The sequence below is a fragment of the Pseudoduganella albidiflava genome (assembly GCF_004322755.1).
GTDB classification, from domain to species: Bacteria; Pseudomonadota; Gammaproteobacteria; order Burkholderiales; family Burkholderiaceae_D; genus Rugamonas; species Rugamonas albidiflava.
The window spans coordinates 2,058,028-2,173,370 of the sequence record NZ_CP036401.1 but is presented as its reverse complement, the minus strand read 5'-3'; the positions used below and the strand labels follow the sequence as shown (position 1 = coordinate 2,173,370).

The following is a 115,343-nucleotide window of genomic DNA, read 5'->3' as shown; positions in this document are numbered from 1 at the left end:
ATAGTCGCCGGCGCGCGAGTACAGCATGCGCAGGGAATTGGACAGCGTGGTCACGCTGCCGACCGACGAGCGGGTGGTCGGCGTGCCGCGCTGCTGCTGCAGGGCCACCGCGGGCGGCAGGCCGTCGATCTCGTCCACCTGCGGCACCGGCATCTGGTGGAACAGCCGGCGCGCATACGGCGATACCGATTCCAGGTAGCGGCGCTGCGCCTCGGCATACAGCGTGCCGAAGGCCAGCGACGATTTGCCGGACCCGGAGACGCCCGTGAACACGACGAGGGCGTCGCGCGGGACGTCCAGGTCCACGTTCTTGAGATTGTGTTCGCGCGCGCCGCGCACCGTGACATACCCCGGCCGGGCCTTGCCGCTCATGCCTTGTCCTCGTCGGTTGCGTCGTCGTCCGGCAGCGGCACCACCAGGTGTTCGCCGTCGCGCCCCGCGTAATTGACCTCGGTGCTGACCCGGTGCCACTCGAACGCTTCCGGCCCCAGCGCCATCTGCCGCGCCAGCATTTCGGCCTGCTCGCGCGGCAGGTCCGGATCGAGCCAGGTGGCCGCGTCCGCCGCGTTCAGCACCACCGGACGGCGGTCGTGCACGTCGACCATGCCGCCTTCGGCATCGGCCGTCACCAGCACGAAGCCGGATTCGGCCTTGTTTTCCGGGTTGTCGTCGCGAAGCGGGCGAAAGTCGGCCAGCGCCAGCATGAACAGCGGTTCGCGGTCCTTGCGGTGGATGTGCCAGGGCTGGCGCTTGCCCTTCGCGCCGGTCCACTCATACCAGCCACTCGCGGGCACCACGGCGCGGCCGTTCTTCAGGAGCCGGCCCCAGTAGTTGTTGGTGAGTTTCTCGAGGCGCGCGTTGACGCTGACGGGCAGCTTGTCCGCCGCCCACGAGGCGCGGTAGCCCCAGTGGAGATCGTCGACATGCAGCTTGCCGTCCACCAGGTGCAGCACCGGGCGATAGGTGCCGGGCGCCGCGTTGAAGGTCGGCCGGGCCGCGCTGTCATAGACCGCGTCGGCCCAGCCAAAGGCGGCCACGTAGCGCCGCGCGATATCGTTTTGATCGAAACGTCCACACATGTTGCCATGGTAGCAGCAGCGTACCAAGCCTCCGCGCACCGCTGGCGCGACGGTACAGCTCGTGTCAGCGTGCCTGACACCATGACACAGCCTCTGCCGCAGTCCATGCTTGAGTTCGTGTCAGCGTGTCAGGCACCCTGACACGGGCTCTGCCGTAGTCCATGCCTGAGTCCGTGTCAGCGTGTCAGGAAGGAGTTCTGCCTTGCAAGGCAGCACCGTTCCGCAGGCACGGAGCACGCTCCGCGAAACCCCTGCGTCACCACCATGACACGGGCTCAGCCGCTACATCAATCCGTCTGGCCCGTCATCGTATCCTTCGGCTGCTCGGTGACATCGCCCCAGACCACATAGTCGTCCACCGAGTACAGCTTGCACGGTTCGCGGCTGGCGGCCTGGCAGGCGGCCAGGGCGCGTTCGTTGGGCATTTCGCCTTCCTCGGCCCAGCCCCAGGCGCCGGATGGCGAGACGGCGAAGGCGCGCGGCGTCTGCTTGGTCAGGAAGGCCTTGTACTGGCGGCGGCCGTTCTCGGGGAGGAACGGCACGGCGGCGACGTCCTCGAGCGCGGCGAAATTGGTGCGCGGCTGCGGCGCCGGTTCGGCCACCGCATACACCTGGTCGGTCGGCATGCCCACCTGGCGCAGGAAGCGCTCCACCTCCGGCAGCCACACCTGCTGGCCATCGCGGCTGCCCAGCATCGTGTGGGCATCGTGCTTGAACGGGCCGTACGACACCAGCTGCACCTTGCCGCCGTTGGCCGAAAACGCGTCGTACATCCGGTTCACCAGCGCCGGATTGAAGTAGCTGTCGTTGGCGCCATACATCCACAGCGTTTCGATGCGGTTCTTTCGGCCGAACTCGGCGAAGGCGCCCACCAGCGACTGCTGCCAGTCGCAGCTGCCGCCGTGCACCTTCAGGCCGCCGGCGAAGTTCATGATGCCGCGCACGCCCGGCAGGTTCTGCGTGGACAGCGCGATGCTGGCCAGCCCGCCGTACGACTGGCCGGCGATCACGATGCGCTCCGGGTCGACATAGCCCTGCTCGCGTGCATAGGCGACCACATCGGCGATATCGCCGGCCTGCTGGTAGCCGTTCGCCTTCATGTTGCAGCCGAAGTCCGAATAGGTGCCGCCGGAGTGCGCGAAGCCGGTGCGCATCGGCACCATCACCGCATAGCCGCGGCGCACGAATTGGGTGGCCATGTAGACGAAGCGGTCGCGCGGCTGGGCGCGCGGGTCGCCCGGCGACTTGCCATGATTGATGATCAGCAGGGGAAACGGACCGGGGCCGGATGGCTTGTACAGCGTGGTCTCGAGCTTGACGTTCATCCGCGGACCGGCGGGCACCATCACGATCTGCTCGTTCAGCCGGGCATCGAGCGGCAGCGCCTGCGCGCCGGCGGCGGGCGCGATGGCGGCACAGGACAGCATGGCGGTCGACAGGACGGCGGCAAACTGGCGAAGGCGGGACAGGGCGGACACGGCGAACTCTCGGGGAAATTGGCGTTAGGCAATAACCCGATTCTGGTGTCAATCGTCATGTATTGCAATCCAAAAAGATTAATCTCAGCAATTTTTAAGCATCCAGCAGGCTTCAAGTGTTGCTTTCCAGAACGCCCACGGACGACGGCCAGTACCATTGCGATGGACCGCCATGGCCGATTCGCCAACTCGTTGCCGCGCTGTTCACAGCCGTTCCGCTTTTACGACACCGGCAGGCCGCCGCGCCGCATTGTGCGGGCGAACCGGGAACGATTTCAGTAAACTGGCAGTTCTTCAGAAGGAATACCGCGTGACTATTTCGGCACTGGGCATCGGCTTGACGGGACTGCAAGCCAATGGCAAGGCACTGGGTGTGGCGGCGCATAACACCGCCAACATGAACACCGACCACTTCGTCCCGCAGGGAGCCACCTTCAACGAGGCGCGCCCGGCCGGTACCGGCGTCACGCTGTCGATCGCGGCGCGCGACCTGTCGGCCGTCGAAAACGTCGGCGGCGCGCCGTCCGGCACGGACCCGGCGGCGTCGATCGTCAATTCGCTGGTCTACAAAGCCGGCTTCGAGCTGTCCGCCAAGCTGATCCAGGCAGCCGACGAGCGCCTCGGCACGCTGATCGACATCCGCGCCTGACCAGAATGCCGGTAAGTTATGCATTACTCAAAACATTGAAAGCGCATGCATTCACCCCAACAGCGAAGGGCTGGGGTCAGATACCGCCGGGGTGCAGCAGGGGTTTCGCGAAGCATGCTTCGCGCCTGCGGAACGATGCCGGCATGCATGCCGGCATTCCTTCCTGACCCCGGAATTTGCACTTGGGGTGGGCTTAACTAAGCAGCATTGCCGTCTGGCCTCCCCTGCCCCTCCCATCCGGGAGAGTCCGTTACGCCTGTTCAATTCGTGCCGTTGTGGCATGATCGCCCGATCTCTTTCGACGCGAACCGGGCATGACGTCTACCGAATCCCTCACCCACCTGATTTCCGATTGCGACGGCGTGCTGATCGACAGCGAAGCCGTGGCCCTGCAAGCGCTGGTCGACTACCTGGCACCGCTGCATGCCGACCGCGCCGCGCTGGCGGCGCTGATCCGCCCCCGCCTCGGCCTGAAGCTGGAAGCGCTGGTGCTCGGCGTGTGCGCCGAACTGCACCTGCCGGAACCCACCGTGCCGGACCTGGCCGTGATGCGCTCGACGGTGGAGGGCGAATGCGACCGCAAGGCGCAGCCCATCCCCGGCGTGCGCGAAGCCTATGCGGCGATCCCGCTGGCGAAGGCGGTGGCCAGCAACAGCCGCCACGTGCGCGTGCAGGGCTTGCTGGCGCGGACCGGCCTGGCGGAGCTGTTCACGGGGGGAATTTATACGGCCGATATCGCCGGGCGCCCGAAGCCGGACCCGGCCGTGTACCTGGCCGCGGCAGGCGGCATGGGCGTATCGCCCGGGCGCTGCATCGTCATCGAGGACAGCGTGACCGGCGTGCACGCGGCGGTGGCCGCCGGCGCGACCGTGCTGGGCTTTGGCGGCGGCGAGCACAGCCCGCCGGACCAGGCACGGCTGCTGCGCGAAGCCGGTGCCGCGCACGTGTTCGCGTCGATGGCGCAACTGCCCGAGCTGGTGGCGCAACTGCGCGCCGGCGCTGCCCTTCAGGCGCCCGCCTAGCCGCCCATCGAGCCGCCCATCGACGGCTCGTCGACACCCTTCAGCAAGCCCTCGATCGCATGTTCCTGCACGATCGGCTCGAGCCGGTCGACGACGCGGCACGACAGGTGGCGCCGCACCTGTTCCGGCAGGCCGTCCCAGTAGCCGCGCGTGACTTGCAGGTCGTGCTTGTCGGCGTTGGTGCCGTCCGGCGCATCCACGCCGAGCACGAACACGGGGCGCGACTTGTCGGAATGGTTGGCGGTACCGCGGTGTATCGTCAGCGCCGAACGGGCCGAGATGTCGCCCATCTGTGCCAGCTTGCGCTGGGCGCGCGCCTGGTAGCGGGGCCACAGCTCCTGCGCCGGGAACATCGGGTGGCCGCCGGCCAGGTCGTCCCACTGCGTGCCGGGGGCGATCTCGAACGGGCCCATGTCTTCCGTCACATCGACCGTGGTGATGTTGAAGGCCAGCGAGTTCAGCCGGCGCCCCACCAGCGTTGCCTCGGGCGTGGGGAAATCGCGGTGCCACGGCTGGTGCAGCGCGCCCGGCCCGGGCACGTCGAAGCCGGCCTCCACCACCTTGTAGTCCGGCCCCAGGATCGCCTCGCAGACCGCCGCCACCCACGGATGCGTGACGATGTCGACAAAGCCGCGCAGCCGCTCGGGGTGGATCTCGACGTAGAAGCGGTTCGGCCCGCGCGGCAGCGCGCCGCCGGGCTGCCGCTGCGCCTCGGCGAACAGCATGTCGATGTCTTCGCGCAGGCGCTGCACCCACTCGCGTGAAAACGCTCCCTTCAGCGCCGTGAAGCCGTCGCCGTACAGCGCGCCCATGATCGTGGCCACCTCGTAGCCGCCATGCTCGCCCGTGCCGTTGGCAGCCGGGCCGGCAGCCGGGTCAGCAGCCTTGTTTCCGGCCGTGTTGCCGATGTCGTTGCGGGTTTCGTTCATCGTGTCCTCCGTTGCCGACATTGTAGGCAAAAGCGCTGGCGGGCGCGGCACGGCTGGCGGTGCGCGCTATGTGCGCGCACGAACAGCAAACGGGCCGCGCGCCCCTTAGCATGGGCCGCACACTGGATCAATTTGGCAACAACGCCGGGAACAGCGCCGGCAACCACGGCTCGGGGAGGAGCAACCATGACGATCGGACGGCAAAAGGATGACGCCAGCGTACCGACCGAACAGCAGGCCGATGGACAGGTCATCGGCAAACTCGCCTGCGGCGAACTGGAAGGCAACGCGGTATCGACGCTCGGCAACCCGGGCGTGCGGCACTGGCAGGCCACCTACCTGGAAAACGCGGACCTGGACAACCGCGGCAACATCTTCTTCGCCGCGGTCGAGATGACGCGGATGCCGATGCTGATCACCGATCCCAACCAGCCGGATGATCCCATCGTGTTCGTCAACGGCGCCTTCCTCGACCTGACCCAGTACCAGGAAAACCAGGTACTGGGCCGCAATTGCCGCCTGCTGCAGGGTCCCGACACGGATCCCCGCACGGTGGCCGAGGTGCGCGAGGCGCTGGCCGAGCAGCGCGCCGTGGCCGTCGACATCCTGAACTACAAGGCCGACGGCACGCCGTTCTGGAACGCGCTGTTCATCGGCCCGATCTTCGACAAGGCCGGCAAGCTGCTGTACTTCTTCGCGTCGCAGATGGATATCACGCAGCGGCGCATCCATGAACAGTCCTACCTGCAGGCGCAGAAGATGGAAGCGATCGGCCAGTTGACGGCCGGCCTGGCGCACGACTTCAACAACCTGCTGCAGGTCGTCAACGGCAATCTCGAACTGGCGCAGCGCATGATCGACGCCAAGCCGCAGGCGCTGCAGGCGATCGGCCGCGCGCAGCGCGCCGCGATGAAGGGCGGCGCGCTGACGCAGCAGTTGCTGACCTTCGCCCGCAAGCAGCGGCTCGAGCCGCGCCGCATCAACCTGAATGCGCTGGTGCTGGAGTTTTCCGAGATGCTGGTGCGCACGCTGGGCCAGGAAGTGCAGCTCCAGCTGGACCTGCGCCCCGGCCTGCCGCCGTGCGTGCTCGATCCCACCCACCTCGAGATGGCGCTGCTGAACGTGCTGATCAACGCGCGCGACGCGATGCGCGGCGGCGGGATCGTCACGGTGGGCACCTCCGTGCTGGCCGACGCCCGGCGGCTGGCCGTGCACCACCTGGCACCGGGCCAGTACGTGGTGATCTGCGTGGTCGACCAGGGCAGCGGCATGACGCCGGACGTGCTGCGCCGCGCCACCGAACCCTTCTTCACGACCAAGGGTCCGGGCACCGGGCTCGGCCTGGCAATGGTGCACGGCTTCGTGCAGCAGTCGCACGGCCGCCTGGATATCGAGAGCAAGCCCGGCGTGGGCACCACGGTGCGCATGATCTTCCCCGTGGCCGACCAGCCCCAGGTGGCCCCGGCCGCCGCCCCGGACCGCCATACCGGCAATGCCGGCGGCAAGGCCAGGATCCTGCTGGTGGAAGACAACGACGACGTGCGCGAGCTGGGCCGGACCATGCTGGAAGCACACGGCTATGCGGTGCTGACCGCCGCCAGCGGCGAAGAGGCGCTCCGGCTGCTGGCCGGGCAGGATGGAAACGAACACGGCGAGCACGGCGACTTCGGCCTGCTGTTCTCCGACGTGATCATGCCTGGCGGGATGACGGGGCTGCAGCTGGCCGAGGAAGTGCGCCGGCGCCGGCCCGGCCTGCCGATCCTGCTGGCCACCGGCTACATGGAACAGTTGCCGGATGCGCGCAGCCCGGCCTTCCCGGTGCTGCCGAAACCCTACAAGGAAAGCGAATTGCTGAGCCGGATCGCCGATGCGCTGGCCGGCCACGGCGCGCGGCCGCATCCCGCCAGCGTGTGATCCGGCGCGGCACCACCAAATGCCCGTGTGTCACGGGGGCGTTCGCCGGGCTGGGCTGGATGTCGTTGAGTTAAGCCAACCCCAAGTGCAAATTCCGGGGTCAGGGTGGAGTACTGGCTGGTAGGCCAGCACCGCTACGCCGGCAAGGAGCGATGCCCCTTGAGACCCCGGCTACGCCCCATCGGGTCTGAGGTGTACCGGGTTTCGTGGACATCCTAAACAAGAGACAATACGTCTCAGAGGAATCCATGACAACCAAGCCAGAAAAATCCCCATCTGAAGATGCTGCCGCCGAACGGCAGCATCGTTCTGTTTACACCAAACAATTCAAGCTTGCCGCTGTTGCTCGTCTTAACGATGGCAAACAGACGGCGGAAGCGCTGGCACTGGAGCTGGGCGTCAGGCGCAATCAGCTCTATAAATGGGCCAAGGCCCTAGAGCAAAAGGGGCCGGAGGCCAGCTTCAGTTCGCGAGGGCGTAAGCCGGCGAGCGAAGAAAGTGAGATCGTGCAATTAAAGCGTCAGTTGGCTCGCGCCCAGGAGGAGCTGGCCATCCTAAAAAAGTTCGACGCGTACTTGAAGCGACAGAAGCAGTGAAGTACGCCGCCATTGAAGAACTCCGCAATCACTTCCCTGTGAAAGCGCTGTGCCGCGTGCTGGAGATTAGTCGCAGCGGCTTTTATGCCTGGCGCTGCCGGCCACCTAGCCGACGTAGCCAGGAGGATCTCTCACTACGTGAGAAAATTCGGTGCCTGCACGAATCGAGTCACCAGGCTTTGGGAGCGGTGAAGACGTGGCACCAACTGAACAGCGATGGCGTAGAGTGTGGCAAGCATCGCGTTGCGCGATTACGCAAACTTGAGGGCATTGAGGCACTGCGCAAGGCAAAGTTTCGCGTCATGCGTGCCCATCAGCACACAGAGCCACCGGCACCGAACTTGCTCGACCGAGTTTTCACCGTGCCCTTACCGAACAAGGCATGGGTCAGTGACATCACTACCATCCACACCCGCGAAGGCTGGCTACATTTGGCCATTGTTCTTGACCTGTTTGCTCGCCGGATCGTTGGCTGGGCCATGAGCCCTCGTCAAGATGCAACGCTGCCGATTGCCGCGCTCCAGATGGCGATCGTGCAGCGCCGGCCGGCACCAGGACTAATATGCCATACCGATCAAGGCTCAGTTTATGGCTCAAAGGAGTATCGGAACGTGCTCGAGACGAACGACTTAATCCCAAGTATGAGCCGACGTGGAAACTGTCATGACAACGCTGTGGCGGAGAGCTTTTTCTCCACAGTGAAGAACGAAAAAACCCGCCACATCATCTTTACGACACGGGCCGAAGCGATCACTCAAATATCCGACTACATCGAGCTGTACTACAATCTGCGGCGGCCCCATCAAACGCTGGGGTACCGCAGCCCGATCGAAATCGAAAAACAGCATCAGATGCTTAATTGAAGCGTCTACGTAACCCGGGACATCTCAGTCTGACCCCAGCCCTTCGCTGTTGGGGTGAATGCGTGCGCTTTCAATGCGGCGTGTAACGTTGCCCGGGTCACGTGAACAGCGTGGGCCGGATGCCGAGGCTGTCGGTATCGACCACCCACATGGGCCGCCCGCCGTGCGCCGTGCGCGGGGTGCGCAGTACGTAATCGAAACAGCGGTGCCGGTCCAGCAGCGCGATCGTGGGGGGCAGCAATGCCAGCACGCGCATCCGCGCGCAGCCGGGGATCGTGCGCAATGCCCGCGCCAGCTGGAAGCCGTCCAGGTAGCGCAAGTCCAGGCCCAGCACCGCCGCGGTGGGAAAGAAGGCGCGCGCCTTGTCGAGCGCGGCCACGCCATCGAAAGCGATGCGCACGGAGAACCCGGCGGTGCCGAACGTGCGCGCCAGCGCCTCGGCCATCGCATGGTCGGCGCTGGCCACCAGCACCCGGTCGCCCGGCTTGAACGGTGTGATCAGTGATGCAGTCGTCATGCTTTCCTCCCCCTCATGAAGGCAGATTCTGGCACGGGCCGGCCGACGCGTTGTAGGTATTTGACTCGTCGCGGCGTGGGATCAGGCCGAAGCGCCTGCGTGGCGCGCGCCCGCGCCGGATCGCGCTATGCTGCAATGCACGCCGCAACCAGCCCTGACCTCCGCGAGGCCGCGCCATGGACGATACGGATGACCCGGTAAGACTCCCTTTCCGCGATCGCGCCCAGGCCGCCCAGTTGCTGGCCGAGCGCGTGCTGCGCTGGCGCGGCTGCAAGCCGCTGGTCCTGGCCATTCCCCGTGGCGCCGTGCCGATGGGCCGCATCGTCGCGGACCGCATCGAAGGCGAACTCGACGTGATGATGGTGCGCAAGATCGCCTCCGCATTCGATTCCGAACTGGCCGTCGGTGCCGTGGACGAACACGGCACCGTGGAGCTGGCGCCCTATTTCCATCGCACCCGCACCGGCATGGACTGGGTCGATGCGCAGGTGCGCATCCAGGTAGCGCTGATGCAGCGCCGGCGCGCCGCCTATGGCCCGTCGGCGGACGTGCGCGACCGCGTCGTGCTCGTCATCGACGATGGCCTGGCCACCGGGTCGACCATGGCGGCCGCACTGCGCGTGCTGCGCGAGCGCGGGCCGCGCCGGCTGCATGCCTGCGTACCGGTGGCGTCCGCCGAAGCGGTGGCACTGATCGCGCCGCTGTGCGACGACGTCACCGTGCTGGCTACGCCCTTCAATTTCGTGTCGGTGAGCCGGCACTACGAAGTGTTCCCCCAGATCGAGGAAGCCGAAGTGATCCGGCTGCTCGACCGCGTGGCCTGAACTACCGCCCAGGCTTGCTGTCCTGACAGGCCGCCCTGGCCTGCCGCCCCGGCTTGGCTCCTTTCCTGGCGCCCTGGCCTGTCGCACTGAACAACCGCCCTCACCTGCCGTCGTGGTCTGCCCCTCTGTCTTTTCCTACACGCGCCGGCGTTCCGTTCCTATACCGATCGGGCGCGCCTGCCGCCATCATGCGCTGGCCGGCGCACGTGCGCCGCTTCAGACCACCGATCAACCGAACCACCGATCAACCCACCACCGGGAGAACGACATGGCAACCAAGGAACCCCGCGAGCACCTGCTCGACTGGCTGCGCGATGCGCATGCGATGGAACAGCAGGCCGAAACGATGTTGAAGGCGCAGGCCGACAGGCTGGTGCACTATGGCACGCTGAAGGCGCGCGTGCTGCAGCACCTGGAGGAAACGGAATGGCAGAAGGCGCAGCTGGAAGGCTGCATCGCGCGGCTGGGCGGCAGCCCGTCCGCCCTGAAGGACCTGTCGATGAAGATGATGGCATTCGGCCAGGCCGCGATGGGCATGGCGGTCGCGGATGAAGTGGTGAAGAACTCCCTGCAGAGCTATGTCTTCGAGAACATGGAGATCGCCAGCTACACGGTGCTGATCACGGCCGCCGAGCAGGCCGGCGACTTCGAAACACGCGACGTGTGCCAGCAGATCCTGGCCCAGGAAGTGGCGATGGCCAAGTGGGTGCTCGACCACCTGCCGGGCACGACCAACGCGTTCCTCACCCGTTCGGCGATGCCGGGGATGGAAGCCAAGGTGTGATCGGCGCGCTCTGATTTAGCTCGCTGTGCTGGACGGTAATGCAGGCAAGCTTTATCCGGCACATTGAAAGCGCATGCACTCACCCCAACGGCGAAGGGCTGGGGTCAGACCCGGCGGGGCGTAGCCGGGGTTTCAAGGAGCATCGCTCCTTGCCGGCGTAGCGGTACTGGCCTGCAGGCCAGTACTCCTCTCTGACCCCGGCATTTGCACTTGGGGTAAATAAACGTGACGATGTTGCGCACCGGACGCGGCGTTTTCTTCGCCCCGGCGATGCGTCTATGCCAACGCGCCTAGGCCAGCGCCGTATCCAGCACCATCATCAGGATGAACCCGGCCACCACCGAGCACGATGCACTCTTCGCATGGCCATGGCGGTGCGCCTCGGGAATCACGTCGTGGCAGATGACGAACAGCATCGCGCCGGCGGCCAGCGCCAGGCCCCACGGCAACATCCATTGCGCATATTCGATCAGCACGGCGCCGCCCACGGCGGCCACCGGTTCGATGAGCCCGGAAGCGATGCCCAGCGCGCACGAGAACAGCCGGCCATAGCCGACCGTGCGCAGCGCCAGGGCCACCACCAGGCCTTCCGGGACATCCTGGATCGAGATGCCGGTGGCCAGGCTGTGCGCCTTCGCCACGTCGGCCCCGGCGTAGGCCACGCCGATGGCGAGCCCTTCCGGCAAATTGTGGATCGCCACCGCGGCCACGAACAGCCAGGCGCGCTTGAGCGAATCGCTGCGCGCCGTGTCCACGCCTTCGAGGATGGTTTGTTCGCGCACCAGGCTATCGAGCAGCAACACCAGGCCCATGCCCAGCAGGATGCCGCCGCCGGCGATCGCGCTTGCTTCGAACGCACCGGCGCCCTGCCCCTTGGCTGCCGCGATCGCCGGGATCACCAGCGAAAACGCCGTGGCGGCCAGCATCACGCCGGCGCCGAAGCCCAGGAAGCCGTCGTAGGTGCGTTGCGAGAAATTCTGCGACAGCAGCACGGGCAAGGTGCCCAGTGCCGTCGCCAGGGCGGCGGTGGCGCCGCCCATGAGTGCACCGTGCACGCTGGCGTCGAACGCCTGCACGCCGCTGACGATTTCATGCAGCAGTGCCAGCGCTCCGCCGAGGCAGATTGCGGCACCGAGCGCATAGCGCCAGACGGGGAAGACGCGCGCCAGCGGCATGTCAGTGCCTCGTCAGGCCGTCGGGCTTGGCGTGCGGCACGGAACCGTCCGGCGTCGGCGGAATCTTGCCGCCGGCGGCGGAAGCCGAGTCGATCGAGCCCGGGTCGGCCGTCATGCCCAGCTCGGCGCCGGTCAGCGGATCGGCGCTCGGGTCGGACATCGTGCGCATCGCCATCTGGTTCAGCAGCGCGGCATCGTCGGAGTCCAGCGTGACGCTGGCTTCGCCGCCGCCACCGTCCACGCCCATCTGCTGGTCGCGGTCGGACACCACCTGCCATTTTTCGCCGCTGTTCCATGGGCCGTTGAGTTCCGGGCCGCCTTGCGACATGTTGTAGTAGACCGAGGCGAATTCTGGCCGGCCAGCGGTTTTCCCCGGCGGGAAATTCGGCTGGATGGCGTACAGGGCCTTCTCGAACGACTTCTGGTGGGCGATCTCGCGCGTCATCAGGAAGCCCAGCGCTTCACGCACGCCCGGGTCGGGCGTCAGCGCGATCAGGCGTTCGTAGACGATCTTGGCGCGCGCCTCGGCGGCGATGTTCGAGCGCAGGTCGGCGGTCGGTTCGCTGATCGAGTCGATATACGCCGCCGTCCATGGCACGCCGGCCGAGTTGGTCAGCGGGGCGCCCGCGCCATACAGGACCTGGGTGATGTGGCTGTCGTTGCCGGCACCGGTGATGCGGCGATACATCTCGCCTTCCTCGTCGACCGCCTCGGACAGGCGGCCCTTGGCGCCCTTGTTCAGCATGCAGACGATGTTGCCGATCACTTCGAGGTGGCTGAGCTCTTCGGTGGCGATGTCGAACAGCATGTCCTTGCGGCCTGGATCGTCCTCGGCGACGGCTTGCGTGAAGTAGCGCATGGCCGCGGCCAGCTCGCCCTGCGGGCCGCCGAATTGTTCGAGCATCAGGTTCGCCAAACCAGGATTCGGTTCGCTAACCCGTACGGTGTATTGCAAACGCTTGTTATGTGCAAACATTACTCGCTCCTATTGGTTATGGGTGCAGTGCCCTGACGGCCGAGACCGCGTGACACCGGCATGCACATCATGAACGTTTAGAAAATCAGCAACTATAGGAACGCAACGGCTGCCCTTGTAGGACAATTACCGAGCAATTTGAAACATCGCGCACAAGCGCACCCAGGGCCGGCGCACGGCACCGCGCCCGGCCTCGCTGCCCTATGCTGGCTGCTCAGTCGCTTCGGTGGACACCAGCAGCCGGCGCAGCACTTCTCCGTCCCGCTGCACCGCAGCGGCTTGTGCCAGGTAATCCCCCGCCGTTTCCGCATAGCCCGCGCTGATCGCACTGTCGGCCATCTGGCGCAGCAGCTTTTCCTTTTCGGACAGCGCGCGCACGGCCGACCACAGCGATGCCTCCACGGCTTCGCCCTGCTCCGCGCACAGGTGGCGTTCGGTGAACGCGTGGCCTGTATGGCAGCGGAACCGCGTTGGCGTGGTACCGCGAATTTCCCACAGCGTACCATGACATTCCGGGCAGGTGAATGTCGACGGCGCGCCAATCTGTGACAGGGTTTCCACGTCGGCAGTCTCCGTCATCAAGCGGTTTTCCAGGTTGACCCATTCGGGTACTTCGCGTGGCTGGCCGCGGGCCGCGGCCAGGTTTTCATCGAGCATGCGCTCCAGCGCGGCGCCGATGTCGGCCACCGGCAGCACGCGGTCCACCGCCACGTTGCGGATCGCGCTTTCCGGCATGTCCGGCGCCTGGGCTTCCTCGGGCACCTGCACGATGGCCTTGCCGCCGCACGCCTTGATGGCCTGCAGGCCGGCGGTGCCGTCATCCAGCATGCCGGTGAGGATCACGCCGATGGCCCGTGGCCCGTACGCCGCGGCGGCGGAGCGGAACAGCGGGTCGATGGCCGGTCGCGCATGGTTCTCGCGGGCGCCACGCGACAGCAGCACATGCCCGGTGCGGCCGTTGTCCCGATCGCGGGTGACGACCAGGTGGAAGTCCGGCGGCGCGACCAGGATACGGCCGGGCTCGAGCACGTCGCCGTCGCGCGCGTGGCGTATCGGCAGCCGCGCGGAGCGCGCCAGCAGGGACGGCAGGATGCTGTCGTGGTTTCCAACATGCATGACGATCAGCACGGCCGCCGGAAAATTCGGCGGCAGGCCGGCCACGAAGGTCTGTAATGCGGCGACACCCCCGGTGGAGGCGCCGACGACGACCGCGTCGTCCGCGGCGAAGATGGGGCGCTGGTTCATCGGTCAAGGGTGCCGCAGGAGTGCCGTGCGGTCAGTGCGGTGGCCCACATTGACCGCCAGGTGATGGCCCCGGCTACCCGCGCGGCAGCAGCCGAAGCAGCCGTTCGTTCAACAATTCCAGCGTGACGGGCTTGGTCATGAAATCGGAGAAGCCGGCGGCGCGGGCGCGCTGGATGTCCTGCTCGCGGGCCAGGCCGCTCAGCGCGATCGCCGGCAGGCCTTGCAGCGCCGGCTGGGCGCGCACCGCCTGGATGAACTGGAAGCCATCCATGTCGGGCATGGACAGGTCGGAAATCACCACGTCCACGCGCTGCTCGCGCAGCAGTTCCAGCGCGCGCTGGCCGCTGGTGGTCACGAACACCTCGGCGCCCTCCAGTTCGAGCAGCGCCTGGAAGGTTTCCGCCGTGTCGTCGGTATCGTCGAGGACCAGCACGCGCCGCCCCGCCAGCGCACTGGCCTGGCCCGGCGTACTGTCGTTGTCGCCGGCGACCTGCCGGCCGGCCAGCGGCAGCCAGACAGTGAAACGGCTGCCCTTGCCGGGCCCTTCCGATGCGGCCGCCACCTGCCCGCCATGCAGCTCGACGAGCTGGCGCACCAGGGCCAGGCCAATGCCCAGTCCGGCCTTGCTGCGCACCGCCTGCAAACTGCCCTGGCGGTACATGCGGAATACGTCCGGCAGTTGTTCGGCCTGGATGCCGGCGCCGGTATCGGTCACGTCCAGCCGCGCCATGCCATCCTCGCGCACCAGCCGCAGCGTGACGGTGCCGCCGGCCGGCGTGAACTTCACCGCGTTGCTGAGCAAGTTCAGCATGACCTGCTCGATGCGCACCGGGTCGGCCGACACCACCAGCGGATCTTCCGGCAGCAGCACGCGCAGGGTCAGTCCCTCCACCACCGGATCGGCGCGCATCACCTCGACCAGCCGCGTGGCGGTATCGGCCAGGTCGATCTCGCGGCAGGCCAGCGCCAGCTTGCCTGTATTGACACGCGACATGTCCATCAGGTCTTCGATGATCTTGGCCTGGCTGGCCACGGAATTGCGGATGATCGAGGCGGCCCGCAGCGCCGGCGGCGATTGCCGCACGGCCGGCAGGCGCGCCAGCAGTTCCACGTTGATGTAGATGAGGTTCAGCGGATGGCGCAGCTCGTGCGACATCACGGCCAGGAACTCGTCCTTCAGCGCGCTGTCGGTCTCGGCCTGGGTGCGGCTGGCCTGCTCGGACCACAGCGCGGCTTCGCGGCGCCGCTCCTGCTGGGCGCGCGACGTCTGGTCGCGGGCGATCTTGGCAAAGCCGCGGAACTGGGCATTGTGCAGCGGGGTCGTCACGCCGGCACAATAGAAACGCGAGCCATCCTTGCGCAGGTGCCAGCGCTCGTCCTCGGCACGGCCTTCCTCGGTGGCGCGGCGGCGCTCGTCTTCCGGCGCGCCGCCGGCCACGTCTTCCGGCGTGAAGATCATGTCCAGGCTGGCGCCCACCGCTTCTTCCTCGCTCCAGCCGAAGGTGCGCTCGGCGCCCTTGTTCCAGCTGGTGACGCGGCCTTCGGCATCGGTGGTGACGATGGCATAGTCGTCGGTGCTTTCGGCCACCAGCCGCATCCACATCTCGCCGGTACGCACCTGCTCCTCCGCCTCGCGGCGGCGGGTGATGTCGAAGAACGTCATCACGGCGCCTTCGATCTTGTCCTCGGTGGTGCGGTAGGGCAGCAGGCGCACGATGTAGTAGCGGCCATCGCTGCTGCGCACTTCGCGCTCGACCGGGCGCAGCGTCTCGAACGTGGACAGCACGTCGCCGGCCAGCTGGTCGTAGTCGAGCCGGTGGGTGATGTCGAGCAGCGAGCGGCCGATGTCGGTGGGGATGATCGAGAAGATGTCCGCCGTGCGCGGCGTGAAGCGCTTGATGCGCATGGCCCGGTCGACGAAGACGGTGGCGATGTCGGTCGAGGCGATCAGGTTGTTCAGGTCGTCGTTGGCCTTGCCGGTTTCCTCGACCTTCACCTTCAGCTCGTAGTTGACGGTGATCAGTTCCTCGTTGACGGACTGCAGCTCTTCCTTCGAGGTTTCCAGCTCCTCGGTGGCCGAGCGCAGCTCCTCGTTGATCGCCTGCAGCTCCTCGTTCGACGCGCGCAGTTCCTCGTTGGAGACTTCGGCATGCTCGATGGTTTCCTGGAGCTTTTCCTTGCTGCGCTGCAGTTCCGCTTCCAGCTGTTCCAGCACCAGGTCCTTGTGCCGTGCCAGGGGCGCGGCGGCGCCGCTGGCGCCGGCCATGCGCGTCTCGTCGAACACTACCAGCATGAAATCCATGTTGGCCAGCTCGTCGTTGAACGGCCGCACCGCGATGCTCACATAGAAGTCCTGGTCGTCGCGCCTGACCGGCACGCGCTGGCCCTCGACGCTCTGGCTACTCTGCTGGGCCTGGAATAGCGCCGTGCGCAACTCCAGCCGCAATTCCGGCAAGACCAGCGCCAGCGCATTGCGCGATGGTTCGCCGCCGACATGGCGCAGGAAGCGCCCGGCGGTATCGGACATGTGCACGATATTGGTTTCGCGGTCTACAACCAGGCTGGGCGGCGCGAACCTTGCCAGCGCGCGCTGGTGCACGTCGGCATAGGAAAACTGGCGCCGTACGCCGCTCGCGACATGCGCCAGTTCCGGCATCCGGCTGATCGGCGCGTGCGACAGCACCGGCACGTAACGCGCCGCGCGGGAAAGCGGACGGGCCCGGTAGATGCGGTTCTTCTTATCAAACGGAACGAAAAATTCCGCCGCCGCGTCGGCCGATTCGGATGAGCCGAGGAACAGGAAGCCATCCGGCCGCAGCGCCGAATGGAACATCTGCATCACGCGCAGCTGCACGTCCCGGTTCAGGTAGATCAGCAGGTTGCGGCAGGAAATCATGTCCAGCTTGGAGAACGGCGGGTCGCGCAGCAGGTTGTGCGAGGCGAACAGGATACGGTCGCGCAGCGTCTTGCGGATGCGGTAGCGGTCGTCTTCCTTCGTGAAGAACTGGCGCATGCGCGCCGGCGGCACGTCCATCACGATCGAGGCCGGATAGACACCGGCGCGCGCGGTCGAGATCGCATGTTCGTCGATGTCGGAGGCGAACACCTGGACTTCCGGCGGGCGCTCCTTCTGGAGCGCGTGGTCGGCCAGCAGCATGGCCACCGAGTAGGCTTCCTGGCCGGTGGCGCACGCGGCCACCCAGACGCGCACCTGTTCGCCGCGCACCTTGCCGAGGAACAGTTCCGGAATCACTTCGCGCTCGAGCACCTCGAAGCTTTCCCGGTCGCGGAAGAAATTGGTCACGCCGATCAGCATGTCGTTGAGCAGCGCCTTGAACTCGCCCGGCTCGCGGTCGAGCAGCTGGGCATACTCGGGCAATGTGGCCACGCCTTTCACCTGCAGGCGCCGCTCGATGCGGCGCAGCACGGTGGCGCGCTTGTAGTTGCGAAAATCGTGGCCGGTGTGTGCGCACAGCATGGCGATCACGTTCTGCAGCGCGGCTTCGTCGTCGACCTTGTCTTCTTCCGCCACGGTGCCGATCGGCTCTTCGCCGTCGCCGAGGGGCGGCAGCTGGATATGGCGGGCGTTCTCCCACAGTTCCACCAGCTTGGCGGCCAGCTCGCCGGCCGGCAGCACGAAGTCGATCATGCCGGTGCCGATCGCCGCACTCGGCATGCCGTCGTGTTCCGCATCGGTGGGCTCCTGCGCCAGCGTCACGCCGCCCTCCTCCTTGATCCGCTCGATGCCCACCGCGCCATCGGAACCCGTGCCGGACAATACGACGGCGAAGGCGAGCTCGCGGTGGGCCATGGCCAGCGTGCGGAAGAACACGTCGATCGCCACGTGGTGGCCGGGCGTGCGCGCCAGTTCGGAGACACCGAGGTGGCCGTCGTCCATCGACAGTTGCTGGTTCGGCGCGATCACGTAGACGTGCTCCGGCTCGATGCGCACCCGCTCGGTGACCTGGATCACGGGCATGTACGTGGCCCGTTGCAGCACGTTGTCCGCCGAGCTTTCATGCCTGGGCGACAGGTGCAGGATCACGACGAAGGCCATGCCGTTTCCTGGCTGCACGCTCGCGAAAAACCGCAACAGGGCCTGCAGCCCGCCGGCCGAGGCACCCAGCCCCACGACGGGGAAGCGCAGGTGGCTGGGGTTGACGGCGGGTTCGGTGTCACTGCCCAGCGGCGTGGGGGTGTGCGGCATGGGGAATTGTCGTTGTATGGAAGGCACTGAAGTCTACTTCATTCATGTTACAAGGTTAAGCATAACCGTCTTAGACAAGGGCGCAAGCAAGCTTTTGACCACAACCGTGCCAAAAGGTTTTGTCGCGGACAGCGCCATGGTTGACACCGGCGTGCCCGGACGGCACACTGCCGCCCCTGCCACCCGCCCCTGCCCGCCTGTTCAGGACAATGACGTTCGCGCCACCGACTTCCATATTGCCAGCCACCCCGCCGGCCACACCGTCCGCTGCCCGGCCGGAGCGGCTGGCCGGCATGCTGGCCGCGCAAGCACTGAGGCAACCGCACGCCCCGGCGCTGCACGAGGGCGGCCGCGACATCGGCTACGGCGAGCTGTGGCAGGCGGTGCGGGACACGGCCGCGCAGCTGGGGGCGCTCGGCATACGGCCCGGCGACCGCGTGGCGGTGGTCGGCGAGAACTCACTGGCGCAAATCTGCCTGGTGTTCGCCGCGGGGTTGTGCGATGCGTGGATCGTCTGCCTCAACGCGCGGCTGGCGGCGCGCGAGGTCGACCAGGTCCTGGGCCATTGCGGCGCGCGCCGGGCGTTCTACACGGACGGCGTTTCGCCCGACGCTGCGGCGCATGGCGCACGGCATGGCGCGCTCCGGGTGCCGGCACCGGCGCCGGTGGGCCACTGGCTGGCCGGGCCGCTGAACCAGGCGGCGCGCCCGGAACCCGTGCATGCCGATGGCGGCCGCCAGTGCGCAGCGCTGCTGTACACGAGCGGTACCACCGGCCGGCCGAAGGGCGTGATGCTGTCGCACCGCAGCCTGCTGTACGTGGCGGAGATGTCGGCCACGCTGCGCCGCCTGGTGCCGGGCGACCGCGCCTGCGGCGTGCTGCCGCTGTCGCATGTGTACGGCCTGGCCTCGGTGCTGCTGGGCACCCTGCACGCGGGCGCCTGCCTGCACCTGCTGCCCCGCTTCACGCCGGACGGCCTGCTGGGCGCGCTGCGCAGCGGCGGCATCACCATCCTGCAGGGCGTGCCGGCGCTGTACGCGCGCCTGCTCGACGCGGCCGGCACGCCGGTGGCCCCGGCGCTGCGCTTCCTCTACGCCGGCGGCTCCCCGCTCACCCCGGCATTGAAGGCGCGTGTGGAAGCGGCGTTCGGCCTGCCGCTGCACAACGGCTACGGCATGACGGAAACCGCGCCGACGATCTGCCAGACCAGCCCGGACGCGCCGCGCGGCGATACCTCGGTGGGGCAGCCGATCCCCGGCGTGGAGACGCGCATCGGCGGCGGCGACGGGGAGGACGAAGGCGAACTGTGGGTACGCGGGCCGAATGTGATGCTGGGCTACTACCGCGACGCCGCGCAGACGGCCGCCGTGCTGCGGCCCGATGGCTGGCTGAACACGGGCGACGTGGTCCGCCACGGTGCCGGCGGCGCGCTGTTCATCGTCGGCCGCACGAAAGAGGTCATCGTGCGCTCGGGCTTCAACGTGTACCCGCTGGAAGTGGAAACGCTGCTGAACGAACACCCGCGCGTGGCGCAGGCGGCGGTGGTGGGCCGCCCCGCCGCCGCCGGCGACGAACAGGTGATCGCGTTCGTGGAAGCGCGCGGCGCGGCCGATGGCGCGTTGGCCGGCACGCTGCGCGGCTGGCTGGCCGGGCAGCTGGCACCGTACAAGGTGCCGGCGCACGTCGTGGTGCTGGCCGCCTTGCCCGCCGGCGCCACCGGCAAGGTGCTGAAGGCGGCACTGCGCGACATAGCGTGCGCGCCGGGCTTCCCTGGCGATATCTTGACGTAATCGTGGCGGACCGGCGCCTGGCTACCCGTGCACGAGCCTGGTGATTTCGATCAGGCGCTGCTGGTACTCGCGGCACAGTTCGGCGATCAGTGCGTGCAGCGCCTCGTCGGCGGGCTGGTAGATCAGCTGCCCGTCCGGCGTGCAGGCACAGAAGCCGCGCGCCGCCAGTTCCGTCACGATGGCGTCGGCCCGGGCGACGGAGGGCAGGTACAGCCGTTGCGCGATGGCTTCGGCGGTCCAGATCTGGCCGGGCGCGCCGTGCAGCAGCAACAGCGCTTCCAGGAACGGGACGGATGGCAGCGTCAACACGAAGCTGCGCAGTGCGGGACTGATCTCCTTCATCGGCTCTTTGCTTTGTAACGGACTACGTTGTAACGGCGGCGCGCCGGGCACGCCCTGCCGGCTTGCGCACATCGGCCGGCCAGTACGCTGCCGCCGGCGATCCGGGCGGCAATGTGCGGTTGACGCTGTGTGGTCGAGTAAACCATTCGGGCCTCCCGCGCGTTGCTTGCCAACGTCCTGTACGGCCGCTGACGAGCTGTCGTGCGCGGCCGCATACCAGCCGTCACATGCCTGGAATGCCGACCGCGGGGCGGAAGTCCGATGGACGAAACCGAAATTATATTCCTAAAAATATATTCATGCCACGCAGCAAGGGAGAAGCGCAAGCCATGAGGAGTACCGAGAAAGCCGACCGCCAGCCAGCCGGACCGTCGCCGCACCTGGAGGCGCTGCAGAAGCTGCGCATCGTGATCCGCGCGGCGCAGCGCCACTCGCTGTGGGTCGAAAAGCAGTGCGGCGTGAATGGCGCGCAGCTGTGGATCATGCAGGAGCTGGCCGAGACGCCGGGCCTGCGCGTGGGCCAGGTCACGGCGCGGCTGGCGATCGCGCAAACCACCACCAGCAACCTGCTCGAAGGGCTGGTACGGAAGGGCTACGTCGTCAAGACGCGCGACTCCGATGATGCGCGTGTGGTAAAACTGGCACTGTCCGCACCGGGACTGGCCCTGCTGGATGCCGCCCCGAAGCCGGCGCGCGGCCTGTTGCCGGAAGCGCTGGCCAAGCTGGACGTGGCCGGACTGGCCAACCTGAACGCGGGCCTGCAGGGCCTGCTGGAATCGATCGAAGACCTCGACGAAGAGTTCGGCCTGCAGCCGCTGCCCTTCACGATGTAAAGGAACCGTATGGAAGACGAGCGCCGGCAGGATCGGCGCGGGGCAGACCGGGAGTTCAGCCGCCGCAAGGAAGATTCGCCACGTTACCTGGACCCCGGCGATTCGGTGTTCACCCTGTGGGGCCGTGTGATCCGCGCCCGCTACCAGCGGCTGGCCGCGGCGCTGACGCGGCGCGTGATGCAGCGGCCGCTGCGCATCGGCATCTCGGCGCGCATTTTCCACCCCGAGGCGGGCGCCACGGGGCTGCGCAGCAAGAACCTGCAATACCTGGAAGAGTCGATCGCGCACTGGGTGATGTCGCGCGACGTGCTGGTGTTCATGATCCCCACCGTGAACACCAGCGGCCTGCTGCACCCCTCCAATATCCGGCTGCGCGACTACGCGCGGCACCTCGACGGCCTGGTGCTGCAGGGCGGCGCCGACGTGTCGCCGCACACCTATTCCGAAGCGCCGACGCGCCCGGAATGGAGCGGCGACCGCGCCCGCGACATGTACGAGCTCGAACTGCTGCATGAATTCGTGGAAGCCGGCAAGCCCGTGCTGGGCATCTGCCGCGGCTGCCAGCTGATCAACGTGGCCTTCGGCGGCACGCTGTACCAGGACATCGCCACCGACGTGCCGACCGCCATGCCCCACGTGCACGACGACTACGACCGGCACCGGCACGAGATCAGCTTCCCGCCCGGCTCCTCGCTGGCCAAGCTGTTCCGGGAAACCGCGGGCGGCGTGGTGAACTCGATCCACCACCAGGCCGTCAAGACGCTGGGGCGCGACATGGACGTGGAAGCGGTGTCGGTGCCGGACGGGATGATCGAGGCGATCCGCTACCGCAAGGCGCCGTTCGTGATGGGCCTGCAGTGGCACCCCGAATTCCACCGCGCCGGCGGGCAGGAGCTGCTGGACTGCACGGGCATTCTCGACAGTTTCCTGCGCGTGGCGCGGGAGACGCGGTTTTGACCTGTGCCCTCGAGGGTCTGGTCTCGGACACTTTTTCAAACAGTTAGGGACGGAAGCCAAACAGATGGGGACGTTAAGTCAAGTGTCACCCAACGCATTGAAAGCGCATGCATTCACCCCAACGGCGAAGGGCTGGGGTCAGACCCGCCGGGTCTGACCCCGGAGTTTGCACTTGGGTGGGCTTATCCAAGCGGCAGAAGGGTCCGGCTCCTGTTTCAACACCAGTGTCCGACACCAAGCCCGGCCACCGTCAGCGCCGGCCGCGGAAACGCTGCACGGCGGCATCCACGATGCCTTCCACGCTGCCGCTGGCGGCGAACTGGTCGCGCAGGTATTGCGCATCGCTGCCCATGTGCGTCACCTGCATCAGGTGGTTCAGCGCGGCGCCGCCGCCCAGCTTCTCGGCATACGGGTCCATGCGCCGCAACGTGGTGAGGATATCCTCGCGCAGCGACAGGCTCTCGTAGGTCTTCGGGTGCACGATGGTGCCGTCGAGCCCGAAGCGGCAGGCCTGGAAGCGGTTGTAGTTGTAGACCAGGTAATCGTCTTCGGCCGGCGCTTCTTCCTTGCGGTCCAGCAGGTAGGCGCACAGCGCCTGCAGGTACGAGGCCAGCGCCGCGGCCCGTTCCACCGTCAGCGGCGTGTCGCACACGCGCAGCTCGATCGTGCCGTATTCGGGCTTGGGCCGCAGGTCCCAGTAGAAGTCCTTCATGCTCTTGATGACGCCCGTGTGCTCCATCTTGGCGAAGTAGCCGTTGGCGAAATCGTCCCAGGACAGCGTGAACGGCGCGCGGCCGCTCATCGGGAAGGCGAACACGGAATTCAGCCGCGCCGAGTTGAACAGCGTGTCGCCACCCTGCACGAACGGCGACGAGGCCGACAGCGCGATGAAGTGCGGCAGGTAGCGCGACAGCGAGTGCAGCAGGAACAGCGCGTTGTCGCCATTGCCGGTGCCGATGTGCACGTGCTGGCCGAACACGGTGAACTGCTTGGCCAGGTAGCCGTACAGCGACGACACTTCCTTGAAGCGGGGTTTCTCGAAGATGCGGCGGTCCACCCACTTCTGGAACGGGTGCGTGCCGCCGCCGCAGATGCCGATGTTGAGCCGCTCGGCCGCGTCCACCAGCGTATCGCGCACCTCGTGCAGCTGGGCCAGCAGCTCGCTGTGGCGGGTGTGCACGTCGCTGTTAATCTCGATCATGCTTTCCGTGATCTCCGGCGTCACGTGGCCGGGGAACGGCTTTTGCGCCAGCAGGTGCAGCAGGTCCGGGCTCGACGCGGTGAGGTCGTAATCCGAAAAACTGACCAGCTGCAGCTCCAGTTCCACGCCCATCGTCAACGGCGTCGATTCCTTGAACGGTTCCAGTGCCATCGCTTATACCTCCTTCGACGTTTCGCGGGCCCAGATCAGGGCACGCTGGGTGATGATGGGACCGAGCACTTCCATGAACACGGTCATCGCCGCCACGGCCGCCAGCTCGTCGACCAGCACGACCCCGGAATTCTTTGTCTGTTCGAGCAGCAGCACCACGAACACGGACATCGGCGCCAGCGCCATGCCGGTGGCCAGCCCCTTGCGCCACGGGATGCCGGACAGCTGCGAGAACGCGGCCACGCCGGCCGTCTTCACGACGAAGCGGGCCAGCAGCAGCACGAAGGCAAGCATGCCGCCATTGACCACGTTATCCCACGACAGCGTGGACACGGCGAACACGAACAGCAGGATCGCCAGCAGTTCGCCGATGGCGCCGAAATTGCGCTGCGTGCGCGTGAAGGCCACGCGGCGGTGGCGCGCCGTCAGGCCGAAGGCCAGCGTGGCCAGCACGGGCGACAGGTCGGTGGCATGCGTGATCGCGACGAGGATCACGACTACCAGCGCGAATGCCAGCGTGCCTTCGCGCGCGAGGTTACCCAGGTGACGCAGCACGGCCGGTACCAGCATGCCGCACACCGCGCCCAGCAGCGCCGACGAGACCAGTTCGATCGCGCTCAGCGAAATCGCCTGGGTCAGGCTGCCGGAGGTCTCGAACACCCAGAAGCCGACGATGACCTTGAACGTGAGCACGGCCAGCACGCAGTTCAGCGCCACCAGGTGCAGCACGCGCTCGGTGACCTGCCCGGAGCTGCGTGCCTCGTTGACGACGCGCAGCACGCCGGCCGGCGATGTCGACATCGCCAGCGAAGCGAGCAGCAGCGCCGTCATCGACGGCACGCCCCACGCGCTGGCGATCAGGTAGACCACGGCGAAGGTGGCGAAGGTCTCGGCCAGGCCGCTGATCGCCACCCAGGGGTTGACCCGCAGCCAGTTCAGGTTGACCCGGTAACCCAGCTCGAACAGGATGAGGCCGAACGCGACGTTGGCCATGACGATGACGGGATTGCCCGATTCCGTGGCGAACAGCTCCGGGAATGCCTGGGCACACAAGAAGCCGACCAGGCCATACACACTGATACGGGGAAGGCGGGTCCAGCGGTGAATGAATTCGCCGGCAAGCCAGGCGAGCAGTACAGCGAGCGGCCACGCGAGATCGGCCGAGATTACCAGGAAATCTGGCATAGGGTTCCTCCTGTTGTTGAATACTTGGGCCGGGCAGGATCGGCAGAAACTACATTTGCGCAAATGTAGTTCATGATGACCGGTGATGCAAGAAAAACTCATCCGTTAGATGACTATATAGCAAGATCGGCCGTGACGTCGCACCCCTCGGGGCGAGCTGCGCGGTGTGCAGTACAATGCGGACACTTATCGATATGCCAAGGGGATCACCATGCTCGAACTGGTCAGCGAACACGCCTGCCACGGCGGCGTGCAGCGTTTCTACAAGCACGACGCGCAGGCGACCGGGCTGCCGATGCGCTTTTCCGTCTTCATCCCGCCGCACGCCGGCGACGCGAAACTGCCGGCGCTGTTCTACCTGGCGGGGCTGACGTGCACCGAGGAGACGTTCGCCATCAAGGCCGGCGCCCAGCGCGTGGCGGCCGAACTGGGCCTGGTGCTGGTGGCGCCGGATACCAGCCCGCGCGGCGCCAATGTGCCCGGTGAAACGGATGCATGGGATTTCGGCGCGGGCGCCGGCTTCTATCTCGACGCCACGCAGCAGCCCTGGGCCACGCACTACCGGATGGAGAGCTATATCCACGAGCTGCGCGAACTGGTGGTACGCGAGTTGCCGGTCGACGGCGGCCGGATCGGCATCTTCGGCCATTCGATGGGCGGCCACGGCGCGCTGACGCTGGCGCTGCGCCGGCCGGAGCTGTTCAAGTCGGTGTCGGCATTCGCGCCGATCGCCGCGCCGAGCCAGTGCCCGTGGGGCCGCAAGGCGTTCACGGGCTACCTGGGCACCGACGAATTCACGTGGGCCGAACACGATGCCACGGTGCTGATGGCGCACCGCTGCACACCGTTTCCGAACGGGATCCTCATCGACCAGGGGCTGGGCGACAAGTTCCTGCACGAGCAGCTGAAACCCGAACTGTTTGAAACGGCCTGCGCGGCGGCCAGCCAGCCGCTGACGCTGCGCCGGCATGCCGGCTACGACCACGGGTACTACTTCATCGCCACGTTCATCGAAGACCACCTGCGCTGGCACGCGCCGCAGCTGTAGCGGCGGTTTTGACGCCCGCTGCCGTGCGCCGCGGGCGGGTCAGGGCGCGGGCGGCTCAGAGCTTGATTTCCGTGCCCAGCTTGCGCAGGAATTGCGCGATCCATTGCGGATGCGCGGGCCATGCCGGCGCGGTGATGAACTGCCCGTCGGTGACGGCGGCGTCGACGGCGATGTCGGCGAATTCGGCGCCGGCCAGCTTCACTTCGGGCGCGCAGGCGGGATAGCAGCTGATCTTGTGGCCGCGGATGACATCCGCCGCCGCCAGCAACTGCGCGCCATGGCACACCGCGGCGATGGGCTTGCCGCTTTCCGCGAACTGCCTGACGATCTCGATCACGCGGGGATTCAGGCGCAGGTATTCCGGCGCGCGGCCGCCGGCGATCGCCAGCGCATCGTAGTTCGCCACGTCCACCTCGTCGAACGCCGCGTTCAGCGCGAACTGGTGGCCCGGCTTTTCCGTGTAGGTCTGGTCGCCCTCGAAATCATGGATCGCCGTCTTGATCTTGTCGCCGGCCTTCTTGCCGGGACACACCGCGTGCACCGTATGCCCCACCGCCTGCAGCGCCTGGAACGGCACCATGGTTTCGTAGTCTTCGGCGAAATCGCCGGTCAGGAACAGAATGGATTTTGCTGCCATGCTTGCCTCCTACTGGACACCAGTTAATGGAAAGTCAATCATAGCACCGAAAAAACAGTGGCCAGGGAACGGTGACGGTCACCAATTCATTCGACCAGTTCAAGCCGGATTCGCCAGCGGCTGCGCACGCGGCCAGCGTGTCGCGGGGTGCTGCGCCCGCGTCGTTCGCCGGATCCTCAAGCAAACAGGCGCGGACGGCGCGAGACGAAAAACCTTATTTCATCCAGACGGCGTAATTATTCCCCGATGCCTGCAAGGTCCAACCGCTGCCCGGGCTCCAGCTGTTCGGCCCGATCTTCATGGCCAGCTGGCGTGAACTCCCGGTAACGATCGCCGCATACAGCCCCTGTGTGGCCTGCTGGATCGCCACGGCGGAGGTGGAGTGCACACCGGCCGCCTTGCGCGCGTTGATCAGCGCGGCAATCGGCGTCCGCAAATTCCAGTCGTAGACGTGCGGGTAATACACGGTCGGAATGCCCGGATGGGACAGGATGTAGGCATAGCCTTCCATCACGCTGCCGCAGGGGACCGGCCAATGGTTCTGGCCCGTGCCGCAGCTTTCGGACGGACCGGTGTCGTGGTTGTCGACGAAGGTGACCGACATGGCCGGCCACCAGCCCAGCGCGCCCTGCGGCTTGCCGCTGCTGTCCTTCAGGCGCCAGTAATTGCCGTTGGCCAGGGCGTCGTTCAGGATCGCCTTGGTGGTGAAGTCGAATGCGCCGCACGACTGGCCGGTGCCGTCGATCCAGTTCATGATGGCTTGCCGGTGCGCGTTCATGTCGTTCGGATTGAAATCGCCCCACAGCTCGCCCACGCAGAAGTCCGGCGCGAACGCGTTCGAATACTTGCCGGCGTACGCGGCGCTGAAACCCTTGACGTAGTCGAACCGCAGGCCGGTGAAGCCGGCCGGCTTGATCGTGCCGTTCAGCCAGGTGACGATGCCGTTCTGGACTTCTCCCGTGTTCGTGTGGTCGAGATCGCGCCCGGCCGAAAATCCGTCGCCCGTATCGCCGCTACCCTGGCCGCAATTGCATTCGTCGCCATTGACCACGGCGGCCTTGCTCCATGTCGGATTGGTGAAGTCGGCCCAGCTCGTGGTGCCCACCCGGTGGTTGACGACGATGTCGGCGATCGACTGGACGCCGCGGGCCTTGAAGGCCGCCACGACGTTCGTCAATTCGGCCTGGCTGCCGTAGGCGGACGTGAGCGAGTTGAGCTGGCGCGGCAAATAACCCTCGCGGGCGGCCGAATCGGAAGACGGCGGGAACCACACATGGGTGATGCCCAGCGCGGCCACGTCGTCGACGCGGTCGAACAGCGTGTTGTACCAGTCCGGCCGGGTATGGCCGGACGAATTCCAGTGGAAGCCCTGCAGCATGATGGCCTTGCTGCCACCGGCCTGCTGGGCTGGCGTGGCAGCCTGGGCGTGCGGCAGGGCCGCGAACATGCCGGCCGCGAGCGCGGCCGTGACGATGCGTTTCTTCATTGGTATCTCCTCCAAGGTTTGATCAGACCTGCCCGCACCCGTCGTGCCGGGGCACGTTGCAGATAAGTAGTCTGACTACATACCCCGTGTAGTCCGTGTTGTGGATCTTGTATCTGGGGTAAACGGATTCTTGTGTAAACGTGGGGGAGAGTCAATCGAATTCGTCTATTGTGATGTAGTTTGAATACATCCATGGCGACGAATTCGCGGCAAATTTGCCAGCAGCTGCTACCGCGGCCGGCAGCAGGGTGCTCTGGGGCGTCGAGCGTACGCCGCCGGGCGCCGCGTGGGGTGTTTCAGGCCCTTGCTCGGGCGCTGGCGCATCTGGCGGCACAGCGCCCTGTTTGCCGTCGGCCTGGCTGGCATGCTTGCAGCGGTCCAGGAAGTAATTCCCAGCACAAAATGCGTGGCTGCATTCCAGTAGCGCGAGGGCTCGGGATGCGGCAGGCAATAAAAAAACCGGGCCTCGGCCCGGTTTCGTGCGCTGCGCCGGATCGGCGCGCGGCATGCCGTCTTACGCGTCCTTCTTGTGCAGTACGCTCTTGATGGTGGTCGCCAGGTCCTCGGCCACGAACTTGGCCACGTAGGCATCGGCGCCCACGCCCTTGACGTGGTCTTCGTTGGTCTTGCCGGACAGCGAAGAGTGGATCACTACCGGGATCTTCGAGAAGCGCGGGTCCTGCTTGATCTTGCGGGTCAGCGTGAAGCCATCCATTTCCGGCATTTCCAGGTCGGTCAGCACCAGGGCCACGCGATCGGCAACGTCGATGCCTTCGGCCTTGCAGCCCACGGCGATGCTGTTCAGCTTGTCCCAGGCTTCCTTGCCGGACTTCGTCATCACGAACGGCGCGTGCATGGCCTGCAAGCCCTGCTCGATCAGGTTGCGGGCCACGACGGAATCGTCGGCGGCCAGGATGAAGGCGCCCTGCTTCAGCGCGATGGTGGGAATCGATTCCGGATCCACTTCCTTGCCTTCGGCGGGCACCATGCGGCGCAGGATGGTTTCCACGTCCAGCACCTGGGCCAGGCGCGTGCCGCTGGTATCGCCATCGAGGCGGGCGATCGACGTCACCATGCCGGTCGCGTTGCTGCCTTCCGCGGTCAGCACCTGGCTCCAGTCCAGGCGCACGATTTCATCCACCGATTCGACGGCGAAGGCCTGCGTGGTGCGGGCGAATTCCGTCACCAGCATGATGTTCAGGCCCGTCTTCGGCTTGACGCCGACGATCGCCGGCAAGTCCATCACGGGAATGATCTGGCCGCGCAGGTTCACCACGCCCAGCATGTGCGGCTGCGCGCCGGCCACCGCCGTCACGGGCGGCATCGCGACGATTTCGCGGATCTTGAACACGTTGATGCCATACAGCTCCGAACGGTCGCCATTTTCGTCGCCACCGAGGCGGAACAGCAGCAGTTCGAATTTGTTCGTGTTGGTGAGGTTGGTGCGTTCGTCGATTTCCTGCTGTACGCTTTTCATCTGTAAATCCCCGGTGTCAAGGCTGGCCGCGATGCGGCGTCGATGGGAGGCAGTATAGGCGAGAAAATTGCGCGCACCACCGTTCCTGTACATTAAGACAATGCAGAATAGTGCCGAGAAACAACAGTATTGCAACCGGCCGCGCGATGAGGCATTCCGCCCGCTGAACCACGGCGGGGATTGGAAAACGGCGGGGAAAGGAAAACAGAAAAAACAACGAAAACGGCAGCCCGAAGGCTGCCGTCTGAATCCTGGAGCGGGAGAAGAGTCTCGAACTCTCGACCTCAACCTTGGCAAGGTTGCGCTCTACCAACTGAGCTACTCCCGCAGAAGAGGCATGATTATGCCAGAACGTTTTGATCATTACCAGAGTCAATTGCAAAGGCGCAGCCGTGTCCCGCAGCCATCGCCGGCTCGTCACTCCCGGACCGATCGCCCGCGAACCAGGCCAGCCACCGTCGGCATTCTTTGCACTTTCGCCAGGGAAGCGGCCGCGACATCGCCAACCCATTGAAGTTGCAACACAAATTTCTCTGGCACCAATAATGCTCCGTGGATAGCCAACCCGGTCTGCACCGGGTCACGCAACCAACCCTAGGGGCAAAAAATGACTCGACCCAACACGATCCGACGCAACATGACGCTTCTCGTGGCAGCCGCGGCCGCCACGTTCGGCATGGCACCGGCCAGCGCCGGCACATTCGCCTCGGCCATCCTGGACATCAACAACTTCAGGATCCTGAAGAGCGGCGGCGCCCAGTACCAGAACGCGGACTTCATCAAACTGGTCGGCGTCAACGATGCGCACGCCACGGCTTCGCTGAACAATACACTGGTCAGCAAGTCGGCCATCGGCCCCCGGCCCGACGTGGCGCACCAGTGCGTGGGCACCCCCTGCCCGGCCTTCGGCGAGAACAATTTCACGCCATTTCATGCGGTCAAGCCGATGCTGGGCAACTTCGGCTACGCGGACCAGAATTTCATCGGCTCCGCCATCCTGGTGAATGGCGCGGCCACCGGCGCCCGATCGCAGACGCGGGCCGACGTGGCCACTTCCCAGAACATGCAGTTCGCCAACAGCAACTCGTCGGTCGGCAGTTCGAACACGATGCTGTTCCGGCTCAACAGCAACGATACGATGACCTTCTCGTTCGACGCCACCGCGTTCGCGATGGCGTATGCGTCGCCCGAAGGACGGCCCGTCACAACCGCCAACGCCCGCATTTCCTGGAGCGTGAACATCGTCGACCTGAAGACCAATGCGCTGGTGTTCCACTACGCGCCCCAGGAGATCAACGGCATGGCGACGGTCAGCCGCACCCATGGCAACAACGGCACGTCACTGTACACGCTCCCCGAAGGCACGAAGCACCTGCAAGAGACCTCGCAGAAACTGCTGGCGGACCGCGACTACCAGATCACGGTGCAGCACAACACGCTGGTCAGCGCGCTGCAGCAGGAAGTGCCGGAACCGGCCTCGCTGGCCCTGCTCGGCACCGGCATGGTCGCGATGGCGATCGGCCGCCGCCTGCCCCGCCGTCCCCGGCCACGCACCTGAGCCACCATGCCACGCGCCTGAGCACCCTTCCCTCCTGTTGGCCCGCGGACCCTGCCGCGGGTTTTTTTTGGGCCGCGATCCGGCGCCCCCACCGCGGGGATCCTCCTTTGCCCCGCCCGCCGCGCCTCATCCTCCTATAATTGCACTGGTTCACTAATTAACAACCTTGCGGTCAAGGGCAACGGGGAGCAAGTCGCAACAATGGATTCGATCGAAATCGTACTGGCCATGCTGCTGGCCGTGGTGGCCAGCGCCTACCTGGTCCGGGTATTGCCGGTGGCCCTGCCCCTGCCGCTCGTGCAGATCGGCCTGGGCGCCGCCATCGCCGGCTATACGGGCCATGGCGTGCAACTCGATCCCGGCCTGTTCTTCCTGCTGTTCCTGCCGCCGCTGCTGTTCCTGGATGGCTGGCGCATTCCCAAGAGCGGCCTGTTCCGCGACAAGGGCATCATCCTCGAACTGGCCTTCGGCCTCGTCATCTTCACCGTGCTGGGCGCCGGGTTCCTGATCCACTGGCTGATCCCGGCGATGCCGCTGCCGGTCGCCTTCGCGCTGGCCGCCATCGTGTCGCCCACCGATCCGGTGGCCGTCGGCTCGATCGCCTCGCGCGCGCCGATCCCGAAGCGGCTGATGCACATCCTCGAAGGCGAATCGCTGCTCAACGATGCGAGCGGCCTGGTATGCTTCCGCTTCGCCGTGGCCGCCGCGATGACGGGCACGTTCTCGCTGACGCAGGCATCGATGACCTTCGTCTGGCTGGTGGCGGGCGGCATCGCGGCCGGTGTCGGCGTCACGCTGCTCGTCACGTGGGCGCAGCGCTGGCTGTTCCGGCAATTCGGCGAGCCGGCGGGATCGCCCATCCTGGTCAACCTGCTGATCCCGTTCGGTGCCTACCTGGCCGCCGAACATGCCCATGCCTCCGGCATCCTGGCCGCCGTCTCGGCCGGCGTCACGATGAGCTACGTGGAACTGTCCGGCCAGGTGATGGCGGCCACCCGCATCCAGCGCTCGGCCGTCTGGGACACCGTGCAGTTCGCGCTGAACGGCGTGATGTTCGTGCTGCTGGGCGAACAGCTGCCGGACATCCTGCACGGCGCCCGCGTGTCGCTGGACCAGAGCGGCCACCTGAACCCGTGGTGGCTGGTGCTGTATGCGTTCGCGATCTCGTTCGGCCTGCTCGCGCTGCGCTTCATCTGGGTCTGGACCACGCTGCGCGTCACGCTGTACCGCAAGAGCCTGCGCGGCGAGGAACCGGCGCGGCCGCCGCTGCGGTTGCTGCTGGCCACCTCGCTGGCCGGCGTAAGGGGCGCGATCACGCTGGCCGGCGTGATGACGCTGCCGCTGGCCCTGCCCTCCGGCGCGCCCTTCCCCGCCCGCGACCTGACGATCTTCCTGGCCTCCACCGTGATCCTCATCTCGCTGGTGCTGGCCAGCGTGGCGCTGCCCCGGCTGCTGGCCGGCATGGAATTCCCCGAGGAGCCGGCCGAGCGGCAGGAAGAAGACCTGGCGCGGCGCGAAGCCGCCAGCGCCGCCATCGCCGCCGTCGAGCGGGCCCAGATGGAACAGCTGCAGGGTGGCCTCGACGCCGACATGTATCCGGAAGCGGCGGCGCGCGTGATCGCGCTGTACCAGCACCGCCTCGACAGCACTGCCGCGATCGACGACGAGGACGTGGCGCGCTACCGCAAGCTCGCCGGCGCCGAACGCGTGCTGCGCCTGGCCGCGCTGCAGGCCGAGCGCCGCACCATCTTCAGCCTGGCGCGCCACGAGCACATTTCCGACGAGATCTCGCGCAAGCTGGTGCGCGAGATCGACCTCGTCGAAGCGCGGCACAAGCAATGATGGACAACGCATGATGGACGACAGGGCACTGATGGACGACGCCCGCCTGCGCCGCCGCCTGCGCCTCGTCATCGGCGCGGCCTGGCTCCTGTTCTGGATCCTGATGATGGTCACGGCGGTGCAGGATTTCCTGCGCAGCGACGATGGCCCGCTCTGGCGCCCGCTGCTGTGGGAAGGCTCGTCGGCCGCCACCGCCACCGTGCTGCTGCTGGTACAGCGCCATTTCACGCGCCGGGACGACGGCCTGGTGGTGCGCCCGCGCGCCTGGTTTCCCCGCCAGGCGCCCTGGCTCCTGCTCTACTGGACGGCGTTCGTCCCTATCGCGTTCGGTATCCGCCATGCCGTCTACGGGATGATGGGCGACATCTACCCGCATGCCTCGTGGCCGCGCGTGTTCCTGTATGAGAACGTGAAGATCACGATCTTCTTCGCCATCTTCGTGGTCGTCACGTTCGGCGTGCTGTCGTGGCAGGTGATGCAGGGCGAGCGGTTGCGCGCGGAACGCATCGCCGCGCAGCTGCGCGAAGCCCGGCTGCACCAGCTGACGCAGCAGATGCAGCCGCACTTCCTGTTCAACGCGCTGAACACCATCGCCGCCGTAATGCACGAGGATGTCGAGCGCGCCGATGCGCTGCTGGTGCGGCTGTCGGAACTGCTGCGCGCCGCGCTGTCGACCGAGGCGCGGCAGGTGCCGCTGGACGCCGAGCTGCGCCTGCTGCGCGGCTACGCCGAGCTGATGGCCGAACGCTTCGCCGACCGGGTGACGATCGCCTGGCAGGTCGGCGACGGCATCGGCCACCTGGCGGTCCCCTCCATGAGCCTGCAGCCGCTGCTGGAGAACGTGTTCTGCCATACCGTCGAGCGCCGTGCACTCCCTGTGCACGTTACCATCAGCGGCCGGCGCGACGGCGACCGCCTGCTGCTGGCCATCGAGGACGACGCCGGCACGCTGGACGCCACACCCGCCGCCGGTGGCACCGGCAGCGCGCTGGCCAACCTGCGCGCCCGGCTGGCCGCCCTGCATGGCGACGCCGCCACGCTCATCCTGGTGCCGCTGGCGCCGGCCGGCGTGCGCGCCGAACTCGTGCTGCCTTGCGTGGAGGCGCCATGCGCATCCTGATCGTCGACGACGAACGCCCCGCCCGCGACCGGCTGCGCCGCCTGCTGGCCGGTCAGGACGGCATCGAAGCGGTCGACGAGGCCCGCGACGGCCTGGAAGCGCTGGCGAAGGTGGCGACATTCCAGCCCGATGCGCTGCTGCTCGACATCCAGATGCCCGGCATCGGCGGCCTGGACGTCGCCGCCTCGCTGCCCGCCCCGGCGCCGCTGGTGGTGTTCGTGACGGCCTACGACGACTACGCGCTGCGCGCCTTCGACGCGAGCGCGGTCGACTACCTGCTCAAGCCCTGCGACCCGGCCCGGCTGGCACGCGCGCTGGCGCGGCTGAGGGAGCGGCTTGGGGAGAGGCTGAGGGAGCGGCTCGATGCACGCCCGGCCGGCAGCCGCCACGTACCGCTGGCCGGCCTGCCGCCACGCCAGCTGCTGGTCACCGAGCGGGGCGTCACGCGGATCGTGCGCGTTGCCGACATCCGCTGGCTGGAGACGGCCGACAACTACGTGGCGCTGCACGACGGCGCCGCCGCGCCGCTGCTGCGGCAGACGCTGGCCGGCCTGCTCGATACGCTGGGCCCCGCCTTCATCCGCTGCCACCGCCGCGCCGCCGTCCACCTGCCCTGGATCGACCGCCTCGTCGCCAACGACAAGGGCGACGGCCAGGTCATGCTCAAGGACGGCGGCACCGTGCCGCTGAGCCGGCAATACCGCCCCACCCTGCTCGCCGCGCTTGCTGCACTGCCCTAGGCTGCCGAGCCCCCGCCTCACCACGACCGCCTCCATGTCGCCCCATTTCGCTGGCCCGCGCGGAGCCGGCGGCCTAAGCTGTCGTCATCCCATCGCCACTGGACCGCACCATGCACAACAGCACCGCGCACGACGACACCCGCCTGCACTTCCTCGACTGGCTGCGCATCCTCGCCTTCTTCCTGCTGATCCTGTACCACACCGGCATGTACTACGTGAGCTGGGACTGGCACGTGAAGAGTCCCCACGCGGGTGGCGCGATCGAGCCGCTGATGCTGCTGTCGTCGCCGTGGCGGATGTCGCTGCTGTTCCTGGTCTCCGGCGTGGCCTCCGGCTTCCTGCTGAAGAAGCGCGTGGCCCGGCAAGGGCCGGCGGCCGAGGCGGCAAGCGGCGCGCTGGCCACCTTCGTGCGCGAGCGCAGCGCGCGGCTGCTGGTGCCGCTGCTGTTCGGCATGCTGGTGATCGTGCCGCCGCAGCCGTATTTCGAGGTGGTCGAAAAGGTGCGGTATGCCGGCAGCTACGGCGACTTCATGGCGCTGTACCTGCAAGCCTACGGCGGCTTCTGCAAGGATGGCGACTGCCTCACGCTGCCGACCTGGAACCACCTGTGGTACCTGCCCTACGTGTGGGTCTACACGCTGGTACTGGCGGCGCTGGCCTCCATGGCCGGCCACGGCGCGCTCGACCGCGCGGGCAGGCGGCTGGGCGCGATGCTGTCCGGCTGGAAGGCGCTAGCCTTGCCGGTGGCACTGCTGGCGCTGGTGCGCATCCTGCTCAAGCCCCATTTCGAGGAGACCCATGCGCTGGTCGACGACTGGTTCAACCACGCAACCTACCTGCCGCTGTTCCTGGCCGGGGCGGTACTCTCGGGGCAGGCGGCGTTCTGGCGCGAGCTGGAACGGCTGCGCTTCGCGGCGCTCGGCATCGCGCTGGCTTGCTGGGCGGCCCTGGTGGCCTATCTCTGGCAGCCCGAAACGGTGCAGGCATGGCCGGCCGCCGCGCGCACGGTGTGGGCGGCGTGCCAGTGGTGTGCGATCGTGGCGGCTTGCGGCTTCGCGCGCCGTCACCTGTCGGGCGACGGCCCGGCGCTGCAATACCTGGCGCAGGCCGTGTTCCCGGTCTATATCATGCACCAGACGCTCATCGTGTGTTTCGCCCGGCTGCTGCGCGGCGCGGCGCTGCCGCCCGCCACCGAAAGCCTGGTGCTGGTGGTGCTGACCGTCACGGCCAGTTTCGGAATCTTCGAGATCGTGCGCCGCGTGCCGCTGCTGCGGCCCCTGTTCGGCTTGAAGGGGAGCGAACGGCAAGCCACTGGCGCTGTCGCGCGGCATGCGGGTTGAGGATGGGCGCGACCCGGAGGCTTCTTGCGACCCGGTCTCCGACGCCAACGCTTTAAAGTTGAGCCACCCCAACTGCAGAATCCGGGGTCAGGGAGGAATACTGGCTTGCAAGCCAGTATCGCTACGTCGGCAAGGAGCGATGCTCTTTGAAACCCCGACTACGCCCCGCCGGGGTGAAGCAGGGGTTTCGCGAAGCATGCTTCGCGCCTGCGCAACGGTGCTGGCATGCAGGCCAGCATTCCCTCCTGACCCCAGCAGTTCGCACTTGGGGTAGATAAAACGGCCAAGGGCCTGCGAGAACGCCTGGAGCCCCAATGCTCAGTTCAGCACCTTCCGGCTGCGCTTGGCACGGCTCATTTCCGCATCGGCCATCGCGAACGTTTCTTCCAGGTCGTAGCCCGGCTTGCGCAAGGCCATGCCCAGCGCGGCCCGCACGTCGGCCGCGGCCAGCGCTTCCTGCACCCGCAGCAGCAGCGCCTGCGCATCGAAGTAATCGCATTCGACCATCAGCATGGCGAATTCATCGCCGCCCAGCCGGGCCACCGTGTCGGTGCCGCGCGTCACGCTTTCCAGCGCCTGCGCGGTGCGGACCAGCAAGGCATCGCCGGCGGCCCTGCCCTGCGTATCGTTGATGAACCGTACGTCGTCGAGGTCGAGCGAGACCACGCAGGCCGAGTGGCCATAGCGGCTGCAGCGTTCTTCCTCGCGCTGCACCAGCAAGTCCCAGCCGCGGCGGTTGATCAGGCCCGTCAGCGGATCGCGCGTGGTATCCGCATCGGCGCGGTCGGCGTGGCGCTCGGCGGTGCCGGCCTCGAGCTCGCTGGCGAGGATCTTGCTCAGCAACTCGCCCATCAAGGTCACCGTGTCGATTTCCTTGCCGATCGTGTCCGGCTGCGGCTGCGGATCGAATCCGCACAGGGTGCCGAACAGCGAGCCGTCGGCCCGCCGGAGCGGCACGCCGACGTACGCGCCGGCCGGCATCTGCGCCGCCAGCGGCGCGTGCGCATAGGCCGGCACCTCGCGCGTCGATGGCGCGATGCCCGGGCCGTGGCCCAGCACCATGCGCGAACAGAAAGTATCGGTCCAGGGGAACGTGCGGCCCGGCTCGATGCCGTACCGGGCACCGGCAGTGCCGGCCTCCTCCGCAGCCTCGTCGGTATATAGAACGATCCAGTCGTCTCCCTCGGTCCGTGTCACCATCCACAACTGCAAGCCCAGCCGGCGGCGCAGGTAGGCCATCGTGGCCTGCGCCGCCGCAGCGAAATCGTTGATCATGCACGCCCTCTTCGGTGTTAATTGCGCTGCCACATTATGCACCGAATAAACCGCCGTATCACGGCGAGAAAGCTAACGTGTGCTCCACCGGCCCCGGCAGCAGCGGCGTGGCGCGGCCCTGCACCCAGTCGGCGTGGCCGGCCAGGAAATACGGCGACAGCGGATGGCCGCTCTGCCCGCCCGGCATGTTGAAGATGCCGCCCTCCTCCTTGCCCGGCGAAACGGTGAACCGCTCCGACTGGCCGAACGTGGGCCCGGCCACGCGCGGCATGTTGGCATCGCCCGCCTGCTGGTCGGCCGGCACGCTCAGCCATTTGCGCAGCGCCGGCACGGCGCCGGCGATCGGGTGCGCGATCGCGGCCGTGTTGAAGGCGCCCCACGTGGCGGCGGCCAGCGGCTTGCCGTCCGCCGCCAGGTCGCCGATGGTGCGGTCCAGCGCCGCCAGCTGCAGGTCGCGCCAGCTGGCGTACTGCCGCGGCAGCCATGCGGCCGGCTGCTCGTCGAGCAGGCGTGCGATGACGTCGGGCCAGCGCTTGCCGGCCAGCGCGGCATTGCCGCCCCAACCGGCCATCTGCCTGTTGGCGCCGCCGTACAGCAATTCATACAGGTTCCACATGAAGCCGCGCGCGATCCGGTAGCCGCTGGCATCCACGCTGGCGCGCCCCGTCCAGCCCGAGCGCAGCAGGCGCGCCGCCTCGGCCCGTTTCGGGTCGGCCTTGATGGCGGCATCGTCCAGCAGCGCCAGCGCGCGCTCGCGCCAGGGCGCCTGGAACAGCGCCCGGTCGTCCAGCATCACGCCGTACACGGCCTTCTCGTCTACCTTCGGGCCCAGTGCCGCCAGCGCGTCGCGCGCCTGGCGCGTGCGGGCGCCCAGGTCGAAGCCGCCGTCGCCCAGCAGCCCGGCGCCGGGACCGGCCAGCTGGCGGCTGTTCGCGGTCACCAGTTGCGCCGACGCGGGATTGACGATGCGCGGGTACTCGCCGGGCTGCAGCCAGCCCTGCCAGCCCGCGCCGCCGTCGGCCAGCGGGAAGGTGGCATCGGCCGCGGGTTGCGCGCGGCGCGGCAGCGGGCCGGCGATGGTCCAGCCGATATTGCCGGCCGCATCGCCGGCCACGAAATTCTGCGCCGGCATGCCCGATGCGTTGGCCACCGCCAGCGCCTCGTCGAGCGTGGTCGCGGTTTCCATGCGCCGCAGGCCGACATTGAGCAGCGTGCTCTCGTGGGCGATCCAGTGCAGCGCGTAAGTGCGGCCGGCGGCGTCGAACAGCGGCCCGCGCGAGGTGTCACGCACCGCCAGCGTCTCGGACGGCGCGCCTTTCACGAGGATCGTTTCGCGGTGCACCACGGGCGCTTCCCACTTGCCGCCCAGCCGCACCTGCCCGGGCCGCGCCGGATCGGCGGTGGCCGGCACCAGGTCCAGGAAGTCGCCATAAGCGTTGGTGAAGCCCCAGGCCACGTGGCCGTTGCTGCCGGCCACCACGAACGGCGTGCCAGGCAGCGTGACGCCGACGATGCGGCGCGTGGTGCCGTTGCTGTCGGGGACTTGCAAGAGCGCGCGGTACCAGGTGTTGGGCAGCTTGATCCCCAGGTGCATGTCGTCGGCGACGATGGCGCCGCCGGTCACGCTGCGGCTGCCGGCCACGGCCCAGTTGTTACTACCGACATTGCTGTCCGGCGCATCGAGCGTTTCGGCGGACGTGAGCAGCAGCGCATCGCGCGGCCCGGTCTGGCCCCACCACGAAGGCGGCGTGGCCGGTACCGGCGCCGGCGCGAACGCGATGTCGCCGGCGTCGAGCGGCGCATCCCAGCGCGAGGCCGGCGGCAGCAGGAATGCCAGCTGTTCGGGCGTGCCGTGCTCGCGCATCCAGCCGCGCGACACTTCGCGCCGCGCCGTGGCGCCCTGCAGGTCGAGGTACATGGCCCAGATCACCAGCAGCGTGTCGTGGGCGGACCAGGCGCGCGGCGCCTGCCCCAGCAGGCCGTATTCGAACGGCCGCGTGCCCAGCGCCTGCAGGCCGTCGTTGACGCCTGCCGCGTAGCGTTCGATCAGTTGCCGGTCGGCTGGCGTGAGGTGGGCATAGGCCTGCGCGGCGCGGGCACGGAACCGGTGCAGCCGGTGCTCGCGGTCGGTGGGCAGCGCCTTGGGGCCGAACAGTTCGGCCAGCTCGCCGGCCGCCACGCGGCGCAGCAGGTCCATCTGGAAGAAGCGGTCCTGCGCATGCACGAAGCCGGTGGCATAGGAAACGTCGAGCCGGTCGGCGCCGGCGATCGACGGGATGCCCAGCCTGTCGCGGTGCACGGTCACGTTGCCATGCAGCCCGGGCGCGGTGCGCTTGCCGTCGAGCTGGGCGAGGCTGCCGCGCAGGAAGAACCATGCTGTCATCACCACGACGAACACCAGGGCGAGGACACCCCACCCGATGCGCCGGACCCAGCGGCCCCTGCGTCCTCCAGCCATGCATCGCCTCCGCAAAGTTTCTCTGCGGCGCATCTTGCCAGAAATCCAATGCGAACGGGAGCAAAAAAGTGTAAGCGCCGATGGCGGCATGGTAGAGTGGAAACGCCCGTTTCACAGCGAATTTTTTTTGCCCATCATGCTCGCGCCACCCAAACCCGCCAACGAAGCGGCCCGTATCGCCGCCCTGTATGCCCTGCTGATGCTCGACACGCCGCCCGAGCAGCGCTTCGACCGCATCGTCGAATTCGCCGCCCAGGAATTCGACGCGCCGATCGCCCTGATCACGCTGCTCGACGACGACCGCCAGTGGTTCAAGGCGGCGATCGGCATGGGCACCACCTGCCAGACCAGCCGCGACATCTCGTTTTGCGGGCATACCATCCTGAAGAGCGAGATCATGGTGATCGAGGACGCGCTGGAAGACCCGCGCTTCGCCGACAATCCGCTGGTAACCGGCCCGCCGCACATCCGCTTCTATGCCGGCGCGCCGCTGGTGCTGCCGTCCGGCTATGCGATGGGCAGCCTGTGCGTGATCGATACCCGGCCGCGCCGGCTCGACGGCATGGAGCTGGCCATCCTGTCCACGCTGCGCCACCTGGTGGTGCAGCAGCTGATCGGCGAGGATGGCGGCGAGGACGAGGGCAATGACGATGACAAGGGGCGCGAGGCCACCGATGCCTGAACGCCGCATGCTGCTGGTGGAACCGGCGGACATGCTGCGCCGCACCGTTTCGCTGACCGCGCGCTCGCTGGGCATGGAGTCGATCGACGAGGCGGCCAGCCTGCCGCAGGCGCAGCGCCTGCTGCGTGAACGGCGCTATTCCGGCGCGGTGATCGCCATCGACAGCGGCGGCACGCTCGACCTCACGCTGCTCGACGACGTGCGCGAGGGGCGCACCGCCAGCGACGCGGCGATGCCGATCGCCGTCCTGGCCGTGGAGGCGGACGCACGGTTCGTCGAAGCCCTGCGCGGCCGGGATGTGCGCCGCGTGATCCTCAAGCCATTCCGTGCCAAGGTGCTGCTGGAAACCTTCGTGGCGATGGGTGCCGGCGACGCGGCCGGGCCGGCGTCCTGACGGTACCGGCGGTCAGCCCGCCACCGGCAGGCACTGCTCCACCGCGTACGGCAGCCGCAGCGAGAACACGCTGCCCTGCCCGAATTCGCTGCGCACGGTGATGCGCGCGCCGATCAGCGCCGCCAGCCGTTCGGAAAGATGCAGGCCCAGGCCGGTGCCTTCGAACTGCCGCGTGTTGCCTTGGTCGATCTGTGTAAACGGCTTGAACAGCAGGCCAAGCTTGTCCGGCGCGATGCCGATGCCCGTGTCGATGACGTCGATGCGCACCATCGGCCCGGCCGCGCCGTTCTCGCTGGCCGGTCCGGTATTCCTCTCTATATCCGGCTCGACCCGCACCTCGACGCGCACCTCGCCGTGCTCCGTGAACTTGATCGCATTGTTCATCAGGTTGATGACGATCTGCTGCACGGCGCGCCGGTCGGTGCACACCGTGGCGTCGCGGCCAGCCTGGCGCACGTGCAGCGCCAGGCCCTTGGCATGGGCCAGCGGGGCGAACATTGCCGACACATCGCGCACCAGTGCGCTGCAGTCGAACGGCTCGCGGTTCAGTTCCACCTTGCCCGAGGCGATCTTGGTAATGTCCAGGATGTCGTTGATCAGCGAGAGCAGGTGACGCGCGCTGGACTGGATCGTGCGCAGCTGGCGGTCCTGCTCCACGTTGACGGGGCCGGGCAACTGCATCAGCAGCGTTCCCGTGAAGCCGATGATCGCGTTGAGCGGCGTGCGCAGCTCGTGCGACATCGACGACAGGAAGCGGTCCTTGGCCAGGCTGGCATCGGCCAGTTCGGCATTCTTTTCCTGCAGCGCGCGCTCGATGCGCTTGCGTTCGCTGATATCGCGGATCGCGCTCATCACCAGCGTGCCTTCCTCGGTGGGCAGCGGCGACAGGCTGATCTCCACGGGGAATTCCTCGCCGTTGCGGCGCAGCCCGTACAGTTCGCGGCCGATGCCCATCGGCCGCTGCGACGGCGCCAGCGTGTAGGCGACGCGCTGCCACACGTGCGCGCCACGGTAGCGTTGCGGGATCAGCACTTCCAGCGACTGGCCGCGCAATTCGCCTTCCGGGTAGCCGAACAATTCGTCGGCCTGGCGGTTCGCCAGCACGATGCGGCCGGCGGCGTTGGCCATGATGATCGCATCGGGCATCGACGCCAGCAGCGTGCCGAAACGGGCGTCGAGCAGCGCCGCGTCGCGCATCACGCGCAGCGGCGTGACATCCTTCTTGGTCCACAGGATGCAGTCGGGCCGGCCGTCGGCGCCGCGCACCATCTTGCTCGAGCTGTCGATATAGACCAGCGAGCCATTCTTGGCGCGGCGCAGCGATTCGTAGTTGGCCGAGCCGTTGGCCAGCGTATCGAACAGGATGGCGCGCTCGGTGTCGCGCAGCTCGGGCGGCACGATCAACTCGGCAAGCGTGCGGCCGCGCGCCTCGTCGGCCGGGTAGCCGAATACGGACTGGGCACCCCTGGTCCAGTACAGCACCACGCCTTCCATCGTCGTGACGATGACCGCGTCGGGCGTTTCCTCCAGAATCAGCTTGCCGAAATCGATGTCGTTCATGTTGGTGCTTGCAGGCGCCGCCCGCGGCTGAGGCTCGTCACGAAGCTTACCCAACTTCACGAAAGTACCGAGCACGGCTCGCGGTCAGTGGTTTGCGGATCATTGCCCCGGCCGCACGGGCAGGACTTCGAACAGCAGCAGCTGGGTCACCTGGCTCTTGCTGAAATTGTCGTCGCTGACGAAGAGCAGCGTGGCGTGGCCGTTCGGCAGGCGCGGGCCGAATGCGAACCCTTCCAGGTTGTCGAGCACGGGCAGGCCCAGCGTGTTGAAGTCCAGTACCAGGCGCTTGGCCGCCGGCGCGATGGCCGCCGCGCCCGTTGCCGCGCCGCCGGGTGCCTCCTTGGCTCCATCGGCGTTGGCGTTTCTGGCTGCCAGGGCGGCACCGGCCAGCGCGGGAACGGCGGCGATGTCGCTGGCGCCGCGCAGGTCGGCCTCGTACAGGCGGATATGGTTGCGATAGCGGCCGTCCGCGCCCTGCACGGCCGAGCGCTCCAGGACCAGCAGCGTGTGCGGACCGGTGGCGACGATCTCGGAGATGCCGTTGTCGGCGAACTTGCCTTCGCCCGGCCGGGCGGGAATCGCGTCGAGCGGATAGGCATACTGGCCCAGCACGCGCCCGCCGCGGTCGAGGTGCGTGATGCGCGCCAGCGCGCCGCGTTCCGGCGTCGGCAGCTCGCCATCCTCCTCCAGCGGCGCTTCCAGCGCCAGCCACAGGCTGGCGCCATCCGGCGCGAACGACAGCCCCTCCAGGTTGGCGTTGTTGCGCACACCGCGCTCCTTGCCGGGCCACTCGCGCAGCATCGCCGGCAGCGGCATTTCACCGCGCAGCGCGCCGTCGGCGCCGGCCTGGCGCACGAACGGATCGAGGCCGATGCGGCCATCGCCCTCGCTGGTGTACCAGATGGTGCCGTCGCGCGGGTCGACGCGGGCCGATTCGATATCGGGTACCACGCCGCCCACCTGCGCGCCCTGCCGCGCGCCCGGATAGGTGGTGCCATCGCCCTGGCGGAACAGGCGCACCCCCGTCAGCGCGACGGCATCGAACGCGGTGGCCGTGAAGCGTGCGGCGGCACGGTAGTAACGGGCCGGATCGGCACCCGAGCGGTCATCGCTGGCCAGGATCCACTCGCCGGCCGCGGCATCGTAGTCCACGCCGGACAGGCCACCCACGGTTGTCCCCTGGAACGCCATCTTCCACGGCATGCGCTGCTCGCCGATGAAGCGCAGCCCCGCCACTTCTCCGGCAGGCGGCCCCGCCACCGCCGCGCACCCCGCCAGCACCCCGGCCAGGCCCAGCACCGCCACCCGCATCGTCCAACGCTCCATGGCACCCCGAATGTTCAATCGACGCAACATTATGGCAGAGCCGCGTGGGTTTCCAACAACACCCTCCACCGGGGACAGTGCCTTTTTTAAGGGAGCCAGGGTTGCCAATGCCCTGGACAGCAGGGATACGGGAGACGTTGAGCTTAATCAGGCGTGATGCTGCCCGCGATGCAGCCGCTTGTGCATGTTGCGCAGCGTGAGCCAGACGCCGCCGGCGACCAGCGGCACGGCGATGCCGATCAGCGCGTCGGCATTTGGCACCAGGCCGAACACCTTGGCGCCCTTGATCGAATAGCCCAGCAGGCCGACCACGTAGTACGAGATCGCCGCCACCGACAGCCCCTCCACCGCCTGCTGCAGCCGCAGCTGCTGGGCGGCGCGGGCGTTCAGCGATTGCAGGATCGCCCGGTTCTGCGTTTCCTGCACGATGCCCACGCGGGTGCGCAGCAGGTCGTTGCTGTTGGCGATACGGCGTGCCAGCGCTTCCTGCCGCGCGGCGACGGCTTCGCAGGTGCTCATCGCGGGCGCCAGCCGCCGTTCCATGAATTCGGCGACGGTCGGCACGCCTTCGATGCGTGTCTCGCGCAGCTCGTCGATGCGCGTGTTCACCAGCTTGAAGTAAGCCTTCGAGGCCGCGAAGCGGTAGCTGTTATCGAGCGACAGCTTTTCGAGGCGCGCGGCCAGGTGCGTGATCTTCTGCAGCAGCGCCTGTTCGGTCGTGCCGTCGGAAGCCAGCAGCGACTCGGTCGCCTCGGCCAGCTCCTTTTCGACGGTATTCAGTTCCGGCACCGCGCGCTGCGCCGCCGGCAGTCCATACAGCGCCATCATCCGGTAGGTCTCGATTTCCAGCACGCGCTGCACCAGGCGCCCGGCCTGCTGCTCGCGCATGCGCACGTCGTTGACGACGAAGCGCGAGAAGCCGTCGGCCTGGATGGCGAAGTCCGAGCATACTTCCCCTCCCTGCATCACGTTGCTGGCGGCCAGCGTCACGTGCTCGAACAGTTCCTGCACCGGAGCGTGCTCCGACGCGCCGCCCTTGCGCAGGATGACGTGGGCCGCGACCAGGATGCGCCCCTTCAGCGACAGCAGCCATTCCTGCGGCACGTGCCCGATCGGCATGCGCTCGAAATCCTCGGCCTCGTCGGTGCGCTCGGCGAAGGTATAAGTGGCGAACTCGGAATGCAGTTCCCACTTGAGCCGGAAGCGGCCGAAGTCGTGGTAGAAGAAGCCGCCGTCGCGCGCCGGCGCAGTCACGCCGAAGTGCGCGCACAGCGCGGCCAGCAGCTCGTGCTGGGCCTGCGCATTGTTGTTGCGGCCATGGCCGAACACGGCGATGTGCGACACCCGCTCCGGCGCGCGCAGCTTCAGGAACGGCCGCGAGTGCAGTTCCGCGGCAAGCGGCACCCGTTGCGGATGGTTCAGGCTGGAGAACACGAACGACATCAGTACACCTCTTTCGCGGCGCTGCGCACGGCGGTGAGCAGCAGGTTGGCGCCCGGCGACAGCAGGTGGTCCTGCTGCCGGATGATGCCGAACGCATCCATCTTGAACGGCAATTCGATCGGCAGGATCGTCAGCACGTTCAGCGACTGGTAGTAGCGCGCCACGTCGACCGGCATCACGTGCAGGGAGTCGGTTTGCTGGAGCAGCGCGGTGATCAGCAGCAGCGCGGTGGTGTCCACGGTATTGGCGGGCGGCTCCAGGCCGGCGCGGCGGAACATCATGTCCACGCGGTGGCGCAGGATGCTGCCCTGCGGCGGCAGCACCCACGGGTGCCCTGCCATGTCCTTCAGGGTCAAGTTGGTCGCGCTGGCCAGCGGATGTCCGTTGCGCGCCACGGCGCATGCCGGCTCCTCGGTCAGCTCCTCGTACGACAGCCGCGAGTTGGTATCGTGCTCCAGGATGCGGCCGATCATGAAGTCCAGGGTGCCACGCTCCAGCATGGCGACCAGCGTGTTGGACGGTTCCATGTGCACACCGATGCGCAGCAGCGGCGCCTGCTGCTTGACCTTGGCGATCGCCTGCGGCAGCAGCGACATGGCCGGCGTCATGATGACGCCGATCTCCACCTGGCCGACCAGGCCCGATTTCAGCGCCAGCACGTCGTCATGCGCCAGCGACAGGCTGGTCAGGGCCATGCGCGCATGGCGGATCATGGTTTCGCCGAACAGCGTGGGCTCCATGCCGCGCGGCAGGCGCTCGAACAGCTTCACGTCGAGCATCTCTTCCAGATCCTTGATCTGCTTCGAGGCCGCCGGCTGCGTCATGTGCAGCGTTTCCGCGGCACGGTGGATGTTGCGTTGTTCGTCGAGCGCGATCAGCAGCAGCAATTGGCGCGTTTTCAGGCGCGCGCGCAAAAACCAGTTGGGATTGAGTGTATCCATCGGCGCATCATATCATTGCCGAGTTTCAATCCGGCATCGGGAAACCGCCGGGCACCCGCCCAGCCGCCATTTTGCAACGCACGGCTGTCGGTACCGGGCCGGGCGTTTACTTGCAGCTGGCGGTAGGGTTGGCGGCCGGTCCCTCGGCGGTCTGCGGGATGAACGGGATGGTGCCGTCGGCGTTGTAGCGGAACTCTTCCACGGCCACCGAGCGCCGGTGCTCGCCGCCGTTCGGCAGGTCGGCGTTGTGGTACACCACGTACGACTTGCCGTTGAATTCCGCGAAGGCGTGGTGCACCGTCTTCGTCTTCTTGTTGGCGTCCATGATCTTGCCGCGGTAGCGCCATGGGCCGGTGGCCTTGTCGCTGGTCGCGTACACGGTGTACTCCGGCCAGTCGCGCGAGTACGACAGGTAATAGATGCCCTGGCGCTTGTGCAGGTACGGTGCCTCGGTGAACTGCGGCAGTCCCTCGGTGACGATCGGGCCATCGAGCTCGGTCATGTTCTTCTTCAGCTTCGCGTACTTCAGCACCTGGTTGCCCCAGTAGAGATACGGCGTGCCGTCGTCGTCGACGAAGACGGTCGGATCGATGTCGTCCCAGCCGATATCGGTCTGTAGCGTCATCGCGTTGGTGACCAGCGGCTTGCCGATGGCATCGCGGAACGGGCCGGTCGGGCTGTCGGACACCGCCACACCGATCGCCTTGGCATTCGCGGCGCGCTCGGTAACCGTGGCGAAGAACCAGTACTTGCCGCCGTGCTTGACGATGTCGCTGGCCCAGGCGGAATCCTTGGCCCAGGCGAAGGTGTCGTAGCGCAGCGCGGTGCCGTGCTCCTTCCAGGTCTTCATGTCGCAGCTCGACAGCACCAGCCATTCGTTCATCACGTAGCCCTTGTCGTCCGGCGATTCGTCGCGGCCGGCGTACACGTAGGCCCGCCCGCCGTCGACCAGCACGGCCGGGTCGGCGGTGAATTTATCCTTGACGAGGGGGTTGCCGGCCAGCGCCGACGCGGCGCACAGCACGGCCGCCGCGGTAAAGATGGCACGCTTGAACATGGTGTCTCCAATCCAGAACGTCGTTTTCTGAGGTAAATACCCGCCGGCCACGATGCCATTCAGATCAACCCCGGATGCGGAGACTGGGGTCAGACCCGTCGGGTCTGACCCCGGCATCTGCCGTTGGGGTGTATCCAGACTTTCGCTGCGAGCGAGATCGCGCGGTTACTTCTTGCAGGCCGCCGTCGGGTTGGGCGCCGGGCCTTCGGTGGTCTGCGGGATGAACGGAATCGTGCCATCCGCGTTGTACTTGAACTCTTCCACGGCCACCGAGCGGCGGAACTCGCCGCCATTCGGCAATTCGGCGTTGTGGTAGATGATGTACGACTTGCCGTTGAACTCGGCGAACGCCTGGTGGATCGTCGGCGTGTTCTTGTTCTGGTCCATGATCTTGCCGCGGTAGTGCCACGGGCCCGTGACCTTCTTCGCCGTCGCATACACCGTGTGCTCGGGGAATTCGCGCGAGTACGACAGGTAGTAGGTACCGTTGCGCTTGTGGACGTACGGCGCTTCCGTGTAGTGCGGCAGGCTGGTGGTCTGGATCGGGCCGGCCATCTCGATCATGTTCTTCTTCAGCTTCACGAACTTCAGCGTCTGGTTGCCCCAGAACAGCCATGGCGTGCCGTCGTCGTCGACGAAGATGCCCGGATCGATGTCATCCCAGGCGATGTCGGTTTCCTTCGTCATGTCGTTGGTGACCAGGGCCTTGCCGATGGCGTCGCGGAACGGCCCCGTAGGGCTGTCCGCCACGGCCACGCCGATGCCCTTGGCATTGGTGCCTTTGTCGTGCACGGTCGCATAGAAGTAGTACTTGCCGCCCACCTTCGTGATGTCGCTGGCCCAGGCCGAGCCGCCGGCCCACTTGAACACGTCGTAGCGCAGCGCGGTACCGTGCGCGGTCCAGTTCTTCATGTCGCAGGTCGAGTACACGAGCCACTCGTTCATCACGAAATCCTTGCCTTCCGGCTTGGGCGGCGCTTCGTCGTGGCCGGCGTACAGGTAGACGCGGCCCTGGTCCACCAGAACCGCCGGATCGGCCGTGAACTTGTCGGAGAACAGGGGATTGCCGGCGTTGGCCGAACTGGCCCAAACGGACGCGCAGGCGCCCGCCACCGCGAGCGCCAGGGCGCCGAGGCTTTGCTTCTTCATCTAAAACTCCTCAGGATTGTTGCGAGCGGGCGGACAGCAGTCGTTGCACCACGCAGAACAGGAACAGCAGGCCGCCGATGACGATCTTGGTCCACCAGGAACTCAGGGTACCGTCGAAGGCGATCAGGGTCTGGATCGTGCCGAGCACCAGCACGCCGGACAGGGCGCCGGCCACATAGCCGTAGCCACCGGTCAGCAGGGTGCCGCCGATGACGACCGCGGCGATCGCATCGAGCTCGGTGCCCTGCGCATGCTGGCCATAGCCGGACAGCATGTAGAACGCGAACAGCACGCCGCCCAGCGCGGCGCAGAAGCCGGAAAACGCGTACACGCCGATCTTGGTGCGCGCCACGTCCAGGCCCATCATCAATGCCGACTGCTCGTTGCCGCCGATGGCGTAAACGCCACGGCCGAAGGCGGTGCGGCGCGAGGCCCAGATGGCGACGGCCAGCACGGCCAGCGCGATGGCGGCCGATGGCGAGATGAAGCCGCCAATGAAGGGTATCTGCGTCTGCGACGCGGCCACGAACAGCGGATCCTCGATGGTGATCGATTCGATGCTGATCAGGTAGCACAGGCCGCGCGCCAGGAACATGCCGGCCAGCGTGACGATGAACGGCTGCAGCTGGAAATAGTGGATCAGCGCGCCCTGGAAGGCGCCGAACACGGCGCCGAAGGCCAGCACGATGGCGATCACCGCCAGCGGGTTCCAGCCGGCGTTCAACAGCCAGGCCGCGATCATCGTCGTCAGCGCCAGCACGGAACCCACCGACAGGTCGATGCCGCCGGCCAGGATCACATAGCCCATGCCCACCGCGATCACCAGCAGGTGCGCATTGTCGATCAGCAGGTTCAGCATCACCTGCCCGGACAGGAAGCCTTCGTAGGCGCCGCCGCCAGCGGCCAGCAGCACCACCAGCAGGATCACGGTGACGAGCGACGTGAACCACGGTGCGCTCATGATGTTGGGGCGCGCCGCGCCGGCGGCGCCGCTGCCCATGGTTGCGGTGTTCATTTGCGGCCCTTCCACAGCTTCTGGAAACCCGTCGACTGCGACAGGCACACGATGAATACGACGATCGCCTTGACGACCATGTTCACTTCCGGCGGCACGCCCAGCGAGTAGATGGTCCACGTCAGCGTCTGGATGATCAGCGCGCCGATCATGCTGCCCACCAGGCTGAACTTGCCGCCGGCCAGCGACGTGCCGCCCAGCGTGACGGCCAGGATGGCGTCCAGTTCCAGCAGCAGGCCGGCGTTGTTCGCATCGGCGCTCTTGATGTTCGAGCTGATCATCAGGCCGGCCATGCCGGCGCAGGTGGAGCAGAACACGTAGGTGAAGAAGATCAGCGTGGCGGTGCGGATGCCGGCCAGCCGCGCGGCCACCGGGTTGATGCCCACCGACTGGATGAACAGGCCCAGTGCCGTCTTCTTCAGCAGCAGCCCCACCACCAGCAGCACGGCCGCCACCACCCACAGCGAGAACGGCAGGCCAAGCAGGTAGCCGCTGCCGAGGAAGAAGAACGGCTCGTAGTACACGGTAACGATCTGGCCATCCGTGAACAGCTGGGCCAGGCCGCGGCCGGCCACCATCAGGATCAGCGTGGCCACGATCGGCTGCAGCTTCAGGCCGGCCACCAGCACGCCGTTCCAGGCGCCGCACAGGATCGCGATGCCGAGCGCGGCGGCCAGCGCCAACGGCATCGGCGTGTTCGCCACGTACTCGGGCTGGCCGTTGTTGATGACCATCGTGCCGCCGATCAGCATCGCGGCCACGGTGCCGGAGAGCGCTACCACCGCCCCTACCGAGATATCGATGCCGCGCGTGGCGATCACCAGCGTCATGCCCAGCGCCGCCAGCATCAGCGGCGCGGCGCGGTTCAGGATGTCGATCAGCGGACCATACAGGTGGCCATCCTTGATCTCCAGGCTCAGGAAGCCGGGAATGAAGATGATGTCCAGCACCAGCAGGGCCGCCAGCGCCAGGATCGGCTTGGCCAGCGAATGCGACAGCAGCGAAGCCCTGGCTGGTGCGGCTTTCGTGGCTGCAGGAGGGGTCGATGGGCCGGATGCGCCGGACGGTCCCGGCGCGGGCGCCGGCGGCGCCATGTTTGCTTGCGTCATGCGCGAATTCCTTCCACTTCCTCTCCCGCGATCACCTGCAGCACGGTCTGGTCGTCCAGGTCGCCGCGCACGTACTCGCCGCACTTCTCGCGGTCGCGCAGCACCACCATGCGGTCGCTGCAGCGCAGCACCTCCGGCAGTTCGGACGAGATGAACAGCACCGACATGCCTGTCTTGCACAGCGTGGTCACGTAATCCATGATCTCGCCCTTGGCGCGCACGTCGATGCCGCGCGTGGGTTCGTCGAGGATCATCAGCTTCGGATCGGTGGCCAGCCAGCGCGCCAGCAAGACTTTCTGCTGGTTGCCGCCGGACAGCGTGCCGATCGGGGTCTCGATGCTGGCCGTCTTGATGCCCAGCCATTTCACGTAGTTCTCGGCGATCTCCTGCTGCAGCTTCATCGGGATCGCGCGCATCACGCCGGCCCGCGCCTGCATCGCCAGGATCAGGTTTTCCCGCACCGACAGCGACAGGATCGCGCCTTCGTGCTTGCGGTCTTCCGAGCAGAAGCCGATGCCGGCGGCGATGGCGTCGCGCGGCGTGTCGAAGCGGCCGCTCTTGCCGCCGATCGTGATGCTGCCCGTATCGGCCTTGTCGGCGCCGAACAGCAGGCGCGCCAGTTCCGTGCGGCCGGAGCCGAGCAGGCCGACCAGGCCGAGCACCTCGCCCTGCTTCACTTCCGCGTCGACCGGCTTCAGGGCGCCGCGGCGGCCCAGGCCATTCATGGTCAACAGCGTCGTCATCGGCGCGCCGCCTTGAGCCTGCTGCGCGCTCGGCGCCGCTTCCTCGGCCTGCTGGGCCGGCGCGCCGATCATCTTGTTCACCAGCGCCAGGCGGGACAGCTCGCTGGCCGGATACTCGCCTTCCCGTTCGCCGTTGCGCATCACGGTGATGCGGTCGGAAATCGCGTAGGTCTGGTCCAGGAAGTGCGTGACGAACAGGATCGCCATGCCCTCCCCGCGCAGGCGGCGCAGCACGCGGAACAGCAGCTGCACTTCCGCCTCGTCGAGACTGGAGGTCGGCTCGTCGAGGATCAGCACTTTCGCGGACGTGTTCAGTGCGCGCGAGATCGCCACCATCTGCTGGATCGCCAGCGAATAGCGCGCCAGCGGCTGCGTCACGTCGATGTCCACTTCCAGCTGGCGCAGCATGGTGGCCGCCTGGTCGCGCATGGCTTTCCAGTCGACGCCGAACCAGCTGCGCGGATAGCGGCCGATGAAGATGTTTTCCGCGACCGACAGGTTAGGGCACAGGTTGACTTCCTGGTACACGGTGGAGATGCCCAGTTCCTGGGCCTCCAGCGTGGAGTCTGGCCGGATCGGCTGGCCGTCGAGCACCATCGTGCCCTCGTCCGGCGTGTACACCCCCGTCAGCACCTTGATCAGCGTGGACTTGCCAGCGCCGTTCTGGCCCATCAGCGTGTGCACCTCGCCCGGATACAGGCGCAGGCCGGCGTTGGACAGCGCCTTCACGCCGGGGAACGATTTGTGGATGCCGGTCAGTTCCAGTACCGGCGCGCGGTCAGCCGCCATGCCTGCCGCCGACATCAGTATTTACGGTTCGGGAATTCTTTCAGCGCGACTTCGGCGGGGAACACGCGCTCCTCGACGACCAGGCGCTTGGGCACCTGCTTGCCGGCCTTGACATCCTTGGCGGTCTGCATCAGCAGCGGACCAAGCAGCGGATTGCATTCCACCGTCACGTTCAGCTTGCCCTGGATCATGGCTTCGAACGCGCCGCGCACGCCGTCGACGGAGACGATGACGATATCCTTGCCCGGTTTCAGGCCCGCTTCCTCGATGGCCTGGATCGCGCCGATCGCCATGTCGTCGTTGTGCGCGTACAGCACGTTGATGTTCTTGCCGTGCGCCTTCAGGAACGCTTCCATCACTTCCTTGCCCTTGGCGCGGGTGAATTCGGCGGTCTGCGTGCGCAGCATCTTCAATTGCGCATTGCCCTTGGTGACTTCCTCGAAACCGGTCTTGCGGTCGATCGCCGGCGCCGAACCCACGGTGCCCTGCAGCTCCACCACATTGAAGGTCTTGCCCGGCTGCTTCTTGGCGTATTCGTTCAGCCAGCGGCCGGCGCGGCGGCCTTCCTCGACGAAGTCGGAACCGATCAGCGTCACGTACAGCGACTTGTCGGCCACGTTCACGTCGCGGTCGGTCAGGATCACGGGGATGTTGGCGGCCTTGGCTTCGCGCAGCACGGTGTCCCAGCCCGATTCCACCACCGGCGAGAACGCGATCACGTCCACTTTCTGGGCGATGAAGGAGCGGATCGCCTTGACCTGGTTTTCCTGGCGCTGCTGCGCATCGGCGAACTTCAGGTTGATGCCGGCCTTCTTGGCCGCATCCTTGACGGAAACGGTATTCGCGGTGCGCCACTCGGATTCGGCGCCGACCTGCGAGAAGCCCATCACGAGGGGTTTGGCCGCCATGGCGGGGAAGGCGGCGCCGGCCAGGGCGAATGCCGCTGCGGCGATGAAAGTCCTGCGCTGTACAGTCATGCGTGTCTCCGTGCTGTGATGTTGCTGATTCAATTTGCGGGTGCAACAAATGAATTGGTTGCAATTATTCTTTTGCGGCTATGGTAGAAGAATTTGCCATGCCGAACCAATATATTTTTAACAGACTGCCATATCTTTTTTGTTATCGCAGCAGCCGTAATCCGTACAGGCCACCGGCGATCGAACCGGGTTGCGCGACGAATTTCAGTTCGACCTTCTTGCCCAGGCCTTCCGGCAGCGCGAAATCGCGGGTATAGAACTCGCTGTCCTCTCTTTTCAGTTCCAGCGCCGCCAGCGGCTTGCCGCCGACGACGATGTCGAACCTGCGGCCGGCATCGGCGGAGGCGAACGTCAGGCGCAGGATTTTCGCCTCTCCTTTCGGGTTGTTCAACACGTAGCTGAACCAGCCGGTGGCGTGGCGCCAGTGGCGGCCGGCGTGGATGCCGGCATCCGCGCCCTCCCCCTTGAAGCCATGGTCCGACTCGGGCTGCTGCTCGCCCGGCGCCACCTGGTCGATGGTGCGGGCATTCAGCGCCAGGCGTTCCTTTTCCTCCTGCGCGGTCTGTTCCTGCAGCGCCGCATAGCCGGACGGCGTGGAGCGCTGCCAGTACATCGTGTAGCGCGCGTCGTGCAGGCGGAAGAACGGCACCAGCTTGAGCTGGGCCGCGTTACCTTGCCCGCGGATCAGGTCCGGCGCCGTGAATGTCAGCGGCTGGCCTTTCACCGGCTTGATCTTGCTGGTGAAATCCTTCGCATCGGAGACGAGCATCGGCGCGGCGCCCAGCGGGCAGATCTCGCCCTTGGCGATGTGGCCCATGCGCGAATCGTCGGCCTGCACGTTCAGCTTCTCGTCCCTGAATTTTTCGTCCAGGATCGGCGCGGTCTTCGCGGCCAGCACGATCGGCCCGTGCAGCACCGCGTACCAGTTCGACTTGTCCGGCATCTGCTCAAGGCGGGTCGTCATCGGCAGCTTCAGCTCGACCGTGTCGCCGTCGCGCCATTCGCGGTCGATGCTCACGTAGCCGTCCGTGCCGGCCACGGCCTTCACGGGCCTGCCGTTCACCTTCACCTTCAGTGCACCGCTTGCCACCCAGGCGGGATGGCGCAGTTTCATCGCAAACTTGCCGGTGCCGTGCACGGTGATGCGGGTGCTTTCCTCATCCGGGAAGCTGGTGGCCTGCGTGATGCGCACGTTCTTCTCGGCCCACGCCAGCTCGGACGGAATGAACAGGTTGACGAACAGCGCATCCGCCTCTTTCGCGTAGATGAACTGCCCGTACTTGGCATGGCTTTCGATGCCGGAGCCGACGCAGCACCACATGCCCTTGTCCACCTGCGAATACACGCGGTAGTGGTTCGGGCGCATCGGCGTGAAGTACACGAAGCCGCCCGTCTGCGGATGCTGCGACGACAGGATGTGGTTGTACAGCGCCCGCTCGTAGTAGTCGCCGTAGCGCGATTGCGGCTTGTCGGCGAACAGCAGCTCGGTGAGCTTGAGCATGTTGTACGTGTTGCAGGTTTCCGGACCTTCCACGTCGTCGATCATCGGACCGAAGTCCTTGTGGTCGTGGAAGTGCTCGCGCACGCTGTTGCCGCCGATCGCCACGCTGCGGTTGTCGACCACGGTCTGCCAGAAGAAGCGTGCCGCGTCGCGCATGCTCCGGTCGTTGGCCAGCGTGCCGACGCGCTCGAAGCCGATCACTTTCGGGATCTGCGTATTGGCGTGCAGGCCGGTCAGCTGGTCCTTCCCCTGCGCCAGGGGATCGAACACGGCGCGGTGCGAGAAGCGTTTCGCCAGCTCCAGGTACTTGCTGTCGCCGGTGATCTCGGCCACGTCGGCCAGCACTTCGTTCATGCCGCCGTGCTCCGCGCGCAGCATGGCCTGCATCTGCGTGTCGGACAGCTTCGCCGTCAGGGCCAGCGCCCAGTCCGCGTAGGCGACCAGCATCGTTTTCGCCTGCTGGTTGCCGCCGATCCGGTACGCATCGCGCAGGCCGGCAAAGGTCTTGTGCAGGTTGTACCAGGGCACCCACTTGCCGTTGACGGAGAAATTATCCGCGTGCAGCTCGCCCCTGGCGATCCTGTCCAGCGCTTCCTTCCCGCCCGGCACGCCGCCCAGGTAGCCGTCGCCGCCGGCATCCTGGCAGCGTTTCAGCTCGCGCACGAAGTAGTCCAGGCGCTCCTTCACCTGCGGGTCGCCGGTCGACGCATGCATCAGCGCCAGCGCCGTCAGGTAATGCCCGCCCATGTGCCCATCCAGGCCGCTGGATTCCCAGTTGCCGTACGACTGCTTCACCGCCGGCAAGCCCGCCTCGCGGCGGAACGGCGCCAGCAGGCGATCCGGATCGAGCGCCATCAGGTAGCGCAGGTCGGTCTGCTGGGCTTCCAGGAACAGGCCCGGCGCCAGGCGGACGTCGCGCAATGGGAAGAGATCGGCGGCCTGGGTGGCGCTCGAAGCGCAGAGGGCGGCGGCGAGGGCGAGGTGGCGGAGAGTGAGCATGATTTTCCTTACGGTTCAGCTCGTGTCAGGGGGTCAGGCACCATGACACGGCCTCAGCAATCGATTACCGCCGTGCTCGTGTCAGGGGGGTGGAGCCGGGGTTTCGTGGAGCACTGCTCCACGCCGGCGAAACGGTACCACCTTGCAAGGCGGTACTCCTCCAGGCACCATGACACGGGCTCAGCGGTGGTTACTTCGCGGCCGGCAGCAGCACGCTCTGGTAGCTGTTCAACTGTGCCGGGTCGACGACCGGCCAGCCGGCGGCGTCCCACTTCATGTCCAGCACCTTCAGCTTCTGCCGGTAGTCGTCGCCCGTTTCATAGGCGTGCAGCACGAGCACGTCGCGGCCGTCGAAGGTGTAGGCGCTGTTGTGGCCCAGGCCCACCCACTCGCGGTTGCCCTGGATGACGATCGAGCCGCCGCCCTTGGCCATGTCCTTGCCATCCTTGTCCAGGTAGGGCCCGGTCACGGTCTTCGAGCGGCCGACCACGACGTGGTACGTGCTCTTGGCCTTCTGGCAGCACAGGCCCCACGACGCGAACAGGTAGTAATAGCCGTTCTTGCGGAAGATGAACGGCGCCTCGATTTCCGCCGGCGCGGCCGATTCGTCGGGCTCGAACGCGGGGCGCTCGCGCCGCGCGATGGTATGCCATTCCTGCGGCTCGGCCGGTTTGGTCCAGTCGGCGTTCAGCTTGAACAGCTTCAGGCCCGTCCAGAACGAGCCGAACGACATCCAGCCGTTGCCCTGCTCGTCGGCGATGACGGCCGGGTCGATCGCATTCCACAGGTCGCGGCCCGGCACGGACTGGATCACCATGCCCTGGTCTTCCCACTTGTAGTCGGGCGAGCGCGGGTCCAGCGTCTTGTTGACGGTCACACCCATGCCCGAGGTGTTCTTGCCGAAGCCCGACACCGAGTAGTACAGGTAGAACTTGCCGTTGCGCTGCACGATGTCCGGCGCCCAGATATGCCCGTCGAACGATGGTGCGGCCTTCTTCGCCCACACCGGGTCCTTGGCGAACACGCGGCCTTCCGGACGCCAGTTCTTCATGTCCTTCGAGCTGTAGAACGTGATGCCCGGGCCGGTGGAGAACACGTAGTAAGTGTTGCCGTCCTTGGCCATCACCGGATCGTGCACGCCTATCTGCGCGGCCTGGGCACCGGCGGTGCCCGCCAGCAGCGCGGCCGCTAGTACCAATTTAACAAACGTCATTGAAATCTCCATCCTTGCTTGTTCAGTTGCCCACCCGGGCGCCCCACAGCGACACGCCATCGGCATTCTGCGCCGTGAACGTGACCGTGAACGCATTGGCATTGCCGTTGTACTGCCGGGACAGCACGCCGTTGTACACGGCCGCCGTGCCGTCGACGGCCAGCGCGATGCGGTTGTTGCCCTTGTGCGTCCAGGTTCCCGCCAGCGCGCCACCCAGCTTGCCGTCGGCCGACAAGGTAACGGACTGCGACGGCTTGATGGCTGCCGAAATATCCTTGCCATGGTTGACCAGCTTGTACGACCCGGCGACATCGGCCGCCGCCACCGTGGCCGATGGCGCGCCTGCCGCCTTGGCCAGCGGAACGTAGCGGAACGGCGCGATCACCGGCCAGCCATCCTCGTTGACGAACATCTCGTGCGTGCGCACTTCATGCATTCCGCCGCCACCCGGGAAGCGGGTATGGAAGATGATGAAGTACTGCTTCGTGGCCGGGTCGTAGTAGGTGCTGTTGTGGCCTGGCGAGACGTAGCCGGGCGCCGCGCCGGTCTCGCCGGCGGCCAGCGCGAACTGGTGGTTACCCATCAGCTTCTGGCCGTGTGGCGCGATGCTGGCATCGTCGAACAGCGGCTTGGCCGGATCCGCCTTCACGGTGGCCATGTCGGTGCCCTTCGCATCCACATACGGGCCGTCGGCATGGCGCGAGCGCGCCACCCGCACGTTGTAGGCACCGTTCGCATCCAGTCCGCCGAAGGAAGTAAACATGTAGTAGTAGCCGGTCTCCGGGCTGTACTGCACGTAGGCGCCTTCGATGCGCGCATGGTTCCCGCCCAGCAGGTGCTTGCCGTAGCCCTGGCCCGGCAGCGGCTTGCCGGTGGCCGGGTCCATCGCCAGGATGAAGATGCCGCCCGAGTACGAGCCGTAGATCATCCACAGCTTGTTGTCCTTGTCGCGGAAGACCTGCGGATCGACCACGTTCGGGTGCTTTACCGGATCGTAGAGCGTGCCGTCGGCGCCCGCCTCGCCCCACATGCCGGACTTGAGGATGATGCCCTTGTCCACATACGGGCCTTCGATCTTGTCGGCCACGGCCACGCCCAGCGCGGAACGGGGCGAGTCGCCCTTGCAGGCGTTGTAGTAGAAGTAGTACTTGCCGTCGTCGAGCCGGATCACGTCCGGCGCCCACAGCGTATCGGACTGCGCCCAGGCGAAGGTTTCCGCCAGCTGCTTCGTCACGTCCGCGAACAGCGGATTGGCGGCGCTGGCGCCGTCGGCGATCTTCGTCCAGTTCATCAGGTCGGTGGACTTGGCTGCCGCCAGGTGCGAGCCGAAGATATAGAACGTGCCGTCCACGCGCACCACGGAAGGATCGTGCACGCTCGCGTTGGCGAACGTGATCGCGGCCTGCTCCGGGGGCAAGGTCGTGGTCGGGACTGTCGGGGTGGTCGGGGACGGCGCCGGAGCAGCCGTCACAGAGGGCGAGCCACTGCCGCCCCCGCCGCCACAGGCGGCGAGGGACAGCAGGCCCGCCGCGGCCAGCGAGGCCGCGAGCGTTCCTGTCTTCATGCGCTTACTCGACGGCGCCGACGATCACCGACTTGGCCGGCAGCTGGACGGTCAGCTTGCCGCCGGCGGCCTGCGCGCTGTAGCTGGCGGGCTTCACGGCGTTCGGCGCATCGAAGGTGTTGTGCGCGTCCATCTTCGCGGCGGTCAGCACCTGGCCGGTGAATTTTGCTGCTGCGGCGGCACCCACGTTGACCGTGACTTCGGTAGCCTTGTTCGGATCCGTGTTTACCAGCGCCAGGTACACCTTGCCATCCTTGGCGCGCGCGGCCGAGGCGCTCACCTGCGGCACCGACTGGCTGCCGGCGCTGTACGTGGTGTTGTTCTCCAGCGCGACCGGCAGCGACGTCGCGTCCTGGAACGGCACGTACATCTTGTAGGCGTGGTAGGTCGGCGTCAGCACCATGCGCGTCTTGTCGGTCAGGATCATCGCCTGCAGCACGTTGACCATCTGCGCGATGTTGGTCATGCGCACGCGGTCGGCATGCTCGTGGAAGATGTTGAAGTTCAGCGCGGCCACGACGGCGTCGCGCAGGCTGTTCTGCTGGTACAGGAAGCCGGCGTTGGTGCCCGGTTCCACGTCATACCAGGTGCCCCACTCGTCGACGAACAGGCCGACCTTCTTCTCCGGATCGTTCTTGTCCATCACGGCCTTGTTGTCGCGGATGAATTTGTCCATCCGCAGCGTGTTCTGCATCGTGCTGAACCACTGGGATTCCGGGAAACCGGTGGCGGCGCCCTTCACTTCCCACTTGCCGGTCGGGATCGTGTAGTAATGGAAGCTCACGCCGGCCATGTCGTTCTTGACTTCGCGCGTCAGCACGTCGGCCCACTTCACGTCGTCCGTATGGCCACCGCTGGCGATGATCTTCGGCTTGTATTCCTGCGGCGCGCGGATGAAGGTCGTGGTGTTCTTGTACAGATTGGCGTAGTGCTCGGGGTTCATGTTGCCGCCGCAGCCCCACATCTCGTTACCGACGGCGAAGAAGTCCACCTTCCACGGCTTGTCGCGGCCGTTCTTGCGGCGCATCTCGGCCAGGGTCGACTTGCTCGGCGACGTCATGTATTCGATCCACTCGCTCATTTCCTGCACGGAGCCGGTGCCCAGGTTGCCGTTGATGTACACCTGGGAACCCAGCAGCTCGGCCAGGTCGAAGAATTCGTGGGTGCCGACCGCGTTGTCCTCGGTGACGTTGCCCCAGTTGGTGTTGACCTTCACCGGACGCTTGTTGCGCGGGCCGATGCCGTCCTTCCAGTGGTACTCGTCGGCGAAGCAGCCGCCCGGCCAGCGCACCAGCGGCACGCGCAGTTCCTTCAGCGCGCCGACCACGTCGTTGCGCCAGCCCTTGGTGTTGGGGATCTTCGAATTCGGGCCCACCCACATGCCTTCGTAGATGCCGGTGCCCAGGTGTTCGGCGAACTGGCCATACACGTTCTTGTCGATGACGGGGCCCGGCTTGGCCGTGTCGATGGTGACGGCAACTTGCGCGAAGGCGCTGCCGCAAACGGCCAGCGCGGTTGTCACGCTGATGGCGAGGATGGTGCGTTTGATCATGAACGATCTCCTGATATGGTTTTTATTCGAAGACGGCAACGAAGCCGCCCCGTGCTTTCAGCCTGATGCTGGTTTTTCTCGATGCCTTGAGGTCCGACTGCGCGAAGGCGCGTTCCGTGGCGCCGTCGGTAATGAGCTTGCCGAGGATGGACTTACCGATGACGGGCCTGCCGGCATTGGGCTTCCCGGCATTGCCGATGAAGGACAGGTCCAGCGTGACGTTGCGCTCCTGCGCGGCGCCGTTGAAACCGGCCACGTACCACTTGCCGCCGGCCTGCCGGGCGATCACGGCGAACTTGCCCGGTTCGCCGGCGATGAAGCGGCTGTCGTCCCACCGCGCCGGCAACGCGCGCAGGAAGTCCTTCACGTAATCGGGCACGCCGGCCATGCCTTGCGGGACCTCGGCGAAATGCTGGATGCCGGACACGAACAGCACCGATTCGGCCAGCTCGAAGCCGTTGCGGGTGGCGCGGCGGATCTTCGGGATGTCGCCGAACACCATCGGCGTGAAGTCCATCGGGTCGAACAGGTTGCGCGTGAACGGGAGCATGGCCGCGTGGCCGGCGACCGGGTCCTGGTCCTTCTGGTCGAAGGTGCCGAACTCGAAGCCGCGTACCGCTTCCGCCGTGACCAGGTTCGGCCAGGTGCGCGACCAGCCGCGCGGCAAGGTGGCGCCATGGAAGTTCACCAGCAGCTGTGCGTCGTAGGCGTCGCGCAGGATCCCCACGTAGTAGTCGATCATCGACTGGCCATCGCCGCCGAAGAAGTCGACCTTGATGCCCTTCACGCCCATCGTGCGCAGTTTCGCGAACTCGGCGCGGCGGTCGGCGGAGGTCAGCAGCTTGCCGCGCGGCGTCATGTCGGTATCGTTCCAGGCGCCGGCCGAGTTGTACCAGACCAGGATGCCGACATTTTTCGGCCTGGCGTACTCCACCAGCTCTCTCACTTTGTCGTAACCGATCTTCTGGTCCCAGTAGGCATCGATCAGCGTGTATTCCCAGCCCATGTCGGCGGCATAGTCGATGAACTGCTTTTGCGTGCCGAAGGTGGTGAAGTCATCCTTCAGGATGGCCCAGCTCCACGACGACTGGCCCGGCTTCACCCAGTCGGGAATGCCCTCCCGGGAGGGCATGGCCAGGTCGGTGCCCAGCGTGGAATCGACCACGGTGGCCAGGCTGCCGATCGCCAGTACGCGCCACGGCGTGGTCAGCTGGCCCTGCGCGGTGGGCAGCAGCGCGCCGTCGGTGAAGGTCTCCTGTGCCGCCGGGCCGGCGATGCGGTACACGCCGCCCGGCGATTGCGCGGCCAGGCGCGACGCGTGGAACGTGCCATCCAGGTTCGCCTCGGTCAGCGCAACGTAGGTGTCGCCGGTACGGAAAAGCGCCGGGAAGACCCAGCCGGCCCCCATCGGCGCCGCGGTGCCCACCGGGATATCCACCCGGTAGTGCTCTTCGTACGAAGGATTGGTGCGCGCGAAGCCAGTCTTGGCGACGGACATCGGCTGCAGCCAGGCGCGCGCGCCGGCCGGGAACGCGAACGAGGTCGCTTCGCCGGCGAACTTCAGCTCAGGCGCGCGTGCCGTGTAGCGGAAGGCCACGCCGTCGTTCGACACGCGGAACGTGATCTCCAGCGGCTGCTTTTCATTGTTCAGGTAGCGCCAGGTGCGCTCGTTGGCGGCATACGTGACGTGGCGGCGCTTGCCGGACACCAGCTCGTACTGCTCGCTGATGGAGCGCTCGGCCGACACCTCCTGGGCACTGAGCCGCTTCGTGAAATCGGCGCCGTCGAACGACAGGCCCAGCGCCGAATCCCGCAACACCGGCTTGCCGGCGCGGGCGATGCGGTAGGTGACGCCGCCATCCTTCGCCTGCGCGACGGTGACGGCCAGCTTGCCGTCCGGGCTCGTGACGGTTTGCTGGGAAGGCTGCGCAAATGCAAATGCAAAGGACGGCGCGGCAACAAGTGCCGACGCCGCCAGTATCCGGTACAGGGCAGGTTTCATGGTCATGAACAATGAAAAGCGCCGCTACGCGCGGCGTGCTGCGATCGGAACTACAAGGCGAGCAAGCGTGGCTGAGTCCGTGTCATGGTGCCTGGAAGGAGTACTGCCTTGCAAGGCAGTACCGTTCCGCCGGCGCGGAGCGATGCTCCACGAATTCCCGGCTTCACCCCCCTGACACGGACTCAGCCATGTCATCGCGCTTGAGCACGTGTCATGGTGCCTGACCCCCTGACACAGGCTCGGCCGCAGAGACTCAAACCCAGCCGGCGTCGACGATGAATTCCTGGCCCGTGCACATGGCGCTGTCGTCGGCGCCGAGGTACAGGATCATCGACGCCACGTGTTCCGGCATCAGCTTGCCCGGCAGGCACTGGGCGCGCTTGATCTCCGCTTCGCCGGCCTCGTCGACCCACAGGTCGATCTGGCGCTGGGTCATCACCCAGCCCGGCGTCACGGTATTGACGCGGATGTTGTACGGGCCGAAGTCGCGCGCCAGGCAGCGCGTCAGGCCGATCACGGCGGCCTTGGTGGTGCCGTAGACCGGATAGCCGGCGTTCTTGGCATGCCACGACATCGAGCTGATGTTGATGATCGAGCCGCCGCCTTTCTTCTTCATGCCCGCCAGGACCGACTGGCAGGTGAAGAACATCGGCCGCTGGTTGATGGCGATGCGCTCGTTCCAGTATTCCAGCGTCACTTCTTCCGGCTTGTGGCGCTGGTCGTTGGCGGCGTTGTTGACGAGTACGTCGAAGTCGCCGATCTCGGCCGCCAGTTCGGCGATCGTGTTCTGCAGCGCGGGGATATCCGTGATGTCGCAATAGCGGTACAGCGGCGCCGGGTGGCCGGCGGCCTTGATGCGTTCCACCAGCGCCAGGCTGGCTTCCCTGGCGATGTCTACGAACGCCACGATCGCGCCCTGCTCCGCATACGATGCAACGATCGCTTCACCGATGCCGGTGCCGCCACCGGTGACGAAAACGCGCTTGCCGCGCAGGCTGCCGAACTTGGCAAAATCAGTCATGCTCTGTCTCCCGTTTTTTATGCAACAACGACCGTCATGCCGACGGCCGCTTGTTCAACCACATTGTTCCTGCCGTCGCGTCGACCGGCGCTCATTCCTTGCCCAGCACACCATCGCGGCGTCGCCAGATGTCCAGCGGGTTACCGTCGCGCAGCGCCGCCGGCAGCAGGCGCTGCGGCAGGTTCTGGTAGCACACCGGGCGCAGGAAGCGCAGGATGGCACCGGTACCCACCGAGGTGCTGCGGCCATCGGAGGTGGCCGGGAACGGGCCACCGTGCACCATCGCCGTCGATACTTCCACGCCGGTCGGGAAACCGTTCGCGAGGATGCGGCCGACCTTGCGCTCCAGTGCCGGCAACAGCGTTTCCGCGGCATCGAGGTCGCTTTCCTCCAGCTGCAGCGTGGCGGTCAGCTGGCCTTCCAGGTGATCCGTCACGCGGCGCATTTCCGCCACGTCGCGGCAAGCCACCAGCAGCGACGCCGGGCCGAACACTTCGCCGTGCAGCACCTTCTCGGCCAGGAACGCGTCGGCCGACGTGACGAACAGCGCCGCGCCGCCCTTGCCCACTTCCGGCGCGGCCAGGGCCAGCGTCTTCACGCTTTGCTGGCCGGCCAGCGCGGCCACGCCCTGCTGGTAGGCACTGGCGATACCGGCCGTCAGCATCGGGCTCGCCGCGATGCCACCCAGCGCGGCAGCCGCGGCATGGGCGAAGGCATCGAAGTCCGGGCCGGCGATGCCGAGCACCAGGCCGGGGTTGGTGCAGAACTGGCCCACGCCCAGCGTCAGGGAGCCGGCGAACTGCTGCGCGATCTCGGCGCCGCGCGCCTTCAGGGCGCCCGGCAGCAGGAACAGCGGATTGATGCTGCTCATCTCGGCATAGACGGGGATCGGCTGCGGACGCGCCGCCGCCACCGCCATCAGGGCCAGGCCACCGAAGCGCGAACCGGTGAAGCCCACGGCCTGGATTTCCGGATGCGCCACCAGCTGCTGGCCGATGTCATTGCCCACGCCCGTCAGCAGCGCGAACGTGCCGGCCGGCAGGCCCGCCAGTTCGACGGCTTTCACCACCGCGCGGCCGACCAGCTCGGAAGTGCCAGGGTGCGCCGGGTGCGCCTTCAGCACCACCGGGCAGCCGGCGGCGAATGCGGAGGCGGTATCGCCGCCGGCCACCGAAAACGCCAGCGGGAAATTGGAGGCGCCGAACACGGCCACCGGGCCCACGCCGATCAGGCGATAGCGCAGGTCCGGCCGCGGCGGCGTGCGTTCCGGCAGCGGCGTATCGATGCGCACGTCGCGGTACGAGCCTTCGCGCAGCAGGTCGGCGAACAGCTTCAGCTGGTTGACCGTGCGGCCACGCTCGCCTTCCAGGCGCGCGCGCGGCAGGCCCGTTTCCGCCATCGCGCGCACGATCAGTTCGTCGCCGATGGCCACGATCTGCTCCGCCACGGTCTCGAGGAAGCTGGCGCGCTGCGCGTCGGACGTGGCGCGGAACGTGTCGAACGCCGCGCCGGCCAGGCGGCACGCCTGGTCGATCTGGTCCGCATCGGCCGTGCGGAACGACGGCTCGATGTGGCTGTTCAGGCCCGGGTTCCAGGCCTTGAAGTCGCTGCCGTTGCCTTGCACGGCAACGCCACCGATGAGCGATTCGCCGGTAATCATCGGGCTTCCGATCATAAGGCCTTGACCTGTGCCACCTGGGTTTCGACGACGGTCAGCTTGTTGCGCAGCGCCGGGCCGAAGGCCGGTGCTTCCACTTCGAACGTCTCGCCCGGCTGCACGGAGATGTTGTCCGCGAAGCTCAGCGTGGCGGTGCCGAAGAAGTGCACGTGCACGTCGCCCGGGCGCTTGAACAGCTGGTACTTGAAGTGGTGGTGTTCCAGGTTGGCGATGGTGTGCGACATATTGTTTTCGCCGGACACGAAGGCCTTTTCCCAGCGCACCTTGCCGTCGGTATCGAGCACGCGCGACACGCCGTCGATGTGCGCCGGCAGCTCGCCCACCAGCAGCGCCGGGCCCACGCCGCATACGCGCAGCTTCGAGTGGGCCAGGTACAGGTAGTTCTGGCGTTCCGTCACGTGGTCGGAGAATTCGTTGCCGATCGCGTAGCCCAGGCGGTAAGGCTGGCCATCGTCGCCGATCACGTACAGGCCGGCGATTTCCGGTTCTTCGCCGCCGTCCAGCGCGAAATCGGGCATCGCCAGCGCTTCGTTGGTGGCGGCCACGATCGAACCGTCGCCCTTGTAGAACCATTCCGGCTGCACGCCCGCTTCGCCCGCCGCGGGCTTGCCGCCTTCGACGCCCATGCGGAACATCTTCATCGAGTCCGACAGCGTTTCGACGTCGCCGCCGATCTTCTTGTGCATCGCGTCGCGCGCATCGGCCGAACCCAGGTGCGTCAGGCCGGTGCCGGTCACGTAGGTGTGGGCCGCGTCTTCATGGTCCAGCGGGGCCAGGGGGGTCACGTCGGCATAGGCCACGGTGGTCGAACCGGCCGAGGCTTCGGCCAGCGCGGCCAGGCCCTGCTTGCTGCGGATGGCGGCTTGCGCCAGCGCGTAGGTGGTGGTGAAGCCGTCGATCACGCGCAGCGTGTCGTTTTCCAGGATGCCCACGTGGCGGGCGCCTTCTTTGTTCTTGAATTGTACGAGCAGCATGTCGGAGTCTCCTGGAGCCGTCCGCAACCCGCATGGCCTGCCGGCGCGGACGTCTCGATTGAATTGGGTGCCGGCGCCGCCACGAGGGGGTGGGAGTGGGCAGCGGCGCCGGCGAAAAGTGTCAGTTCGCCAGAATCAGTGCGAGTGCTTGGGCACCTTGGAACCGCGCATGCCGACCAGGAAGTCGAAGTCGCAGCCTTCGTCGGCCTGCAGCACGTGGTCCACGTACAGGCCGGCATAACCGGTCTTCGGCAGGTCGTTCTTCAGCTCGGCGCGGGCGGCCAGGCGGGCAGCCATCTCTTCGTCCGAGATCTCCAGGTCGAGGCGGCCGCCGGCGCAGTCCAGCGACACGATGTCGCCATCCTTGACGATGCCCAGCGGGCCGCCGGCCATTGCTTCCGGCGCCACGTGCAGCACCACGGTACCGTAGGCGGTGCCGCTCATGCGCGCATCGGAAATGCGCACCATGTCCTTGATGCCCTTGGCCAGGATCTTCGGCGGCAGGCCCATGTTGCCCACTTCGGCCATGCCCGGGTAGCCTTTCGGGCCGCAGTTCTTCATCACCAGCACGCAGTTTTCATCGACATCCAGGTCCGGATCCATGATGCGCGTCTTGTAGTGGTCGAAGTCCTCGAACACGATGGCGCGGCCGCGGTGCTGCATCAGGTGCGGCGAGGCGGCGGACGGTTTCAGCACGGCGCCGCGCGGCGCCAGGTTGCCGCGCAGGATGCAGATGCCGCCATCCTTGATCAGCGGGTTGTCCAGCGGGCGGATGACTTCCTCGTCGTAGATCGGCGCATCCTTGTTGTTTTCCCAGATCGTCTTGCCGTTGGCGGTCAGCGCTTCCGGGTTCGGCAGCAGGCCGTTCTCGCCCAGGCGGCGCAGCACGCCCGGCAGGCCGCCGGCGTAGTAGAACTCTTCCATCAGGAAGCGGCCCGACGGCAGCAGGTCGACGACCGTCGGCGTGCCGCGGCCGACGCGGGTCCAGTCTTCCAGCTCCAGCTCCACGCCCATGCGGCCGGCGATGGCCTTCAGGTGGATCACGGCGTTGGTGGAACCGCCGATCGCGGCGTTCACGCGGATCGCGTTTTCAAAGGCTTCCTTGGTCAGGATCTTGGACAGGCGCAGGTCTTCCCACACCATGTCGACGATGCGCATGCCGGACATGTGCGCCAGCACGTAGCGGCGCGCGTCGACGGCGGGAATCGCGGCGTTGTGCGGCAGCGACGTGCCCAGCGCCTCGGCCATGCAGGCCATGGTGGAAGCGGTGCCCATCGTGTTGCAGGTACCGGCCGAGCGGGAGTGGCCCGCTTCGGCGGCCAGGAAGTCGTGCATCGAGATCTCGCCCGCCTTGACCTGCTCGTGCAGCTGCCACACGGCGGTGCCGGAGCCGATGCTCTTGCCGTTCAGTTTGCCGTTCAGCATCGGGCCGCCGGTGACGACGATCGCCGGGATGTCGCACGATGCGGCGCCCATCAGCAGGGCCGGGGTGGTCTTGTCGCAGCCGACCAGCAGCACGACGGCATCCATCGGATTGCCGCGGATCGATTCCTCGACATCCATCGATGCCAGGTTACGGGTCAGCATGGCGGTCGGGCGCAGGTTCGATTCGCCGCTGGAGAACACGGGGAATTCCACCGGCCAGCCACCGGCCTCGATGATGCCTTTCTTGACGTGCTCGGCGATCTTGCGGAAGTGGGCGTTGCAGGGGGTCAGTTCAGACCAGGTGTTGCAGATGCCGATGATGGGCTTGCCCTGGAATTCATGATCGGGAATGCCCTGGTTCTTCATCCAGCTGCGGTACATGAAGCCATTCTTGTCCTGGGTGCCGAACCATTCGGCGGACCGCAGTTTTACGTTCTTTTTCGTCTCAGACATTCGATTCTCCGGGTTGTTCTGCGCCCGGCGAATGGCAATCCTCGTCGAGCTGGTGATGTCCAGAATGTTAAAGAACGGAACGATTCTATTCCAATGAATAAAAAATGGTCAGCGATATGAAAAAAGATATCGGCTCGGAAAAAATTGCCAAAAAAATGGGGACGTACCCCATTTTTCAGGAAATATTTCCCGAAAAATAGGGTACGTCCCCTTTTTTGAAGTAACTAGTTTAGGACTGAACTGTAAACCGGTACAGCGACCGCGTCGAATACGTCTGACCGGGGCGCAGGATGGTGCTCGGGTAGTCCGGGCGGTTCGGCGAGTCCGGGAAGTGCTGCGGTTCCAGGCACAGCGCTTCGCGGTGGCCGAATTGCCAGCCCTTGCCGGTCAGCGAGCCGTCCAGGAAGTTGCCGCTGTAGAACTGGACGCCCGGTTCCTGCGTGTACAGCTCCAGCACGCGGCCGGAGACCGGGTCGCGCAGCGTGGCGGCCAGGCCCAGCACGTTGGAGTCGGGCTTGTTCAGCACGAAGTTGTGGTCGTAGCCGAGGCCATTTTTCAACTGTTCGTCGGCGACATCGATCCGCGAGCCGACGGTACGCGGCGTGCGGAAGTCGAACGGTGTGCCTTCCACGGGCGCCAGCGGCCCCAGCGGGATCGAATCGGCATCGATCGGCGTATAGCGGTCGGCATGGATGGTCAGCTCGTGGTCGAGGATCGACCCGCGGCCGGCCAGGTTGAAATAGGCGTGCTGCGTGAGGTTGACGGGCGTGGCCTTGTCGGTGGTGGCGTGGTACTTCACCAGCAGCTCGTTCGCGTCGTTCAGCTCGTAGGTGACCGTGACTTCCAGCTTGCCCGGGTAGCCATGGTCGCCGTCCGGACTGGTGTAGGTGAGCTTCAGGCCGATCGTCAGGTCCGTCACCAGCGGCACGGCGTGCCATACCTGCCGGTGGAAGCCCAGCGTGCCGCCATGCAGGTGATTCTTGCCATTGTTCACTTCCAGCTGCACCGGCTGGCCATCCAGCACGAAGCGGCCGCCGGCGATGCGGTTGCCGTAGCGGCCGATCAGCGCGCCGAAATACGGCACCGCGTCGGTGAAGTACGGCGCCGCCTCGTCGAAGCCGAAGGTCACGTCCGCCAGGTTGCCCTGCTTGTCCGGCACGTGCAGCTCGGTGATGATGCCGCCGAAGTTGGTGATCTTGACGACCATGCCGCTGCGGTTGCGCAGCGTGTAGAGGCTCAGCGACTGGCCATCCGGCGCGGTGCCGAACGGTTCCTGCTCAATGCTCAATTCCATCCGTAGGTTTTCCTGGAGGCGCCGGCGGGATCGGGCAATCGCTCATCGGCGGCATCAAGCCACCGCGGGCCGGCCAAAGTCCGGCATGCCGTCATCGCACCAACGCAAGGGTTTGACGAAGGTATGGCGATCCGGATTCCACAGGGGATCGCCGTCGATTTCAGTATAAGTCCGCGCATGGTACACCAGGAGCACGGTTGACCCATCCTCGGCCACCGTGAAGCCGGTGTGGCCCGGACCATGGGTGGCGTGCCCGTCACCGGCCTGCAGCACCGGCTCGCGCGACTTGGTCCAGGACGCGGGGTCCAGCAGGTCGGCATCCTCGCCGGCCCACAGCAGGCCCATCGCCTGGTCGTGGCCGGTGGCGCCGGCCGAGTAGCCGATGAAGACCCTGCCGTGCTTCTTCAGCACCGACGGGGCTTCGTTGACGGGCAAGCCACGGCATTCCCAGTCGAATTCCGGCCTGCTCAGCATGACCGGCGCGCCGCCGACCTGCCATGGCGTCGCCATCGGCGCGATGTACAGGTTCGCGCTGCCGTCGGCGCCGCCGTGCTGCTGCGCCCACAGGCCGTACAGCTGGCCCTTGTGCGTGAACGTGGCGGCGTCCAGGCAGGACGTGTCGTTGCCCGTGTCCACCTGCCCCATGAATTCCCACTCGCCGGCAAGCGGATTGGCGCTGGCATTGCGGATCGCGTAGATGCGGTGCCGGGACAGCCTGCCACGCGGCTCGCGCGACGGCGCCGCGGCGAAGTACACGTACCAGGCCCCGCCGCTGAAGTGGATTTCCGGCGCCCTGATCAGTTCGGGGCATGGCCCGCCGGCGCCCTTGCGCCACACGCTGCGCGTCTGCGCCGAGGCCAGGCCTTCGATGGTCTTGGCGCGGCGCAGCTCGACGCGGTCGTACTGCGGCACCGAGGCGGTGAAGTAGTAATAGCCGTCCGTATGGCGGTAGATGCAGGGATCGGCGCGCTGCTCGATCAGCGGTTCGGGGATGTCGCCCACGTCATTCTCCATTTCCAGAAATCCAGCCTGCCACATGGTCGTGCCTCCGCATGCCGTTCGTTACAGTGGAAAACGCCGATGCGTGCCGGAACGGGAAGCCCATCAGCCAGTGGAAGAAGTTCGGGATTACAGTCGAGGAATCGCTGCCTCGGGATGCTGCCTCGGGATGCTGCCACGGGATGCCGCCGCGGGTTGCTGCCTCGGGTTGCTGCCACTGATTGCCGCCCGAGGTTGCCGTCACCGATTGCCGCCAGTCATGCGCCGGCGGCGTGGCGCATCAGGCGATCGACGGCCGGCCGAACACCGGCATGCCCTGCTCGTCCCAGCGCAGCGGCTTCACGAACGTGTGGCGGTCCGGATTCCACAGCGGGTCGCCGATGATCTCGGTGTAGGTGCGCGCGTGGTAGACCAGCATCACGCCTTCGCCATCCTCGGACACCGTGAACGAATTGTGGCCAGGGCCGTAGATGCCGTGTTCCAGGCAGCTTTGCAGCACCGGCTCCTTCGACTTCGTCCACGACGCCGGATCGAGCAGGTCGGCGTTTTCATCGGCCCACAGCAGGCCCATGGCGTATTCGATGCCGGTGCCGCTGGCCGAATACGTGATGAAGATCCTGCCGTTGCGCTTGACCACCGACGGGCCTTCGTTGACCCAGAAACGCTCGATTTCCCAGTCGTACTCGGGCTTGCTCAGCATGACCGGCTTGCCCGCGATGGTCCATGGGTTGCTCATCGGCGCGATGTACAGGTTCGAGTTGCCGCGGATCTCCTTGTCCTTCTGCGCCCACAGGTAGTACAGCTGGCCCTTGTGGGTGAAGGTGGTGGCATCCAGGCAGAACGTATCGATGCCGGTGTCGATCTGCCCCATGAATTCCCACTCGCCTTCCAGCGGATTGGCATTCTGGTTGCGCACGCAGTACATGCGGTGCTGGAACAGGTCATCCTTGATGTCGCGGCTGGGCGCGGCGGCGAAGTACACGTACCACGCGCCTTCGTTGAAATGCAGTTCCGGAGCCCACAGCAATTCGCTGTACGCTCCGCTGTCAGGCTTGGTCCAGACATCCTTCGGCGCCGCCTCGGCCAGGCCGGCGATCGTGGTGGCGCGGCGGATCTCGATGCGGTCGTATTGCGGCACCGAGGCCGTGAAGTAATAGTAGCCGTCGCTGTGGCGGTAGATGTGCGGGTCGGCGCGCTGCAGGATCAGCGGGGACAGTTTTTCAACGGCGGTTTTTTCAGTGGTCATATCTGTTACCTTGGATTTCAATGGTCAGCCGGCTGCGTAGCCGCGCCTGTTCATGTCGGCCTTCAATTCGACATAGTAGGAATCGCTGATGCGGTACTTGAACATGAACAGGCCCATCAGCAGGTGGAAAAAGCCCGGGATCACGGTCAGCATCAGCGCGATGCCGTTCAGCGCATGGGCCGATTGCGTGGCGTTCGGCACATAGTGGAAATAGGTGAACAGGCCGCCGACGATGGCGCCGGCGACGCCCATGCCGGCCTTCTGGCACACCGAGATGCCGCCAAAGGCGAAACCGGAAACGCGCTTGCCCGTCTTCACGTGGCCGTAGTCGATGGTCTCGGCGATGGCCGACCAGAACACCGGAGCATGCAGGTCGACGATGAACGACAGCAGGAAGTACAGGACGAACGCCAGCATCATGTCGCCCGGCTTGACGAACACGTAGATCGCCACGCTGATCAGCGCCACCAGCACCTGCGAGTTGCGGAACAGCTTTACCTTGCAGTAGGACTTGGTGATCCAGGTCGACGCGATCATGGAGATGATCGCTGCCGCCACGCCGGTGGACAGGAAGGCCGACACCACGGTGGCGTCGCCGCCCAGGTAGTACTTGGCATAGTAGATCGCCACCGAGCCGCGGATCACGTAGCCGATGGTGCCTGTCACGCAGGCGCCGCACAGCAGCAGCCACTGGTCGTTCTTCAGCAGCACCTTCAGCTGCGCCCACAGCGACTGGCGTTCCACCACGTGGCGCACGCGCTCGGTGGTCGTGAAGAAGCAGAACAGGAACAGCGCCACGCCCATCGCCGCCATCACGGCCATCGCCGCCTGGTAGCCGGCGGCCGGGCTGCCGTTGCCCCAGCGCTCGGCCAGGATCGGCACGATGATGGTCACCATGAACGCGCCGATCTTGGCGAAGAACAGCCGGTAGCCGTTGGCGGACAGGCGTTCCTGCGGATCGGCCGTCAGCGCGCTGGGCAGGGAAATGTAGGAAACGCCCACGCCGGACGTCATCAGCGTCATCAGGATGTAGGTCGAGTAGGCCCACAGCAGCTTGGCGTCGTACTGGAAGTCCGGCGTCATGAACACGAAGAACACCGAGATCCCGTACGGCACCGCCAGGAACAGGAACCATGGGCGGTAGCGGCCCCACTTGTTGGTATACCGGTCGGTGATCTGGCCCATGGCCAGGTCGGAGATCGCGCCGACCACCTTCACGACCAGCAGCAGCATCGCCAGGTCTTCGACGCGCAGGCCGTAGATGTCGGTATAGAAGAAGGTAATGATCAGCATCATCGACGAGATCACGACGTTCAACGCCATGTCGCCGGCGCCGAAGCCGACCTTCTCCAGCGTGGTGAGTTTCTTAGTCTCCATGTCTTCCTCTTCAATAGCCCGAAAGTCCGGGCTGGAACAGCGGTACTACTACCGCGCCGCGCACGGGGCGCAGGCGCGAACCAATGGGCGGACCGGGCCGGCAAGCGCCGTCGACAGTTCGCACGAAACGTTCGGGATGGAAGAAGTGGAGCCGGGCATGGCGATGCCTGGGGAGATGGGCTTCATGGTCTCCGACGTTTCTTTCTTGTGTATTGCTTAATCTTTTGTTTTGCTTTGCTTTGTTTTTGCTTTGTTTTTGCTTGTTTTGTGTGCGGCAAGCGACCAGGCAGCGTGAACTGCTGGCCTGGACCGATCTTAGGCGGGCCGCCGAAAACGATCCAATCAAATTTTACCAATTTGCAATATCATTTTTGGTATCGGATGCTCACTGGATGAGCAAAATGATCAGTTGCCTGATCATTTTACGGCGTGACGATGCGTTCTGGCGCGAAACGGTCAGCTATTGCCGAGAGACAATGCGTAGGCCCGTGTTGTAGAGAGGAGACGGAAGCGGGCGCCATGGCCGTGCTCGACCACGAGCAGCGAATGGGCCGCCAGCACGGCGAGGCTGTCGATCGCTTCGTAGGCCGATTGCGACGGGCGCAGCACCGCGGCTGCTTCATCGAGCGTGAACCAGGCCGGCAATCGCGCCAGGCGGCGCAGCGCCTCCTGCGCCGCCGGCGGCAGCAGCACATGGCTCCAGTCCAGCGCGGCACGCAGCGTGCGGTGGCGGGTGGTGGCGCCTGGCGGGCCTTGCAGCAGGCGCAGCATGTCGTCCAGCCCCGCCGCGATCCGGCGCAGGCCCAGTGCCGGCACCTGCGCGGCGGCCAGCTCGATCGCCAGCGGCAGGCCGTCGAGCCGGCGGCAGATCGCCGCGATCGACATCAGGTCGGCCGCATCGGGCAGGAAGGCGGTCGAGGCGACATCGGGTGAGCAGACATGCGTGGAGGCGTCATGCATCGACCCGGCAGGCGTGGAGGCACGAGGCGAGGCGGTGCTGGCCACGGCGGCGCGCGCCACGAACAGCGCGACGGCGCCGCTACCGGCCAGCCGGGCCGGATCCGTTTCCCCGGGCGGAGGCAGGTCCAGCGCGGGCACGCGCAGCACCGTTTCGCCGCTGGCCAGCAGCGGCTGCCGGCTGGTCGCCAGCACGCGCAGTTCCGGGCACTGCGCCAGCAGCGTTTCCACCAGCCGGCTGCAGGCGTCGGCCAGGTGTTCGCAATTGTCGAGTACCAGCAGCGCGGGGGCGAAACGCGGCGCGGCCGGCAGCCGGGCCGCCAGTCCAGCGGCCGAGCTCCAGCGCTGGCCCGGCATGCACCCCAGCGCCGCGGCGACGATGGCCAGCATGCCCTCTTCCGTGCCGGCCGCGTCGAGCCCGGCCCAGGCCACGGTGCCGCCATCGCGGTGCGCGGCCGCCAGTGCCAGCGCCGTCTTGCCGATGCCCGGTGCCCCCGCCAGGGTGACGAAACGGCTCGCGGCGACGCGCGCCAGCACATCGTCGACCAAGCCAGGACCGGCCGACACACGGCCGACCAGGTGCGGGGCCGGCCCTGGCAGCCGTGGCCGGGCAGCGGCGCGGCGCTCGGCCCGGCCGGCGAACAGGTAGCCGCGCCCGGCCACGGTGCCGATCAGCGCGCGGTCGTCGGCCAGCGCGCGGCGCAGCGCGGCGATCTGCACGCGCAGGTTGCCGTCGTCGATGTCCTGGCCCGGCCAGGCGCGCCGCAGCAGGTCGTCGCGGCTCAGCACGCGCCCGCCCGCCTCGATCAGTGCCTGCAGCAGGCGGGCGGCGCGCTGCCCCAGCGGCACCGGCGCGCCCCCTGCCGTGCGCAGTTCGCAGCGCGCCGGATCGAAGGTGTGCCGGCCGAACGCCAGTGCGCCCATAGTGTCTGTTTCCATGGCCGAAGGGTACGTGGCCAGGGCGCCGCGGCCCATCCCATAACGGGGCGGCATCCAGTGCCCCGATATGCGGGTGCCGCGATCCCCCGTTAGGGGAGGCCCGGCGACGCGGGGCTGCCAGCCCCGTTTGCCGGGTGTAAGATGCGCTTTTTTGGCGGGAGCGGCAGCATGCGGGAAACCTTGGGCGGCGCGCCGGTGCGCGTGATGGTGGTGGACGATCATCCGTTGATGCGCGAAGGGATCGCCGCCGTGCTGCCGGTCAGCGGCCGCTTCGAACTGGTGGCCGAGGCGGGCGATGGCCGCGAAGCGCTGGAACAGTTCGTGCGCCACCAGCCGGACGTGGTGCTGATGGACTTGCAGATGCCGGTGATGAATGGGCTCGATGCCATCGTGGCGATCCGCGAGATCGCGCCGCAGGCGCGCATCATCGTGCTGACCACCTACAAGGGCGACGTGCAGGTGCTGCGCGCGCTGAAGGCGGGCGCGATGGGCTACCTGTTGAAAAGCATGCTGCGCACCGAGCTGGCCGATGCCATCAACCGCGTGGTCGCCGGGCAGCGCCACATCCCGCCCGAGATCGCCATCGAACTGGCGGCGCATATCGATGCGGATGCCCTGTCCGCCCGCGAGACCGAGGTACTCGGCCTGGTCGCCGACGGCAATTCCAACAAGCGCGTGGCCCAGGCGCTCGGCATTGCCGAGGAAACCGTCAAGGCCCACATGAGCACCGTGCTCGGCAAGCTGGGCGCACGCGACCGCACGCATGCCGTCACGATCGCGATCCGCCGCGGCATCCTCGAACCCTGAGTTCCAGTTTTTCAGTTGCAATCCGATATGCCCGCATGATTTCGTGATGGTTCGGCCGAGCGTCGTGCGGTTCATGGCCGTTCAGTCAATAAGCGCGCGCTGACGAGCCGGTCCAGGGAGTACGATGGCGGCATGCCGATGTCCGCCCACCTTCCACCGGAGCCCGACCGTGCCGCGCGCCTGCTGCGACGCGCGCTGGCGCTGGGCACGCTGTGCGCGGGGCTGGCCGCCACGGCGCTGGTGTGGAACGGCCTGCGCGAAGGGCACGACCGCGAGGTACGCGCCGAGTTCGACTACCGGGTGCGCGAACTGCAAGCGCGCATCGCCCGGCGCATGGCCACCTACCAGCAGGTGCTGCGCGGCGCCCAGGCCTATGCGCTGGCCACCCCGCCGCTGCCCGGCGCCGCCGCGTTCCGCACCTATGTCGGCACCTTGCAGCTGCGCCAGGACTATCCCGGCATCCAGGGCATCGGTATCGCCCTGGTCGAGCGCGGCGCGACCATGCCGGCGGGCACGCAGCGCAGCAGCGTGGTGATGATCGAGCCGCTGGACGTGATGAACCGCCGCGCGCTGGGCTACGACATGTTCGCCGAACCGGTACGCCGCGCGGCGATGGAACGCGCCCGCGACACCGGCGATGCGGCGCTGTCGGGCCAGGTGCGCCTGGTGCAGGAAGGCAGCGGCACGGGGCAGCCGGGCTTCCTGATGTACCTGCCGCTGTACGCGCAAGCCGCGCAGGACATGCCGATGGGTGCGGCGAACAACGTGACGAACAACGTGACGAACAACGCGGCAAAGCGCGGGCGGGCCTTCCAGGGCTGGGTCTACGGCGCCTTCCGCATGCACGACTTCATGACGGGACTGAACGGCGAGCGCGAAGCCGACCTGCACGTGGCCGTGTACGACGCCACGCCCGAGCCGCCGAACTGCATGTATGGCTGCGCCTACCCGGACGGCACGGCGCGCCTGGACGAGCTGCGCACCATCGCCGTCGCCGGCCGTCCGTGGATCCTGCGGGTGCGCAGCAATCCCGTGTTCGAGGAGCGCATGGCATCGCAGCAGGCGGCCTGGGCCGGCGTGGCGGGCATCATCGTCAGCATCCTGTCGGCCCTGCTGGTGTGGCTGCTCGCGCAAGGCCGCGACCGGGCCCGCCAGCTGGCCCGCCGCATCACCGAAGACCTGCAGCGCTCGTACGGCAAGCTGCGCCATGAACGCAGCCGGCTGATCAGCATCCTCGATAACGCCAACGATGCGTTCGTGGCCGTGGATGCGGCCGGGGCGATCACGTACTGGAACGCGCAGGCCGAGCGCATCTTCGGCTGGAACGTCACCGAGGCGCTGGGCCGACCGCTGCGCCACCTGTTCCCCGGCGAACAGCCGGAACTGGACCGCCTGCTGGCGTTCGACGCCAGCGCGTTCGAGAACGGCCGTGGCCGGCGCCTGGAACTGGTGGCGGCCACCCGGGAAGGCTTGCCGGTACCGGTCGAGCTGTCGTGTTCGCGCGTGGACAGCGACGGTGCGCCGGCCCTGCACGGTTTCATCCGCGACCTGTCGGCAAGCAAGGCCGCGGCCACGCGCGAAGCACAGCGCCAGCAAGACCTTCAGCAGGCCCGGCAGGCGCTGAGCCGGGCGCAGAAACTGGAAGCGGTCGGCAAGCTGACGGGTGGCGTGGCCCACGACTTCAACAATGTCCTGCAAGTCATCTACGGCAATGTGCAGGCGGTGGCGATGGCGCCGCGTGCCCCGGATACGCCGCGCCGGCTGGCCGGTGCGCTGGCCGCCGTCGAGCGGGGCGCCAACCTGTCGCGCCAGCTGCTGGCGTTTGCCCGGCGCCAGCCGTTGGCCCCCGTGGTGATCAACCTGGCACGCCTGCTGCGCAATATCGACGACCTGCTGCACCGCGCGCTCGGCGAAGGCATCGAACTGGCGACGCGCGTGGAAGCGGGGCTGTGGAACACGCTGGCCGATCCGAACCAGCTGGAAAACGTGGTGCTGAACCTGGCGATCAACGCCCGCGATGCGATGGCGGGCCAGGGCCGGCTGACGATCGAACTGTCGAACGCCGTGCTGGACGAGCACTACGCCGCCGTGGTGCCGGACGCGGTGCCCGGCGACTATGTGCTGCTGGCGGTTTCCGATACCGGCAGCGGCATGCCGCCGGAAGTGCAGGAGCGCGTGTTCGAGCCCTTCTTCACCACCAAGCCGGAAGGCGAAGGCACCGGCCTCGGCCTCTCGATGGCCTATGGTTTCGTGCGCCAGACCGGCGGCCACATCCGCCTCTACAGCGAAGTGGGCGTGGGCACTACGATGCGCCTGTACTTCCCCCGCTCCGGTGCGCCGGAAGCCGCGCCGCCGGACGTGCCGCCGCCGGCCACCGGCGGCACGGAAACCATCCTGCTGGTGGACGACGACGCGGACGTGCGCGAGACCGTGACGGCGATGCTGCGCGGGCTGCGCTACACGGTGCTGGAAGCGGCCGACGCGGACGAGGCGATCCGCGTGCTGCGCACCGGGGCGCCGGTGGACCTGCTGTTCACCGACGTCGTCATGCCCGGCACCCTGCCCGTGTCCGAGCTGGCGCGGGTGGCGCGGCACCTGCGGCCCGGCCTGGCCGTGCTGTTCACCTCCGGCTACACGCAGGATGCGGCCCAGCATGGCGGCCAGCTGGAACCGGGCACGCACCTGCTGTCCAAGCCCTACCGCCGCGACGAACTGGCCAGCAAGGTGCGCGCCGTGCTCGATGAGCGGTCCGACCCGCCGCCTCAGGACTCGCCGCTGGCCCCGCAGCGCGTGCTGGTGGTGGAAGACAACGACGACCTGCGCGACCTCACGTGCGAGATGATCATGGCGCTGGGCTGGCAGGCCACCGGAGTGGGCAGCGCCGAGGCCGCGCTCGAATCGCTGGAAGCGGGCGGCATCGGCGCCGTCTTCACCGACGTGGAACTGCCCGGCATGAGCGGGCTGGCGCTGGCGCAGCGCCTGGCCGACAATCCCGAGCTGCCGGTGGTGATCGTCAGCGGCCGCGCCCTCGGCGACGACGTGCCGCCCGGCGTGCGCTTCCTCTTCAAGCCTTACCGCATCGATGCCGTGGAAGAGATCCTCGCGCAATTGCGCCTGCAGCGGCAGGAGACCGGCGAGCAGGGAATGGATTGACCGCATGCCGGCATCCGCGAAAAAGCCTGCCTTGCCCGGCAAATCGACTACCCAGGTCAAATCGGCCAAATCGGCCAAAGCGGTCAAGGCGGCCAAGCCACCCAGACCAGCCTCCAGTCCTGCCCCCTACCCCGTCACGCCGGATGGGCGCTATTTCGTCGTCAAGGGCCGCTTGTGGCGCACCAGCAATCCGCACCTGGCGCCCGACGTGAGGCAGCGCCTGGTGGAGCGGCTCATGGATGCGCGCCGCCAGGTCGGTGTCGCGAAAAAGGCCGGCGACGCCCAGGCCGAACGCAGCGCCCGCGCCGCCGTCGACGAGGCCAAGCGCGCCCTCGGCGAACGGGGCCCGGTCTGGTGGACCGACGGCGCTCCCGACGTCAACCGGCATATGGCAAAGAACACGCCGTATGCGGACTGGTACGAAACGCTCGACCACGAAGAGGAACGGTAAAGCAGCTTGGTCCGGCGGAAAAGCTTGGCACGGCGGTCGAAGCGCCCTAAAATATACTGCGTATATTTAATAGGAGAATCGCATGACCACGGGACACGTCTTCATCGCCACCAGCCTGGATGGCTTCATCGCCCGCCCCGATGGCGACATCGACTGGCTGCTCGCCCGGGACGATCCGGCCGAAGACCACGGCTACGACGCCTTCATCGCCGGCAAGGATGCCATCGTGATGGGCCGCGGCAGCTATGAAAAGGCGGTCACGTTCGATCCGTGGCCGTACGGCCTGCCGGTGCTGGTGCTGTCGAAGCAGCTGGCGGACACGCCGGTGCCGGCCGCGCTGCGCGGCAACGTAAGCTTTTCCAGCCTCGACCCGGCGCAGGCGCTGGCGCAACTGGACAAGGATGGCGTGCGCCGCGTGTATGTCGACGGCGGGCAGCTGGTGCAATCGTTCCTGCGCGAGGGGCTCATCGAGGACATGGTGATCACCACGGTGCCCGTGCTGATCGGCGCCGGCCGGCCGCTGTTCGGCGCCCTGCCGCGCGACCGGGACCTGCAACTGGTGGCCAGCCGCAGCTTCCCGTCGGGCCTGGTGCAATCGACCTACCGGCTGCTGCCGTGACGCGGCCCCGTGGCCGTCCCGCCCAGGGCAGCGGCGTGGCGCGCGACGCCATCCTCGCCGCCGCGCTGGCCCTGCTGGAAGAAGGCAATGGCGCCGGCCTGACGATGAGGGGCCTGGCGGCGCGGCTGGGCGTCACGCCGATGAGCCTGTACCACCACGTGGCCGACCGGACCGCCCTGCTGGTGGCCTTGTCGGACATGGTGTACGGCGAAGTGATGGTGCCCCCGGACGCCACCGGTTCGGCGGCAGGTCCTCCTGAAGAATGCCGCGCGGAACTGCGCGCGCTGCTGGTGCGCTACCACGATGCCGTGGGCCGGCATCCCCAGCTGACGCTGGCGATCTTCGCCGAGCCGGCCGCCTTTGCCGGGGTCACGCGGCGCATCACCGAACGGCTGGAGACCCTTCTGGCAATGCTCACGCCAGCGCACCTGCTGTGGCGCGACGTGCTGGTCGACCATGCGCATGGCAGCGGGCTGGCGCTGATGGCCGCGCGCGGCGATGCGCAGGCCGCCGCGGCGATGCGGGAACAATATGGCCGGGCCCTCGACTGCCTGCTGGCGGGAGCAGCCCGCCCGGCCGCGGAGTAGCCCGCGGCCCTGCTTACTGGAACGCCACCTCGGCAAAGCTGCGCAGCTTGCGGCTGTGCAGCCGGTCCACGCCCAGGGCGCGCAGCAGTTCCAGCGCCCGGATGCCGATGCGCAGGTGCTGGTCCACGCGGTCCCGGTAGAACTGGTTGGCCATGCCCGGCAGCTTGATCTCGCCGTGCAGCGGCTTGTCGGACACGCACAGCAGCGTGCCGTACGGCACCCGGAAGCGGAAGCCGTTGGCGGCGATGGTGGCGCTTTCCATGTCCAGCGCCACCGCGCGGCTTTGCGAGAAGCGCCGCTCCGGCGTGCGCTGCGGCAGCAGTTCCCAGTTGCGGTTGTCGGTGCTGGCCACCGTGCCGGTGCGCAGCACGCGCTTCAGGTCGTGGCCCGTCAGTTGCGTGACCTCCGCCACCGCGCCTTCGATAGCCACCTGCACCTCGGCCAGTGCGGGGATCGGCACCCATAGCGGCAGGTCTTCGTCCAGCACGTGGTCTTCGCGCACGTAGCCGTGGGCTAGCACGTAGTCGCCCAGCTGCTGCGTGTTGCGCAGGCCGGCGCAGTGGCCCAGCATCAGCCAGGCATGCGGGCGCAGCACGGCCACGTGGTCGGTGATCGTCTTGGCGTTGGCGGGGCCGACGCCGATGTTGACCATGCTGATGCCGCTGCCATCCTCGCGCACCAGGTGGTAGCCCGGCATCTGCGGCAGGCGCAGCGGCGGCGCGCCCAGCGTGTCCCCCGGCCGGGCATCCTGGCCCGCGCGGCGCGTGACGAGGTTGCCCGGTTCGACGAAAGCCACGTACTTGTCTTCCTCGCTGGCCGGTTCGCGGCTCATGATGGCATGGCCGAGGCGCACGAATTCGTCGATGTAGAACTGGTAGTTCGTGAACAGCACGAACTTCTGGAAGTGTTCCGGCGACGTTCCCGTGTAATGGCGCAGCCGCTGCAGCGAATAGTCGACGCGCGGCCCGGTGAACAGCGACAGCGGCAGCGCCTCGCCCGGTGCCGGATCGCAGGTGCCGTTGGCGATGCCGTCATCCATCGCGGCCAGGTTCGGCAGGTCGAACACGTCGCGCATCATCGCGCGGCGCTCCGGGCTCATGCTGCCTTCGATGTGGTCGTGCTCGGCGAACGAGAAATGGATCGGGATCGGCTGCGCCGACAGGCCCACCTCCAGCTGCACGTGCTGCTGGCCGTGGTTCTTCAGCAGCAGCCGGAATTGTTCATGGTAGTAGCGCGCGAACAGGTCGGGACGCGTCAGCGTGGTTTCATAGGTGCCGGGACCTTCGACGAAACCATACGAAAGCCGGGTGTCGGCGCGCGCGAACGTTTCCGTCTGCACGCGCACGAACGGGTAGCACGCGCGCACGTGGCTCGGCGTTTCGCCCTCCACGAAGCGCTGCAGGCTCTCGCGCAGGTGGCGGATGCTGCCGTCATAGATTTCCTGCACGCGCGCCAGCGCGGCGGCGGGATCGTCGAATCGTTCCGGGGGGATGAAGGGGCGGGTGGACACGGTGCACTCCTGTTCTTCTGTTGTTGTTCTTGATGTGATCCTAGCATGAGCGGCGGCGGCATGGCAGGCCGTACCGGGTGTGGCGAGGGCTGCGACGTTCATCGCAGCGGAAGACGATCATTGCAGCGGTACCTCGTCATGCAGCGCCCGGATCGCACGGGCGAACAGTGCGCCGCTGTCCAGCACCGTGAACAGGGGGCCGGCGCGGGTGCCGTCGTGCACGGTGTCGGCCACGGCGCCCGCGTCGAGCCCGGCGCGGGCCAGCGTACCGGCCGCGTCGCCGGCGAACACGGCATGCGTGGCCGCCGCCATCACCCGAGCCGCGCCGTGTTCCCGACTGGCTTCGACGGCGCGCGCCATCGTGCTGCCGGTGCCGATGATGTCGTCGAACACGATGGCCAGCTTGCCGGACACATCGCCGGCCATCAGGTCGCCCGTCAGTTCGCGGCCGCGGCGGTGCTTCTCGACGAAGGCCAGCGAGACCGGCCGGCCCAGCTCGCGTGCCAGCGCCGCCCGCAAGCCTTCGGCCCGGCGAATGCCGCCGCCATCCGGCGCCACCACGCACACCTCGTCGCTTCCCGCCACGCCGGCGAAATGCGCGGCGAACAGCGCGGCGCCGTCCAGGTGCTCGGTGCGGCAGCGGAAGGCGTTCTGGAAGGCCGACAGGTTGTGCACGTCCAGCGCCAGCACCGTGTCGGCGCCGGCCGCCTCCAGCAGCGTGGCCACGTAGCGCAGGGTCAGCGGATCGCCGACCTGGTGCCGCGTGTCCTGCCGCGCGAACGCCACGTAGGGCAGCACGGCCGTGACGCGCGCGGCGCCGGCATCGCGCAGCGCGCCGATGAAGAACAGCAGCCGGCACAGGCGGTCGCCGCTGCCCTGCCCCGGCCCGCCGGCCAGCGAATGGATCACGCAGGCATGGCCGCCGCGCACGGTGGCCGGGGCGCGCACCACGTACTCGCCGTCATCGAATTCCTTTTCCTCGTGGGCCGCCAGCGGCATGCCCAGGTGCATGGCCACGCGCTGGCCGAGCGGTGCGCTGCCAGCCAGCGCGAACAGGTGCAGGGGTGCGTTCATCGTCTCGTGCAAAGTATTCAAAGGGTCAAGGGATTAGGGTCAGGGACTAGGGTCAGGGATCAGGGTCAGGGATCAGGGTCGGGGCCAGGGTCTGGCAGATGTCCTTTATTGTAGGCGCAAGCAGCACATCTCCAGCGTACGCGGGCGTACAAAAGAGCCAGGACCGAGCTGCTACCATGCAAACTCCAGCGGTGCACCAGCCCCGCGAAGTGGCAGACACCGGGCGACATGACAGCCGAACCAAGCGATACCGACATCTTCATCCTCGGCCATGCGCCGCGGGCACGCGAATGGCTGCGCGCGCTGCCGTTCCGCGTGCGTGCGGTCACCGATACCTGGCTGGCGGCCGCCCAGCCGTGGCATGGCGTGCGGCTGGTGCTGTGCGCGCCCACCGTCGACGCCGGCCTGCTGGCCCGGCTGCGCGTGCTGCCGGCACTGCAGGATTGCGCCATGGTGGCCCTGTCGCCGGCGTGCGATGACGGCCGTGTCGAGTTCGACGACGTGGTCGACCTGGCCGCCAGCACGGCCGAAGCGTTCGCCGCGCGCATCCTGGCCACGCTGAACGGCGCCCGCGTGCGGGCCCGGCGCAATGCCCGGTACCGCCTGCTGCAACAGGTCGACGATGCCTTCCGCCACCTGGACGACCCGGGCGACATCGCGCTGGCCGCCGCCAGCCTGCTGGGCCGGCACCTGCGCGTCAACCGCTGCGCCTTCGCCGACGTGGAAGCGGACGAGGACACCTTCAACCTTACCGGCGACTACAACGCCGGCGTAGCCAGCATCGTCGGCCGCTACCGCTTCGCCGAGTTCGGCGCCGCCTGCCTGGCCGCCATGCGCGAAGGCGTGCCCTACGTCGTCGAGGATGCCGAGACCGACCCGCGCACGGCCGCCACGCTGGACCGCTACCGGCAGAGCGGCATCTACTCGGTAATCTGCGTGCCGGTGCGCAAGGAAGGCCGCTTCGTGGCCGCGATGGCGGTGCACACGGTCACGCCGCGCCGCTGGCGCACGGACGAAGTCTCGCTGCTGGTGGCGGTGGCCGAGCGCTGCCGCGAATCGATCGAACGGGGCCGCATCGCGCGCACGCTGCAGTCGAAGGAGGCCCGCTACCGTACCCTCGTCGAGACGATGTCCGCCGTGATCTGGCACATGGAAGGCGACTGCATGCGCGCCGGCGAGAACCCCAGCTGGTCGGCGTTTACCGGCCAGTTGCCGGAGGAATACGCGGGGGCCGGGTGGATGGACGCGCTGCACCCGCACGACCGGCCCGCCGCCGCGGCCGCATGGCACTCGGCCTTCACGCATGGGCATCCGTACGTGGCCAGCTACCGGTTGCGCCGGCACGATGGCGAATACCGCTACATGCTGTCGCGCGGTGCCGCCGTGCGCGCCGGCGAAACGGCCGTCGAGTGGGTCGGCAACTGCCTCGACGTGACCGATATCCGCCATGCCCAGGAAGCGCTGCGGGTAGCCAACACGCGGCTGCAGTTCACGCTCGATTCCGCGCAGATCGCCGACTGGGTCTACGATCCGGTGCGCCGCAGCGTCGGCGGCTCGGCGCGGCTGGCGCGGTTGCTCGGTTGCGATGCCAGTGCCGCGGAGTGGGAACTGGGCACGGTGACGGCCCGGGTGCACCCGGACGACCTGCCCCGGCTGGAGGCCAGTTTCCGCGCGGCTGTCGCGGCGGACCGGCCGTGGCGCGACGAGTGCCGGCTGGTCGGCGCGGACGGCAGGGAACGGTGGGTGGCAGCCCACGGCAGCCGCTACAGCGACGATCCCTCCACCGGCTGGCGCCTGCTGGGCATCGTCTACGACATCACGGCCCATAAACGTTCCGAGCAGGCGCTGCGCGAAGCCGATGCCCGCAAGGATGAATTCCTCGCCATGCTGGCCCACGAACTGCGCAATCCGCTCGCGCCGATCGGCGCCGCCGCCCAGGTGCTGGCGGTGGCCGGCGCGGATACGGCCAAGGTCTCGATGGCCAGCGCCGTCATCGGCCGCCAGGTGCGGCACATGGCCAGCCTGGTCGACGACCTGCTCGACGTTTCGCGCGTCAAGCGCGGTTTCGTGCGGCTGGAAAAGCGCCGCTGCGACATGGCCGCCGTGATCGGTGCCGCGCTCGAGCAAGTGCGTCCGCTGGCCGAGCGGCGCGGCCACCGGCTCACCGTCGGGCTGCCCGATCTGCAGGCCTGCGTCGACGGCGACGAGAAGCGCCTCGTGCAGGTCGTCGCCAACCTGCTCAACAACGCCGTCAAGTACACGCCCGACGGCGGCCGGATCGACATCGGGCTGGCCCTCGCCGCCAGCACCGCCGTGGTCACGGTGCGCGACAACGGCGTGGGCATGAGCGCCGATTTCCTCGAACGGGCCTTCGACGTGTTCGCCCAGGCCGACCAGAGCATCGCCCGCTCGCAGGGCGGCCTGGGGCTGGGCCTGGCGCTGGCCCGCAGCCTCGTCAGCGCCCACGGCGGCACCATCGACGCCGCCAGCGCCGGCCCCGGCAAGGGCGCCCTGTTCACCGTCACCCTCCCGCTCGCCACCGTCTAGCCCACCCCAAGTGCAAATTCCGGGGTCAGACCCATCGGGTCTGACCCCAGCCCTTCGCTGTTGGGGTGAATGCATGCGCTTTCAATGTGCCGGGCCGCTTGCCTTAACGGCCTGGGGCCAGACCCTGGTTCTGACTTTGACATCCACCACCGCCTCCCGCTCATCCCCATGAGCGAACTTGTGAATTTCATAATGTCGTTTCGTCGTTCTCTTAGTTGAAAACGATTGCAAACCCTCGGATGATTCCCATGCCTTTGGGTTTTTATAAATAGAAGACAACAGCGAACAACAACCATCGATGGGAGACGCAACATGGGCATCAAGGTACAGCTGAGGAAAACAGCCATCGCCGCCGGCGTGGCGCAGGTCGCCATGCTGGCCGCCAGCTCGGCCTGGGCGCAGCAGGCAAGCGCGGAACAGGAAGCCCCGGCCGCCGCCGTGGTCACGGTCACCGGGCAGCGCGCGGCACTGAACTCCGCACAGAAGATCAAGCAGCAATCGGACGAGATCGTCGATTCGATCGTCGCCGAGGATATCGGCAAGCTGCCGGACAAGTCGGTCACCGAAGTGCTGCAGCGCGTGGTGGGCGTGACCATCGACCGCATGCTGGCCAAGGGCGACGACGAGCACTTTTCGGTGGAAGGCTCGGGCGTGTCGATCCGCGGGCTGAACTACGTGCGCTCGGAACTGAACGGGCGCGATTCGTTCTCGGCCAACGGCGGCCGGGCGCTCAACTTCGAGGACGTGCCGCCCGAGCTGATGGCCGGCGTGGATGTCTACAAAAGCCCGTCGGCCGAGCAGATCGAAGGCGCGGTGGGCGGCCTGGTCAACCTGCGCACGGCGATGCCGTTCGACTTCAAGGGCTTCAAGTTCGGCGCGTCGCTCGACACCACGTATTCCGAACTGCGCAAGGACCGCGATACCCCGAGCGGCTCGGTGCTGGTGTCCCACCGGTGGAAGACCGGCCTGGGCGAATTCGGCGCGCTGATCGACGTGGCCTCGTCCAACAGCAAGGTGCGCACCGACGGCTTCCAGGTCGACGCCTACTTCCCGCGCGACGACGTGAAGCCGGGCAGCCGCGTCTGGGTACCGAAGGCGGCCCAGTGGCGCACCATGACGTACGACCGCGAACGCGACGGCATCTACGGCGCGCTGCAGTGGAAGCTGAACAACGAGCTGAAAAGCTCGCTCACCTACTTCAAGTCGAAGTACAAGATCCACTGGGATGAAAACGCGGTGTTCGCCTCGGCCGAACCGTACCGCGTGAAGCCCAGCGCCGACACGGTGTACGACGCCAACGGCGTGATGCTGGTCGGCACGCTGGAAACGCCCAACTCGACCGGCATCAACTTCGGCAACGACACGCGCTCGGCGGACCGCGAATCGTCGACCACCGATCTGGCCTGGAACGCCGAATGGCGCCCCAGCCAGGCCTGGACGCTGTCGGCCGACGTGCAGCGCATCCGTGCCCGTACCGCCGCCTTCGATTCGCTGATCGCCACCGGCATACTGGTACCGAAGGAACGGCTCGACCTGACCCGCGGCGTGCCGCACATCACCTTCGACGATGCCGACCGCGCCTTCCTGGTCGACCCCAAGAATTACTTCTGGGACTTCACGATGGAGCACCGCGACGCCAGCGTGGCCAACGAGACGGCCTGGCGCACGGATGCGAAATACACGTTCGACCACCCGGTGCTGCGCGACCTGCGCTTCGGCGTGCGCATGACGGACCGCGATTCGCTGAACACGAACTCGAACCCCAGCTACAACTGGGCGGCCGTGTCCGAACCGTGGATGCTGGGCTCGCAGATCGGCCAGCTGGCCTCGCTGGGCGACCCGCGCTTCGCCGGCGGCGCCTCGCTGCGCACCTTCCCCAACTACTTCAATGGCGACGCCCCGGCGCCGCCGCCGATGCTGTTCCCGGACGTGGCCCTGACCACCGGCTATCCGGGCAGCTACGCCAAGCTGCACAGCTACCACGAGATCCTGTGCGCGGAATTCGGTTCCACCTGCCAGCCGTGGAAGCCGGCCGAGTGGGGCACCAACCCGGCCGGCATCAACCGGCAGGAGGAAAAGACCAAGGCGCTCTACACCCAGCTGCGCTTCGGCTGGGACGACCTGCCCTACCCGGTCGACGGCAACGTGGGCGTGCGCTATGTGCGGACCAACATGAAGGCGGCCGGCTACGTCACCTTCACGCCGCCCGCCAACCTCGTGCCGCCGGGTTACACGGTGATCGGCCCGGCCGTGCCGCAGATTCCCGCCTATGCCGAAGCGCGCGACTATGAACGCAGCTACGGCAACGTGCTGCCCAGCCTGAACCTGCGCATGAAGGTGAACGACAGGCTGCAACTGCGCCTGGCGTTTTCCAAGGGGATTTCGCGGCCCGACTTTTCACAGCTGCAGGGCTACACGAGCCTGAGCCAGTCGATCACCGCATCGCCCGACGCGGCCTCCCAGCAGCTGGTCGTGTCGAGCAACAACCTCACCGGCACGGCGTCCGGCAATCCGTACCTGAAACCGGTGTCGTCGAAACAGCTCGACCTCACCGCCGAGTACTACTGGTCGCAGGTCGGCTCGTTCACGGTGGCCCTGTTCAACAAGGACCTGAAGGACATCATCATCAAGCAGCTGTCGACGTTCACGGTCGACGACACGTCCGGCAATCCGCAGGAGTTCGTCGTCGATTCGCCCGTCAACGGTGCCAAGGGCCGCGCCCGCGGCATCGAGCTGGCCTATCAACAATATTTTGATCAACTGAGCGACATGCTGCCCGGCTGGCTGTCCGGCTTCGGCGTGCAGGCCAACTTCACCTATGTCGACAGCGAGAAGGACCTGTACAACCCGGTCTTCCAGGAATACTGCTCGGGCGGCTCCACCCAGTCCAACCTGAACATGGCGCTGAACGGCTGCGACACGGATGGCCGCACCTTCGGCAACCTGCCGCTCGAAGGCCTGTCCAAGCGCGCCGCCAACCTGGCGTTCATGTACGACAAGGGACCGTGGTCGGCGCGGGTGGCCTATGCATGGCGTTCGAAAAGCCTGCTGACGGCCAGCGGCACGCGCGGCGGCGAAGCGCTCGACACCAACCCGGCCAGCCCCACCTTCGGCCAGCGCAACCTGAACTGGAGCCTGCCGGTATGGACCGACCAGTATGGCCAGGTCGACGCCTCGCTGTTCTACAAGATCAACGAGCACATGACCTTCGGGCTGGAAGGCACCAACCTGACCGATGCGATCTTCCGCCAGGTGATGCAGCAGCACATCGGCATGAAGGGCCGCGCGTGGTTCGCCTCGGGGCCGCGCTATTCGGCCAAGCTGCGCGTCAACTTCTAGGGAACCTGGGGAGGCCCGTCACTCCCCTGCCCCGATACCTCCCCCAATACCTGGCCGGATGGCACGATGCGCACGTCGTGCATCCGGTCCAGGTAGGCTTCCAGGTACCACTTGTGACTGGCGCCCACGATGACCAGGGTGCGGCTTCCCGGCACGGTGGCGATGGCCTCGCGGATATTCGAGGCCATGCGCAGGTTGCGCGTTTCCCAGTAGCCCAGGTAGCCGCGGCCGAACTGTTGCGGCGAAGGTTCCTCGAGGGCCGCGCCGAAATCGCTGTCGTAGATGAGCCTTGCCTGCGCTGGATCGTTCATGGCCCGGTACATCGCCAGTATCCCCTCCGGCTTGCCCAGTCCCGCCGCGAACTGCTCGTCCAGCTGCTTGCGCCGGGCGGTCGCGGGATTGTCCCAGGCTTTGGAAATGGCCGCGCCGTACGCTACCGGATCGGCATCCGGCGCGGCCGCTGTCTGGTCATCCATCGCGATCACGCGTTCGAGACCCAGCACCGCCGCCAGCGGCGCGGCGATCAGCGTATCTTCGCTGCGCCGTTCGCGCAAGTTGTCGAGCGCCGCGACCAGCGTGGCATCGAGGCCGCCATCGGCGCGCCGCTCCGCGTCCGGCAAGCGCAGCCACTGCACCAGCGCCGACACGGGTTCTCCGCCGGCCAGGAACACGGCGGCAAGGCGGCGGCGCTGGGCCGGCGTGGGGGCCGTGGGCCAGCCCGCCAGCAACCGGTCGATCTCGGCGGTGGCGGCCGGTACATCGAGGCCGGTCGCGGCGCGCGCCGGCTCCGGATCCCACTTGCAGAATGCCTGCACCGTCTCCTTGAAGCGGCTCGGATACCGCCGCATGAAATCGCACTGCGGACCGGAGCGCGCCTCGATGGCGACGATGCGGGGTTTCCAGGCAGCCAGGCGTTCCTGCAGGAGCCCGAGGCTGGCCGGCCGGAACGTGTCCGGAAGCGAGCGCAAATGGGGCGTGCCGAGCACCATCACTTCATTCGGCGTTCCCTTCGCCGGTCCCTTGAGGGCAGCCGGGTCGAATGGCTGCCGGGCGCCCGCGGCCGTGGCCGCGGCGTACAGCAGGGTAGCGATCAGCAGGCGGGTTCTATGTCGCGGCATCCGGTTGGTCTCCTGTGGGGTTCATGGAGGCGCTACTGTACGACGGGACCGGCCATGGGGACCCGGGCCATGCGACAGACTGCCGGTTGCGCGGCATGGATTGCAGCCGGGCCGGCTACATCCTCGGGCGCAGCTTGCGGCGCGCCGCCCGCGCATGCGGCACCCAGGCCTGCACGGCCCAGCGCCGCCACATGATCAGGCCGCGAATCCATTCGTCCGCGGCGAAGGCGATATACAGGCCGGCCAGGCCGAAGCCGAAGTGGATGCCCAGCACCCAGCTGCCGCCGGCCAGTACCAGCGCCATCGAAGCCGCGCCGGCCATCACGGGGAAGCGCACGTCGCCGGTGGCGCGCAGCGCGTTGATGACCACCAGGTTGAAGGTGCGGCCCAGTTCCACCAGCACGCCAATCCACAGCAAAATGCAGCCTTCGGCGATGATCGCCGGGTCGCTGGTAAAGGCGCCCAGCAGCCACGGGCCGGCCAGCGCCACGGCGCCCGCCACCACGCCGCTGATGACGAGCCCGCGCCCCAGCGACGTGCGCACCAGCCGGTGCGCCTCGCCCAGTTCGCCCGCGCCGACCATGTGGCCGACCATGATTTCCACGGCGAACGCGGTGGCCAGGCTGAACACGATCACCATGCTGCCGATCTGCTGCACGTAGGCGTGCGTGGCCAGCGCCGCGGCACCCAGCGTGCCGGCGGCGGCCATCGCGGCCATGAAGGCCAGCCGCCAGGCGATGTTCTCGGCCGCCGCCGGAATGCCGATGTGCAGCACCTCGGCCAGTTCCCGGCGCGGCAGGTGCCACCAGTCCGGCGCGCGGGTGACCAGGCCGAGATGCTGGCGCCACAGCACGAGGTGCAGCACCAGGCCGAGCGCGCGGCTGAGCGTGAGCGCGACGGCGAAGCCCGGCAGGCCCATGGCCGGCACCGGGCCCCAGCCCTGCATCAGCGGCACCGCCAGCAGCACGTGCGTGGTGTGCATGGCCAGCAGCACCAGCAGCGTGTCGCGGGTGCGCAGGTGGGCGCGCATCACGGCCGCCATCGAGGCATTCCAGGCATCGAACAGCAGCGCCGGCGCCAGCGCCATCAGGAACGGCGCCGCTAGCGGGAAGACGTCGTCCGGCGTCTGCAGCAGTTCCAGCAGCGGCCCGGCGCCGAATAGCGCTACCAGCGCCGTGACGACACCGATCCAGGTGCTCGCGCCGACCGACGCCAGCGCCACCCGGTTGGCGCCCTCGCGGTGCCCCGCCCCAAGGCTTTGCGTGATGACCACGCCGACGCCGGAACCGACGATGCGGAACAGCAGGAACAGGGTGACGGAAATGTTATGGGCGAACGCGAACGCCGCGCCGGCCGTGTCGGACAGGTGCGACGCCAGCCAGGTGCCGGCGACGCCGATGGCGACGGCCAGGACGAGTTCGACGAGCAGGGGCCACGCGAGCGTGAAGATGTGGGGACGGGGGGTAGTGGTGGAAAAGGACATGGCGGCGGCTGGGTAATCCGCCATTGTACGTGCTCCGGACGGCTACAATGGCGCATTCCCCCATTTTGCAACGCCGCCATGTACGCCGCCGCCGATCCCGCATCCCTCACCCGCCTGGTCCACGAATTCTACGCCGACGTACGGCGCGATGCCCTGCTGGCCGCCGTGTTCGGCCCCCGCATCGGCGACGACTGGGATGCGCACCTGGCGCGCATGGTGGCATTCTGGAGCGATGTGATGCTGGGCCGCAGGCCCGGCGTGCCGCCCTTCCAGGGCAATGTCTACGGCAAGCACATGACGCTCGAAGGCGTCACGCCGGCGCATTTCCAGCGCTGGCTGGACCTGTTCGACGCCACCGCGCGCCGCCTGTTCGAGACGCCGGTGGCCGACGAGTTGCTGGTGGTGGCGAAACGCATCGCCGCCAGCCTGCAATATGGCTTCTTCGGCAAGGTCGAGGTAGCCGGGCCTTCCGCCTGATCCGCTGCCGCCGGCGCCGCAGCGGCAGCGGATCGCGCGGCGGTGCGCCTCACGTCGCAGTGACGCCCACTTACGTCACATACTGCGCCTGCCCGTTGCCGAACGACCAGTTCTCCTTCTTCACTTCGAGCAGGTTGATGAACACATCTTCCGGCCGCACGCCCGCTTCGGCATGGAGGCCTTCGGCGATACGCTGGTAGAGCAGCTTCTTCTGCTCCACGGTGCGGCCTTCGCTGATGGTGATCTGAATGAACACCATCCCGTCGGTACGCTCGATGCCGAGGTAGGCGGGATCGTAGACGAAGTGCTGCTCGTCGTGCTCGTTGAGGATCTGGAAGTTGTCGCGGTCGGGCACGCCGATCGTGGCTTTCAGCGCCTCGTAGACCACGGCGCCGAGCTTGCGGACATGGGAAGGGTCGGGATTCCTGCGGATATCGATGCGGACCAGGGGCATGCGTTTCTCCTCGTAGCGTTGGGCAGCCGACTATAACCCGGGAATGGCGCGTGCAACTGGTCGGCAACTTTTCACCGATACCGATCGGCAGCGATCGTCCGGACATCGAGGTGCCGAAGCGGCACTGGCACGCCTGCCGCCAACCCGGCTTCACACCCGCGTCAACGGCGGTACGATATCTCAAGGGACGGGAACCGGAGAACGCCATGCAGCATATCTACAAGCCGGAAGAGCACTGGAACACGGAGACCGGCTTCCCGGCCGCCCTGGCGATCGGCGACTCCTGGTTCTGGTACCTGAACGACAGCATGCTGGGCACGCTGGTGCGGCACCCGGACATGTCGGCCGACCACAGCAACGTGCAGCTGGTCGGCTACAACGGCGCCCGCCTGCAGGACTACGTCGGCGACGGCCGCTTCGCCGACACCGTCGCCCATTTCCTCCAGCCGCCCTATGCGGAAACGTTCAGCGAGTTCTATATCAGCGGCGCCGGCAACGACGCGGTGGACGTGCGCCTGGCGCTGCACCCCGATTGCAGCGGCGCCCGCAGCGCCGCCGACTGCATCGACGACGTGCGGATGGACGAGCTGCTGGGCGACCTGGCCGCCGCGCTGGACCTGCTGGTCGCCGCGATCCGCGCCGGCACGCGTGCCACCGTGCTGCCCCGCCCCATCTTCATCCACGGCTACGATTACCCGGTGCCGGACGGGCGCGGCTTCGGCTTCGGCCTGATCCGCTCCGGCCCCTGGCTGGCGCCGGCGATGGACCTGTGCCGCGTGCCGGCCGACATGGCGCTGCGGCGCGACATCGCCCGGGAACTGATCGACCGGCTGAACGACGACGTCTTCGCCCCCCTGCACGATCCCGACGGGCACGTGATCCACATCGACAGCCGGGGGATCCTGCGGAACAGCGGCAGCTATACGGATGACTGGTCCAACGAAATGCATCCGACCAACCGGGGCTTCGAACGCCTGTTCGAAACGGCCTGGCTGCCCGCCCTGCGGCGCTACGGTATCGCCCGCTGAGCTGCGTCGCTTGCCTCTGTAGAGCCGCAAAGGTCTCTCCCCGACAGTTGGTGGCGCTATTCTGATCGCCGGCCATGACCAAGGGGGCTGACCCTGATGCCGCTTACCTTGGGCGTACTGGCATGCCGCTGGCGCGTGTAGTTACCCCAACCGCGAACTGCTGGGGTCAGACCCGGCGGGTCTGACCCCGGATTCTGCACTTGGGGTTGATTTATTCAAGCGGCATTTCGACCGACCCGGCTTTTGGCTGAAGAGACCGGAATGCACGCAATCGAACTTAACCATCCCTGTTTCAGCAGCAGCGTGATCACGTGCCGAGATCAGGGCTGCTTCAACCGCCCGATGACACTGGCCACCTTGGTCGTGATGACATCGACCGCGGGCACATTGGCGCCATGCGGCAGGATGACATCGGCGTGGCGCTTGGTCGGCTCGATGAACTGCTTGTGCATGGGGCGCACGGTTTCCAGGTACTGGCCGACGATGCTGTCGACCGAGCGGCCACGCTCGGCGATATCGCGCTGCATCCGGCGGATGAAGCGGACATCGGCGGCGGTGTCGACGAAGATCTTCAGCGACATCATGTCGCGCAGGTCGGCGTCGTACAGCGCGAACAGGCCCTCGATCACGATGACCGGGGCCGGCTTCACCGTGATGGTCTGGCTGGAGCGGTTGTCGATCGTGAAATCGTACACGGGCATCTCGATCGCCGCGCCACTGCGCAGGGCCGCCACGTGCTCGACCAGCAGCGGCCAGTCGAAGGCGTCGGGATGGTCGTAATTCTGCTTGCGGCGCACGTCGGGCGTGAGGTCGGACTGGTCGCGGTAGTAATCGTCCTGCATCACCACCGACACCGTCTCGGCACCAAAGGAAGCCAGCACCTGCTGGGATACCGTCGACTTGCCACTGCCGCTTCCGCCTGCAACACCAATGACGAACGGTAGGTAGGAAATATCGTTCATCCCCGAATGATACCGGAGATTGATACCGGAGATGGCGCCGCGGCGGGCGCCCCAAGGCTTTCAAGCCGCAAGTGACATTGCCTTATTGCTAACCGATAGCCTTCATGGCAGCATACGCAGCACTTTATTCGACCCTGCCCAGACCATGACGATTACCCTGCCTGGCGCGACTGCCGCCATCGACACCGCAACGCTGATCCACGCCAGCCTGCGCGGCCTCGACGCCCTCGTCCCGTCCCTCGGCGCCCGCGCCGCCGCCTTCGTCATCGACGGTGCCGGTGCCGGGGTCCTGGAAGAGCTGTCGAAGCTGGGTGTGGGCGGTCGCGACGCGCTCGGTGCGCCGGGCCGCGTGCGGGTCTGGCCGGGCGAGGGCCTGACGGATGGCCTGCGAAACACGCTATACCGCGATGTCGCCCCTTCCGCCACGAACATTGCCATGCTGGTCCGCCTCGGCAAGGTGCTCGCGGCCGCCGATGGCGGCATGTCGCTGGAAAAGACCGGCGCACCGATGCCCGACTGGCTGCATTACCTGCTGAACGACGCGCTGTGTGTCACCTGCATCCCGAGCCACTATCGGGCCGAGCCGCCGCCCCGCACCGCGTGGACGGTCGACCTGCTGGCTGCCATCCTGCGCCACGAAGGCCTGCCCGACACGATGGCGCTGCCCATCGTGTTCGAGCGAGGTGCGCTGCGCGAGTTCTACCATGGCCAGACGTACCGCCCGCTGCTGGCGCCCGGCGCGCTGGACGCCTGGCTGCTGGCGGCCCCGGATCGCGTGGCAGCGTGCGCGCGGGAAATGTCGAACAGCGGCAAGGTGATGCTGGCAACGCGCCTCGGCGCCGACAGCGCGCTGGCGGAGGCGTTCGCACCACTGCTGGCCGAGCTGGCATGCAGCGACACCATTAGCGTACGCACGGCCGCCGCCGCCCTGGTCACCGCCAGTGCGGCATTTGCCCCGACGCTGGCCGGCCTGCTGGCATCGAACAAGCTGGAAGTGCGTATCGAGGCGGCAAACTGGCTGGCCTGGCTGGGTGCCGAACGCGGGCGGACGGCGATTCCTGCCCTGCACGCCGCGCTGGCGAAGGAAACCCGCGAGACGGCCAGCGCGGCCATGCTGACGGCACTGGAAAGGCTGGGCGAGGATATCGCGCCGCTGCTGGCGCCGGAACGGCTGCTGGCCCAGGCGAAGAAGGCGTTGAAGGGCAAGCCGCCGGCCGGCCTGGCCTGGTTCGACATGGCGCAGTTGCCTGCCTGCCGCTGGGAAGATGGCAGCCCGGTGCCGCCCGAGATCATCCAGTGGTGGGTCGCCCTGGCGTACAAGTTGAAGGAACCGGGCGGCAATCCGCTGTTCGACCGCTACCTGGGCCTGCTGGACCGGGCCAGCCGCGCGGCGCTGGGCAGCCACGTGCTGCGGCAGTTCATCGCGCAGGATACGCGCGGCGCGTCGCACGACGAAGCGGTGGCGTATGCGAACGGCAAGGCGCCGCAACTGTATGCGGACTACCAGGAACTGGCGCAGCGCGAACCCGTATGGTTCGCCGAAAAGGGCAAGCTCACCTACGAGGAAGTGTTCGAGCAGTGCAAGCGCGAGAAGCTGGACATCTACCTGGGCACCGCGATCAACGAGAAAGGCATCCTGGCGCTGGCCTCCGGCATGGCCGGCCATGAAATGGTCACCGCCATCCGGCAATACATGCGCGACCATTACCCGCGGCGCGCGCAGGTCGAGGCGCTGCTGGAAGCGGCCGCCGCGTCCGACGATCCGGCGGCGATCCAGTTCGTGCTGGCCACCGCGCGGCGCTACCGCACCCGCTCCGTGAAGGAAAAGGCGCGCATGCTGGTTGACCGAATCGCCGCGCGCAACGGCTGGTCGGCAGATGAACTGGCCGACCGCACCGTGCCCACCGGCGGGCTGGATGAAAGCGGCACGCTGCAGCTCCACTACGGCAGCCGCGAGTTCACCGTCACGCTGGATGCGGCGATGAAGATCGTGCTGCGCAATGCCGAAGGCAAGACCGTCGCCGCCCTGCCCGAGCCCCGCAAGGACGACGACGCCGAAGCCATCGCCGAAGCCAAACAGCAGCTCACGCAGTGCAAGAAAGAAGTCAGGCAGGTCATCGAACAGCAGACCGCCCGGCTGTACGAAGCGATGTGCGCCGGCCGGGCCTGGCCGCTGGCGGACTGGCGGGAGTACGTGGAACGGCATCCGCTGGTCGGCCGGCTGGCGCAGCGGCTGGCGTGGATGACCGATGGCGGCCTGTGTTTCCGGCCGGCCGGCGACGGCACGCTGGTCGACACGAACGACGACGACGTCGCCCTGGACGAAGGCGCCACCGTGCGGCTGGCCCACGCCGCCCTGCTGCCGGCCGAGCAGGCCGCGGCCTGGCTGAAGCATTTCAAGGACTACAAGCTGGCGCCGCTGTTCGCCCAGATGACGCGCACGCTGCCGGCGCTGGACCTGCAGCGCAAGGGGGAGGGAAATTCGGCGCCGCTGGAGATCGCCGACCGCCAGGGCTGGCTGAGCGACGCGTTCACGCTGCGCGGCGCGTTCACGAAGCTGGGCTACCAGCGCACCGCCGACTTCGAAGGCCATTTCTTCACCACCTACCACAAGGAATTCCCGGCCGCCGGTATCCGCGTGGCGATCGAATTCACCGGCAATGCACTGCCCGAGGAAAACGTGCCTGCCGCCGTGAAGACGCTGGCCTTCCAGGCGATCACCCCGCGCGGCCAGGCCGACAGCCAGTTGCCGCTGGCCCAGGTACCGCCGGTGCTGCTGGCCGAAGCGTATGGCGACTATCACGCCGTGGCGGCATCGTCCCGGTTCGACGAACATTGGCAAAAGAAGGTGCCGTGGCAGTCATAAAAAGGGATGTGCCGTCGCGGCAGGACTGGCTTGCTGGATGAATGTTTCTTGCAGCCTTGTAAATGGTCCTTCCCCATGGCAGCATACGGGCACTCCTGTCCTGTTGATTGCTTATGTTCAAAGCACTGCTCGGCGCCATCGGCGCAACCGTGCGCGTCCTGCGCTCCGATGAATCGCTGATCAAGGGCGGCGTCGCCAGCCTCGATGCGCTCGACACGCCGCTCGGCGCCCGCGCGGCCGCCTTCATCGCCCGTGGCGATGGCGTCGAGGTGCTGGCCGACCTGCAGGCGGCGGCGCCCCGCGCCGGCACGTTCCTCGGCTCGCCGGGCCGGCTGCACGCCACCTATGGCACTTCCGAACAAGGCAACGCGGCCCTGAAGGCACGCGCGGCGCTGTACACGAAAGTCGATGCGGATGCCCCCGACATCCCGGTGCTGGTCCGCCTGGGCAAGGTGCTGGCGGCCGCCGACGGTGGCGCATCGCTGCAGCGCACCGGCGCCGCGATGCCCGACTGGCTGCATTACCTGCTGAACGACGCGCTGTGGGCGACCTGCGAGTGCCGGGGCAGCGTCGCCGACACGGAAACCCGTGCCGCGTGGACCGTGCAACTGCTGTCGGCCATCGTGGCGCATGAGGAACTGCCAGCGCCGCTGGCCCTCGTCATCGTGTTCGAACGCGAAGACGTCTACGACTACTACCGGGACAGGGTCTACCGCCCGCTGCTCGATCCGGCCACGCTGGACCGCTACCTGGACAGCCATCGGGAAGACGTTATCGCGTGCGCCGGGATGCTCTCCGTCGCCGGCAAGACAATGCTGTGCCAGCGCCTTGGCGGCAACCCGGCGCTGGCGGCGGCGTTCGCACCGCTGCTGGTGGAGCTGGCGGTCGGCGACGGCAAGACGGTGCGCGCCGCCGCCGCGCGCTTCGTGACGGCGGACGCCGCCTTCACGGAAGTGCTCGAGCGTGTCCTGGCGGAAGGCCCGGCCGGCCAGCGCGCCAACGCCGCCGAACTGCTGGCACGGGTCCGCGGCGCCGATGCGCTGCCGGCGCTGGAAGCCGCGCTGGCCCTCGAACGGGGCAAGGCGGTGCAGCAGGCGCTGCGCGATGCCATCGGCCGAGTCGCGGCGGCCCGCGATGCGGCCGGCACCGGCTTGCCACCGCCGCCACCGCTGCCCGAACTGGAAGAACGCACGCTGGGCGCCGATGCGCTCGACCTGCTGCTGGCCAATCACGCGGAGCGGTTGCAGGCTCTGCAACGCCAGGCGCGGGAGGAAGCGGAACGCAATGCCACCGCCAAGCATCGCTGGGACTACGCGCAGCGCAACTACGACGCGCAACGGGCGCTGAAGCCGGACGATTTCCGGCTGGCGCTGGCGGCCTTGAACGGCGACACGGGCGAACGGGCCATGAAATGCCTCGCCAACGGCATGGTCCGCTCGACGCTGCAGCACGGCGGACGCCTGGCCGCACGCGCCGATTTCGGCATCCACCAGGCGTTGCGCTGGTTCGTCGCCGCCAGCCGGAACACGCCGTTCTGGTACGACTCCCTTGCGCGGGAATCCATCGGCGACCCGGAACAGGTGGACTTGCGCCAGTTGGCGCAGCTGAGCCGTGCGGCCGGCCTGGCGGAGGACGACACTGCCTTTGCCTGCCTGAACACCCGATGGATCATCGAACCGCCGCAAGCGGTGCTGCCGCCCCATCGGATCTGGCCATACTTCGCGGATCACCCGGAATACATCGACGCGGGCCTGGGCATGGCCGCGCCGCCCGCCGGCACGCGCTTCGAGCCTGAGCTGGGCCGAACGCTGGAAGTGCTGCGCACCTTCCCCGCCATCGCGCCGCGCTGGCTGCCCCGCCTGATGGAACTGGCGCTGGGCGAAGGCAAGACGCACCGCCTGGCGGCCCAGGATGTGCTGGGCGCGGTGCCGGACATCGGCCGCCAGGTGTGCGAGGCACTGGGCTCCAGCAAGCAGGAAGTGCGGATCGAAGCGGCCCAGTGGCTGGCGCGCATGGGCTGGCGCGAAGCGGTTCCCGCCCTGCGCGCGGCGCTGGCGAAGGAAAGCCGCGAATCGGCCAGCGCCGCCATGCTGTCCGCGCTGGAAACGCTGGGCGAAGATATCGCCCCGCTGCTGGCACCGGAGCGGCTGCTGGCGCAGGCCACGAAGGCGTTGAAGGGCAAGGCGCCGGCCGGCCTGGCCTGGCTCGACCTGTCACTGCTGCCCGCCTGCAGCTGGCAGGATGGCACGCCGGTACCGCCGGAGGTCATCCAGTGGTGGGTCGTGGTGGCCTGCAAGCTGAAGGAACCGGGTGGCAATCCCCTGTTCGACCGCTACCTGGCCCTGCTGGACGGCGCGAGCCGCGCCCGGCTCGGCAGCCACCTGCTGCTGCAGTTCATCGCCCATGACACGCGCCATCCGTCCCATGAAGAAGCGGCGGCGCTGGCCAGCCAGCAGGCGCCCCAGCAGCTCGCGCAATACCAGGCGCTGGCGCAACGCTATCCGGACTACTACGCCGAAGAGGGCCGCCTGACGCTGGACCAGGTGGCCGAGCGCATCGCGCGCCAGAAGATGGCCGAATACCTCGGCACGGCGATCGGCGAGAAAGGCATCCTCGCGCTGGCGTCCGGCATGCCGGGCCATGCGATGGCGGCGATCATCACGCAGTACATGCGCGACCATTATCCGCGCCGGGCCCAGGTCGAGGCGCTGGTGGAAGCCGCCGCGGCGTCCGACGATCCGGCCGCCATCCAGTTCGTGCTGGCCATCGCGCGCCGCTACCGCACCGCGTCCGTGCAGGAACGGGCCCGCGTGCTGGTCGAACGCATCGCCGCCCGCAACGGCTGGACACAGGATGAACTGGCCGACCGCACGATCCCCACCGGCGGGCTGGATGAAACCGGCACGCTGCGGCTCTGCTACGGCGCCCGCGACTTCACGGTCACGCTGGACGCGGCCATGAAGATCGTGCTGCGCAATCCCGAAGGCAAGGGGGTCGCCGCCCTGCCCGCGCCGCGCCAGGACGACGATGCCGATGCGGCGCGCGAAGCAAAGCAGCAGCTGGCGCTGTGCAGGAAGGAAGTCAAGCAGGTGGTGGCGATCCAGGCGGCGCGCCTGTATGAAGCCATGTGCGCAGGCCGCATCTGGCCGGCGGCGGAATGGCGCGAGTACCTGCAAGCCCACCCGCTGGCGGGCCGCCTGGTGCAGCGGCTGGTCTGGCTGACGGACGATGGCATCGCCTTCCGCCCCACCGAGGATGGCAGCCTGGTCGACACGAACGACGACGAGGTGACCTTGCGCGATGGCGCCACCGTGCGGCTGGCCCATGCATGCCTGCTCGACGCCGCGCCGGACGGCATGGTATCGAGCAGGGAGGCATCGGCCAAAGCGTGGCAAGTCCACTTCAAGGACTACAAGGTGGTCCCCCTGTTCGCCCAGATGACGCGCGCGCAACCGGCGTTGGACCTGCAGCAAAACCCGGCGCAGCGCGAGATCGCCGACCGCCAGGGCTGGCTGAGCGACGCGTTTACGCTGCGCGGCGCCTTCACGAAACTGGGCTACCAGCGCGCGCCCGCCGAGGATGGCGGGGTGTTTACCTCGTACCACAAGGATTTTCCGGCAACGGGCATCCGCGTGGCGATCGACTTCACGGGCAGCATGCTGCCGGAAGAGAATATCCCGGCCGCCGTCACGAAGCTGGGCTTCTATTCGCTGGCGCCGCGCCGCGCGCACCAGCCGCTGCCCCTGGGCGGCATTCCGCCCGTGCTGCTGGCCGAGGCCTATGGCGACTACCACGCCGTGGCCGGCGTGGGCGCGTTCGACGAACAATGGGAAAAGAAGGCGCAATGGTGATCATGCAAGAAGACACACTCCACGACGGCGATCCGGCAGGCATCCTGCGCAGCAGCGCCGAGCACCGTTACGCGGACGAACTGGCGCGCCTGCGCGACAGCGACGCCGGCACGCGGCCCGAGGGCTGGCAGCTGTCGCCGCGCGCCGTACGCGCCTTCATCCTGGGCGACGAGGCGCTCGGCATCGGGCGCAAGTTCTACGGCGACGATCCGCTGGTGGAGCGCGCCATCGTCACGCTGATGGGCCACCAGGGCCTGATGCTGGTGGGCGAGCCGGGCACCGCGAAATCGCTGCTGTCCGAGCTGCTGAGCGCGGCCATCACCGGCGATTCCGCGCTGACCATCCAGGGCACCGCCGGCACCACGGAAGACCACATCAAGTATTCCTGGAACTATGCGCTGCTGCTGGCCGAGGGGCCGAGCCGGCGCGCGCTGGTGCCATCGCCGCTGTACCGGGCCATGGCCGCCGGCAAGCTGGTGCGGTTCGAGGAAATCACCCGCTGCCCGCCCGAGATCCAGGACGTGATGATCTCGCTGATGTCGGAAAAGCAGCTCATGGTGCCGGAGCTGGGCGACGCGGCGCGCCTGCACGCGCGGCGCGGCTTCAACGTGATCGCCACGGCGAACCTGCGCGACCGCGGCGTGCACGACATGTCGTCGGCACTGAAGCGGCGCTTCAACTTCGAGACCGTGCGCCCGATCGCCGACCACGCGTTCGAGCTGGAACTGGTGATGGGCCAGGTGCGGCGCGACCTGGAAAGCGCCGGCGTGCAGGTCGAGGTGGAACGCGACGTGGTCGCGCTGCTGGTCACCACCTTCCAGGAACTGCGCGCCGGCCGTACCAGCGAAGGCACGGCCCTGAAGACACCCGATGCGGTCATGTCGACGGCCGAGGCGGTCAACGTGGCCTATGCCGCCGCGCTGGAGGCGCGCCATTTCGGCGACGGGCGCCTCACGCCGCGCGAACTGGCCAACCAGCTGCAGGGCGTGGTGCTGAAGGATAGCGCGGACGACCTGCGCCGCGTGCAGCACTATTTCGACACCGTGGTGCAGGAGCGGGCCCGCCGCGATCGCCAATGGAAACTCTTCCGCGACGCCGGGCGCGCGCTGTGGCCCTGAACGGCGCGGTTGCGGCAGAAGGGGTACCGGCCGACGGCGTGCCGCCCGATGTACGCGATGGCTTGGCCAGCCTGCACGGCGGGCACGGCGGACGGCTGTTCTTCGCGCCGGTGCGCCACCACAGCCCTGCGTGCGCGCTGGCGGTGCGCGAGTTGATCCGCGAAGTACGGCCGGCCGCCGTGCTGGTCGAGGGGCCGGACGACTTCGATGCCCTGCTGCCGGCACTGCTGGACGGCGCCACGCGCCCGCCGGTGGCGATACTGAGCCTGGCGCCGCGGCCCGGCGGCGGCAGCCGCCCGGCCTTCTTCCCGTTCTGCGACTACAGCCCCGAATGGGTAGCCCTGCGCGCCGGTGCCGATGCCGGCGCCCGCCTCGCCTTCATCGACCAGCCATGGACGGCGCGCGCGGCGGACGACACCGATACCGCCGCGCACACGCTGATGGCCGAGCGCCACCTGGCCCACAGCACCTACCTGAAGGCACTGGCGGCGCGCAGCGGCTGCCGCGCCCAGGACGACCTGTGGGACCACCTGTTCGAGCTGCGCGGCCCGGTCGCCCTGCGCGACTGGCGCACGCTGCTGGCCGACGTGTATGCGTATTGCGCGATGGCGCGCCACGACTACGAGCCCCAGGTGCTGGAAGCGGAAGGCAGCCTGCCGCGCGAGCGGCACATGGCGGCGCACATCCGCCGGCACCTGCAGGAAACGAACGGTGCGATCGTGGTGGTGACGGGCGGCTTCCATACCCCCGGCCTGCAGGCCATGCTGGCCGAACCCTTGGCCGCGCCGAAGGCGGCTCCCGCGGCATCGCCGCCGCGGCCGCGCGGCGCCGCCGGCAGCGGCAACTGGCTGATCCGCTACAGCTTCGACCACCTCGATGCGCTGAACGGCTATGCCGCCGGGATGCCCGCGCCGGGCTGGTACCAGCGCGTCTGGAACAGTGCCGTCGACGATCCCGCCGGCCCCGCGCTGCACGAGGTGGCCGCCGCCTGCCTGGCGGAACTGGCGCGCGAAACGCGTACCCTGGGGCTGGCCGAGCAGGTGTCCACGGCGGACGTGGGCGCCGCCGTGCTGCAGGCCGGGCGGCTGGCCGCGCTGCGCGGCCATGCCGGGCCGGGCCGGGAAGACGTGCTGGACGCGATCCGGTCGTGCTTCGTCAAGGGCGCGCTGGGCGACGGCATGGCCGGCTTCGATGCCGACGTGCGCCGCCTGCTGTGCGGCCACGCGCTGGGCGACATACCGGCCACGGCGGCCGTGCCGCCACTGGTGGACGATGCGCGGCGCCTGGCGGCGCGGCTGGGCGTGCGCCTCGACGACAGCGCTCCCCGCACCGTGCGGCTGGACATCTACCGCGACGAAGGCCACCGCGAGCGCAGCCGCTTCCTGCACCTGGCCGACTGGCTGGGGCTGGAGCTGGCGCAGTGGCGCGGCGGTCCGGACTTCCTGGCCGGCACCCGGCTGGAGTTGCTGATCGAGGAATGGCAGGTGGCGTGGACGCCGCTGGTCGAGGCCCGGCTGGTGGCCCTGTCCGCCGAGGGCGCCACGCTGCAGGACGTGGCGCTGGCCCGGCTGCGGCGCGACGAGGCGGCGCTGGCGGAGCGCGGCCTGGCCCGTTCGGCCGGCGCGGCCGCCGGCCTGCTCACGCGCGGCTGCCTGGTCGGCCTGCACGAGCGGCTGCCCGACCTGCTGGCGATGGTCGCGGCGCGCCTGGACGAGGATGGCGCCCCGGCGTCCGTGATCGCCGGCTGCCACCAGCTGCTGGCACTGTGGCGGGCCCGCGAGCCGCTGGGCGTGAAGGACGATCCGGCGCTGCACGCGCTGCTGCTGCGTGCATGGGACGCTGCGCTGTATCTGCTGCCGCAACTGGCCGACACGGCGCGCGAAGGCGAGGAAGCGGCGATCGGCAGCTTGCTGTCGCTGCGCGCCTTCCGCCACGCGCTGGCGCACGCCGCGGCGGGCGGCGACGCCAATGACGGCGACAGCAAGGACGACGACAACAAGGACGACGACAACAAGGACGACGACGGCGCCGGCCGCTGGGCGCGCGTGCTGGCGGCGCTGGTGACGGCGCCCCGTGCGGCGCCCGGCATCGCCAGCGCCGCCGCCGTGCTGCTGTTCCTGGACGGCGCGTGGAGCGAGGAGCGCCTGTGCGCCGTGCTGGCAGCCACCCTGGGCCCCGGCGCCGAACGCGACGACGCGGCGCGCGCCCTGCAGGGCCTGCTGGCGGCGGGGCCGGAGCTGCTGCTGACGCAGCCGGCGCTGCGCCAGGCCGTCGATACCGTCATGGCCAGCTGGGACGAACGGACGTTCCTGCGCCACCTGCCGGACCTGCGCCATGCCTTCACGCGACTGAAGCCGGCCGAAACGGCGCAGCTGGCGGCGGCGCTGGCCGTGGCGGACGATGCCGGCCTCGGTTGGCAAGGCGAGCTGGAGGCATCGGAAGCGGACATGCTGGCCGGCGCGGCGCTGCACGCGGACCTGCTGGCGGTGCTGGCGCGCGATGGCTTGCAATCATGGACGAGAACATCCGCAACGACAACGCCAGGGACGATAACGTCAGGGACGATAACGTCAGCAACGACAACGCCAGGGACGGAAAAGCCACGGACGGGCGAGGCGGTGACGGGAGGCGAGCCATGAGCGGCGCCGACACGCTGCGCCGCTGGCGCCTGGTGCTGGGCCGCTATGCCGAGCCCGACACCGGCGACGCGCTGTCCGCCGCCGACCGCCGGGTCGACGATGCGCTCGATTACCTTTACGGCCGCGCCTACGACCGGCAAGGCCTGCTGCGCAGGGGCGGCCAGGGCGGCCTCGATGCCAGCCAGGTCACGGCGCTCGACTGGCTGCAGCGCACGCGCGAGCTGTTCCCGCAGGACGTGTACGAACGCGTGCAGCGCCATGCGCTGGACAAGTTCGGCCTGAACGAGATCCTGCGCGACCCGGCCACGCTGCGCGCGCTGGAACCGGACGAGAACCTGGCGCGCGCCCTGCTGGCGATGCGCGGCCGGCTGGGCGCGGACATGCAGGACGCCGTGCGCGACGTGATCGGCAAGGTGGTGCAGGACATCACGCGGCGCCTGCGCCACGACTTCGTCAACGCCCTGTCCGGCCGCCGCAACCGCTTCCGCCGCTCGATGGTGCCCAGCGCGCAGAATTTCGACTGGCGCGCCACCATCGCCGCCAACCTGCGCCACTACGACGTGGCCAGCCGCCGGCTGGTGATCGAGCGGCCCCGCTTCAACAGCCGCGTCAAGCGCCAGCTGCCGTGGGACGTCATCCTGTGCGTCGACCAGAGCGCCTCGATGCTGGACTCCGTGCTGTACAGCGCGATCGTGGCCGGCATCCTCGTGTCGCTGCCGTCCGTGAACATCCGGCTGGTGGTGTTCGACACGAATGTGGTGGACCTCACGCGCATGGCGGCCGATCCGGTCGAGGTATTGCTGACCGTGCAGCTGGGCGGCGGCACCGATGTGGGCCGCGCCATGCGCTACTGCGAGCAGCTGGTGACGGCGCCGCAGCGCACCATCGTCGCGCTGGTCAGCGACTTCGCCGAAGGCGCGCCGCCCGGAGCGCTGCTGGCCTGCGTGCAGCGGCTGGCGCAGGCGCGCGTGCGCCTGCTCGGCCTCGCCGCGCTCGACGCGCGCGCACAGCCCGTGTACGACCGCGACATGGCGCAGCGGCTGGCCGCGCGGGGCATGGAAATCGCCGCCCTGACGCCCGCCCGCTTTGCCGGCTGGCTGGCCGAGGTGATCGGATGACCGCGCCCTGGGCGGCGCTGTGCCGCAATTTCGACGACGACGCGCTGGCCGCCCTCGCCAGCACCGGCCTGCTGCGCCGCGCCGCCAAGGACGTGGAAGCCGGCAAGGTGGCCTGGGAGGGGCCGGCCGGCCCGGCCGGCGGCACGTTCCGCGTCGATGGCCAGCGGGTCGCCATCGGCGCGAACGGACCGGCCGGCGCCACGTGCGACTGCCCGGCGCCCGGCATCTGCAAGCATGTGCTGGCCGCCGTGCTGTGGCTGCGTACGGAAGAGACCGGTGCCGGCGGCGGCGGCGTCGACAGCGCGGCCAATATGGTCGCCAATGAGGTAGCCAATGAGGTAGCCGGCGGCGCTCGCGCGGCCGTGGCGGCGCCGGACGTGCTGGCCGAGGTGCTCGCGCTGGACCGTCCGGCCGTGCTGAAGGAAGCCGGGCGGGCCGCCGTGCACAAGGCGGCCGCGCTGCTCCCCCGCGCCGGCCCGCCCGACTGCGAAGCCAGCGGCGGCGTGCTGCGCGTCGCGCTGCCCGAGCTGGATTTCACGTGCCGCTACATCGGCGGCGGCGGGCTGGCCGGCATGGTTTCCGAGGCGCCGGCGGCGTCGCGCAAGGCGCTGCACCTGCTGGCGCTGGCGGCGGTCTGGCAGCAGCACGGCCATGCGGTGCCCTGGCCGGCGGACGATACGCCCGCGCCGCCAGCGGGCCTGGCACCGGCCGAGCGGGACTTCCTGGCCCATGCCGGCCGGCTGGTGCTGGAACTGTGCGGCATCGGCTGGTCACACCTGCCGGCTCATTCTCACGATTACGCCACTGCACAACTGCGCGCGCTCGGCACGTCGGCCCGCATCGAAGCCTTTCCCAGGCTGGCCGGCATGCTGCGCGAGCTGGCCGGCACGGCGGCACTGCTGCAGCGGCGCGACGCGCATGCGGACGAGCGCGAAGCGATCGGGCTGGCGGCGCGCATCCACGCGCTGTGCACCGCGCTTGCCAGCGCCGAAGGCGAAGTGCCCGCAAGCTTGCGCGGCAGCGAGCGCCGCACCTTCGCCGATGGGGCCGCACTGCAACTGCTGTCCCTGGGCGCGCACTGGTGGCAACGGCGCGGTGGCGCGCGCGGCCTGGCGGTACCGTTCTGGGACCCGGCCAGCCGCACCATCGTGCAAGCCGTGCTGGCGCGCCGCGATGGCGCCGACCGCGCATTCCATCGCGGGGCCGCCTGGACCGTCGATCCGCTGTGGCAGGGCGTGACGTGCGAGCGCGCCGTCGCCGCCGGGCACTGGTCGCTGCGGGGCGCGCGCCTGTCGGCGGATGGCCGGCTCGGCGTCGGCGGCGCCACCCGCGCCGAACCCCTGCCGCCCTGCGCCGCGGACGACCCGCTCTGGCAAGATGCCGGGTTCGACGACTGGGTGGAACTGGGGACCACGCTGCGTGGCGGCGCCGGGCTGGAAAGCGGCCCTTCCTATGTATTCCTGCGGCCGGCCGGCCATGAAACGCCGCAGTTGCACGAGGCGCGGCAGCGGCTCACCTGGACAGTGCTCGACCGGCACGGCCGCTCGCTCCCCCTGCAGGTACCGTGCGATGTGTTACGCCGCGAGCGCATCGAAAACCTCGATGCGTGGGTTGCCGCGGCCGGCCTCGCGGTGGGCCCGACGGTTGGCCCGGCGGTGGACCGGATCGCCGGCATACTCGCGGCGGTCGAGCGGGATGCCGGTGCCGCGTGGCTGGAACCCGTCTCCCTGCTCATCGCCGGCGCCGGACGCCTGCGCGCCATCGCGCTTGACTTCCAGGCACCGCGCGCCGGCGCCGCCAACCCGGGCCTGCTGGCAAGGCTGGCCCGCCTGATGCGCCCGGCGGCGAATCCCGCGCCGGCGGCCGCCATGGCGCCCTTCCCCGCTATCGCCGCATCGGCCCACGGGCAACGGCTCGGCGCCGTGCTCGCGGTGCTCGAACACCATTGCATGACGGGCCGGCATGCGCCGACGGCGCGCGAACGTCATCAGGTCGACGCCGCGCGGCGCTTCTGGCTGGCAACGGGGCTGGACGTGCTGGTGCATGCCACGGATACCTGGCTCGCCGCCCCGTGCGCCGCCAATGCATTGATGCTGGTGCACCTGTGCCGCACGGCACTCGAACTCGACAGCCGCTTCGGCGGGTAGCGTGGAATTGCCAAATACAGCCGAAAATTGAATCGCGCAGGCCATATCGCCAAGGCCGGATGCATGGCTCGGGAGGTGGCGCACCGTGATGTCCTGCCACGCTTCCGGCGTGCCCGTCAGGTTCACCGCTCGTCGAAGGCACGCGGATCGTTCCTGATCCACCCGGCGAGGCTGGCCACGAAGTCCTGCACATGGCGCCTGTCGCCGCGCTGCAGCCCGTGGCTGGCGCCTTCGTATTCGATGAACCGGAACGGCTTGTCCGGATGGCGCTTGTAGAAATCCTTCAGCGCCCTGCCGGACTCGATCGGTTCGCTTTCATCCTTCTCGCCCATCGCCACCACCACCGGGATGTCCAGCCGGGCGAAGTCGGGCAGCGAGTCATGGAACAGGTGCGAGCTCCAGTAGGCATACGGATGCCCGAAGAACGATTTGTCCAGCGCGGACGGGTCGGCGGCGATGGCGGCGAACTGCTTTTCCAGCAGCGCCCTGGAAGAAGGATTGGCGTACGGCGCGACGCCGCGGTCCGCGAACACGAGGAAACCGTCGGACTGCCGCATGCCGCCCTTGCCCGCCACCGCCAGCCAGCCGACCTTGCCGCTGCGGCCGGCCACGATCGGCGCCACGCGGCCGCCTTCGGAGAATCCCACCAGCGCAATGCCGCGCGGTGCCGAGCGTGCCAGCACCGGTTGCTGCTCCAGGAACGCCAGCGTGTCCCGCACCCGGCGCTGCAGGTTGTCGGCCTGCTCGAATGCCGGCGAACAGGTGCCGGGCTCGCCGGTCGCCCCCTTGCCGACATGGGGCTTCTCGAGATGGTAGACATCCACCGGCGCCGGATACTTTTCAAAGAAATACGGCAGGCGCGAACCGAATTCCGCGCAACCGGAACCGCTGACGACAACGATGACCTGCGCGCCCTCCTGCGCTTCGGTATCGTGCAGGCGGAAGTAGCGGCCCGGCTGGCCGTCGATCGCGATCGGATGTTCTTCGATCACGCGCGCGGCGTGGGCCGGCGCGCCCAGGATGGCGAATGCGGCCGCTGCAAGCAGCGCGTTCCGCCAGGTGGATATCAGGGTCGTCACGGTCAGGGTTCGGCTGGGTTGGTCAATCGGTCTCTCGGCCGCCAGCTTAGCTTCGCCTTGCCATGAATGCAACTCCCCCGGCAGCGCCACCGCCTGCGCTGCCACGAAGGCAGATACGGCTTACAGCTTGCCGGACAGCGTGAAGAACACCTGGCGCGGCGCGCCGGACAGCAGCGTCATCGAGGTGCCCTGGGGGTCGGAGGCCGAGAAGCCGTTCGAGCCGATGGTGCCGAAGTAGCTCCGGTCGAACAGGTTCGTCACGTTCACCTGCAGGGTCAGGTCCTTGACCATGCCGGCCGAGCCGAGGCGGTAGCCGCCGGACAGGTTGGCCACCACGAAGGACGGCACCGAATTGTCGTTCAGGTAGGTGTAGTAGCGCTTGTCCGTGTATTTCGCGCCCAGGCGGGCGTAGAAGCCGTTGGCGTCGTACGCCAGCTCGGTGTTGAACATCTTCTTCGGCGCGTCGACCACCTGCTTGCCTTTCACCGCGACCAGCTTGCCGTTGTCCGTGTAGTTCGATTCGTAGGTGGAATCGTTGTACGTGAAGGTGTTGAACCAGCTGACCGACGGAGCGATCTTCCACACGGCCAGCGCTTCCAGGCCGCGCGTCTCCACCTTGCCCACGTTGACGATCGTGCCGGCGCAGCCGACGATGCCGGCGCAGGTGGCGATCCCCATCTGGCGGTCGTCGAACTTGGCGTAGTAGACGGCGACCGAACCCTGCACAGCATCGCGCTTGAAGCGCATGCCGGCGTCGAACGTGGTCGAGGTCTCCGGTTTCAGGCCGGCGATCGACAGCGCGTAGCCGGCCCGGGTCTGCGAGAACGGGCCGTTCACGCCCGGCTGGTACGAACGCATGTTCTTCGCGCCCGAGGCGAACAGCTCGTCGCTGCGCGACAGCTGGTAAGTCACGCCCGCCTGCGGCAGGAAGGTCTTCTTCGCCGTGATCGAACCATCGGCACGGTCGCCGGTGAAGGTGTGCGCGTCGATCTCCACCTTCGGGCTCTTGAAACCGGCGTTGATCTTCAGGCGGCCATCCAGCAGCGCGATGGTGTCCTGCACGTAGAACTGGCGGGTATCGGTGACGAACGACTGGCGGAAGCCGGTGCTCATCGGGTCGCGCAGGAAGTCGTCGATGTAGCGGCCGTCGGTCACGGCATAGAAATTGCGCGTCAGCTCGTGCTTGTTGCGCTCGGCCCAGAAGCCGGCGTTCAGCGTATGCATGCCCAGTTCCCACGTCACGTCGCCCAGCACGCCGTTGCGGCTGATCGTGTACTCGGTGGTGCGGATCGAGATCGGCACCTCGGCCGACGTGGGGGTGTACGGCGTGTACCAGTGGCCCTGGCCTTCGTTGCCGTGGTGGTAGGCGGTGAGCTTGCCGGCCAGCGCCGGCGCCAGCTGCAGGTCGAGCGTGGCGCCGCCCAGCTTGTCCTTGCGCAGGCCCTGGCCCAGGTAGTAGGCGTCGTCCAGGCTGTTGACCGCGCCGCTGTAGATGCCCTTCGACGCGTTCACGGCACGCTGCCAGTCCGGGTAGTAATTGTCCCAGTCCATGCCCAGGCGGCGCGCCATCTCGTGCGACAGGTCCTGGTAGTCCACCTCGCGGCGGTCCGAGTAGTTGAAGAAGGCCGACAGCGTGTGCTCGCCGATGCGGCGTTCGACCTTGCTGTTGAACTGGTCCTGGTCCTGCGGGCCGGCGCCTTTCCATTTTTCCGAGCGCATGCGCGTGCCGCTGATATAGAACCGGGTGCCGCCGGCGAAATCGCCGCTGTCGAAGCGCACGAAGGTGCGCGCCGTGTCGTCGCTGCCCAGCGTTTGCGCGGCCGTGATGGCCTGTTCGCTGGCCGGGCCCAGCGTGACGAACTGCACGGTGCCGCCCAGGTTGTTGGTCGACGCGGTGCCCAGCGCGCCGGCGCCCTGCGACACGGCGACGCGGCCGATGTTCTCGGCGGAGATGGCGCGGGAAATGTGCAGGCCGTTGTTGTTCCCGTAGCTCATGTCGCCCAGCGGGATGTCGTCGAGCGTGAAGCCCAGCTGGTTTTGGTTGAAACCACGGATCGAGAAGCGCGTCGACCATTCGTAGCTGCCGAACGGGTCGGCCGACTGGAAGCTCACCCCGGGCAGTTTTTCCAGCGTCTTCAGGGGGCTGGTGCCGGGTGCCGCCTGCTGCAGGTCGGCACGGGTGATGTTCTGCACCTGGCGCGACTGGCCGGTGCCCGTCACTTCCACGATCGCCATCGGCGGTGCCCCGGCCGGGTCCGGCGCCGGGTCGGCTGCGAACGCGAGCGACGGCAGCGCGGCCAGCAGTGACAGGCAGAGGGGTTTCAGGCGTGGGCGGAACAGAAGCGGGCAAAGCTGAGGCTGGCGCATCGGCATCTTTCGGTCAAAGTTAGCTGAATGAAAACTGTGCCGAATGTTAAAGAGTGGATGTGACGACGCCATGACAGTCCGGCCTTCCCCGCCGGCCAGTGGCTTGGCCGCGACAGCGGGTGGACAGGAGCACTTGCTCGACAGTAATTGACTATAACTCTGCAAGCCGAGCTGATAGACTTGCAGGTTGATTTCACCTCGCCGCCGACAGTAATTAACAATTTCATCACGTCGCGCGCGGGGTCCCGACCTGAAAGAGAAGCAATGCAACATCACCGCGGTAACCCCACCCTGCTGGCCGTCCTGGCGGCCGCCGCATGCGCCAATGCCGCGCACGCGCAGGTGGCCGATGGACAGCTCCAGGAAGTCGTCGTCACCGCGCAGCGCACCACCTCGCTCGAATCGAAGACGCCGGTCGCCATGAGCGTGCTGTCCGGCGAGGCGCTGCGCGAGGCCGGCTTCGGCACGCCGGCGGAACTGGCCAAGCGCCTGCCGAACGTGCACCTCGACGGTGCCGCCGACGGCCTGCGCATCACGATCCGCGGCATGTCGAATTCGGATGCCACCGACAAGGGCGATCCTTCCGCCGCCTTCATGCTGGACGGGATCTACATCGCCCGTCCGCAGAACCAGAACGGCCTGCTGCTGGACGTGGACCGGATCGAAGTGCTGCGCGGCCCGCAGGGCACGCTGTACGGCCGCAACACGACGGCCGGCGTCGTCCATGTGATCTCGCGGGCGCCGACGCGCGCGCTGGAAGGGGCGTTCGGCGTGGAGGCGGGCAACTTCCGCAGCCGCAAGGCGAACGGCATGCTGAACGTGCCCATCACCGGCTGGCTGGCGCTGCGCGCCGCCGTCGCCGTCGACCGCCACAACGCTTACCTGCGCAATGGCCAGGGCACGCCGCACACGCCGGGCCAGGACGCCGGCCGCCGCGCCGCCCGGCTGTCGGCCAGGGTGGCGCTGGGCCCCGCCGCTTCGCTGCTGCTGCGCGCCGATCACGCCCGCAACGACTACAACCCGGACAGCTTCGTGTCCGACAACAACTTCTTCCGCCACGCCGACAGCGGCAAGCCGGAGTGGTACGGCGCCGCCGCGCGGGACCGGCTGACCAACCGCTTCGTGCCGCGCAACGTGGTGCCGGAACAGGGCTGGGGGCGCAACCGCAGCGCCGGCGCCGGCGCCGAGTTCACGTGGAACCTGGGCCCGGCCACGCTGCATTACCTGGGCGCCCACCGCAAGTTCGACCTGGATTTCCTCACCAACTACATCTACCGGGTGGCGCCGCAGGCCACGCTGGGCGTGCGCCAGAATTTCACCGGCGGGCAGCGCCAGGATTCGCACGAGCTGCGCGTGGCCACCAGCGGCGATGGCGCGCTGTCGGCGCAGGCGGGCCTGTACTGGTTCGACGAACGCTCGCATTCGAACTACGTGTTCCGCGACCTGGCCCCGATCGGCCTGACGCCGTACTATGCCTTCCCCACCGACCCCACCGTGGCGAAGAGCCGGGCCGCCTTCGGCCAGCTGGCATACCGCGTCACCGGCCGGCTGCGCGCCACCGCCGGCCTGCGCCATACGGAGGATGAAAAGTCGCGGGTGGGCGCCACCAGCTTCCAGCAGGGTCCGGCCTTCAACCCCGCCACCGACTTCCAGCTGCCGAACGCGGCGCGGATCGAGACCGACAAGCGCACCTGGCGCCTGGGCCTCGACTACGACCTCGCGCCGTCGGCCTTCCTGCCGGCCACGTTCGTCTACGGCACGCTGTCCACCGGCTACAAGGCCGGCGGCTTCAACGACGGCTGCCTGGCCGGCCCGGCCTGCCCGGCGGCGGCGGCAGTGGCGCCCGGCTACCTGTTCTACCGGCCGGAGACGCTGAAGGCCCTGGAACTGGGCGCCAAGACGCGCTTCTGGCACCGGCGCGCCAGCCTGGACGCGGCCGCGTTCATGTACGACTACACCAACCTGCAACTGTCCGGCAATGCCATCATCGCCGGCGCACCCCGCTTCATCACCACCAATGCCGGCATCGCCAGCGTGCGCGGCCTGGAACTGGACGGCAAGGTGCAGGCCAGCGCGGACGACCGCTTCAGCTATGGCCTGACCCTGCTCGATGCGCACTACGTGTCGTACACGCCGGACGGCGTCCATTCATGGAACGGGCGCAAGCTGGACCGCTCGCCGTCGCACGTGCTGACGGCCGGCTACCAGCGCCGCGTGCGGCTGGCCGGCCATGAAGTGCGCGCCGGCGTCGACGCGCGCCGCAGCGCGGCCTACATGATCGGCGTGCCGTCGAAGCTGGTGCAGTACCGCGTGCCGGCCATGGCCACCGTGGACGCCACGCTGGCCTGGCGCCCGGACGATGCGCCGTGGACCCTGGCCGCCTACGCGCACAACCTGGGTAACCGCATCGCGCCGGCCACCATCGACAGTTTCGGCATGGCGGTACCAGGTGCGCCGCGCGTGGTCGGCGTGCGCTTCGACTACCGCTACCAGTAAGCGGAGAGCGCCATGCACCCATCCAGCCAGCCCGTCCGCAGCGGCGCGGCGCTGCCCGCGGCGGTCCTTGCCATCCTGCGCCTGGTACTCGCCGCCATGGCCTTCGGCTGGAGCACGCTGGCCGCGGCCGCGCCGGTCGTGCTGGACGACGCGCGGGACGAGGCCGACGCGTGGTCGGCGATGACGGTGCTGTCCGACCCGGACCACCGGCTCGACGCGGCTGCCGCCCTCGCGGCACGCGACCGGTTCGCCCCCCCGGCGCTGGCACGCGGCACCACCGGCAAGTACGAGCGGGTGCTGTGGCTGCGCATCCCGGTGCAAGTGCCCGCCGGCGCGAACGGCCAGTGGGTGCTGGCCCTGAACTATGCGCTGCTGGGCCGGGTCGATACGTGGATCGTCACGGATGGCCGTCCCGGCGGCCACCAGGCCGCCGGCAACCGCCTGCCGCCGCCCGAGCCGCACATGGGTGCGCGCGTACCCGCCTTCGTGCTCACGCTGCCGCAGGGCGAACACACGCTGCTGCTGCGGGTCGAGGCGCGCGGCCCGATCATCCTGCCGGTGCGGCTGGAGAAGGCCGCGCATTTCCACCGCACGGAACTGCTCGAGCAGATGATCCAGGGCCTGCTGGCCGGCCTGGCCTTCTGCCTGCTGGTCTACAGCCTGTCGCACTGGGTCACGCTGCGCGACAACACCTTCGGCAAGTTCGCGCTGGCCACCTTCGGCCTGGCGCTGTACGGCGTCGACTTCTTCGGCATCGGCCAGCAATACCTGTGGCCGGGCAACCGCTGGATGATCGAGCATGCCGGCGGCATCACGGCGATGATCGCCTCCTGTGGCTCCTACCTGTTCGTCGAGCAGGTACTGGCGCGGCGCGGCATGGACCGGCGCTTCAGCCTGCTGATGAAAGGCTGCGCGATGCTGATGGCGCTCACCGCCGTCACCTATGCGCTCGACATCCTGCCGATGAACGGCCTGCTGCTGGTGGTCTCCACGCTGGGTGCCGCGCCCAAGCTGTTCGGCTTGCCCGGGGCGTGGCGGCTGATGCGGCGCGGCGATCCGGTGGGCTGGTACTTCACCTTCAGCTGGATCATTTCCTTCACGGGCGCGGTGGTTCTCGGGCAGGTCTTCGCCGGCCAGCTGGAGGCCGCCTTCTGGACCATGCATGCGCTGCAGCTGGCCAGCGCGGTCGACATGCTGGTGTACATGCGCATCCTCGGCCTGCGCACGCAGGGCATGCAGACGGCCATGCTGCGCGCCGAGGCGGCGGCGCGGCTGAAGGCCCAGTTCATGGCCAACATGAGCCACGAGATCCGCACGCCGATGAATGCGATCCTCGGCATGAGCCGGCTGGCACTGATGGCCGGCCCGGACGCGCGGCTGCGCAACTACCTGGTCAAGATCCTCGGCGCCGGCGAGCACCTGCTGGGCATCATCAACGACATCCTCGACTTTTCCAAGATCGAGGCCGGCAAGATGACGCTGGAACGGGTGCCGTTCAGCGTGCAGGCACTGCTCGACAACCTGGCCAGCCTGGCGGCGCCGGCGCAGGAGGGAGCATACGAGGCGACACATGAGGGCACGAACAAGGGGCGCGCGGTGGCGCTGCTGTTCCGCGTCGGCCCCGGCGTGCCCCCGGCGCTGGTCGGCGACCCGCTGCGGCTGGGCCAGGTGCTGCTGAACCTCACCGGCAACGCCCTCAAGTTCACCGAGCGGGGCGAGGTGGTGGTGGCGGTGGAAGTGGACGGCCCGGCCGCGGGCGACGGTTCGGCCGGCGTGGCGCTGCGCTTTTCCATCAGCGATACCGGCATCGGCATGGGCGAGGACGAGCTGGCCAGCCTGTTCCACGCCTTCAGCCAGGGCGACGCCTCGATGACCCGCCGCTATGGCGGCACGGGGCTGGGCCTGACGATCTCGCAGCAGCTGGTGCAGCTGATGGGCGGCCGGATCACGGTGCAC

85 protein-coding genes and 1 tRNA gene (2 of these 86 only partly in view) are annotated in these 115,343 nt (G+C 67.7%); 35 read left to right on the top strand and 51 right to left on the bottom strand.

Annotation, left to right across the window (positions count from 1 at the left end):
• The 3 genes from EYF70_RS09150 to EYF70_RS09140 form a co-directional block, all read right to left on the bottom strand.
• Window positions 1-372, bottom strand: partial view of an excinuclease ABC subunit UvrA gene (locus EYF70_RS09150; RefSeq protein WP_131145118.1) — the beginning only. It extends 2,163 nt beyond the left edge of the window; the window shows 372 of its 2,535 coding nt (coding positions 1-372); it begins with the start codon at window positions 370-372; its stop codon lies off the left edge, out of view.
• Window positions 369-1,079: an SOS response-associated peptidase gene (locus EYF70_RS09145; RefSeq protein WP_131145117.1), complete on the bottom strand. Its 711-nt coding sequence runs from the start codon at window positions 1,077-1,079 to the stop codon at window positions 369-371. Before EYF70_RS09145 ends, EYF70_RS09150 begins: the two co-directional genes overlap by 4 nt.
• A 287-nt stretch (window positions 1,080-1,366) precedes the next feature.
• On the bottom strand, window positions 1,367-2,557 hold the full coding sequence (locus EYF70_RS09140) for a dienelactone hydrolase family protein (RefSeq protein ID WP_229420777.1): 1,191 nt from the start codon (window positions 2,555-2,557) through the stop codon (window positions 1,367-1,369).
• A gap of 310 nt (window positions 2,558-2,867) precedes the next feature.
• Between EYF70_RS09140 and EYF70_RS09135 the strand changes: the two genes are divergently transcribed.
• Together EYF70_RS09135 and EYF70_RS09130 are read left to right on the top strand one after the other, a co-directional pair.
• On the top strand, window positions 2,868-3,206 hold the full coding sequence (locus tag EYF70_RS09135; RefSeq protein ID WP_229420776.1) for a flagellar basal body rod C-terminal domain-containing protein: 339 nt from the start codon (window positions 2,868-2,870) through the stop codon (window positions 3,204-3,206).
• 314 nt (window positions 3,207-3,520) lie between these two features.
• A complete protein-coding gene (locus EYF70_RS09130; protein WP_131145116.1) occupies window positions 3,521-4,228 on the top strand; it encodes an HAD-IA family hydrolase in 708 nt (235 codons plus the stop codon).
• On the opposite strand, the gene EYF70_RS09125 is transcribed toward EYF70_RS09130, so the two are convergent.
• Complete coding sequence (locus EYF70_RS09125; RefSeq protein ID WP_174800393.1) at window positions 4,225-5,157, bottom strand: phytanoyl-CoA dioxygenase family protein; 933 nt, start codon at window positions 5,155-5,157, stop codon at window positions 4,225-4,227. The genes EYF70_RS09130 and EYF70_RS09125 overlap by 4 nt on opposite strands.
• 186 nt (window positions 5,158-5,343) lie before the next feature.
• Here EYF70_RS09125 and EYF70_RS09120 point away from each other — a divergent pair, with 186 nt between their 5' ends.
• From EYF70_RS09120 to EYF70_RS09110, 3 genes are all read left to right on the top strand, one after another.
• Window positions 5,344-7,071 (top strand): histidine kinase famiy protein, encoded by a 1,728-nt coding sequence (locus EYF70_RS09120; RefSeq protein ID WP_131145115.1) that lies wholly within the window; start codon window positions 5,344-5,346, stop codon window positions 7,069-7,071.
• Between the two features lie 248 nt (window positions 7,072-7,319).
• Entirely contained in the window at window positions 7,320-7,667 is a 348-nt protein-coding gene (locus tag EYF70_RS09115; protein WP_131143854.1) for a transposase, read from the top strand.
• The gene (locus tag EYF70_RS09110; RefSeq protein ID WP_165497552.1) at window positions 7,664-8,530 is read left to right on the top strand and encodes an IS3 family transposase; all 867 of its coding nucleotides are present in this window, start codon (window positions 7,664-7,666) and stop codon (window positions 8,528-8,530) included. The genes EYF70_RS09115 and EYF70_RS09110 overlap by 4 nt, the downstream gene beginning before the upstream one ends.
• Before the next feature lie 97 nt (window positions 8,531-8,627).
• Here the strand turns inward: EYF70_RS09110 and EYF70_RS09105 are convergent, their stop codons facing one another.
• A complete protein-coding gene (locus tag EYF70_RS09105; RefSeq protein WP_131145114.1) occupies window positions 8,628-9,047 on the bottom strand; it encodes a PleD family two-component system response regulator in 420 nt (139 codons plus the stop codon).
• Window positions 9,048-9,223: 176 nt separating this feature from the next.
• Between EYF70_RS09105 and EYF70_RS09100 the strand changes: the two genes are divergently transcribed.
• Window positions 9,224-9,871, top strand: coding sequence for a phosphoribosyltransferase (locus EYF70_RS09100; protein WP_131145113.1), 648 nt, complete (start codon window positions 9,224-9,226; stop codon window positions 9,869-9,871).
• A 268-nt stretch (window positions 9,872-10,139) separates the two neighbouring features.
• Window positions 10,140-10,655: a ferritin-like domain-containing protein gene (locus EYF70_RS09095; protein ID WP_131145112.1), complete on the top strand. Its 516-nt coding sequence runs from the start codon at window positions 10,140-10,142 to the stop codon at window positions 10,653-10,655.
• Between the two features lie 290 nt (window positions 10,656-10,945).
• On the opposite strand, the gene EYF70_RS09090 is transcribed toward EYF70_RS09095, so the two are convergent.
• The 4 genes from EYF70_RS09090 to EYF70_RS09075 all read right to left on the bottom strand — a co-directional run bounded on the left by EYF70_RS09090 (window position 10,946) and on the right by EYF70_RS09075 (window position 18,258).
• Window positions 10,946-11,830, bottom strand: coding sequence for a ZIP family metal transporter (locus tag EYF70_RS09090; RefSeq protein ID WP_131145111.1), 885 nt, complete (start codon window positions 11,828-11,830; stop codon window positions 10,946-10,948).
• A 1-nt stretch (window position 11,831) separates the two neighbouring features.
• Window positions 11,832-12,806, bottom strand: coding sequence for a manganese catalase family protein (locus EYF70_RS09085; RefSeq protein WP_131145110.1), 975 nt, complete (start codon window positions 12,804-12,806; stop codon window positions 11,832-11,834).
• A gap of 201 nt (window positions 12,807-13,007) precedes the next feature.
• Window positions 13,008-14,051, bottom strand: a complete 1,044-nt coding sequence (locus EYF70_RS09080; protein WP_131145109.1) for a chemotaxis protein CheB — start codon at window positions 14,049-14,051, stop codon at window positions 13,008-13,010.
• A gap of 73 nt (window positions 14,052-14,124) precedes the next feature.
• Window positions 14,125-18,258, bottom strand: coding sequence for a CheR family methyltransferase (locus EYF70_RS09075; protein ID WP_131145108.1), 4,134 nt, complete (start codon window positions 18,256-18,258; stop codon window positions 14,125-14,127).
• 209 nt (window positions 18,259-18,467) lie between these two features.
• On the opposite strand from EYF70_RS09075, the gene EYF70_RS09070 reads away from it, so the two are divergent.
• Window positions 18,468-20,048 (top strand): class I adenylate-forming enzyme family protein, encoded by a 1,581-nt coding sequence (locus EYF70_RS09070; protein ID WP_131145107.1) that lies wholly within the window; start codon window positions 18,468-18,470, stop codon window positions 20,046-20,048.
• A gap of 21 nt (window positions 20,049-20,069) precedes the next feature.
• Here EYF70_RS09070 and EYF70_RS09065 read toward each other — a convergent pair whose 3' ends face one another.
• Entirely contained in the window at window positions 20,070-20,390 is a 321-nt protein-coding gene (locus EYF70_RS09065) for a hypothetical protein (protein ID WP_131145106.1), read from the bottom strand.
• A gap of 329 nt (window positions 20,391-20,719) precedes the next feature.
• Here EYF70_RS09065 and EYF70_RS09060 point away from each other — a divergent pair, with 329 nt between their 5' ends.
• Entirely contained in the window at window positions 20,720-21,223 is a 504-nt protein-coding gene (locus EYF70_RS09060; RefSeq protein ID WP_131145105.1) for a MarR family winged helix-turn-helix transcriptional regulator, read from the top strand.
• Window positions 21,224-21,232: 9 nt separating this feature from the next.
• On the top strand, window positions 21,233-22,180 hold the full coding sequence (locus EYF70_RS09055; RefSeq protein WP_131145104.1) for a gamma-glutamyl-gamma-aminobutyrate hydrolase family protein: 948 nt from the start codon (window positions 21,233-21,235) through the stop codon (window positions 22,178-22,180).
• A 250-nt stretch (window positions 22,181-22,430) separates the two neighbouring features.
• Here EYF70_RS09055 and EYF70_RS09050 read toward each other — a convergent pair whose 3' ends face one another.
• Window positions 22,431-23,552 (bottom strand): YbdK family carboxylate-amine ligase, encoded by a 1,122-nt coding sequence (locus EYF70_RS09050; RefSeq protein WP_131145103.1) that lies wholly within the window; start codon window positions 23,550-23,552, stop codon window positions 22,431-22,433.
• A 3-nt stretch (window positions 23,553-23,555) separates the two neighbouring features.
• Window positions 23,556-24,737: a cation:proton antiporter gene (locus tag EYF70_RS09045; protein ID WP_131145102.1), complete on the bottom strand. Its 1,182-nt coding sequence runs from the start codon at window positions 24,735-24,737 to the stop codon at window positions 23,556-23,558.
• A 211-nt stretch (window positions 24,738-24,948) separates the two neighbouring features.
• Here EYF70_RS09045 and fghA point away from each other — a divergent pair, with 211 nt between their 5' ends.
• Window positions 24,949-25,785, top strand: a complete 837-nt coding sequence (gene fghA, locus EYF70_RS09040; protein ID WP_131145101.1) for an S-formylglutathione hydrolase — start codon at window positions 24,949-24,951, stop codon at window positions 25,783-25,785.
• A gap of 55 nt (window positions 25,786-25,840) precedes the next feature.
• On the opposite strand, the gene EYF70_RS09035 is transcribed toward fghA, so the two are convergent.
• The 5 genes from EYF70_RS09035 to EYF70_RS09015 all read right to left on the bottom strand — a co-directional run bounded on the left by EYF70_RS09035 (window position 25,841) and on the right by EYF70_RS09015 (window position 29,713).
• Window positions 25,841-26,422: a DJ-1/PfpI family protein gene (locus tag EYF70_RS09035; RefSeq protein ID WP_131145100.1), complete on the bottom strand. Its 582-nt coding sequence runs from the start codon at window positions 26,420-26,422 to the stop codon at window positions 25,841-25,843.
• Window positions 26,423-26,636: 214 nt separating this feature from the next.
• Entirely contained in the window at window positions 26,637-27,908 is a 1,272-nt protein-coding gene (locus EYF70_RS09030) for a glucan 1,4-alpha-maltotetraohydrolase domain-containing protein (protein WP_131145099.1), read from the bottom strand.
• Between the two features lie 151 nt (window positions 27,909-28,059).
• The gene (locus EYF70_RS09025; protein ID WP_131145098.1) at window positions 28,060-28,416 is read right to left on the bottom strand and encodes a hypothetical protein; all 357 of its coding nucleotides are present in this window, start codon (window positions 28,414-28,416) and stop codon (window positions 28,060-28,062) included.
• A 6-nt stretch (window positions 28,417-28,422) separates the two neighbouring features.
• Complete coding sequence (locus EYF70_RS09020) at window positions 28,423-29,385, bottom strand: chemotaxis protein (protein WP_131145097.1); 963 nt, start codon at window positions 29,383-29,385, stop codon at window positions 28,423-28,425.
• A 252-nt stretch (window positions 29,386-29,637) separates the two neighbouring features.
• Window positions 29,638-29,713 (bottom strand) — tRNA-Gly (locus tag EYF70_RS09015).
• A 279-nt stretch (window positions 29,714-29,992) separates the two neighbouring features.
• Between EYF70_RS09015 and EYF70_RS09010 the strand changes: the two genes are divergently transcribed.
• The 5 genes from EYF70_RS09010 to EYF70_RS08990 all read left to right on the top strand — a co-directional run bounded on the left by EYF70_RS09010 (window position 29,993) and on the right by EYF70_RS08990 (window position 35,985).
• The gene (locus tag EYF70_RS09010) at window positions 29,993-30,943 is read left to right on the top strand and encodes a PEP-CTERM sorting domain-containing protein (RefSeq protein ID WP_131145096.1); all 951 of its coding nucleotides are present in this window, start codon (window positions 29,993-29,995) and stop codon (window positions 30,941-30,943) included.
• Window positions 30,944-31,144: 201 nt separating this feature from the next.
• On the top strand, window positions 31,145-32,785 hold the full coding sequence (locus EYF70_RS09005; protein WP_131145095.1) for a Na+/H+ antiporter: 1,641 nt from the start codon (window positions 31,145-31,147) through the stop codon (window positions 32,783-32,785).
• A 10-nt stretch (window positions 32,786-32,795) separates the two neighbouring features.
• Window positions 32,796-33,905, top strand: a complete 1,110-nt coding sequence (locus EYF70_RS09000) for a sensor histidine kinase (protein WP_229420775.1) — start codon at window positions 32,796-32,798, stop codon at window positions 33,903-33,905.
• A complete protein-coding gene (locus tag EYF70_RS08995; protein ID WP_131145094.1) occupies window positions 33,893-34,645 on the top strand; it encodes a LytR/AlgR family response regulator transcription factor in 753 nt (250 codons plus the stop codon). The genes EYF70_RS09000 and EYF70_RS08995 overlap by 13 nt, the downstream gene beginning before the upstream one ends.
• Before the next feature lie 110 nt (window positions 34,646-34,755).
• Window positions 34,756-35,985 (top strand): acyltransferase family protein, encoded by a 1,230-nt coding sequence (locus tag EYF70_RS08990; protein WP_131145093.1) that lies wholly within the window; start codon window positions 34,756-34,758, stop codon window positions 35,983-35,985.
• A gap of 318 nt (window positions 35,986-36,303) precedes the next feature.
• On the opposite strand, the gene EYF70_RS08985 is transcribed toward EYF70_RS08990, so the two are convergent.
• Window positions 36,304-37,260, bottom strand: coding sequence for a GGDEF domain-containing protein (locus tag EYF70_RS08985; protein ID WP_131145092.1), 957 nt, complete (start codon window positions 37,258-37,260; stop codon window positions 36,304-36,306).
• 58 nt (window positions 37,261-37,318) lie between these two features.
• Window positions 37,319-39,718 carry a penicillin acylase family protein gene (locus tag EYF70_RS08980; protein ID WP_131145091.1) on the bottom strand — a complete coding sequence of 800 codons (2,400 nt, stop codon included), beginning with the start codon at window positions 39,716-39,718 and terminating at the stop codon, window positions 37,319-37,321.
• Window positions 39,719-39,854: 136 nt separating this feature from the next.
• Between EYF70_RS08980 and EYF70_RS08975 the strand changes: the two genes are divergently transcribed.
• Together EYF70_RS08975 and EYF70_RS08970 are read left to right on the top strand one after the other, a co-directional pair.
• Window positions 39,855-40,400 carry a GAF domain-containing protein gene (locus EYF70_RS08975; RefSeq protein ID WP_131148986.1) on the top strand — a complete coding sequence of 182 codons (546 nt, stop codon included), beginning with the start codon at window positions 39,855-39,857 and terminating at the stop codon, window positions 40,398-40,400.
• Window positions 40,393-40,794 carry a response regulator gene (locus EYF70_RS08970; protein WP_131145090.1) on the top strand — a complete coding sequence of 134 codons (402 nt, stop codon included), beginning with the start codon at window positions 40,393-40,395 and terminating at the stop codon, window positions 40,792-40,794. Before EYF70_RS08975 ends, EYF70_RS08970 begins: the two co-directional genes overlap by 8 nt.
• A 12-nt stretch (window positions 40,795-40,806) precedes the next feature.
• On the opposite strand, the gene EYF70_RS08965 is transcribed toward EYF70_RS08970, so the two are convergent.
• The 24 genes from EYF70_RS08965 to EYF70_RS08850 all read right to left on the bottom strand — a co-directional run bounded on the left by EYF70_RS08965 (window position 40,807) and on the right by EYF70_RS08850 (window position 74,097).
• Entirely contained in the window at window positions 40,807-42,354 is a 1,548-nt protein-coding gene (locus EYF70_RS08965; RefSeq protein ID WP_131145089.1) for a PAS domain-containing sensor histidine kinase, read from the bottom strand.
• 99 nt (window positions 42,355-42,453) lie between these two features.
• Complete coding sequence (locus EYF70_RS08960) at window positions 42,454-43,680, bottom strand: esterase-like activity of phytase family protein (RefSeq protein ID WP_131145088.1); 1,227 nt, start codon at window positions 43,678-43,680, stop codon at window positions 42,454-42,456.
• 147 nt (window positions 43,681-43,827) lie between these two features.
• Window positions 43,828-45,123 carry a DUF3422 family protein gene (locus tag EYF70_RS08955; protein ID WP_131145087.1) on the bottom strand — a complete coding sequence of 432 codons (1,296 nt, stop codon included), beginning with the start codon at window positions 45,121-45,123 and terminating at the stop codon, window positions 43,828-43,830.
• Window positions 45,123-46,064, bottom strand: a complete 942-nt coding sequence (locus EYF70_RS08950) for a LysR family transcriptional regulator (protein WP_131145086.1) — start codon at window positions 46,062-46,064, stop codon at window positions 45,123-45,125. The genes EYF70_RS08955 and EYF70_RS08950 overlap by 1 nt, the downstream gene beginning before the upstream one ends.
• 106 nt (window positions 46,065-46,170) lie before the next feature.
• Window positions 46,171-47,121, bottom strand: a complete 951-nt coding sequence (locus EYF70_RS08945) for a glycoside hydrolase family 43 protein (RefSeq protein WP_131145085.1) — start codon at window positions 47,119-47,121, stop codon at window positions 46,171-46,173.
• 165 nt (window positions 47,122-47,286) lie between these two features.
• Entirely contained in the window at window positions 47,287-48,270 is a 984-nt protein-coding gene (locus EYF70_RS08940; protein ID WP_131145084.1) for a glycoside hydrolase family 43 protein, read from the bottom strand.
• 10 nt (window positions 48,271-48,280) lie between these two features.
• On the bottom strand, window positions 48,281-49,231 hold the full coding sequence (gene yjfF, locus EYF70_RS08935; RefSeq protein ID WP_131148985.1) for a galactofuranose ABC transporter, permease protein YjfF: 951 nt from the start codon (window positions 49,229-49,231) through the stop codon (window positions 48,281-48,283).
• Window positions 49,232-49,281: 50 nt separating this feature from the next.
• Complete coding sequence (locus tag EYF70_RS08930) at window positions 49,282-50,379, bottom strand: ABC transporter permease (protein WP_131148984.1); 1,098 nt, start codon at window positions 50,377-50,379, stop codon at window positions 49,282-49,284.
• Between the two features lie 11 nt (window positions 50,380-50,390).
• Entirely contained in the window at window positions 50,391-51,926 is a 1,536-nt protein-coding gene (locus EYF70_RS08925; RefSeq protein ID WP_229420773.1) for a sugar ABC transporter ATP-binding protein, read from the bottom strand.
• Window positions 51,927-51,940: 14 nt separating this feature from the next.
• Complete coding sequence (locus tag EYF70_RS08920; protein WP_131145082.1) at window positions 51,941-52,903, bottom strand: ABC transporter substrate-binding protein; 963 nt, start codon at window positions 52,901-52,903, stop codon at window positions 51,941-51,943.
• Window positions 52,904-53,045: 142 nt separating this feature from the next.
• Entirely contained in the window at window positions 53,046-55,403 is a 2,358-nt protein-coding gene (locus EYF70_RS08915; protein WP_131145081.1) for a glycoside hydrolase family 127 protein, read from the bottom strand.
• Between the two features lie 190 nt (window positions 55,404-55,593).
• The gene (locus tag EYF70_RS08910) at window positions 55,594-56,616 is read right to left on the bottom strand and encodes an arabinan endo-1,5-alpha-L-arabinosidase (RefSeq protein WP_229420772.1); all 1,023 of its coding nucleotides are present in this window, start codon (window positions 56,614-56,616) and stop codon (window positions 55,594-55,596) included.
• A 22-nt stretch (window positions 56,617-56,638) separates the two neighbouring features.
• On the bottom strand, window positions 56,639-58,180 hold the full coding sequence (locus EYF70_RS08905; protein WP_131145079.1) for a glycoside hydrolase family 43 protein: 1,542 nt from the start codon (window positions 58,178-58,180) through the stop codon (window positions 56,639-56,641).
• Window positions 58,181-58,184: 4 nt separating this feature from the next.
• Complete coding sequence (locus tag EYF70_RS08900) at window positions 58,185-59,732, bottom strand: alpha-N-arabinofuranosidase (RefSeq protein WP_131145078.1); 1,548 nt, start codon at window positions 59,730-59,732, stop codon at window positions 58,185-58,187.
• 22 nt (window positions 59,733-59,754) lie between these two features.
• Complete coding sequence (locus EYF70_RS08895; RefSeq protein WP_131145077.1) at window positions 59,755-61,740, bottom strand: glycoside hydrolase family 97 protein; 1,986 nt, start codon at window positions 61,738-61,740, stop codon at window positions 59,755-59,757.
• 247 nt (window positions 61,741-61,987) lie between these two features.
• Window positions 61,988-62,755 carry an SDR family NAD(P)-dependent oxidoreductase gene (locus tag EYF70_RS08890; RefSeq protein WP_131145076.1) on the bottom strand — a complete coding sequence of 256 codons (768 nt, stop codon included), beginning with the start codon at window positions 62,753-62,755 and terminating at the stop codon, window positions 61,988-61,990.
• Between the two features lie 91 nt (window positions 62,756-62,846).
• On the bottom strand, window positions 62,847-64,415 hold the full coding sequence (locus EYF70_RS08885; protein ID WP_229420771.1) for an aldehyde dehydrogenase (NADP(+)): 1,569 nt from the start codon (window positions 64,413-64,415) through the stop codon (window positions 62,847-62,849).
• An 11-nt stretch (window positions 64,416-64,426) separates the two neighbouring features.
• Complete coding sequence (gene araD1 / locus EYF70_RS08880; RefSeq protein WP_131145074.1) at window positions 64,427-65,407, bottom strand: AraD1 family protein; 981 nt, start codon at window positions 65,405-65,407, stop codon at window positions 64,427-64,429.
• 135 nt (window positions 65,408-65,542) lie between these two features.
• Entirely contained in the window at window positions 65,543-67,285 is a 1,743-nt protein-coding gene (locus EYF70_RS08875) for an IlvD/Edd family dehydratase (RefSeq protein WP_131145073.1), read from the bottom strand.
• Window positions 67,286-67,514: 229 nt separating this feature from the next.
• Window positions 67,515-68,579 carry an aldose epimerase family protein gene (locus tag EYF70_RS08870; RefSeq protein WP_131145072.1) on the bottom strand — a complete coding sequence of 355 codons (1,065 nt, stop codon included), beginning with the start codon at window positions 68,577-68,579 and terminating at the stop codon, window positions 67,515-67,517.
• 54 nt (window positions 68,580-68,633) lie between these two features.
• Window positions 68,634-69,581 carry a glycoside hydrolase family 43 protein gene (locus EYF70_RS08865; RefSeq protein ID WP_229420770.1) on the bottom strand — a complete coding sequence of 316 codons (948 nt, stop codon included), beginning with the start codon at window positions 69,579-69,581 and terminating at the stop codon, window positions 68,634-68,636.
• Between the two features lie 277 nt (window positions 69,582-69,858).
• Window positions 69,859-70,824 carry a glycoside hydrolase family 43 protein gene (locus tag EYF70_RS08860; protein WP_131145070.1) on the bottom strand — a complete coding sequence of 322 codons (966 nt, stop codon included), beginning with the start codon at window positions 70,822-70,824 and terminating at the stop codon, window positions 69,859-69,861.
• 24 nt (window positions 70,825-70,848) lie between these two features.
• The gene (locus EYF70_RS08855) at window positions 70,849-72,201 is read right to left on the bottom strand and encodes an MFS transporter (protein ID WP_131145069.1); all 1,353 of its coding nucleotides are present in this window, start codon (window positions 72,199-72,201) and stop codon (window positions 70,849-70,851) included.
• Between the two features lie 456 nt (window positions 72,202-72,657).
• Window positions 72,658-74,097: an ATP-binding protein gene (locus tag EYF70_RS08850; protein WP_165497599.1), complete on the bottom strand. Its 1,440-nt coding sequence runs from the start codon at window positions 74,095-74,097 to the stop codon at window positions 72,658-72,660.
• A 168-nt stretch (window positions 74,098-74,265) separates the two neighbouring features.
• Here EYF70_RS08850 and EYF70_RS08845 point away from each other — a divergent pair, with 168 nt between their 5' ends.
• The 5 genes from EYF70_RS08845 to EYF70_RS08825 all read left to right on the top strand — a co-directional run bounded on the left by EYF70_RS08845 (window position 74,266) and on the right by EYF70_RS08825 (window position 79,714).
• The gene (locus tag EYF70_RS08845; protein ID WP_229420769.1) at window positions 74,266-74,904 is read left to right on the top strand and encodes a response regulator; all 639 of its coding nucleotides are present in this window, start codon (window positions 74,266-74,268) and stop codon (window positions 74,902-74,904) included.
• A 132-nt stretch (window positions 74,905-75,036) separates the two neighbouring features.
• Window positions 75,037-78,057 (top strand): CHASE domain-containing protein, encoded by a 3,021-nt coding sequence (locus EYF70_RS08840; protein ID WP_131145067.1) that lies wholly within the window; start codon window positions 75,037-75,039, stop codon window positions 78,055-78,057.
• A 4-nt stretch (window positions 78,058-78,061) separates the two neighbouring features.
• Window positions 78,062-78,508, top strand: a complete 447-nt coding sequence (locus tag EYF70_RS31560; RefSeq protein ID WP_229420768.1) for a hypothetical protein — start codon at window positions 78,062-78,064, stop codon at window positions 78,506-78,508.
• Window positions 78,509-78,590: 82 nt separating this feature from the next.
• The gene (locus EYF70_RS08830) at window positions 78,591-79,127 is read left to right on the top strand and encodes a dihydrofolate reductase family protein (protein WP_131145066.1); all 537 of its coding nucleotides are present in this window, start codon (window positions 78,591-78,593) and stop codon (window positions 79,125-79,127) included.
• On the top strand, window positions 79,124-79,714 hold the full coding sequence (locus tag EYF70_RS08825) for a TetR/AcrR family transcriptional regulator (RefSeq protein WP_131145065.1): 591 nt from the start codon (window positions 79,124-79,126) through the stop codon (window positions 79,712-79,714). The genes EYF70_RS08830 and EYF70_RS08825 overlap by 4 nt, the downstream gene beginning before the upstream one ends.
• A 13-nt stretch (window positions 79,715-79,727) precedes the next feature.
• Here the strand turns inward: EYF70_RS08825 and EYF70_RS08820 are convergent, their stop codons facing one another.
• Window positions 79,728-81,224, bottom strand: coding sequence for an AMP nucleosidase (locus EYF70_RS08820; protein WP_229420767.1), 1,497 nt, complete (start codon window positions 81,222-81,224; stop codon window positions 79,728-79,730).
• A gap of 117 nt (window positions 81,225-81,341) precedes the next feature.
• Complete coding sequence (locus EYF70_RS08815) at window positions 81,342-82,298, bottom strand: ribose-phosphate diphosphokinase (protein WP_131145063.1); 957 nt, start codon at window positions 82,296-82,298, stop codon at window positions 81,342-81,344.
• A 228-nt stretch (window positions 82,299-82,526) separates the two neighbouring features.
• On the opposite strand from EYF70_RS08815, the gene EYF70_RS08810 reads away from it, so the two are divergent.
• The gene (locus tag EYF70_RS08810) at window positions 82,527-84,845 is read left to right on the top strand and encodes a sensor histidine kinase (protein ID WP_131145062.1); all 2,319 of its coding nucleotides are present in this window, start codon (window positions 82,527-82,529) and stop codon (window positions 84,843-84,845) included.
• 312 nt (window positions 84,846-85,157) lie between these two features.
• Complete coding sequence (locus tag EYF70_RS08805; protein WP_131145061.1) at window positions 85,158-88,184, top strand: TonB-dependent receptor; 3,027 nt, start codon at window positions 85,158-85,160, stop codon at window positions 88,182-88,184.
• On the opposite strand, the gene EYF70_RS08800 is transcribed toward EYF70_RS08805, so the two are convergent.
• Both EYF70_RS08800 and EYF70_RS08795 read right to left on the bottom strand, forming a co-directional pair.
• Window positions 88,181-89,302: a DUF5694 domain-containing protein gene (locus EYF70_RS08800; RefSeq protein WP_229420766.1), complete on the bottom strand. Its 1,122-nt coding sequence runs from the start codon at window positions 89,300-89,302 to the stop codon at window positions 88,181-88,183. The two genes, EYF70_RS08805 and EYF70_RS08800, sit on opposite strands and share 4 nt — an antisense overlap.
• Before the next feature lie 115 nt (window positions 89,303-89,417).
• Complete coding sequence (locus EYF70_RS08795; protein ID WP_229420765.1) at window positions 89,418-90,809, bottom strand: MATE family efflux transporter; 1,392 nt, start codon at window positions 90,807-90,809, stop codon at window positions 89,418-89,420.
• Between the two features lie 54 nt (window positions 90,810-90,863).
• On the opposite strand from EYF70_RS08795, the gene EYF70_RS08790 reads away from it, so the two are divergent.
• Entirely contained in the window at window positions 90,864-91,262 is a 399-nt protein-coding gene (locus EYF70_RS08790; RefSeq protein ID WP_131145060.1) for a group III truncated hemoglobin, read from the top strand.
• Window positions 91,263-91,332: 70 nt separating this feature from the next.
• Here EYF70_RS08790 and EYF70_RS08785 read toward each other — a convergent pair whose 3' ends face one another.
• Entirely contained in the window at window positions 91,333-91,716 is a 384-nt protein-coding gene (locus EYF70_RS08785) for a tautomerase family protein (RefSeq protein WP_131145059.1), read from the bottom strand.
• 206 nt (window positions 91,717-91,922) lie between these two features.
• Between EYF70_RS08785 and EYF70_RS08780 the strand changes: the two genes are divergently transcribed.
• Window positions 91,923-92,744: a hypothetical protein gene (locus EYF70_RS08780; protein ID WP_131145058.1), complete on the top strand. Its 822-nt coding sequence runs from the start codon at window positions 91,923-91,925 to the stop codon at window positions 92,742-92,744.
• 320 nt (window positions 92,745-93,064) lie between these two features.
• On the opposite strand, the gene udk is transcribed toward EYF70_RS08780, so the two are convergent.
• The gene (gene udk / locus EYF70_RS08775; protein ID WP_131145057.1) at window positions 93,065-93,706 is read right to left on the bottom strand and encodes a uridine kinase; all 642 of its coding nucleotides are present in this window, start codon (window positions 93,704-93,706) and stop codon (window positions 93,065-93,067) included.
• 145 nt (window positions 93,707-93,851) lie between these two features.
• Between udk and EYF70_RS08770 the strand changes: the two genes are divergently transcribed.
• The 6 genes from EYF70_RS08770 (at window position 93,852) to EYF70_RS08745 (ending at window position 107,445) form a co-directional block, all read left to right on the top strand.
• On the top strand, window positions 93,852-96,572 hold the full coding sequence (locus EYF70_RS08770; protein ID WP_131145056.1) for a DUF4132 domain-containing protein: 2,721 nt from the start codon (window positions 93,852-93,854) through the stop codon (window positions 96,570-96,572).
• Between the two features lie 113 nt (window positions 96,573-96,685).
• Complete coding sequence (locus EYF70_RS08765; RefSeq protein WP_131145055.1) at window positions 96,686-100,423, top strand: DUF4132 domain-containing protein; 3,738 nt, start codon at window positions 96,686-96,688, stop codon at window positions 100,421-100,423.
• Window positions 100,424-100,425: 2 nt separating this feature from the next.
• The gene (locus tag EYF70_RS08760) at window positions 100,426-101,541 is read left to right on the top strand and encodes an ATP-binding protein (RefSeq protein ID WP_131148979.1); all 1,116 of its coding nucleotides are present in this window, start codon (window positions 100,426-100,428) and stop codon (window positions 101,539-101,541) included.
• Window positions 101,499-104,180 carry a DUF5682 family protein gene (locus EYF70_RS08755; RefSeq protein WP_174800392.1) on the top strand — a complete coding sequence of 894 codons (2,682 nt, stop codon included), beginning with the start codon at window positions 101,499-101,501 and terminating at the stop codon, window positions 104,178-104,180. Before EYF70_RS08760 ends, EYF70_RS08755 begins: the two co-directional genes overlap by 43 nt.
• Entirely contained in the window at window positions 104,177-105,298 is a 1,122-nt protein-coding gene (locus tag EYF70_RS08750; protein ID WP_131145054.1) for a VWA domain-containing protein, read from the top strand. Before EYF70_RS08755 ends, EYF70_RS08750 begins: the two co-directional genes overlap by 4 nt.
• Window positions 105,295-107,445: an SWIM zinc finger family protein gene (locus EYF70_RS08745; RefSeq protein WP_131145053.1), complete on the top strand. Its 2,151-nt coding sequence runs from the start codon at window positions 105,295-105,297 to the stop codon at window positions 107,443-107,445. The genes EYF70_RS08750 and EYF70_RS08745 overlap by 4 nt, the downstream gene beginning before the upstream one ends.
• Before the next feature lie 122 nt (window positions 107,446-107,567).
• On the opposite strand, the gene EYF70_RS08740 is transcribed toward EYF70_RS08745, so the two are convergent.
• Window positions 107,568-108,524: an alpha/beta fold hydrolase gene (locus EYF70_RS08740; RefSeq protein WP_165497598.1), complete on the bottom strand. Its 957-nt coding sequence runs from the start codon at window positions 108,522-108,524 to the stop codon at window positions 107,568-107,570.
• A gap of 120 nt (window positions 108,525-108,644) precedes the next feature.
• Complete coding sequence (locus EYF70_RS08735; RefSeq protein WP_131145051.1) at window positions 108,645-110,891, bottom strand: TonB-dependent receptor; 2,247 nt, start codon at window positions 110,889-110,891, stop codon at window positions 108,645-108,647.
• A 264-nt stretch (window positions 110,892-111,155) separates the two neighbouring features.
• On the opposite strand from EYF70_RS08735, the gene EYF70_RS08730 reads away from it, so the two are divergent.
• Window positions 111,156-113,387: a TonB-dependent receptor gene (locus EYF70_RS08730; RefSeq protein ID WP_131145050.1), complete on the top strand. Its 2,232-nt coding sequence runs from the start codon at window positions 111,156-111,158 to the stop codon at window positions 113,385-113,387.
• Window positions 113,388-113,399: 12 nt separating this feature from the next.
• A protein-coding gene (locus tag EYF70_RS08725) for a hybrid sensor histidine kinase/response regulator family protein (RefSeq protein WP_131145049.1) crosses the window boundary here: on the top strand, window positions 113,400-115,343 show its 5' portion. It continues 1,245 nt past the right edge of the window; the window shows 1,944 of its 3,189 coding nt (coding positions 1-1,944); its start codon is at window positions 113,400-113,402; its stop codon lies beyond the right edge, outside the window.

What these genes read in the sequence shown, in the direction of transcription:
- EYF70_RS08930 (WP_131148984.1), bottom strand. Translation starts at nt 50,379, where the DNA reads ATGGCGCCGCCGGCGCCCGCGCCGGGACCGTCCGGCGCATCCGGCCCA.
- EYF70_RS08805 (WP_131145061.1), top strand. Translation starts at nt 85,158, where the DNA reads ATGGGCATCAAGGTACAGCTGAGGAAAACAGCCATCGCCGCCGGCGTG.
- EYF70_RS08745 (WP_131145053.1), top strand. Translation starts at nt 105,295, where the DNA reads ATGACCGCGCCCTGGGCGGCGCTGTGCCGCAATTTCGACGACGACGCG.
- EYF70_RS08830 (WP_131145066.1), top strand. Translation starts at nt 78,591, where the DNA reads ATGACCACGGGACACGTCTTCATCGCCACCAGCCTGGATGGCTTCATC.
- EYF70_RS08980 (WP_131145091.1), bottom strand. Translation starts at nt 39,718, where the DNA reads ATGGCTGGAGGACGCAGGGGCCGCTGGGTCCGGCGCATCGGGTGGGGT.
- EYF70_RS09045 (WP_131145102.1), bottom strand. Translation starts at nt 24,737, where the DNA reads ATGCCAGATTTCCTGGTAATCTCGGCCGATCTCGCGTGGCCGCTCGCT.
- EYF70_RS08780 (WP_131145058.1), top strand. Translation starts at nt 91,923, where the DNA reads ATGCAGCATATCTACAAGCCGGAAGAGCACTGGAACACGGAGACCGGC.
- EYF70_RS08895 (WP_131145077.1), bottom strand. Translation starts at nt 61,740, where the DNA reads ATGACCATGAAACCTGCCCTGTACCGGATACTGGCGGCGTCGGCACTT.
- EYF70_RS09075 (WP_131145108.1), bottom strand. Translation starts at nt 18,258, where the DNA reads ATGCCGCACACCCCCACGCCGCTGGGCAGTGACACCGAACCCGCCGTC.
- EYF70_RS08755 (WP_174800392.1), top strand. Translation starts at nt 101,499, where the DNA reads ATGGAAACTCTTCCGCGACGCCGGGCGCGCGCTGTGGCCCTGAACGGC.
- EYF70_RS09125 (WP_174800393.1), bottom strand. Translation starts at nt 5,157, where the DNA reads ATGAACGAAACCCGCAACGACATCGGCAACACGGCCGGAAACAAGGCT.
- EYF70_RS09060 (WP_131145105.1), top strand. Translation starts at nt 20,720, where the DNA reads ATGAGGAGTACCGAGAAAGCCGACCGCCAGCCAGCCGGACCGTCGCCG.
- EYF70_RS09130 (WP_131145116.1), top strand. Translation starts at nt 3,521, where the DNA reads ATGACGTCTACCGAATCCCTCACCCACCTGATTTCCGATTGCGACGGC.
- EYF70_RS09000 (WP_229420775.1), top strand. Translation starts at nt 32,796, where the DNA reads ATGATGGACGACAGGGCACTGATGGACGACGCCCGCCTGCGCCGCCGC.
- EYF70_RS08970 (WP_131145090.1), top strand. Translation starts at nt 40,393, where the DNA reads ATGCCTGAACGCCGCATGCTGCTGGTGGAACCGGCGGACATGCTGCGC.
- EYF70_RS08985 (WP_131145092.1), bottom strand. Translation starts at nt 37,260, where the DNA reads ATGATCAACGATTTCGCTGCGGCGGCGCAGGCCACGATGGCCTACCTG.
- EYF70_RS08860 (WP_131145070.1), bottom strand. Translation starts at nt 70,824, where the DNA reads ATGACCACTGAAAAAACCGCCGTTGAAAAACTGTCCCCGCTGATCCTG.
- EYF70_RS08940 (WP_131145084.1), bottom strand. Translation starts at nt 48,270, where the DNA reads ATGAAGAAGCAAAGCCTCGGCGCCCTGGCGCTCGCGGTGGCGGGCGCC.
- EYF70_RS08765 (WP_131145055.1), top strand. Translation starts at nt 96,686, where the DNA reads ATGTTCAAAGCACTGCTCGGCGCCATCGGCGCAACCGTGCGCGTCCTG.
- EYF70_RS09100 (WP_131145113.1), top strand. Translation starts at nt 9,224, where the DNA reads ATGGACGATACGGATGACCCGGTAAGACTCCCTTTCCGCGATCGCGCC.
- EYF70_RS08875 (WP_131145073.1), bottom strand. Translation starts at nt 67,285, where the DNA reads ATGTCTGAGACGAAAAAGAACGTAAAACTGCGGTCCGCCGAATGGTTC.
- EYF70_RS08815 (WP_131145063.1), bottom strand. Translation starts at nt 82,298, where the DNA reads ATGAACGCACCCCTGCACCTGTTCGCGCTGGCTGGCAGCGCACCGCTC.
- EYF70_RS08840 (WP_131145067.1), top strand. Translation starts at nt 75,037, where the DNA reads ATGCCGATGTCCGCCCACCTTCCACCGGAGCCCGACCGTGCCGCGCGC.
- EYF70_RS09030 (WP_131145099.1), bottom strand. Translation starts at nt 27,908, where the DNA reads ATGAAGAAACGCATCGTCACGGCCGCGCTCGCGGCCGGCATGTTCGCG.
- EYF70_RS08925 (WP_229420773.1), bottom strand. Translation starts at nt 51,926, where the DNA reads ATGGCGGCTGACCGCGCGCCGGTACTGGAACTGACCGGCATCCACAAA.
- yjfF (WP_131148985.1), bottom strand. Translation starts at nt 49,231, where the DNA reads ATGAGCGCACCGTGGTTCACGTCGCTCGTCACCGTGATCCTGCTGGTG.
- EYF70_RS08790 (WP_131145060.1), top strand. Translation starts at nt 90,864, where the DNA reads ATGTACGCCGCCGCCGATCCCGCATCCCTCACCCGCCTGGTCCACGAA.
- EYF70_RS31560 (WP_229420768.1), top strand. Translation starts at nt 78,062, where the DNA reads ATGCCGGCATCCGCGAAAAAGCCTGCCTTGCCCGGCAAATCGACTACC.
- EYF70_RS08795 (WP_229420765.1), bottom strand. Translation starts at nt 90,809, where the DNA reads ATGGCGGATTACCCAGCCGCCGCCATGTCCTTTTCCACCACTACCCCC.
- EYF70_RS08900 (WP_131145078.1), bottom strand. Translation starts at nt 59,732, where the DNA reads ATGATCAAACGCACCATCCTCGCCATCAGCGTGACAACCGCGCTGGCC.
- EYF70_RS08890 (WP_131145076.1), bottom strand. Translation starts at nt 62,755, where the DNA reads ATGACTGATTTTGCCAAGTTCGGCAGCCTGCGCGGCAAGCGCGTTTTC.
- EYF70_RS08810 (WP_131145062.1), top strand. Translation starts at nt 82,527, where the DNA reads ATGACAGCCGAACCAAGCGATACCGACATCTTCATCCTCGGCCATGCG.
- EYF70_RS08770 (WP_131145056.1), top strand. Translation starts at nt 93,852, where the DNA reads ATGACGATTACCCTGCCTGGCGCGACTGCCGCCATCGACACCGCAACG.
- araD1 (WP_131145074.1), bottom strand. Translation starts at nt 65,407, where the DNA reads ATGCTGCTCGTACAATTCAAGAACAAAGAAGGCGCCCGCCACGTGGGC.
- EYF70_RS09085 (WP_131145110.1), bottom strand. Translation starts at nt 12,806, where the DNA reads ATGTTTGCACATAACAAGCGTTTGCAATACACCGTACGGGTTAGCGAA.
- EYF70_RS08990 (WP_131145093.1), top strand. Translation starts at nt 34,756, where the DNA reads ATGCACAACAGCACCGCGCACGACGACACCCGCCTGCACTTCCTCGAC.
- EYF70_RS09035 (WP_131145100.1), bottom strand. Translation starts at nt 26,422, where the DNA reads ATGGCAGCAAAATCCATTCTGTTCCTGACCGGCGATTTCGCCGAAGAC.
- EYF70_RS09070 (WP_131145107.1), top strand. Translation starts at nt 18,468, where the DNA reads ATGACGTTCGCGCCACCGACTTCCATATTGCCAGCCACCCCGCCGGCC.
- EYF70_RS08965 (WP_131145089.1), bottom strand. Translation starts at nt 42,354, where the DNA reads ATGAACGACATCGATTTCGGCAAGCTGATTCTGGAGGAAACGCCCGAC.
- EYF70_RS08955 (WP_131145087.1), bottom strand. Translation starts at nt 45,123, where the DNA reads ATGTCGTTCGTGTTCTCCAGCCTGAACCATCCGCAACGGGTGCCGCTT.
- EYF70_RS09005 (WP_131145095.1), top strand. Translation starts at nt 31,145, where the DNA reads ATGGATTCGATCGAAATCGTACTGGCCATGCTGCTGGCCGTGGTGGCC.
- EYF70_RS08915 (WP_131145081.1), bottom strand. Translation starts at nt 55,403, where the DNA reads ATGCTCACTCTCCGCCACCTCGCCCTCGCCGCCGCCCTCTGCGCTTCG.
- EYF70_RS09020 (WP_131145097.1), bottom strand. Translation starts at nt 29,385, where the DNA reads ATGAAAAGCGTACAGCAGGAAATCGACGAACGCACCAACCTCACCAAC.
- EYF70_RS09080 (WP_131145109.1), bottom strand. Translation starts at nt 14,051, where the DNA reads ATGAACCAGCGCCCCATCTTCGCCGCGGACGACGCGGTCGTCGTCGGC.
- EYF70_RS08945 (WP_131145085.1), bottom strand. Translation starts at nt 47,121, where the DNA reads ATGTTCAAGCGTGCCATCTTTACCGCGGCGGCCGTGCTGTGCGCCGCG.
- EYF70_RS09115 (WP_131143854.1), top strand. Translation starts at nt 7,320, where the DNA reads ATGACAACCAAGCCAGAAAAATCCCCATCTGAAGATGCTGCCGCCGAA.
- EYF70_RS09050 (WP_131145103.1), bottom strand. Translation starts at nt 23,552, where the DNA reads ATGGCACTGGAACCGTTCAAGGAATCGACGCCGTTGACGATGGGCGTG.
- EYF70_RS08920 (WP_131145082.1), bottom strand. Translation starts at nt 52,903, where the DNA reads ATGACTGTACAGCGCAGGACTTTCATCGCCGCAGCGGCATTCGCCCTG.
- EYF70_RS08870 (WP_131145072.1), bottom strand. Translation starts at nt 68,579, where the DNA reads ATGGAATTGAGCATTGAGCAGGAACCGTTCGGCACCGCGCCGGATGGC.
- EYF70_RS08855 (WP_131145069.1), bottom strand. Translation starts at nt 72,201, where the DNA reads ATGGAGACTAAGAAACTCACCACGCTGGAGAAGGTCGGCTTCGGCGCC.
- fghA (WP_131145101.1), top strand. Translation starts at nt 24,949, where the DNA reads ATGCTCGAACTGGTCAGCGAACACGCCTGCCACGGCGGCGTGCAGCGT.
- EYF70_RS08850 (WP_165497599.1), bottom strand. Translation starts at nt 74,097, where the DNA reads ATGGAAACAGACACTATGGGCGCACTGGCGTTCGGCCGGCACACCTTC.
- EYF70_RS09055 (WP_131145104.1), top strand. Translation starts at nt 21,233, where the DNA reads ATGGAAGACGAGCGCCGGCAGGATCGGCGCGGGGCAGACCGGGAGTTC.
- EYF70_RS09010 (WP_131145096.1), top strand. Translation starts at nt 29,993, where the DNA reads ATGACTCGACCCAACACGATCCGACGCAACATGACGCTTCTCGTGGCA.
- EYF70_RS09065 (WP_131145106.1), bottom strand. Translation starts at nt 20,390, where the DNA reads ATGAAGGAGATCAGTCCCGCACTGCGCAGCTTCGTGTTGACGCTGCCA.
- EYF70_RS08785 (WP_131145059.1), bottom strand. Translation starts at nt 91,716, where the DNA reads ATGCCCCTGGTCCGCATCGATATCCGCAGGAATCCCGACCCTTCCCAT.
- EYF70_RS09090 (WP_131145111.1), bottom strand. Translation starts at nt 11,830, where the DNA reads ATGCCGCTGGCGCGCGTCTTCCCCGTCTGGCGCTATGCGCTCGGTGCC.
- EYF70_RS09105 (WP_131145114.1), bottom strand. Translation starts at nt 9,047, where the DNA reads ATGACGACTGCATCACTGATCACACCGTTCAAGCCGGGCGACCGGGTG.
- EYF70_RS08950 (WP_131145086.1), bottom strand. Translation starts at nt 46,064, where the DNA reads ATGGATACACTCAATCCCAACTGGTTTTTGCGCGCGCGCCTGAAAACG.
- EYF70_RS08735 (WP_131145051.1), bottom strand. Translation starts at nt 110,891, where the DNA reads ATGCGCCAGCCTCAGCTTTGCCCGCTTCTGTTCCGCCCACGCCTGAAA.
- EYF70_RS08800 (WP_229420766.1), bottom strand. Translation starts at nt 89,302, where the DNA reads ATGCCGCGACATAGAACCCGCCTGCTGATCGCTACCCTGCTGTACGCC.
- EYF70_RS09095 (WP_131145112.1), top strand. Translation starts at nt 10,140, where the DNA reads ATGGCAACCAAGGAACCCCGCGAGCACCTGCTCGACTGGCTGCGCGAT.
- udk (WP_131145057.1), bottom strand. Translation starts at nt 93,706, where the DNA reads ATGAACGATATTTCCTACCTACCGTTCGTCATTGGTGTTGCAGGCGGA.
- EYF70_RS08885 (WP_229420771.1), bottom strand. Translation starts at nt 64,415, where the DNA reads ATGATTACCGGCGAATCGCTCATCGGTGGCGTTGCCGTGCAAGGCAAC.
- EYF70_RS08760 (WP_131148979.1), top strand. Translation starts at nt 100,426, where the DNA reads ATGCAAGAAGACACACTCCACGACGGCGATCCGGCAGGCATCCTGCGC.
- EYF70_RS08905 (WP_131145079.1), bottom strand. Translation starts at nt 58,180, where the DNA reads ATGAAGACAGGAACGCTCGCGGCCTCGCTGGCCGCGGCGGGCCTGCTG.
- EYF70_RS09145 (WP_131145117.1), bottom strand. Translation starts at nt 1,079, where the DNA reads ATGTGTGGACGTTTCGATCAAAACGATATCGCGCGGCGCTACGTGGCC.
- EYF70_RS08910 (WP_229420772.1), bottom strand. Translation starts at nt 56,616, where the DNA reads ATGACGTTTGTTAAATTGGTACTAGCGGCCGCGCTGCTGGCGGGCACC.
- EYF70_RS08975 (WP_131148986.1), top strand. Translation starts at nt 39,855, where the DNA reads ATGCTCGCGCCACCCAAACCCGCCAACGAAGCGGCCCGTATCGCCGCC.
- EYF70_RS08960 (WP_131145088.1), bottom strand. Translation starts at nt 43,680, where the DNA reads ATGGAGCGTTGGACGATGCGGGTGGCGGTGCTGGGCCTGGCCGGGGTG.
- EYF70_RS08845 (WP_229420769.1), top strand. Translation starts at nt 74,266, where the DNA reads ATGCGGGAAACCTTGGGCGGCGCGCCGGTGCGCGTGATGGTGGTGGAC.
- EYF70_RS09025 (WP_131145098.1), bottom strand. Translation starts at nt 28,416, where the DNA reads ATGCCGCGCGCCGATCCGGCGCAGCGCACGAAACCGGGCCGAGGCCCG.
- EYF70_RS08730 (WP_131145050.1), top strand. Translation starts at nt 111,156, where the DNA reads ATGCAACATCACCGCGGTAACCCCACCCTGCTGGCCGTCCTGGCGGCC.
- EYF70_RS09120 (WP_131145115.1), top strand. Translation starts at nt 5,344, where the DNA reads ATGACGATCGGACGGCAAAAGGATGACGCCAGCGTACCGACCGAACAG.
- EYF70_RS08995 (WP_131145094.1), top strand. Translation starts at nt 33,893, where the DNA reads ATGCGCATCCTGATCGTCGACGACGAACGCCCCGCCCGCGACCGGCTG.
- EYF70_RS08750 (WP_131145054.1), top strand. Translation starts at nt 104,177, where the DNA reads ATGAGCGGCGCCGACACGCTGCGCCGCTGGCGCCTGGTGCTGGGCCGC.